Source organism: Burkholderia sp. MSMB1072 (genome assembly GCF_001524725.1).
GTDB lineage: Bacteria > Pseudomonadota > Gammaproteobacteria > Burkholderiales > Burkholderiaceae > Burkholderia.
In genome coordinates, this window is the sequence record NZ_LOYC01000034.1 from 57,672 (window position 1) to 172,209 (window position 114,538).

At 65.4% G+C, this 114,538-nt stretch carries 98 protein-coding genes, 2 tRNA genes and 7 pseudogenes (2 of these 107 only partly in view); 72 read left to right on the top strand and 35 right to left on the bottom strand.

The genetic code is table 11. From position 1 onward, the window contains the following. Window positions 1–214, top strand: partial view of a dihydrolipoamide acetyltransferase family protein gene (locus WS89_RS17730; protein ID WP_059792349.1) — the 3' portion only. The gene continues 1,100 nt to the left of window position 1, outside the view; only the last 214 of its 1,314 coding nucleotides appear in the window; its start codon lies off the left edge, out of view; its stop codon occupies window positions 212–214. Window positions 215–218: 4 nt separating this feature from the next. Then, on the top strand, window positions 219–1,610 hold the full coding sequence (lpdA, locus tag WS89_RS17735) for a dihydrolipoyl dehydrogenase (RefSeq protein ID WP_059792351.1): 1,392 nt from the start codon (window positions 219–221) through the stop codon (window positions 1,608–1,610). Window positions 1,611–1,739: 129 nt separating this feature from the next. Here lpdA and WS89_RS17740 read toward each other — a convergent pair whose 3' ends face one another. Continuing rightward, on the bottom strand, window positions 1,740–2,714 hold the full coding sequence (locus tag WS89_RS17740; RefSeq protein WP_059792353.1) for an alpha/beta hydrolase: 975 nt from the start codon (window positions 2,712–2,714) through the stop codon (window positions 1,740–1,742). 135 nt (window positions 2,715–2,849) lie between these two features. On the opposite strand from WS89_RS17740, the gene WS89_RS17745 reads away from it, so the two are divergent. The 4 genes and pseudogenes from WS89_RS17745 (at window position 2,850) to WS89_RS17755 (ending at window position 5,415) form a co-directional block, all read left to right on the top strand. Continuing rightward, the gene (locus tag WS89_RS17745) at window positions 2,850–3,866 is read left to right on the top strand and encodes an AraC family transcriptional regulator (protein ID WP_059792355.1); all 1,017 of its coding nucleotides are present in this window, start codon (window positions 2,850–2,852) and stop codon (window positions 3,864–3,866) included. A gap of 186 nt (window positions 3,867–4,052) precedes the next feature. Next, window positions 4,053–4,682, top strand: coding sequence for an NAD(P)H-binding protein (locus tag WS89_RS17750; protein WP_059792357.1), 630 nt, complete (start codon window positions 4,053–4,055; stop codon window positions 4,680–4,682). A 22-nt stretch (window positions 4,683–4,704) separates the two neighbouring features. Then, a pseudogene (locus WS89_RS32660) lies at window positions 4,705–4,947 on the top strand (arginase family protein); the annotation flags it as partial. 7 nt (window positions 4,948–4,954) lie between these two features. Next, window positions 4,955–5,415, top strand: a pseudogene (locus tag WS89_RS17755) (GNAT family N-acetyltransferase). Between the two features lie 36 nt (window positions 5,416–5,451). On the opposite strand, the gene WS89_RS32665 reads toward WS89_RS17755, so the two are convergent. Further along, window positions 5,452–6,372: a restriction endonuclease gene (locus tag WS89_RS32665; protein ID WP_082741890.1), complete on the bottom strand. Its 921-nt coding sequence runs from the start codon at window positions 6,370–6,372 to the stop codon at window positions 5,452–5,454. A 435-nt stretch (window positions 6,373–6,807) separates the two neighbouring features. Between WS89_RS32665 and WS89_RS17760 the strand changes: the two genes are divergently transcribed. Further along, window positions 6,808–8,238 (top strand): purine-cytosine permease family protein, encoded by a 1,431-nt coding sequence (locus tag WS89_RS17760; RefSeq protein WP_059792359.1) that lies wholly within the window; start codon window positions 6,808–6,810, stop codon window positions 8,236–8,238. Between the two features lie 158 nt (window positions 8,239–8,396). Next, window positions 8,397–9,467 (top strand): annotated as a pseudogene (locus WS89_RS17765) (porin). Between the two features lie 61 nt (window positions 9,468–9,528). Here WS89_RS17765 and WS89_RS17770 read toward each other — a convergent pair. Next, complete coding sequence (locus tag WS89_RS17770) at window positions 9,529–10,485, bottom strand: LysR family transcriptional regulator (protein ID WP_034206911.1); 957 nt, start codon at window positions 10,483–10,485, stop codon at window positions 9,529–9,531. A gap of 180 nt (window positions 10,486–10,665) precedes the next feature. On the opposite strand from WS89_RS17770, the gene WS89_RS17775 reads away from it, so the two are divergent. The 3 genes from WS89_RS17775 to WS89_RS17785 are packed head-to-tail and all read left to right on the top strand — an operon-like array spanning window position 10,666 to window position 14,326. Then, the gene (locus tag WS89_RS17775; protein ID WP_059792361.1) at window positions 10,666–11,976 is read left to right on the top strand and encodes an MFS transporter; all 1,311 of its coding nucleotides are present in this window, start codon (window positions 10,666–10,668) and stop codon (window positions 11,974–11,976) included. Between the two features lie 31 nt (window positions 11,977–12,007). Next, the gene (locus tag WS89_RS17780; RefSeq protein ID WP_059792363.1) at window positions 12,008–13,279 is read left to right on the top strand and encodes a Zn-dependent hydrolase; all 1,272 of its coding nucleotides are present in this window, start codon (window positions 12,008–12,010) and stop codon (window positions 13,277–13,279) included. A gap of 24 nt (window positions 13,280–13,303) precedes the next feature. Beyond that, window positions 13,304–14,326 carry a histone deacetylase family protein gene (locus tag WS89_RS17785; RefSeq protein WP_059792365.1) on the top strand — a complete coding sequence of 341 codons (1,023 nt, stop codon included), beginning with the start codon at window positions 13,304–13,306 and terminating at the stop codon, window positions 14,324–14,326. 249 nt (window positions 14,327–14,575) lie between these two features. Here WS89_RS17785 and WS89_RS17790 read toward each other — a convergent pair whose 3' ends face one another. Together WS89_RS17790 and WS89_RS17795 are read right to left on the bottom strand one after the other, a co-directional pair. Further along, complete coding sequence (locus WS89_RS17790; RefSeq protein WP_059792367.1) at window positions 14,576–15,775, bottom strand: MFS transporter; 1,200 nt, start codon at window positions 15,773–15,775, stop codon at window positions 14,576–14,578. 569 nt (window positions 15,776–16,344) lie between these two features. After that, entirely contained in the window at window positions 16,345–17,256 is a 912-nt protein-coding gene (locus WS89_RS17795; protein ID WP_059792369.1) for a LysR family transcriptional regulator, read from the bottom strand. Between the two features lie 160 nt (window positions 17,257–17,416). On the opposite strand from WS89_RS17795, the gene WS89_RS17800 reads away from it, so the two are divergent. After that, on the top strand, window positions 17,417–18,337 hold the full coding sequence (locus WS89_RS17800) for a pyridoxal-phosphate dependent enzyme (protein WP_059792372.1): 921 nt from the start codon (window positions 17,417–17,419) through the stop codon (window positions 18,335–18,337). A 258-nt stretch (window positions 18,338–18,595) separates the two neighbouring features. Here the strand turns inward: WS89_RS17800 and WS89_RS17805 are convergent, their stop codons facing one another. Then, window positions 18,596–19,744 carry a DUF2242 domain-containing protein gene (locus tag WS89_RS17805; RefSeq protein WP_059792374.1) on the bottom strand — a complete coding sequence of 383 codons (1,149 nt, stop codon included), beginning with the start codon at window positions 19,742–19,744 and terminating at the stop codon, window positions 18,596–18,598. A 116-nt stretch (window positions 19,745–19,860) separates the two neighbouring features. Further along, a complete protein-coding gene (locus tag WS89_RS17810) occupies window positions 19,861–20,754 on the bottom strand; it encodes a LysR family transcriptional regulator (protein WP_059792375.1) in 894 nt (297 codons plus the stop codon). Window positions 20,755–20,864: 110 nt separating this feature from the next. Here WS89_RS17810 and WS89_RS17815 point away from each other — a divergent pair, with 110 nt between their 5' ends. Beyond that, entirely contained in the window at window positions 20,865–21,620 is a 756-nt protein-coding gene (locus tag WS89_RS17815; protein ID WP_034206923.1) for a TerC family protein, read from the top strand. 90 nt (window positions 21,621–21,710) lie between these two features. Continuing rightward, the gene (locus tag WS89_RS17820) at window positions 21,711–22,013 is read left to right on the top strand and encodes a TFIIB-type zinc ribbon-containing protein (protein WP_059501925.1); all 303 of its coding nucleotides are present in this window, start codon (window positions 21,711–21,713) and stop codon (window positions 22,011–22,013) included. Window positions 22,014–22,125: 112 nt separating this feature from the next. On the opposite strand, the gene WS89_RS17825 is transcribed toward WS89_RS17820, so the two are convergent. Both WS89_RS17825 and WS89_RS17830 read right to left on the bottom strand, forming a co-directional pair. Continuing rightward, a complete protein-coding gene (locus WS89_RS17825) occupies window positions 22,126–22,536 on the bottom strand; it encodes an Hsp20/alpha crystallin family protein (protein ID WP_059792377.1) in 411 nt (136 codons plus the stop codon). A 16-nt stretch (window positions 22,537–22,552) separates the two neighbouring features. Next, complete coding sequence (locus tag WS89_RS17830; RefSeq protein WP_034206926.1) at window positions 22,553–22,993, bottom strand: Hsp20/alpha crystallin family protein; 441 nt, start codon at window positions 22,991–22,993, stop codon at window positions 22,553–22,555. A 246-nt stretch (window positions 22,994–23,239) separates the two neighbouring features. Here WS89_RS17830 and WS89_RS17835 point away from each other — a divergent pair, with 246 nt between their 5' ends. Continuing rightward, complete coding sequence (locus WS89_RS17835) at window positions 23,240–24,157, top strand: 3-hydroxyacyl-CoA dehydrogenase NAD-binding domain-containing protein (protein WP_059792379.1); 918 nt, start codon at window positions 23,240–23,242, stop codon at window positions 24,155–24,157. 33 nt (window positions 24,158–24,190) lie between these two features. Here the strand turns inward: WS89_RS17835 and WS89_RS17840 are convergent, their stop codons facing one another. Continuing rightward, complete coding sequence (locus tag WS89_RS17840) at window positions 24,191–24,472, bottom strand: DUF4148 domain-containing protein (RefSeq protein WP_059792381.1); 282 nt, start codon at window positions 24,470–24,472, stop codon at window positions 24,191–24,193. A 151-nt stretch (window positions 24,473–24,623) separates the two neighbouring features. Then, window positions 24,624–25,472 (bottom strand): LysR substrate-binding domain-containing protein, encoded by an 849-nt coding sequence (locus WS89_RS17845; protein WP_059501933.1) that lies wholly within the window; start codon window positions 25,470–25,472, stop codon window positions 24,624–24,626. A gap of 327 nt (window positions 25,473–25,799) precedes the next feature. Between WS89_RS17845 and madL the strand changes: the two genes are divergently transcribed. The 11 genes from madL to WS89_RS17900 all read left to right on the top strand — a co-directional run bounded on the left by madL (window position 25,800) and on the right by WS89_RS17900 (window position 34,829). After that, entirely contained in the window at window positions 25,800–26,195 is a 396-nt protein-coding gene (madL, locus tag WS89_RS17850; protein WP_059501935.1) for a malonate transporter subunit MadL, read from the top strand. An 11-nt stretch (window positions 26,196–26,206) separates the two neighbouring features. Continuing rightward, window positions 26,207–26,974 carry a malonate transporter subunit MadM gene (gene madM, locus WS89_RS17855; RefSeq protein WP_059501937.1) on the top strand — a complete coding sequence of 256 codons (768 nt, stop codon included), beginning with the start codon at window positions 26,207–26,209 and terminating at the stop codon, window positions 26,972–26,974. Between the two features lie 320 nt (window positions 26,975–27,294). Further along, entirely contained in the window at window positions 27,295–28,941 is a 1,647-nt protein-coding gene (gene mdcA, locus WS89_RS17860; RefSeq protein ID WP_059792609.1) for a malonate decarboxylase subunit alpha, read from the top strand. A 10-nt stretch (window positions 28,942–28,951) separates the two neighbouring features. Further along, a complete protein-coding gene (mdcC, locus tag WS89_RS17865) occupies window positions 28,952–29,266 on the top strand; it encodes a malonate decarboxylase acyl carrier protein (protein ID WP_059792383.1) in 315 nt (104 codons plus the stop codon). Beyond that, window positions 29,263–30,186: a biotin-independent malonate decarboxylase subunit beta gene (locus WS89_RS17870; protein ID WP_059501940.1), complete on the top strand. Its 924-nt coding sequence runs from the start codon at window positions 29,263–29,265 to the stop codon at window positions 30,184–30,186. Before mdcC ends, WS89_RS17870 begins: the two co-directional genes overlap by 4 nt. A gap of 79 nt (window positions 30,187–30,265) precedes the next feature. Further along, window positions 30,266–30,973 carry a biotin-independent malonate decarboxylase subunit gamma gene (mdcE, locus tag WS89_RS17875; protein WP_059792385.1) on the top strand — a complete coding sequence of 236 codons (708 nt, stop codon included), beginning with the start codon at window positions 30,266–30,268 and terminating at the stop codon, window positions 30,971–30,973. Next, window positions 30,960–31,628: a malonate decarboxylase holo-[acyl-carrier-protein] synthase gene (mdcG, locus tag WS89_RS17880; RefSeq protein ID WP_059501945.1), complete on the top strand. Its 669-nt coding sequence runs from the start codon at window positions 30,960–30,962 to the stop codon at window positions 31,626–31,628. Before mdcE ends, mdcG begins: the two co-directional genes overlap by 14 nt. Beyond that, entirely contained in the window at window positions 31,625–32,491 is an 867-nt protein-coding gene (gene mdcB / locus WS89_RS17885) for a triphosphoribosyl-dephospho-CoA synthase MdcB (RefSeq protein ID WP_059792387.1), read from the top strand. Before mdcG ends, mdcB begins: the two co-directional genes overlap by 4 nt. After that, the gene (locus tag WS89_RS17890) at window positions 32,488–33,420 is read left to right on the top strand and encodes an acyltransferase domain-containing protein (protein ID WP_059792389.1); all 933 of its coding nucleotides are present in this window, start codon (window positions 32,488–32,490) and stop codon (window positions 33,418–33,420) included. The genes mdcB and WS89_RS17890 overlap by 4 nt, the downstream gene beginning before the upstream one ends. 115 nt (window positions 33,421–33,535) lie before the next feature. Continuing rightward, a complete protein-coding gene (locus WS89_RS17895; protein WP_059501953.1) occupies window positions 33,536–34,057 on the top strand; it encodes a phospholipase D-like domain-containing protein in 522 nt (173 codons plus the stop codon). A 124-nt stretch (window positions 34,058–34,181) separates the two neighbouring features. After that, complete coding sequence (locus WS89_RS17900; RefSeq protein ID WP_059792611.1) at window positions 34,182–34,829, top strand: phosphoribosyltransferase; 648 nt, start codon at window positions 34,182–34,184, stop codon at window positions 34,827–34,829. Between the two features lie 7 nt (window positions 34,830–34,836). Here WS89_RS17900 and WS89_RS17905 read toward each other — a convergent pair whose 3' ends face one another. Continuing rightward, window positions 34,837–36,054 (bottom strand): polyhydroxyalkanoate depolymerase, encoded by a 1,218-nt coding sequence (locus WS89_RS17905; protein ID WP_059792392.1) that lies wholly within the window; start codon window positions 36,052–36,054, stop codon window positions 34,837–34,839. A gap of 172 nt (window positions 36,055–36,226) precedes the next feature. Between WS89_RS17905 and WS89_RS17910 the strand changes: the two genes are divergently transcribed. Both WS89_RS17910 and WS89_RS17915 read left to right on the top strand, forming a co-directional pair. Further along, window positions 36,227–36,856, top strand: a complete 630-nt coding sequence (locus WS89_RS17910; protein WP_059792394.1) for a glutathione S-transferase family protein — start codon at window positions 36,227–36,229, stop codon at window positions 36,854–36,856. A 175-nt stretch (window positions 36,857–37,031) separates the two neighbouring features. Next, entirely contained in the window at window positions 37,032–37,229 is a 198-nt protein-coding gene (locus WS89_RS17915) for a hypothetical protein (RefSeq protein ID WP_034207872.1), read from the top strand. Between the two features lie 109 nt (window positions 37,230–37,338). Here WS89_RS17915 and proP read toward each other — a convergent pair whose 3' ends face one another. Beyond that, window positions 37,339–38,829 carry a glycine betaine/L-proline transporter ProP gene (proP, locus tag WS89_RS17920; protein ID WP_059792396.1) on the bottom strand — a complete coding sequence of 497 codons (1,491 nt, stop codon included), beginning with the start codon at window positions 38,827–38,829 and terminating at the stop codon, window positions 37,339–37,341. Window positions 38,830–39,366: 537 nt separating this feature from the next. Here proP and WS89_RS17925 point away from each other — a divergent pair. Next, the gene (locus WS89_RS17925; protein ID WP_011545077.1) at window positions 39,367–39,699 is read left to right on the top strand and encodes a YnfA family protein; all 333 of its coding nucleotides are present in this window, start codon (window positions 39,367–39,369) and stop codon (window positions 39,697–39,699) included. Between the two features lie 34 nt (window positions 39,700–39,733). On the opposite strand, the gene dnaQ is transcribed toward WS89_RS17925, so the two are convergent. Genes dnaQ through WS89_RS17940 form a run of 3 tightly spaced genes read right to left on the bottom strand, consistent with a single transcriptional unit; the run spans window position 39,734 to window position 41,780 of the window. Beyond that, the gene (gene dnaQ / locus WS89_RS17930) at window positions 39,734–40,477 is read right to left on the bottom strand and encodes a DNA polymerase III subunit epsilon (protein ID WP_059501961.1); all 744 of its coding nucleotides are present in this window, start codon (window positions 40,475–40,477) and stop codon (window positions 39,734–39,736) included. Between the two features lie 50 nt (window positions 40,478–40,527). Then, window positions 40,528–40,971: a ribonuclease HI gene (gene rnhA / locus WS89_RS17935; protein WP_059501963.1), complete on the bottom strand. Its 444-nt coding sequence runs from the start codon at window positions 40,969–40,971 to the stop codon at window positions 40,528–40,530. Further along, complete coding sequence (locus WS89_RS17940; RefSeq protein WP_059792398.1) at window positions 40,968–41,780, bottom strand: class I SAM-dependent methyltransferase; 813 nt, start codon at window positions 41,778–41,780, stop codon at window positions 40,968–40,970. The genes rnhA and WS89_RS17940 overlap by 4 nt, the downstream gene beginning before the upstream one ends. An 18-nt stretch (window positions 41,781–41,798) precedes the next feature. On the opposite strand from WS89_RS17940, the gene gloB reads away from it, so the two are divergent. From gloB to WS89_RS17980, 8 genes are all read left to right on the top strand, one after another. Next, window positions 41,799–42,605, top strand: a complete 807-nt coding sequence (gene gloB / locus WS89_RS17945) for a hydroxyacylglutathione hydrolase (protein ID WP_059792401.1) — start codon at window positions 41,799–41,801, stop codon at window positions 42,603–42,605. Between the two features lie 151 nt (window positions 42,606–42,756). Beyond that, a complete protein-coding gene (locus WS89_RS17950) occupies window positions 42,757–44,343 on the top strand; it encodes a transglycosylase SLT domain-containing protein (protein ID WP_059792404.1) in 1,587 nt (528 codons plus the stop codon). A 159-nt stretch (window positions 44,344–44,502) separates the two neighbouring features. After that, window positions 44,503–45,720 (top strand): MFS transporter, encoded by a 1,218-nt coding sequence (locus WS89_RS17955; RefSeq protein ID WP_082741893.1) that lies wholly within the window; start codon window positions 44,503–44,505, stop codon window positions 45,718–45,720. Window positions 45,721–46,085: 365 nt separating this feature from the next. Then, window positions 46,086–47,231: a glutamine-hydrolyzing carbamoyl-phosphate synthase small subunit gene (gene carA / locus WS89_RS17960; protein ID WP_059501972.1), complete on the top strand. Its 1,146-nt coding sequence runs from the start codon at window positions 46,086–46,088 to the stop codon at window positions 47,229–47,231. 37 nt (window positions 47,232–47,268) lie between these two features. After that, complete coding sequence (gene leuE / locus WS89_RS17965) at window positions 47,269–47,940, top strand: leucine efflux protein LeuE (RefSeq protein WP_059792406.1); 672 nt, start codon at window positions 47,269–47,271, stop codon at window positions 47,938–47,940. 49 nt (window positions 47,941–47,989) lie between these two features. Next, a complete protein-coding gene (gene carB / locus WS89_RS17970; protein ID WP_059792407.1) occupies window positions 47,990–51,244 on the top strand; it encodes a carbamoyl-phosphate synthase large subunit in 3,255 nt (1,084 codons plus the stop codon). A gap of 118 nt (window positions 51,245–51,362) precedes the next feature. Beyond that, window positions 51,363–51,839, top strand: a complete 477-nt coding sequence (greA, locus tag WS89_RS17975; protein ID WP_034206950.1) for a transcription elongation factor GreA — start codon at window positions 51,363–51,365, stop codon at window positions 51,837–51,839. A 14-nt stretch (window positions 51,840–51,853) separates the two neighbouring features. Continuing rightward, on the top strand, window positions 51,854–52,312 hold the full coding sequence (locus WS89_RS17980; RefSeq protein WP_006497614.1) for a DUF4149 domain-containing protein: 459 nt from the start codon (window positions 51,854–51,856) through the stop codon (window positions 52,310–52,312). Window positions 52,313–52,361: 49 nt separating this feature from the next. Here WS89_RS17980 and WS89_RS17985 read toward each other — a convergent pair whose 3' ends face one another. Next, on the bottom strand, window positions 52,362–52,889 hold the full coding sequence (locus tag WS89_RS17985; RefSeq protein WP_059792410.1) for a YhbY family RNA-binding protein: 528 nt from the start codon (window positions 52,887–52,889) through the stop codon (window positions 52,362–52,364). A 193-nt stretch (window positions 52,890–53,082) separates the two neighbouring features. Here WS89_RS17985 and WS89_RS17990 point away from each other — a divergent pair, with 193 nt between their 5' ends. The 11 genes from WS89_RS17990 (at window position 53,083) to phoR (ending at window position 65,297) form a co-directional block, all read left to right on the top strand. Next, complete coding sequence (locus WS89_RS17990) at window positions 53,083–53,745, top strand: RlmE family RNA methyltransferase (RefSeq protein WP_006476343.1); 663 nt, start codon at window positions 53,083–53,085, stop codon at window positions 53,743–53,745. Between the two features lie 153 nt (window positions 53,746–53,898). Next, entirely contained in the window at window positions 53,899–55,794 is a 1,896-nt protein-coding gene (gene ftsH / locus WS89_RS17995; RefSeq protein ID WP_034206953.1) for an ATP-dependent zinc metalloprotease FtsH, read from the top strand. 76 nt (window positions 55,795–55,870) lie between these two features. Next, window positions 55,871–56,764, top strand: coding sequence for a dihydropteroate synthase (gene folP, locus WS89_RS18000; protein WP_156440568.1), 894 nt, complete (start codon window positions 55,871–55,873; stop codon window positions 56,762–56,764). A 32-nt stretch (window positions 56,765–56,796) separates the two neighbouring features. Next, window positions 56,797–58,152 (top strand): phosphoglucosamine mutase, encoded by a 1,356-nt coding sequence (glmM, locus tag WS89_RS18005; RefSeq protein WP_059501982.1) that lies wholly within the window; start codon window positions 56,797–56,799, stop codon window positions 58,150–58,152. Window positions 58,153–58,597: 445 nt separating this feature from the next. Continuing rightward, a complete protein-coding gene (gene pstS / locus WS89_RS18010; protein ID WP_034206955.1) occupies window positions 58,598–59,632 on the top strand; it encodes a phosphate ABC transporter substrate-binding protein PstS in 1,035 nt (344 codons plus the stop codon). 94 nt (window positions 59,633–59,726) lie between these two features. Continuing rightward, window positions 59,727–60,710, top strand: a complete 984-nt coding sequence (gene pstC / locus WS89_RS18015; RefSeq protein WP_059501984.1) for a phosphate ABC transporter permease PstC — start codon at window positions 59,727–59,729, stop codon at window positions 60,708–60,710. Next, window positions 60,707–61,600 (top strand): phosphate ABC transporter permease PstA, encoded by an 894-nt coding sequence (pstA, locus tag WS89_RS18020; RefSeq protein WP_059501986.1) that lies wholly within the window; start codon window positions 60,707–60,709, stop codon window positions 61,598–61,600. Before pstC ends, pstA begins: the two co-directional genes overlap by 4 nt. A 15-nt stretch (window positions 61,601–61,615) precedes the next feature. After that, window positions 61,616–62,464 carry a phosphate ABC transporter ATP-binding protein PstB gene (gene pstB, locus WS89_RS18025; RefSeq protein WP_059501988.1) on the top strand — a complete coding sequence of 283 codons (849 nt, stop codon included), beginning with the start codon at window positions 61,616–61,618 and terminating at the stop codon, window positions 62,462–62,464. An 18-nt stretch (window positions 62,465–62,482) separates the two neighbouring features. Beyond that, the gene (gene phoU / locus WS89_RS18030; RefSeq protein ID WP_059792414.1) at window positions 62,483–63,187 is read left to right on the top strand and encodes a phosphate signaling complex protein PhoU; all 705 of its coding nucleotides are present in this window, start codon (window positions 62,483–62,485) and stop codon (window positions 63,185–63,187) included. Between the two features lie 31 nt (window positions 63,188–63,218). Further along, on the top strand, window positions 63,219–63,920 hold the full coding sequence (phoB, locus tag WS89_RS18035; protein ID WP_006750313.1) for a phosphate regulon transcriptional regulator PhoB: 702 nt from the start codon (window positions 63,219–63,221) through the stop codon (window positions 63,918–63,920). 57 nt (window positions 63,921–63,977) lie between these two features. Then, window positions 63,978–65,297 (top strand): phosphate regulon sensor histidine kinase PhoR, encoded by a 1,320-nt coding sequence (gene phoR, locus WS89_RS18040; protein ID WP_059501992.1) that lies wholly within the window; start codon window positions 63,978–63,980, stop codon window positions 65,295–65,297. Between the two features lie 85 nt (window positions 65,298–65,382). On the opposite strand, the gene ppk1 is transcribed toward phoR, so the two are convergent. Next, a complete protein-coding gene (ppk1, locus tag WS89_RS18045) occupies window positions 65,383–67,446 on the bottom strand; it encodes a polyphosphate kinase 1 (protein ID WP_059792416.1) in 2,064 nt (687 codons plus the stop codon). Window positions 67,447–67,725: 279 nt separating this feature from the next. On the opposite strand from ppk1, the gene ppx reads away from it, so the two are divergent. Next, window positions 67,726–69,240, top strand: a complete 1,515-nt coding sequence (ppx, locus tag WS89_RS18050; RefSeq protein WP_059501996.1) for an exopolyphosphatase — start codon at window positions 67,726–67,728, stop codon at window positions 69,238–69,240. Between the two features lie 100 nt (window positions 69,241–69,340). Here the strand turns inward: ppx and WS89_RS18055 are convergent, their stop codons facing one another. Continuing rightward, entirely contained in the window at window positions 69,341–69,775 is a 435-nt protein-coding gene (locus tag WS89_RS18055) for a hypothetical protein (protein ID WP_059792419.1), read from the bottom strand. A gap of 1,004 nt (window positions 69,776–70,779) precedes the next feature. Between WS89_RS18055 and WS89_RS18060 the strand changes: the two genes are divergently transcribed. From WS89_RS18060 to WS89_RS32700, 4 genes and pseudogenes are all read left to right on the top strand, one after another. Further along, on the top strand, window positions 70,780–73,275 hold the full coding sequence (locus WS89_RS18060; RefSeq protein ID WP_373558392.1) for a type VI secretion system Vgr family protein: 2,496 nt from the start codon (window positions 70,780–70,782) through the stop codon (window positions 73,273–73,275). A 56-nt stretch (window positions 73,276–73,331) separates the two neighbouring features. After that, a pseudogene (locus tag WS89_RS18065) lies at window positions 73,332–76,130 on the top strand (glycoside hydrolase family 108 protein). Then, the gene (locus tag WS89_RS34240; protein ID WP_082741894.1) at window positions 76,127–76,789 is read left to right on the top strand and encodes a hypothetical protein; all 663 of its coding nucleotides are present in this window, start codon (window positions 76,127–76,129) and stop codon (window positions 76,787–76,789) included. Before WS89_RS18065 ends, WS89_RS34240 begins: the two are co-directional and overlap by 4 nt. A gap of 12 nt (window positions 76,790–76,801) precedes the next feature. Further along, window positions 76,802–77,053 carry a PAAR domain-containing protein gene (locus tag WS89_RS32700; protein ID WP_082741895.1) on the top strand — a complete coding sequence of 84 codons (252 nt, stop codon included), beginning with the start codon at window positions 76,802–76,804 and terminating at the stop codon, window positions 77,051–77,053. A 210-nt stretch (window positions 77,054–77,263) separates the two neighbouring features. Here the strand turns inward: WS89_RS32700 and WS89_RS18070 are convergent. Further along, a tRNA-Pro gene (locus WS89_RS18070) sits at window positions 77,264–77,340 on the bottom strand. 158 nt (window positions 77,341–77,498) lie between these two features. Between WS89_RS18070 and sixA the strand changes: the two genes are divergently transcribed. Next, a complete protein-coding gene (gene sixA / locus WS89_RS18075; RefSeq protein WP_059501998.1) occupies window positions 77,499–77,960 on the top strand; it encodes a phosphohistidine phosphatase SixA in 462 nt (153 codons plus the stop codon). Between the two features lie 170 nt (window positions 77,961–78,130). After that, on the top strand, window positions 78,131–78,937 hold the full coding sequence (locus WS89_RS18080) for a GNAT family N-acetyltransferase (RefSeq protein ID WP_034206968.1): 807 nt from the start codon (window positions 78,131–78,133) through the stop codon (window positions 78,935–78,937). A gap of 208 nt (window positions 78,938–79,145) precedes the next feature. Here WS89_RS18080 and WS89_RS34245 read toward each other — a convergent pair whose 3' ends face one another. After that, window positions 79,146–79,316: a hypothetical protein gene (locus tag WS89_RS34245; protein WP_175888554.1), complete on the bottom strand. Its 171-nt coding sequence runs from the start codon at window positions 79,314–79,316 to the stop codon at window positions 79,146–79,148. 136 nt (window positions 79,317–79,452) lie between these two features. On the opposite strand from WS89_RS34245, the gene WS89_RS18085 reads away from it, so the two are divergent. Further along, on the top strand, window positions 79,453–79,638 hold the full coding sequence (locus tag WS89_RS18085; protein ID WP_059792423.1) for a hypothetical protein: 186 nt from the start codon (window positions 79,453–79,455) through the stop codon (window positions 79,636–79,638). A gap of 19 nt (window positions 79,639–79,657) precedes the next feature. Here WS89_RS18085 and WS89_RS18090 read toward each other — a convergent pair whose 3' ends face one another. The 5 genes from WS89_RS18090 to WS89_RS18110 form a co-directional block, all read right to left on the bottom strand. Further along, window positions 79,658–81,037, bottom strand: coding sequence for an MATE family efflux transporter (locus WS89_RS18090; protein ID WP_059792424.1), 1,380 nt, complete (start codon window positions 81,035–81,037; stop codon window positions 79,658–79,660). Window positions 81,038–81,047: 10 nt separating this feature from the next. Beyond that, the gene (locus WS89_RS18095; protein ID WP_059792427.1) at window positions 81,048–81,371 is read right to left on the bottom strand and encodes a DUF2288 domain-containing protein; all 324 of its coding nucleotides are present in this window, start codon (window positions 81,369–81,371) and stop codon (window positions 81,048–81,050) included. 70 nt (window positions 81,372–81,441) lie between these two features. After that, complete coding sequence (locus tag WS89_RS18100) at window positions 81,442–83,061, bottom strand: acyl-CoA synthetase (protein ID WP_059792429.1); 1,620 nt, start codon at window positions 83,059–83,061, stop codon at window positions 81,442–81,444. Between the two features lie 367 nt (window positions 83,062–83,428). Further along, window positions 83,429–84,130 (bottom strand): peptidoglycan DD-metalloendopeptidase family protein, encoded by a 702-nt coding sequence (locus WS89_RS18105; RefSeq protein WP_059502006.1) that lies wholly within the window; start codon window positions 84,128–84,130, stop codon window positions 83,429–83,431. 131 nt (window positions 84,131–84,261) lie between these two features. Beyond that, window positions 84,262–85,173 (bottom strand): aldose epimerase family protein, encoded by a 912-nt coding sequence (locus tag WS89_RS18110; protein WP_059502007.1) that lies wholly within the window; start codon window positions 85,171–85,173, stop codon window positions 84,262–84,264. A gap of 477 nt (window positions 85,174–85,650) precedes the next feature. On the opposite strand from WS89_RS18110, the gene WS89_RS18115 reads away from it, so the two are divergent. The 4 genes from WS89_RS18115 to WS89_RS18130 all read left to right on the top strand — a co-directional run bounded on the left by WS89_RS18115 (window position 85,651) and on the right by WS89_RS18130 (window position 88,791). After that, window positions 85,651–86,481: an undecaprenyl-diphosphate phosphatase gene (locus WS89_RS18115; RefSeq protein ID WP_034206973.1), complete on the top strand. Its 831-nt coding sequence runs from the start codon at window positions 85,651–85,653 to the stop codon at window positions 86,479–86,481. A 191-nt stretch (window positions 86,482–86,672) separates the two neighbouring features. Next, window positions 86,673–86,749: transfer RNA gene (locus WS89_RS18120), tRNA-Arg, on the top strand. A gap of 1,070 nt (window positions 86,750–87,819) precedes the next feature. Continuing rightward, on the top strand, window positions 87,820–88,197 hold the full coding sequence (locus WS89_RS18125; RefSeq protein WP_059792431.1) for a DUF3592 domain-containing protein: 378 nt from the start codon (window positions 87,820–87,822) through the stop codon (window positions 88,195–88,197). 21 nt (window positions 88,198–88,218) lie between these two features. Further along, window positions 88,219–88,791 (top strand): hypothetical protein, encoded by a 573-nt coding sequence (locus WS89_RS18130; RefSeq protein WP_038799237.1) that lies wholly within the window; start codon window positions 88,219–88,221, stop codon window positions 88,789–88,791. 1 nt (window position 88,792) lies between these two features. On the opposite strand, the gene tssF is transcribed toward WS89_RS18130, so the two are convergent. Continuing rightward, window positions 88,793–90,670, bottom strand: a complete 1,878-nt coding sequence (gene tssF / locus WS89_RS18135; RefSeq protein WP_059792433.1) for a type VI secretion system baseplate subunit TssF — start codon at window positions 90,668–90,670, stop codon at window positions 88,793–88,795. Between the two features lie 141 nt (window positions 90,671–90,811). Here tssF and WS89_RS18140 point away from each other — a divergent pair, with 141 nt between their 5' ends. From WS89_RS18140 to WS89_RS33855, 8 genes and pseudogenes are all read left to right on the top strand, one after another. Next, the gene (locus WS89_RS18140; RefSeq protein WP_059792435.1) at window positions 90,812–92,923 is read left to right on the top strand and encodes a type VI secretion system Vgr family protein; all 2,112 of its coding nucleotides are present in this window, start codon (window positions 90,812–90,814) and stop codon (window positions 92,921–92,923) included. Window positions 92,924–92,934: 11 nt separating this feature from the next. Further along, on the top strand, window positions 92,935–94,227 hold the full coding sequence (locus WS89_RS18145; protein ID WP_156440569.1) for a DUF2169 family type VI secretion system accessory protein: 1,293 nt from the start codon (window positions 92,935–92,937) through the stop codon (window positions 94,225–94,227). Beyond that, on the top strand, window positions 94,212–95,402 hold the full coding sequence (locus WS89_RS18150) for a PAAR-like domain-containing protein (protein ID WP_063777027.1): 1,191 nt from the start codon (window positions 94,212–94,214) through the stop codon (window positions 95,400–95,402). Before WS89_RS18145 ends, WS89_RS18150 begins: the two co-directional genes overlap by 16 nt. Window positions 95,403–95,512: 110 nt before the next feature. Then, a complete protein-coding gene (locus tag WS89_RS18155) occupies window positions 95,513–96,310 on the top strand; it encodes an ankyrin repeat domain-containing protein (protein ID WP_059792439.1) in 798 nt (265 codons plus the stop codon). Between the two features lie 15 nt (window positions 96,311–96,325). Next, window positions 96,326–97,357 (top strand): hypothetical protein, encoded by a 1,032-nt coding sequence (locus WS89_RS34250; protein ID WP_179949874.1) that lies wholly within the window; start codon window positions 96,326–96,328, stop codon window positions 97,355–97,357. Between the two features lie 11 nt (window positions 97,358–97,368). Continuing rightward, window positions 97,369–98,376: a WD40/YVTN/BNR-like repeat-containing protein gene (locus WS89_RS33850; RefSeq protein WP_156440570.1), complete on the top strand. Its 1,008-nt coding sequence runs from the start codon at window positions 97,369–97,371 to the stop codon at window positions 98,374–98,376. A 151-nt stretch (window positions 98,377–98,527) separates the two neighbouring features. After that, window positions 98,528–98,962: a hypothetical protein gene (locus tag WS89_RS32710; RefSeq protein ID WP_257128184.1), complete on the top strand. Its 435-nt coding sequence runs from the start codon at window positions 98,528–98,530 to the stop codon at window positions 98,960–98,962. A 347-nt stretch (window positions 98,963–99,309) separates the two neighbouring features. Next, a pseudogene (locus WS89_RS33855) lies at window positions 99,310–99,387 on the top strand (DUF2274 domain-containing protein); the annotation flags it as partial. Window positions 99,388–99,392: 5 nt separating this feature from the next. Here WS89_RS33855 and WS89_RS32720 read toward each other — a convergent pair. Further along, window positions 99,393–100,518 (bottom strand): annotated as a pseudogene (locus WS89_RS32720) (IS3 family transposase). Window positions 100,519–100,576: 58 nt separating this feature from the next. Here WS89_RS32720 and WS89_RS32725 point away from each other — a divergent pair. Then, window positions 100,577–100,735: pseudogene (locus WS89_RS32725) on the top strand (integrase core domain-containing protein); the annotation flags it as partial. A 130-nt stretch (window positions 100,736–100,865) separates the two neighbouring features. Here WS89_RS32725 and glmS read toward each other — a convergent pair. From glmS to WS89_RS18210, 7 genes are all read right to left on the bottom strand, one after another. After that, window positions 100,866–102,683, bottom strand: a complete 1,818-nt coding sequence (glmS, locus tag WS89_RS18180) for a glutamine--fructose-6-phosphate transaminase (isomerizing) (RefSeq protein ID WP_059792442.1) — start codon at window positions 102,681–102,683, stop codon at window positions 100,866–100,868. Window positions 102,684–102,732: 49 nt separating this feature from the next. Next, complete coding sequence (locus WS89_RS18185; protein ID WP_059792444.1) at window positions 102,733–103,821, bottom strand: hypothetical protein; 1,089 nt, start codon at window positions 103,819–103,821, stop codon at window positions 102,733–102,735. A gap of 93 nt (window positions 103,822–103,914) precedes the next feature. Next, window positions 103,915–106,059 (bottom strand): polysaccharide deacetylase family protein, encoded by a 2,145-nt coding sequence (locus WS89_RS18190; RefSeq protein WP_059792446.1) that lies wholly within the window; start codon window positions 106,057–106,059, stop codon window positions 103,915–103,917. Between the two features lie 333 nt (window positions 106,060–106,392). After that, complete coding sequence (locus tag WS89_RS18195; RefSeq protein ID WP_059792448.1) at window positions 106,393–107,163, bottom strand: hypothetical protein; 771 nt, start codon at window positions 107,161–107,163, stop codon at window positions 106,393–106,395. A 13-nt stretch (window positions 107,164–107,176) separates the two neighbouring features. Next, on the bottom strand, window positions 107,177–108,190 hold the full coding sequence (locus tag WS89_RS18200) for a YaiO family outer membrane beta-barrel protein (RefSeq protein ID WP_059792450.1): 1,014 nt from the start codon (window positions 108,188–108,190) through the stop codon (window positions 107,177–107,179). A 10-nt stretch (window positions 108,191–108,200) separates the two neighbouring features. Continuing rightward, on the bottom strand, window positions 108,201–109,196 hold the full coding sequence (locus WS89_RS18205) for a polymer-forming cytoskeletal protein (protein WP_059502024.1): 996 nt from the start codon (window positions 109,194–109,196) through the stop codon (window positions 108,201–108,203). Window positions 109,197–109,199: 3 nt separating this feature from the next. After that, on the bottom strand, window positions 109,200–110,762 hold the full coding sequence (locus tag WS89_RS18210) for a glycosyltransferase family 2 protein (protein WP_059792453.1): 1,563 nt from the start codon (window positions 110,760–110,762) through the stop codon (window positions 109,200–109,202). A gap of 1,184 nt (window positions 110,763–111,946) precedes the next feature. Between WS89_RS18210 and wecB the strand changes: the two genes are divergently transcribed. The 3 genes from wecB to WS89_RS18225 form a co-directional block, all read left to right on the top strand. Beyond that, on the top strand, window positions 111,947–113,164 hold the full coding sequence (gene wecB, locus WS89_RS18215; RefSeq protein WP_059792455.1) for a non-hydrolyzing UDP-N-acetylglucosamine 2-epimerase: 1,218 nt from the start codon (window positions 111,947–111,949) through the stop codon (window positions 113,162–113,164). A gap of 452 nt (window positions 113,165–113,616) precedes the next feature. After that, a complete protein-coding gene (locus WS89_RS18220) occupies window positions 113,617–114,078 on the top strand; it encodes a (2Fe-2S)-binding protein (protein ID WP_034206991.1) in 462 nt (153 codons plus the stop codon). Further along, a protein-coding gene (locus WS89_RS18225) for a xanthine dehydrogenase family protein molybdopterin-binding subunit (RefSeq protein ID WP_059792457.1) crosses the window boundary here: on the top strand, window positions 114,075–114,538 show its beginning. The gene runs 1,861 nt beyond the window's last position; only the first 464 of its 2,325 coding nucleotides appear in the window; its start codon is at window positions 114,075–114,077; the stop codon falls past the right edge of the window. Before WS89_RS18220 ends, WS89_RS18225 begins: the two co-directional genes overlap by 4 nt.

Sequence of the window (114,538 nt, forward strand, 5' to 3'; positions counted from 1 at the left end):
GACGCCGGTGATCAATCATCCGGAAGTCGGCATCGTCGGCGTGAACCGGATCGTCGAGCGGCCGATGATCCGCGACGGCGCGGTCGTCGCGCGCAAGATGATGAACCTGTCGTCGTCGTTCGATCATCGCGTCGTCGACGGCGCGGACGCGGCCGCATTCATCCAGGCGGTGCGCGCGGTGCTCGAACGCCCGGCACTGCTGTTCGTGGAGTGAGCCGATGAAGAACGAACACACCACACTGCTCGTCATCGGCGGCGGCCCGGGCGGTTACGTCGCCGCGATCCGCGCCGGCCAGCTCGGCATTCCGACCATGCTCGTCGAACGCGAGCGGCTCGGCGGCACCTGCCTGAACATCGGCTGCATTCCGTCGAAGGCATTGATCCACGTGGCCGACGCGTTCGAACAGGCGTGCGGTCATGCCGGCGAGGGCGCGCTGGGGATCCGCGTGCGCACGCCCGAGATCGACATCGCGAAAAGCGTCGCGTGGAAGGACGGCATCGTCGACCGGCTGACGCGCGGCGTCGGCGCGCTGCTCAAGAAGAACGGCGTGCGCGTGCTGCACGGCGAAGCGCGCGTGATCGACGGCAAGACCGTCGAAGTCGTCGGCGGCGGCCATGCGGTGCGGATCGGTTGCGAACACCTGCTGCTCGCGACCGGTTCCGAGCCGGTCGAACTGCCGTCGATGCCGTTCGGCGGGCATGTCGTGTCGTCCACCGAAGCGCTGTCGCCCGCGACGCTGCCGAAGCGGCTGGTCGTCGTCGGGGCCGGCTATATCGGGCTCGAACTCGGGATCGTCTATCGCAAGCTCGGCGTCGACGTCAGCGTCGTCGAGGCGGCCGAGCGCGTGCTGCCTGCGTACGATGCCGAACTCGTGCGGCCGGTCGCCGATTCGCTCGCGCGCCTCGGCGTGCGGCTGTGGCTCGGCCACACGGTGCTCGGGCTGGACGCGCACGGCGCGGTGCGCGTGCGGGCGGCCGACGGTGCCGAGCACACGCTGCCGGCCGATCGCGTGCTGGTCGCCGTCGGCCGCCGGCCGCGCGTCGACGGGTTCGGGCTCGAGTCGTTGCTGCTCGATCGCAACGGCCGCGCGCTGCGGATCGACGACGCATGCCGGACTTCGATGCGCAACGTGTGGGCGATCGGTGACGTCGCGGGCGAACCGATGCTCGCGCATCGCGCGATGGCGCAAGGCGAGATGGTGGCCGAGCTGATCGCCGGTCGGCGTCGTCGGTTCACGCCCGCGTCGATTCCGGCCGTGTGCTTCACCGATCCCGAGATCGTGACGGCCGGCTGGTCGCCGGACGACGCACATGCGGCCGGCGTCGACTGCCTGAGCGCATCGTTCCCGTTCGCGGCGAACGGGCGCGCGATGACGTTGCAGGCGACCGACGGGTTCGTGCGCGTCGTCGCGCGCCGCGACGATCACGTGATCGTCGGCTGGCAGGCGGTCGGGCGCGGGGTGTCGGAGCTGGCCGCGGCGTTCTCGCAGTCGCTGGAGATGGGCGCGCGGCTCGAAGACATCGGCGGCACGATTCACGCGCATCCGACGCTCGGCGAGGCGCTTCAGGAAGCGGCGCTGCGCGCGCTCGGGCACGCGCTGCACGTGTGACCTGTTCGCCGAACGCAGGCGCCGGAGCGCCGCGCGCGCCTCGGCGTGCATTGGGCCTGCATCGGGCATGCGCGGCCGGCCGCCGTGTCGGAACCGCTCCGAAACGGCTGGCCGCGTATGCGCCGGGTGTCAGGCAAGCGCGCTCCGATCGGCGTGCCGCGTCGTCACGTCACGATAGAACGCGTCGATCGCTTCGATCATCTGCGACAGTCCCGGCTGCTCGAGCGGATAGTGACCGGCGTTCTCCAGCATCTCGACCTTGACCGGAACGTGGCGGACCCGCGCGAGGAACGGCTCGCTCAGATGCCGCGGCGTCCAGCGGTCCGCGGCCGGCTGCGTGAGCAGGATCGGGCACACGGAGAAATCCTCCGGCTCGACCACCGGCCGGTACGACATGTAGGAATCGAGGAACGCCATCGTCATCGCGTTGCCGGCCGAGGTCCGGTCGGACAACCATACCTTCAGCGCATCGTCGCGGTTCACGAGCGCGTGCATCTTGCTCGCGAGCGACATCGGGATGCGCATGGCGCGCAGCGGCGTCTTCGCGGCGAAGTGCGTCATCGGGCCGCCGACGCGGCTCATGAACAGATTGCGTGCGGTTTCGTCGCGCACCTGCTGCAGGCGCTGGTCGAGAAAAGTCATGCCGACGATGCCGTCGACTTTCCCGTTCAGCGCGGCGACGTGGTACGTCAGCATGCCGCCCGCGCTCAATCCGTACAGCACGATCGGCCGATCGTCCTTCGCGCGCTCCGCGTTGATCAGGTCGCTGCCGGCGCGCACCCAGTCGTCGTAGCGCACCAGCGCGCCGCGCGCCACTTCGGTCATCCCGTATTCGGGCATGTCGACCGCGATCGTCTCGTAGCCGCGGCGTGCCAGTTGCTCGCCGACGATCATCGACATTTGCCGTCCGTTCGTGCCGACGCCATGGAACAGGATCACCTTCACCTGCGCGCGGGGATTGCGATACGTATCGAGATGGAGGCGATGGCCCCACCAGTGCCACCATTGCTCGTCGGGCTGGCGATCGGCCGCCCACTGGAAGTCGGGCGGCAGGAACGCCTGCATGGCGCGCCAGACGGGCTGATCTGCATAGGTTCTGGACATGGCATCGGACTCCGGTCGGTCGAGTGAAAGGGCGGTTGCGATGGCACCCATCATCGCGCGGCACGCGGCTCGCGCCCATGCTGGCGCGGGCCAACCGCTTTAGAATCTAGGCCAACCCACGTCACGAGGCGCCCGATGAACGTCTGGAACTTTGTCCGCAGCCCGGCTTCCGTCCTGCTGATGATCGCGTTCGGGCGAGACCGCGGGATCGCGCCGGCGGCCCTGCTGAAGGGCTCGCAACTCACGCTGAAGCAGCTCGCCGATCCGGATTTCACGGTGCTGGCCGCGCAGGAGCGGGCCGTCGCGTCGAACCTGCTTGCACTGGCCGGCGACGAGCCGGGGGTGGGCTTGACGGTCGGCCTGTCGTACCAGCTTTCCGCCTACGGATTGCTCGGATACGGGCTGCTGAGCAGCGCGACCGGGATGGATGCGGTTGCGCTCGCGGGCCGCTATCTCGCCTTGACGTATACGTTCGTCGGGATGACGTACCGTCGCACCGGGCGGCACGGCACGATCGTGTTCGACGCGGCGCCGGAATTGTCCGCGCCGCTGCAGCGCTTCTTCGTCGAGCGCGCGATGGGCGCCGCGTGCCGCGTGCTGCGCGACGTGATCGGCAGCGCGTTCACCCTCGCGACGTTCGACCTCGCGTACGACGCCGAACCCGGTGGCCGGCACGTGCTCGGCACGCCGGTCCGCTACCGGCGGCCGGCCAATGCGATCACGTTCGAGCATGCGCACCTCGAACGGCCGTTGCCGCAGGCCAATGCCGCGACGGCCGCGATGTGCGAGCGCATGTGCGCGGAGCTGATCGCGCGCCGGCGCACGCGGGTCGACCTCGTGTCGTTCCTGAACGAATACCTGTCCACGCGGCCGTTCGACCGACCGCCGCAACTAAAGGACATCGCGACGCTGCTGAACACGAGCGAGCGCACGCTCAAGCGCCGGCTGCGGGAGGAGGGCGCGAGTTTCCGGGACATCTCGAATGCGGTGCGCAAGGCGCGCGCGCAGGCGCTGATCGCCGAAGGGCGGCTGTCGATCAAGGAAATCGCGGACGAACTGGGGTTCAGCGACATCTCGTCGTTCTCGCAGGCGTACAAGCGCTGGACGGGCGTGGCGCCGAGCGTGTCGCGGCAGGCGGCGCCCGGTTCATAGCGGGGCGCGGGCGAGGCGGCGGTCGCGGTTGACCGTCCCGCGCGAACCGTTCATCGTGTCGCTATCCCGCCTGATTGATTGGCCGCGCATCGGCGGGTTCGCCGCGGTGCGGCATGGCGAAACGCCGCGTGCACGCGGCTTTTTCTGCCGATTGGCGCACACGTGCGCCTCACGGAACGACCGGACATGAAACTGTTGCTCATCGGCGCGACCGGGCTCGTCGGGCGCCACGTCCTCGAAGTCGCGCTCGCCGACGCGCGGGTGGACCAGGTCGTCGTGCTCGCGCGCCGGCCGTTGTCGCCGCATCCGAAGATGCGCGCGCTGGAGGTCGACTTCGATCGACTGCCGGACGCGGCCGACTGGTGGCGGGCCGACGCGGTGATCTGCACGCTCGGCACCACGATGCGCGTCGCGGGCACGCAGGCCGCATTCCGCCGCGTCGATCACGACTATCCGCTCGCGGTCGCGCGTCTTGCGCACCGGCATGGCACGCCGACCTACGTGCTGAATTCCGCACTCGGCGCGGACGCTGCATCGCGCATCTTCTACAACCGCGTGAAGGGCGAGGTCGAACAGGCGCTCGCCGGCGTCGGGTTCGATTCGCTCACGTACGTGCGACCGGGCCTGATCGGCGGCAGCCGCGATGAATTCAGGTTCGTCGAGCGGCTGTTCGTGTTCGCGTTGGGCGCCGTCGGGCCGGTGCTGCCGGCGAAGTGGCGCGTGAATCCCGCGCCGCGGATTGCGCGTGCATTGCTCGACGCGGCGATCGACGCAAGGCCGGGCGTGCAGGTCGTCGCATCCGACCAACTGGTCTGATGCGGTGCGGGCGGGTGCGTCCGACATCGACTGTCTCGATCCGGCGTTCTCGCCGGGCCCCAGTACGCCGGTTTCGGACGGTCTATCGAGCCATCAGGTGCTCGAGATCCCGCGTCACCTCGACGGCATCAACCCAGTCGGCGTGGACGTGATCGAAGTGTCGCCGCCGTACGATCATGCGGAAATCACGTCGCTTGCCGGTGCGACGATCGCGCTGGGACTGATCTGCCTGCATGCGTCGCGCCGGCGGCAGAAAAAGGAAGCCTCAATCGATGGACGATTTCACCTGGCGCGAGGCCATTCCCGGCGACGCGGCCGAGTGTATCGCGCTGCGGGCATGCACGCGCGAGAACGCGTTCCCCGAAGCGCGGTTGCGCGCGCTCGGCATCACCTCGAAAGCTGGGGCGACGGTATCCGCGGCGGCCTGTTCTCGGGCCATGTCTGCTGCGCGTCCGGACGCATGGTCGACTACTGCTTAGGCGACACCGGCTCGGGCGAGATCGTCGTGCTCGCGATGCTGCCCGAGTATGAAGGCGCTGGGATCGGTAAGCGGTTGCTGCGGCGCGTGATCGACGATTTCGCGGCGAACGGCTTCACTTCGCTGTTTCTCGGCTGCTCGACCGATCCCGCGTCGCGCTCGTACGGGTTTTATCGCCATCTCGGCTGGATACCGATTGGAAAGCTAGATGAGGTGGGGGACGAGATCTCGACACTTCAGGTCGGGCCTCAGTAGTCCGACAAGTGATTTTCCTTGGAAGCGGAATATTTTCTAAAGGGTATTCAGGTGGTAGAGTGAATAGATATCGAATGAAAGTGGAGACGATTTTTCTATTCCACACAGGCTTGGATCGGGACGCTTGTTCAGTTGGGCGATGCCGAGCATGTCAAAGAAAGAGGCTGAATCTACCAGTTCAATAGGTATGTATTGTTCGGTGGATGCTCTGGCCGCGTCAACTGCTCCTTGCTGAAATTTTGTAGAGGAAACGAAGATGCCGCGAGCGTATCCTCCCAGCATTAGCGCTCCAAGAAAGGAGCGAATCTGTTCGACTTCTATTGAGCGGCTCAATCTCTTTACTTGAACACCAATTTTTTTGCCATCATTCTCTAACAAAATAATATCAATTCCGCCATCTCGCGAATACGTTGTTAGTGTTGTGTCATATCCGTGATCTCGGAATACACTGGCAACCGTTTCTTCAAATAGTCTTGGATGCAAGGTGCCTCCGGATTCAAAGCGTCGCATAAGATAATTTCGGACTTGAGTTATTGGAGTATCAATGCACGATAATTCAAGATCCTTGATAACTGCCATGCTGTAGAGGGTGAGGCACCAATGTTGCCATTGTAGTGCTGGTAAAACCGCTTGTTCCATGGCGACCCACCATCCGCACGTAGGACATATATAAAGAGTTGAACGTTGCGCGAGCACGTCTCCGCTCAATCTGACATGTAATTTACTCGGGGCAATTCTATCTCGAATAAATGCTTTCATTGTTGGAACATAGGCTTCCTTGAAGTCTTGAAATGATTTATTCCAGAGATCGACGTTGCAAAATTCGTCCATCAATATTTTGCAATAAACACATCTGACCTCTTCCGGCGGGCCGCTGCCCTCGGGACAGGTTGGTAAGTCCAGGGATTTGAAAAAAGGAAAATATTGACCGGGTGAGTGCTGCCAAGGGCCGTTCATGACGGTGATCTCCGAATTTAGGATTGGATACCTATTTTTATTAGATGGGCGGCGGTCGATTCAATGTAATGGGAGGAGGTGAGGAAAGCTAGAAATTTGATTGGCGAGAAGATTCATCGGCCGGGAAGATATTGGACAGGAAGGTAGTTTTTGGGCTTGTACCAAGATCGATTCGTTTTTGTCTCATTGATCGGACAATTTCGAAAGTCGATGAACTTCGGGTAATCACCGATATCTCGCAAGTTGTATATACAAGATCATCCGCTGGCAATGTCGGCACACGTCGTGCCGCTTGCGCGCCAGCGTGCAGACCCTGCGCGCGTGGCGCATGCCGGCGATCCACGGCGCCCCGCATTCGCCGAGCCGAAAGGGCGGCTCGCAGCTTCCTGTCTCGTTCAAACCATGTGTGGTCCTGAGTATTTTGGAGATTGACCCGTGTCAACGAATTCCAGTGGAAAAGCCGGCGGCCTGATCGAGGTTCGCTCGATCGACTTCATTCCCGACGCCGAGCGCCACGGCGGCCTGCTGAGCCAGTTCACGCTGTGGCTGTCGGCCAACATGCAGATCACGGCCATCGTCACGGGCGCGCTCGCGGTCGTGCTCGGCGGCGACGTGTTCTGGTCGCTGGTCGCGCTGCTGCTCGGCCAGCTCGTCGGCGGCGCGGTGATGGCGCTGCACGGCGCGCAGGGGCCGCAGCTCGGCCTGCCGCAGATGATCTCGAGCCGCGTGCAGTTCGGCGTGTACGGCGCGATGATCCCGATCGTGCTCGTGTGCCTGATGTACATCGGCTTTTCCGCGAGCGGCTCGGTGCTGGCCGGGCAGGCCGTCGCGCAGCTGCTGCACGTCGACGACGCGGCCGGCATCCTGCTGTTCGCGGCCGTGATCGTGGTGCTGACCGTGTTCGGCTATCGTGCGATCCACTTCGTCGGCCGGATCGCGAGCGTGGTCGGCATCGTCGCGTTCGTCTACATGTTCGCCCAACTGTTCGCGAACCACGACATCGGCGCGCTGCTCGCGAACCGGCATTTCTCGCTGCCGAGCTTCCTGCTCGCGATGTCGCTGTCCGCGTCGTGGCAGATCGCGTTCGGCCCGTACGTCGCCGACTATTCGCGCTATCTGCCGCGCTCGACGTCGTCGGTCGCGACGTTTCTCGCGGTCGGCCTCGGCTCGGTGGTCGGCGCACAGGCGGCGATGGTGTTCGGCGTATTCGCGGCCGCGCTCGCCGGCAGCCAGTTCGCGCACCACGAAGTGTCGTACATCGTCGGCCTGGGCTCGACGGGCGCCGTGGCCGCGCTGCTGTATCTCAGCATCGCGTTCGGCAAGGTGACGGTCACGGCGCTCAACGCGTACGGCAGCTTCATGTCGATGGCCACGATCGTCAGCGGCTTTCGCGGCAAGCATGCGGTATCGTCGAAGAGCCGTCTCGTCTACATCTTCGGGATGATCTGCGTGTCGACGCTGATCGCGCTCGCGGGCCGTCATTCGTTCCTGAAGGAGTTCACCGCGTTCATCCTGTTCCTGCTCGCGTTCTTCACGCCGTGGAGCGCGATCAACCTCGTCGACTACTACTGCTTCACGCGGTCGCGCTACGACGTGCCGGCGCTGTCCGATCCGGATGGCCGCTACGGCCGCTGGAACGCGATGGCCATCACGATCTATGTGGTCGGCATCCTGGTGCAGTTGCCGTTCATGTCGACGCACATCTACACGGGGCCGCTCGTCGATGCGCTCGGCGGCACCGACATCTCGTGGATCCTCGGCCTCGTCGTGCCGGCCGTGCTGTATTACGTCGGCGCCCGCGCGTCGCGACGCAGCATTCCCGAACGCCTGATCCTGCCGCTCGAACGCGGCGAAGTTCCCCACTGACGACACGTCCCGTGCATCGGGCCGGCAAGCCGCCGGCCCGGGCGCGGAGCCAGGTGCGGCCAGCGCCGGGCGCTGTCGACGCAATCCCATATCCCGCGATGGCGGTGCGGCATTCACGCCGCGCCATGCATCGTTTCAATCTCGATCCATTGAATAGTATGACTAAGTATATTGAAGCGCGCGGCATCGATTGCCGCGCGCGGCCGGTGCACGCCGGTGTTCGCGTCACGGTGGCGATCGCCTGCGTCGCCGGTTCGGGCGCTGCGCTCGCGCAGGACGGCGTCACGCTGTACGGCGTGATCGACGAATTCGCGCAGTACGTGAATACGGGCAACGGCTATACGGCCGCGATCAATTCGGGCGGCCAGTAGGGCAGTCGATTCGGATTGAAGGGCGGTGAGGATATCGGCGGCGGCCAGAAAATCGAGTTCGCGCTGGAAAACGGCTTCAATCCGAACGACGGCTCGCTCGCGAGCGCCGGCAGCATGTTCAACCGGCAGGCATGGGTCGGCATCGCGGGACAGTGGGGCAAGGTGCGCGCGGGCCGGCAGAATTCGCCGCTATTCAACGACCAGGGCGGACAGGATGCGTTCGGCGGCGTCACGCAGGCATCCGGCATGGACAACCTGACCGTGTTCGCGTTCCGCACGAGCAACACGCTGTCGTACCAGAGCCCGCAGATCGCCGGTTTCCAGGGCGGGCTGTACTTCGGGTTCGGCGACGCGGGCGGCGTGCGCTCGGCCGGTTCCAGCCAGCAGTTCGACCTGACCTACGAACACGGCCCGTTCGGCGCATTCGTCGCGGGCCAGTGGTTGAAGAGCGCCGCGGCGACCACGACCGATCGCACGCTCATGGCCGGTGCGTCTTACGCGATCGGCAAGGCGACCGTGTACGGCGGTTTTTCCGCCGTGAAGTGGGCCGATCTCGGCATCGATTCGCGCGTGTACGGCGTGTCGGTCAAATACCAGTTCAATCCTGCCAACTACGTCGCGCTCGGTTACGCGTACCTGCACGATCAGTCGTCGCAAGGCAACAATGCGGATCAGCTCGGGCTGATGTACGAGTACGATCTGTCGAAGCGCACGAGCTTCTACGGTGCGCTGTCGTACCTGCGCAACCGCAATCAGGCCGGCTACACGCTCGCCGGTGCGGCGAACCCCGGCCTGCCGCTCGCGTACCCGGGCGCGAATGCGCGCGGCGTGCAACTCGGTATCGTGCATCGCTTCTGACGCATGACGTGACGCGCCGGGGCATGGGCGCCCGGCGCGTGCTCCGGGCGCATGCGCGCCGTCATTTCCCGAGCCGCTCCGCGAGCGAGTAGCGCTGCATGCAGCGCTCCATCGCGTCGAGAAACGCGTGCTCGGCCGCATTCATCTTGCGGTCGCGATGCCATAGCAGGAACACGTCGACATCGACGAGCCCGTCGTCGGGCGGTAGTCGCCACAGCCGTTGCTGCGCGATGTCGTCGCGCACGATGTGCTCGGGCAGGCAGCCGATCCCGTAGCCCGCGAAGATCAGCCGCCGCACTTCCTCGAGGCTCGGCGACGACGCGACGATGCGTCCCGTGAAGCCTCTCTGGTCGCGGAACACGGTGAGCGGCGACAGGCTGTCGCCGATCTGGTCGCTCGTGAACGACACGAAGTTCTCCGCGAGCAGGTCGTCCATCCGCAACTGCGTCTGCCCGAACAGCCGGTGATGGCGGCCGCAGTAGATTGCATAACGCTGGCGCAGGAAGCAGCGCATCTCCAGCTTGTCGTGCGGCGTGCGGCACAGGCCGAGCCCGGCCGTGGCCGTTTTCTGCAGCAGCGACGACAGGATGTCCGACGAGCGCATCACTTCGATCTGCAGATCGATACGCGGATACGCGCGATGGAAATCCGCGAGGAACTCGTCGTAGACGGGCGATTCGATGCGGCTCACCGTCAGCAGCCGGATCGAGCCGGTCAGGTCGGCCGTGCTGTCGTCGATTTCGGTCTCGAGGCGCGAGATGCCGCCGTAGATGTCGCTCGCGATCCGGTACACGGCTTCGCCGGCCGGTGTCGGCGCGAAGTGCGCGCCGCGCCGCTCGATCAGCCGGCGCTCGAGCGTCTCCTCGAGCCGCCGCAGCGCCTGGCTGACGGCCGGCTGCGTGACGTGCAGGCGGGCGGCCGCGCGGCTCACGCTGCGCTCCTGCATGATCACCAGATAGGTGCGCAACAGGTTCCAGTCGAGGCGGTCGTTCAGGAACGGGGCGAGATCGGGGCGCATCGGGTCTCCGGAGGCAGGCATTAGTTCGATTTATATCGTGAATAATAACTTGAAATTTGACTAATGATTTGCGGTCGCCGATAAAGGAGGGGCGCCGCAGCGTGCGGCGCGAGGCCGCGACAGACGGCCGTCGTCACGATATTGCGCGTCGCCCCGCCGCGGCGTGCATCAGGAGCCCGCATGACCCAGTCCCTTCCTTCCGCCCGCCAGCCGGGGCGCGCCGCGACGGCCGCGTTCATCGGCACGATGATCGAGTGGTACGACTTCTACATCTACGCGACCGCTGCCGCGCTCGTGTTCGGCGAACTCTATTTCCCGTCGCACGACCCGTTCGTCAGCACGATGGCGTCGTTCGCGACGTTCGCGGTCGGCTTCTTCGCGCGTCCGCTCGGCGGCGTGATCTTCGGCCATCTCGGCGACCGCATCGGCCGCAAGAAGGCGTTGATGACGACGCTGATGATGATGGGTGTCGCGACCGTCTGCGTCGGGCTGCTGCCCGATTATTCGAAGGTCGGCATCCTCGCGCCGGTGCTGCTCGTCGCGCTGCGCATCGTGCAGGGGATCGCGGTCGGCGGCGAATGGGGCGGCGCGGTGCTGATGGCGGGCGAGCATGCGCCGCAGGGGCGCCGCACGTTCTTCGCGTCGTTCGCGCAGCTCGGCAGCCCGGCCGGGCTGATCCTGTCGCTGATCGCGTTCCGCGCGGTCACGTCGATGGACAAGGCCGATTTCCTCGCATGGGGCTGGCGCCTGCCGTTTCTCGCGAGTTCGGTGCTGCTCGTGGTCGGCATCCTGATCCGGCTCGGCGTGAACGAGTCGCCGGAATTCGCGCGGGTCAAGGAAGCCAACCGCACGGTGAAGCTGCCGGTCGCGGAAGTGTTCCGCTCCGCGTCGGGGCTCGTGCTGCTCTGTATCGGCGCGAACACGATCGGCATCGCGGGCGTCTATTTCACGAACACGTTCATGATCGCGTATACGACCCAGTACGTCGGCGTATCGCGCTCGCTGATCCTCGACAGCCTGTTCGCGGTCGCGATCATCCAGTTCTTCGCGCAGCCGCTCGCCGCTTGGATCGCCGAGCGCATCGGCGGGGCGCGCTTCCTGAAACTCGCGGCGCTGCTCGCGATGCTGTCGCCGTATCCGATGTTCATGCTCGTGCAGGGCGGCACGTCCGCGTCGCTGATCGCGGGCATCGCGCTCGCCGTCGTCTGCATGGCCGGCTTCTACTCGGTGATCGCGGGCTTCGTCAGCGACGTGTTTCCCGCACACGTGCGTTATTCGGCGATCTCGCTCGCTTACCAGATTTGCGGCGCGATCGCGGGCGGCCTGACGCCGCTCGCCGGCACGTGGCTCGCGCATCGCTTCACGGGCCAGTGGTGGCCGCTCGCGGTGTTCTACACGTGTCTCGCCGGCATTTCGCTGCTCTGCATCGTCGCGCTCGATGCGCGTCGCGCCGCGCGGCCGGCCGCCGCCGAAGCGCTCGGCTCGCATTGAACCTCCACGAACGAATCGATCCGGAATGCATATGAACGACCTGCTGGAAATCGACGGCGCCCGCCTGTGGCGCAGCCTGGCCGACATGGCGCGCGTCGGCGCGACACCGCGCGGCGGCGTGCGGCGCCTCGCGCTCACCGATGACGACCGGCGCGGGCGCGACCTGTTCGCGCAATGGTGCCGCGACGCGGGGCTGACGGTGAGCGTCGATGCCGTCGGCAACCTGTTCGCCAGGCGCGACGGCGCCGATGCGCACGCCGCGCCGGTGCTGATCGGCAGCCATCTCGACACGCAGCCCGAAGGCGGCCGCTTCGACGGCGTCTACGGCGTGCTCGCCGCGCTCGAACTCGTGCGCACGCTGAACGACGCGGGCATCGCGACCGACAAGCCGCTCGAGATCGTGTCGTGGACCAACGAGGAAGGCGCGCGTTTCGCGCCGGCGATGCTCGGCTCGGCCGTGTTCACGGGCGCGTTGCCGCTCGACGACGCGCTCGCGAAGCAGGATGCCGACGGCGTCACGCTCGGCGCGGCGCTCGACGCGTGCGGTTATCGCGGCACGCGCGCAATGGGCGGCGCGGTCGACGCGTATTTCGAGGCGCACATCGAACAGGGGCCGGTGCTCGAGGCGAACGGCACGACGATCGGCGTCGTCACGGGCGGCCAGGCGATCCGCTGGCTCGACGTGACGGTGACGGGCGTGGCCGCGCACGCGGGCACGACGCCGATGCCGTATCGCAAGGATGCGTATTTCGCGAGCGCGCAGATCGCGCTCGAACTCGAACGGATCGTCGCCGCCTACGCGCCGCGCGGGCTCGCGACGATCGGGCAGGTCGGGATTCGCCACGCATCGCGCAACACGATTGCCGGCGACCTGACGTTCACGGTCGACCTGCGTCATCACGACGATGCCGAAGTCGATGCGATGGAGCGCGACCTGCGCGACGCATGCGCCCGCGTCGCCGCCGCGCGCGGCGTGCAGGTGGCGATCGATACCTGCTGGCGCAGCCCGGCGACGCCGTTCGACCGCGATTGCGTCGGGCTGGTCGCGCAGGCGGCTGCCGCATTCGGCTACACGCACGAGCGCATCGTGAGCGGCGCCGGCCACGACGCGATCCTGCTCGCACGCCGCTTCCCGACCGCGATGGTGTTCATTCCGTGCGTCGACGGCCTGTCGCACAACGAAGCCGAGGATGCGTTGCCCGACGACGTGACGCGCGGCACGAACGTGCTGCTCCATGCGGTGCTGGCGCGCGCGGGCATCGCAACGCGCGTCGAAGCGCCGGCCGCGACGCACGGCGCCTGATACGGCGAATCGACGAGGACCACCATGAAAACCTATTTCCATCCCGAACAACTGCTGCACCATCCGCGCAGCTACCTGTCGCGCGGCCAGATGCGCGAGCCGCAGGAAGTGCCCGAACGCGCGGCGCGCCTCGTTGCGGCCGTCCGGTCGCTCGACTTCGACGTGCGCGAGCCGGCCGACCGCGGCGCCGCGCCGATCGCGGCCGTGCACGACATGAACTACCTGCGCTTTCTCGAGGATGCGCACCGCGACTGGAAGCGGATGCCCGACGACTGGGGCGACGAAGTGATGTCGAACGTGTTCGTGCGCGATCCGAACCCGCTGCGCGGCGTGCTCGCGAAAGCCGCGCGCTATCTCGCCGACGGCAGTTGCCCGGTGGGCGCGAATACGTGGCGCTCGGCGTACTGGTCGGCGCAGGACGCGCTGGCTGCGGCCGCCGACGTCAACGACGGCGCACGCGAGGCCTACGCGCTGTGCCGGCCGCCCGGTCATCATGCGCGCCGCGACGCGGCCGGCGGCTTCTGCTACCTGAACAACGCGGCGATCGCCGCGCAGGCGCTGCTCGGCCGGCATCGCCGCGTCGCGATTCTCGATACCGACATGCATCACGGGCAGGGCGTGCAGGAGATTTTTTACGGCCGCGACGATGTGCTGTACGTGTCGATCCACGGCGACCCGACCAACTTCTACCCGGTCGTCGCGGGCTACGAGGAAGAGACGGGGGCGGGCGCCGGCGCCGGCTTCAACCTCAACCTGCCGATGCCGCACGGCGCGCCGGAGTCGGCGTTCTTCGAGCGGCTCGACGACGCGCTGCGCGCGCTCGCGCGGTTCGAGCCCGACGCGCTCGTGCTCGCGCTCGGCTTCGACATCTACAAGGACGATCCGCAATCGCAGGTCGCGGTCACGACCGACGGGTTCGGGCGGCTCGGCGGCGCGATCGGTGCGCTCGGATTGCCGACGGTGATCGTGCAGGAGGGCGGCTATCACCTCGAGAGTCTCGATGCGAACGCGCGCGCGTTCTTCGGCGGGTTTGCCACGAGGCGCTGACCGGGCCGGCGGAATCGGACCGTACGCCGACAGAAAACGGCCGCATGTGAACTGCACCCCAAAGGTTGGACAACCCACCTTTGGGGTGTTTTTCATGACTGAACCGCTTGGATTTCCTGGACAGTGCCGAGCGTTAGTGTTCGGTCTTTCTGAACAGCCTGGACGTCAACCGTCCAGCTTCATGGGCCGGTTCAATGGCGCGGCCGTGAAAATGCGTGTGGAAAGGGGGCAGGCGGGGCGCGCCCGCGCTCACGAATTCGCGGCGGCCGGCGTGCGGCGGCGCTGCGTGACCTGCAGCATGACGAGCGCGAGTCCGGCGGCGGCGATCAGCGCGCCAACGAGCGGCACTGCCGCGTAGCCGAACCCGGCCGAGATCGCCGCACCGCCAGCGGCGGCGCCCAGCGCGTTGCCGAGGTTGAACGCGCCGATGTTGACGGCCGACGCGAGGCCCGGCGCTTCGTGGGCCGCGCGCATCACGCGCATCTGCAGCGGCGGCACGACCGCGAACGTCGCGATTCCCCAGACCAGCAGCGTGACGCCGGCGCCCGCATGCGTGGCGGCGAGCAGCGGGAACGCCGCCATCGTCGCGATCAGCAGTACCAGGAAGCCGATCAGCGTGCCGTCGAGCGAGCGGTCGGCCAGCCGGCCGCCCGCGACGTTGCCGATCGAGAAGCCGACGCCGATCAGCACGAGCATCGCGGTCACGAAGCCGGGCGTTGCGCCCGTCAGGTGTTCGAGCGTCGGTGCGACGTACGTATAGAGCGTGAACATCGCGCCGGCGCCGAGCACGGTCGTCCCGAGCGCGCCGAGCACGACGGGCCGCGTCAGCACGGACAGTTCGGCGCGCAGGTCGGGCATCGTGCCGGCTTCGCCCTTCGGCAGCGCGGCGAACAGGCCGGCGATCGCGATCAGGCCGAGGCCGGCCGTCGCCGCGAACGACATGCGCCAGCCGATGATGTGGCCGAGCCAGGTCGCGGCCGGCACGCCGCCGACGTTCGCGATCGTCAGGCCCATGAACATCGTCGCGACCGCGCTGGCCTGCTTGTCGCGCGGCACGAGGCTTGCCGCGACCACCGAGCCGAGCCCGAAGAACGCGCCGTGGTTGAGACTCGTCACGAGCCGCGCGAGCAGCAGCGTCGTGTAGTCGGGTGCGACCGCCGACAGCAGGTTGCCGATCGTGAAGATCGACATCAGCGCGATCAGCGCGGCGCGGCGCGACCAGCGCGCGAGCAGCAGCGTCATCAGCGGCGCGCCGACCATCACGCCGATCGCATACGCGCTGATCAGCATGCCGGCTTGCGGTATCGACACGTGCACGCCGTCGGCGATCACGGGCAGCAGACCCATCGGCGAGAACTCGGTCGTGCCGATGCCGAACGCGCCGGCGGCGAGTGCGAGCAGCGGCAGTGCGGCGCCGCCGCGGGACGGGGAGGAAATCGTGGGGTTCACGCGGTGAGCTCCTGTAAGCGGGGAACGACGGCATGAGGCCGTTGAGGACAGCGTGAAGTGTGCCTGCATTACTTTTGCGGAAAAAGCCGCATTCGGACGAAATTATCTTGATTTCATGTCAACAATGCAGCGTGCGGGCAACGTGCATGGCGTGGCCCGGGAGCCGTGCTTCGGCGGGAGAGGCGATCGCCGATGGCCGGCGTCGCGCAATGGCCGAAACGCCTTTCACCGCCGGGCTCGACGGCAAAAAAGCCCCGACCACAGGGGGACCGTGGCCGGGGCGGAAACGCATCCTCTCTTTGGCACGAGGGGTTGGATGCGCGCGCAGTATATTTCGGGCCATGACGATTCGAATCGGCGTTAAACGACTGTTTTTGGTGTCAATTTGAAAATTGCGGTGTCGTGGCGTCGTCCGTCGGCGTTCCGAAAGATTTTTCGATGACGCGATGGTGTCGTTTAGTCCACAAAAACCGCAGAAACGCCGGGATCGCGGAAATGGGCATTCCGTCCGTCGGGGCGGCAACGTGCATCGTCCGACCGCGCGCCGATGCATCCGCATCCGTATTCGTTCAGCCCGATTCGCCGGCCGCCGCGCGGACCGCCGCCAGGAAACGCGCGACGACGGGCGACGGCGCCGCCGCCGCGCCGTCGAACACGAACTCGATGTCGAAGCGGCTCGCGAGTTCGTCGAGCGCGACGAGCCGGACCGTGCGCGGGCAGGTCGGCGACGCGCTTTCCGGCACGAACGCGCAGCCCATCCCGGCCGCGACGAGACCGATCAGCGTCGGGATGTCGCTGCCGACCTGCGCGATGCGCGGCGTGAAGCCGGCCTGCTGGCACTGGGTCATCAGGAACCGGTGGTGCGCGGCGGAGCGCTGCGCATCGAACCAGACGAACGGCTCGTTCGCGACGTCGGCCAGCGTGCGTGGCGCGACGAAGCGGCCGCCCGGCGGCGCGGGCATCGCCAGCACGAAGCGATCGCTCAACAGCCGTACACCCGTCAGATGCGGCGCTTCGTCGCGACGCCACGCCATGATCCCGGCATCGAGCTGGCCGCGCATCAGCGCGTTCGCCTGCTCGGCCGACAGCATCGGCGCGATCGACAGTTTCACGTCCGGGCACGCATCGCGAAACGCCTTCAGGACGTTCGCGACGACCGGCAACGGCAGGCAGTTCGGCAGCGCGCCGAGCCGCAGTTCGCCGAGCTGGCCGGCCGCGCTGCGCAACGCGCGCTCGCGGCTGTCCTGCAGCATGGCGAGCAGGCCGGTCGCATCGTGCAGGAAGCTCGTGCCGGCCGCGGTGAGCGTGACGCCCGTCGCGCGCCGGATCAGCAGCGGCGTGCCGATCGCGTCCTCGAGCTCGCGGATCTGCCGCGACAGCGCGGGCTGCACGATGCCGGCCGCGCGGGCGCCGGCCATCACGCTGCCGGCCTCGGCGACGGCGACGAAGTAGCGCAGGTGACGCAGCTCGATCTGGCGCATGCGGTGTCCGGTCGGTGAGTGGATATGCCTGTGAAGCATAGCAAACGCCATTCGATGGTATTGGAAAGCATGACGAGCGTGCCGTACGATGGCCGTCGTTGCCGCCTTCGCTCGTCGCTCGTCGCGTGCGTTTTCCTCCGTCCTCATTGCGTTCCGTCCCATGCCGCTTCATATCCCGACTCCCTATATCCGCTCGCCCATCGCGTCCCGTCGGCTCGGCAAGGCCATCCGGCTGAAGCTCGATGCGCTTCAGCCGTCAGGCTCGTTCAAGCTGCGCGGCATCGGCGCCGTCTGCGAAGCGCGCCATGCAGACGGGGCCCGGCGGTTCGTGTCGTCGTCGGGCGGCAACGCGGGCATCGCGGTCGCGTATTGCGGCCGCGAGCTTGGCGTGCCGGTGCGCGTCGTCGTGCCGGAAAGCACGTCGGCCCGGGCGCGCGAGCTGATCCGCGTCGAAGGCGCGGAACTCGTGGTGCACGGCGCGAGCTGGGCGGAGGCGAATGCGTTCGCGCAGTCGGCGCTCGGCGAGCACGACGCGTTCGTGCATCCGTTCGACGATCGCATCCTGTGGCAGGGGCACGCGACGATGATCGACGAGATGGCGGCGGCAGGCCCGAAGCCCGACGCGATCGTGCTCGCGGTCGGCGGCGGCGGTCTGCTGTGCGGCGTGCTCGAAGGGCTGGCGCGCAACGGCTGGCACGACGTGCCGGTCGTCGCGGCCGAGACGGAAGGCGCCGACTGCTATGCGCGCTCGCTCGCGCAGGGGCATCCGGTCGAACTGGCGGCCATCGCGAGCATCGCGACGACGCTCGGTGCGAAGCGGCCGTGCGACGCCGCAGTCGAATGGGCGACCCACCACGCGATCCATCCGGTCGTCGTGTCCGATGCCGACGCGGTGGCCGCGTCGCTGCGGTTTCTCGACGAACACAGGATCGTCGTCGAGCCTGCGTGCGGCGCTGCGCTGGCCGCGCTGGAGCGGCCGGTGCCGGTGCTCGCGTCGGCAGCGGAGATCGCGGTGATCGTCTGCGGCGGCGTGACCACGACCGTCGAGCATTTGCAGACGCTGCGCGCGACGTTGCGGTAGGCGAGGGCGCCGGCAGACAGCGCAGTCGCGAGACGACGGGCCGCCTGCGATCGTCGTGTGTGGTGTACTGCGGGCTTGGACCGCGTGCAGCCAGCGGCGATGCGTCGGCGTTGTCCTTGTCATCCCTTCAATCCCGCGCGGCCATGCGCGGCCGGCATACGGCCGCATGGGCATGAACGGTTTCGGGGATGACGCGGAAGGGAGGCGTACCGTCGCGCTACGGCGCATCCGCCCGGGCGCGACGATACGGGAGCGCGATCAGTGCGCGGTTGGCGCGCTCGCGCCGGACGACGCCGACGATGCGGACGATGCGACCGGATCGGCGGCAGCCGGCGCAGGCGATGCGCTCGACGGCGCCGATGCTGCCGACGAAGGCGCGGGCGCGGCCGACGACGGAGCGGCGTTGGTCGGCGCTGCCGGACGTGGAGCAGACGCGGGCGCGGAAGCCGGTGCGGCCGTCGAACCGGAAGTCGACGAAGGGGCGGGCGCGGTTGCCGGACCGGAAGCCGGCACAGGCGCCGACGCGGGAGCAGGCACCGACGCAGGCGCCGGACCGGCCGCCGAAGCGGGCGCAGGTGCGGACGCCGCTGCGGGCGCCGCTCCCGAAGCCGGCACGGACCCGGACGCCGCCGCTGGCGCGGCAGCGCGCGTTGCAGGCGCCGCGACGGCCGATGCCGCCGACGGCACGGCATTTGCGCCCGACCCCGGCGCGACGCCCGGCGCCGAAAGCGGCACCGGCGCCGCGGGCGGCGTCGGCACGACCGGCGTCGTCATCTTCATCGGCTCGCCTTGCTGTGTCGGCGCGGGCTCGGGCAGCGGCGCGACGGGCTCCTTCTCGGCGGCCTTCACGGTCGCGCGGTCGCGGCGCGCCGGGTCGATCTTCAGGAAATGGTCGACGAGATTGAAGAAGCGCTCGTAGAACACGCCGGCGGGAATCGTCTCGCTCGCGGTCTTGACGAGCGCATCGTCGCTCGACCCGATCGGCAGCGACAGCGAACCGAACACGCTGAGGCCGACGCTGGCCGACGTATTCGATTTCTTCAGCGTATAGCGGTCCTGCACCGCGTTTACGTACGCGATGCTCGACGAGCCGTCCGCATTCGCATCCGCGCACACGACGTGAAACTCGATCACGACGTGCATGTCGTTGCTCGGCTGGAAATTCTTGCTGCCGTCGACGGCGTCGTTGCGCGACGACGACACCACGTAGCCCTGGCTCAGCAGTGCGCGCCGCGCGGCCTCGCAGGCCGCGTCGGATTTCGAGTGGAACGTATGCGCATACGGGCTGCTGGTCGCGTCGAACTGTTCCTGCTGGTAGATCGGCTTGGGCGGCGACGAGCATGCCGCCAGCACGGTCGCGGCCGCGAGCGCGCACGAAACGGAAAACAGGCGAAATCGGTTGTGCATGGCGTCTTTCAGAAGGCTCGGCGAGAGGCGGCGCAAGGGTGATGCCCGGATGGGCGTGCACACACGTCTCGTGTGGCCGGGGCGACATTATAGTTTCGTTTGATGTCGCGCTCGCTTCAGACGGCCGGCGCGCCGTGCGCCGCGGCCAGCAATCGCGACGTCAGCGGGTGATGTTCACCGCGCCGCGAGCGGATCGCGTGGATTTCCTCGGTCACGTCGCCCGCCCGGCCGAGCCGCCTGAGCCCGCGCAACAGCGACGCATCGTTCGCGCCGAGTTCGCTCAGCGGAAACACGCCGAGGCCGCGCGCCGCGAACACGGCCATCAGCGCGCTGTCCTCGAATTCCCCGGCCACCCGCGGCACGATCCGCTCGCTTTCCAGCCACAGGTCGAGACGCGCGCGCAATGCCGAATGCGCGGTCGGCAGCAGCACCGGCAGGCCGGCCAGGCATTGCGGAAAGCGCTGCCGGGCGGCCGGCGTGACGAGCGCCGCGGGCCCGTACCAGTCGACCGGCGACGCGACGAGACGCTCGCTCGTCACGCGCAGGTTCGATCCGGACGGCGCGCCTTGACCGGCCAGCACGAGATCCAGATGATGCAGCGCGAGTTCCGCGAGCAGCGCGTCGTGCTCGCCCTCGTGGCACAGCAGCCGCAGTGTGGGCGTGTCGAGCACCGGGGCCAGGATCGCGTGCGCGGCGAGCTTGGAGATGCCGTCCGCGAGGCCGACCGCGAGTCGCACGGTCGGCTGGCTGGCCGCCGCGCGCACGTCGTCGGGAATCAGCCGGCCCATCTCGAAGATGACCTCCGCGCGCGCGAAGGCGGCTTGCCCCGCGTCGGTCATCGCGACGCCGCGCCCGGCCGGCCGCAGCAACTGGTGCCCGAGCGATTTCTCCAGTTCGCGCACCTGCGCGCTGATCGTCTGCACGGCCATGTCCAGTCGGGCGGCCGCACGCGCGAAGCCGCCTTCCTTTACGACGACCCAGAAATAGTACAGATGTCGAAAATTCAGCATCGGAGCAGGATATATCGTAAAAACCGAACCTGAAGTCAGATTCTCTCTGATTTTTCCGAAGTGTGGGGCGGCATATCATCGGGTTTTCCACTTTCGTATCGGCCCATCCCATGGACTACCTGCTGACGCTTGCCGCCGACCCCGCCGTCTGGGCCGCGCTCCTGACGCTCGTCGTGATGGAAGTCGTGCTCGGCATCGACAACCTGATCTTCATCTCGATCCTCAGCAACAAGCTGCCCGAGGCGCAGCGCGCGCGTACCCAGCGCCTCGGCATCGCGCTCGCGCTGGTGATGCGCCTCGCGTTGCTCGGCAGCGTCGCGTGGATCGCGAGCCTCACCGAACCCGTGTTCACGCTGTTCGACCATGCGTTCTCGTGGCGCGACATGATCCTGCTGTCGGGCGGCCTGTTCCTCGTGTGGAAGGCGACCACCGAGATCCATCACCACGTGTCGCACGACGGTAACGGCGCGGGCGGGGCCGTCGGTGCGGCCGGCCTGACGGTGTGGGCCGCGATCGGCCAGATCGTGATGCTCGACATCGTGTTCTCGATCGACAGCATCGTGACCGCGATCGGCATGACCGAGCACGTCCCGATCATGTTCGTCGCCGTGATCGTCGCCGTGGCCGTGATGCTGTTCGCGGCGCAGCCGCTCGCCCGCTTCATCGACCGCAACCCGACGATCGTGATGCTCGCGCTGTCGTTCCTGGTCGTGATCGGCATGACGCTGATCGCCGAAGGATTCGGTTCGCACGTGCCGAAGGGGTACATCTATGCGGCGATGGCGTTCTCGGCGTTCGTCGAGGGCATGAACATGCTGGCGCGGCGCGCGAAGGCGAAACGGGCGGCGCACGTGGCGCGCGACTGACGCGGCATGCGTGACGCCGGCCGCCGCGGCGGCCGGCTCGCGCACCTCATACGGAATCCGAATGAGATTCGAACGGAAAGGAGAAATGCGATGAAATGTCCTGTCTGCAAGACGCCCGACCTGCTGATGGCCGAGCGCCAGTCGATCGAGATCGACTACTGCCCGACTTGCCGCGGCGTGTGGCTCGATCGCGGCGAACTCGACAAGCTGATCGCCCGCGAAACCGGTGACGCGCCGGCTCGCCGCGACGCCGCGCCGGCGCAACGCGATGCGCACGCGCAGCACGGCCGCGACGACGGCTGGGGGCGCGACGGCCGCTCGCACGACGAGCGATACCGGCACGACGGCCGGCGTCGCAAGAAGTCGGTGTTCGACCTGTTCGATTTCGATTGAATCTGCCGTCCGCGCGCCTGAATGCGCGCGGCCCGATGCAATGAAGCCCCGCCCGGCATCGCGCCGGTGCGGGGCTTTTTCACGCGCGTCGCGTCAGGACACGCATCGACCTTTACGCATTGCCGGCCGTCACGTCGATGCGGCGCGGACGCGTTTCCTCGCGGCGCGGAATCGTCAGCGTCAGCACGCCGTCGCGCAGGTTCGCGTCGATCCGCGACGTGTCGAGATCGGCGCTCAGCACGAAGGATCGCGCATAGCGCGTCGCGCGCATTTCCGCGTGCCGTACGCGCAGGTCGGACGGCGCATCGATGTGCGTCGCGGCTTCGATCGTCAGCGTGTTGTCGTGCACCTTCACGTCGAGGTTCTCGCGCGGCACGCCGGGCAGGTCGGCCCGCAGCGTGACGCCGCGCGGATCCTCGGCGATGTCGACGGACGGGGCGATCGCGGGCCGGCGGGCGGCTTCGGCGGCGGCAGCGTGAACGGTGCCCGGGTGGCGTTCGGCCAGAGTCGGATTCGTATTCATGTCGGTATCCTGAAGGTTACTGAATGGTGATCGCACGCGGCTTCGATGCTTCGCGCCGGCCGACGCGAATCAGCAGGCAGCCGTTTTCGTAGCGGGCGCTGACCTGGTCGGGGTCCGCATCGCGCGGCAGTTCGACCACGCGGCGGAACGCGCCGTGAAAGCGCTCCTGCGCATACGTGCGCACGTCGTCGCCTTCGGTGCGCGGCGCCGGTTTGCGCTCGCCGCTGATCGTCAGCAGATCCTTGTCGATCGATACGTCGAAGTCGGCCGCGGCCATGCCGGGCGCGAATGCGACGATCTCGATCGCATCGTCGGTGGCGCCGACGTTGAGTGCGGGAAAGGCGCCGGGGCGCACCGCGCGGATGCCGGACGGGCGCTCGCCGAGCAGGCTCGCCATCTGCCGTTGCACACGGGCGAATTCGTCGAACAGGTCGTTGCCGAAATGGATACCGCTCATGTTGGTCCTCCTGAACAGGGAACGCGGGAGACGTGACGGCGCGACGCCTGCGGCGGGCGCGACGGGTGGCTCCACTGGATCGATACGGGGGCGGTGCGTTGCATGAGGCACTGCCCGACGACGCTTAATTAGTGGCCGCCGTCGCGCATTTCAAGAGGGATTGCGTGATCTGCGCCGACGCGTGCGCGCGGGATTCGATGCGACAATCGGCGCGGCATATCCGCAGACCAACCACACGGGACAACCATGGACATTCGACGTATCGCGATCGTCGGCGCCGGCGTGATCGGCGCGAGCTGGGCCGCTTTCTACCTGACGCAGGGTTTCGACGTCGTCGCGACCGACCCGGCCCCGCAGGCCGATGTGCGGCTGCACGACGCGCTGGCCGCGTTTCTCGGCGAGCGGGCCGCCGAACTTGCTGCGCGGCTGTCGTTCGACGCGGATCTCGTGCGTGCGCTGGACGGCGTCGACTTCGTGCAGGAGAGCGGCCCCGAGCGACTCGACCTGAAGCGCGCGCTCTATCGTCAGATGGACGACGTGCTGCCCGCGCACGTGCCGATCGCGTCGAGCTCGTCGGGCCTGAAGATGTCCGATATCCAGACCGCGTGCGCGAAGCACCCGGAACGCTGCCTGATCGCGCATCCGTTCAATCCGCCGCACCTGATCCCGCTCGTCGAGCTGGTCGGCGGCGATGCGACCGGCCAGGACGTGATCGCGCGCGTGAAGCATTTCTACGACGGGCTCGGCAAGCAGACGATCGTCCTGAACAAGGAGATGACCGGCCACGTCGCGAATCGGCTCGCGGCCGCGCTGTTTCGCGAGGTGTATCACCTCGTCGGCGAAGGCGTCGTGAGCGTCGCCGACGCGGACAAGGCTGTCGCGTGGGGCCCCGGCCTGCGCTGGGGGCTGATGGGGCAGTGCCTGACCTATCACCTCGGCGGCGGCGCGGGCGGGATCGCGCACTTTCTCGAACACCTGTCGGGGCCGATCACGAGCTGGTGGGACGACCTCGGCACGCCTTCGTTCGATCCGGAAGTCGATCGCAAACTGAACGACGCGCTGCGCGCGATCCAGGGCGAGCGCTCGATGCAGGAGCTGGCGGCGGAGCGCGACCGGTTGCTCGTCGAGCTGATCGACGCGCGGCGCCGCAGCTTCCTGCCCTGATCCCGATTGAATCGCGCGCGGCGGCGGCGCCGGTCACTGCTGCGACGCCGCCTGAGGCGCGGGCGGCACATGGGCCAGCCACGCGGGGCTCGCGGCCTGCACGAGTTCGCGGTTGCGCGCGCGGGTCGCGGCGTCCGGCGGGTAGTTGCCGTCGTTCGTCGGCAGTTCGCCGTCGAGATAGGCCTGCTTGAGCTGGTCGACGACTTCCGCGCGCGTCAGGCCCGGAGCGGGAGCCGGCGCGTCGGTCTGGGCAAAGGCGGGGGACAGCAGCGCGGCTGCGGCGGTCGCGACGGCGAATCGCAGGACGGTCTTCATGGCGGGCTCCGATCAAGGGGACGGGGTATCGGAGGCGCGCGGCGATGCGCGGTACGCCTCCGATGGGTCCCATTGTCGCGAGCGGGTGCTGCGCGGACGATGACGCGTGCCGGGCAAAGCTGTCAGGTGCGGGCGCGACCGCACGGCGCCGTTACAACTCGGCCGCCGCCGCGATCAGCGTGGCTTCCAGCGCGAGCGTCGAGCGCGACGCGGCCGCCGGGCGATCGATCACGTATTCGAGTTCGCCGAGTTCCGGCAGTCCCGCCTCGAGCCGTGCGAGCCCGGCCGGGATCACGTAGCCGGCGAACGCGCTGACGCCGAGCCCCGCGCTCGCGGCCGCCCGCAACACCGCGATGCTGCTGCTCACGACGGCGATCCGGTAAGGGCGCCCGACGGCTTCGAGCGATTCGAGCACGCGGCGGCGCGACACGCTCGGCTCCGGATGCATCGCGAGCGGCAGCACGGCTTCGTGGCCGGTGATCCGCGAATCGGGGCCGGTGCACCAGTACAGCGGTTCGCTGCGGATCACGCGGCCGCGCCGGCTGCCGGCGATGCGTTTCGCGAACACGAGATCGTGCCGGCCTTCGTCGAGCGCGTCGAACAGGTCGCCCGACAGCCCGGTCGAAATCGCGAGTTCGACGTCCGGGTTGCGCTGCACGAAGCTCGCGAGCGCGGCCGTCAGGTGCGCCGACGCGAAATCCTCCGACATCGCGAGCCGCACCTTGCCCGACAGCGGCGGCCCGCATACCGACGTGACGGCCTCGTCCATCAGTTCGAGGATGCGCACCGCGTAGCGGAACAGCGCGTCGCCGTGCTGCGACAGGTGCACGTTGCGCGTGTCGCGCTCGAACAGCGGCCGGTCGAGCAGTTCCTCGAGGCGGCGGATATGCTGGCTGACGGTCGACTGCGACAGGTTCACGCGCTCGGACGCGGCGGTGAAGCTGCCGGACTGGGCGACGGCGACGAAGCTGCGCAGCAACTCGGGCGGTAACGGACGCATTGCTAAATCCACTGAATCGGTTTCGACAACTTCATAAATGGCCGGATTTTGCGGCGCTAGTATCGGATCACGCGCCAGTGCGGCCTCTGCGCAGGGGGCACCGGACGCGTAGCCCGTGTCGCGCCGCCGGCTGCATCGGTCAGTCTAAGCCATCCGGCGTCCGGCCCGAACCCGCATCATCCCATCGACCCCGAGAACGCGCTCGCACGACGAGCCGCCGGGCCGCGGCGCCCCGCCGCAGGAGACAAACAGTCCGCCCGGGATCGGCGTGCGGGCCTGGCTCCCGCACGCGTCAGGCGCCCGTCACGAAGAGACTGGAGACGACTCATGATCATCTACGGAACCGCGCTGCTGGCGTTCTGCCACCTGGCCGGACTGTTTCTCGGCGACCTGCTCGGCGCAGCCATCGGCGTGAAGACCAACGTCGGCGGCGTCGGCATCGCGATGCTGCTGCTGATCTGCCTGCGCCTGTGGCTGCACCGGCGCGGCTGGTTGCCGAAGGAGACCGAGGCCGGCGTCGGTTTCTGGGGCGCGATGTACATCCCGGTCGTCGTCGCGATGGCCGCGAACCAGAACGTCGTCGCTGCGCTCAAGGGCGGCCCGGTCGCGTTGCTGGCCGCCGTCGGCGCGGTCGCGATCTGCGCGTGCTGCATCGCGGTACTCGCGCGCATGGGGCGCGACGACACGGCCTTCGCGGGCGTGCCGCAATTCGAAGAACAGTAACGGAGGCCGCCATGCTGCAGATGCTCGAAAAAACCGTCGCCCACAACGGGCTCGTCGCGTCGTTCGCGCTGGTCGGCCTGATCATGTGGCTGTCGTCGATCGCGTCGCGCAAGCTCACGTTCGGCCGCGTGCACGGCTCGGCGATCGCGATCGTCATCGGTCTCGTGCTCGCGTACGTCGGCGGCGCATTCACCGGCGGCGAGAAGGGATTGGCCGACGTCAAGCTGTTCGCCGGCATCGGCCTGATGGGCGGCGCGATGCTGCGCGATTTCGCGATCGTCGCGACCGCGTTCGAAGTGCAGCCGGCCGAGGCGCGCAAGGCCGGGCTCGTCGGCGTCGTGTCGCTGCTGCTCGGCACCGTGCTGCCGTTCATCGTCGGCGCGTGCGTCGCGCGCGCGTTCGGCTATACCGATGCGGTCAGCATGACGACCATCGGCGCGGGCGCCGTCACCTACATCGTCGGGCCCGTCACGGGTGCGGCGATCGGCGCGAGCTCCGACGTGATCGCGCTCAGCATCGCGACGGGGCTCGTCAAGGCGATCATCGTGATGGTCGGCACGCCGGTTGCGGCCAACTTCATGGGCCTGAAGACGCCGCGCTCCGCGATGATCTTCGGCGGGCTGGCCGGCACCGTCAGCGGCGTGAGCGCGGGGCTCGCCGCGACCGACCGCCGGCTCGTTCCGTACGGCGCGCTGGTCGCGACGTTCCATACCGGCGTCGGCTGCCTGCTCGGGCCTTCGCTGCTGTTCTTCACGACGCGCGCGCTGGTCGGTGCCTAGGGCCTGTTCACGCTAATAACGGGCCAGCCCCGCGAACGAATTTTTTCCAAACAGGGGAACGTGCCTTTCCGCCCGCATGGCGGCGTCGTTCGTCGTTGCAATAGCTACGGCTATTGCGCCTCCTTTCTCCTTGCCCTGCGGGTGGAAAGGCACGTTCGCAAGCCCGTTATTAGCGCGAACAGGCCCTAGGGCGATGCGACGCGACCCGCGCGCGGGCCGCATCCATCGCGGCGCCCTCTGAGTCGCATTCTGCATCATCATCAATCGGCGGCGGCGCCAGGCTTAGAATGCCGCTGAACCATCGAAGCGGAGAACTGTTCATGACGGGATGGAATCACGCGCGGCAGGCGCGCGATGCACGCCTCGCGGCCGGCGCGGCCTACGCGCAGGGCAAGCGGGTCGATGCGCGCGACACCGTCGCGTTGCTCGAAGCGGTGCTGCGGCCCGGCGACCGCGTCTGCCTCGAAGGCGACAACCAGAAGCAGGCCGATCTGCTCGCCACCGCGCTCGCCGACGTCGACAGCGCGAAGATCCACGACCTGCACATGGTGCAGTCGGGCGTCGTGCTGCCCGAGCATCTCGACGTGTTCGAGCGCGGGATCGCGAAGCGTCTCGACTTCGCGTATTCGGGCCCGCAGTCGCAGCGCATTGCGAAGCTGCTGTTCGGCGGCAAGATCGCGCTCGGCGCGGTGCATACGTATCTCGAATTGTTCGCCCGTTACTTCATCGACCTCACGCCGCAGGTCGCGCTGATCGCGGCCGTGAGCGCCGACGCCGACGGTAACCTGTACACCGGCCCGAACACGGAGGACACGCCGACCGTCGTCGAGGCCACCGCGTTCAAGGACGGCATCGTGATCGCGCAGGTCGACCGCATCGTCGACAAGGTGCCGCGCGTCGACATCCCGGGCGATCGCGTGCATTTCGTCGTCGAGGCCGGCCGGCCGTTCTACGTCGAGCCGCTGTTTACGCGCGATCCGGCCGCGATCACCGAAACGCAGATCCTGACCGCGATGCTCGCGATCAAGGGCATCTACGAGCCGTACGGCATTCGCCGCCTGAATCACGGGATCGGCTTCAACACGGCCGCGATCGAGCTGCTGCTGCCGACCTACGGCGAGAAGCTCGGGCTGAAGGGCAAGGTCTGCACGCACTGGGCGCTCAATCCGCACCCGACGCTGATTCCCGCGATCGAATCGGGTTGGGTCGAGCAGATCCACTGCTTCGGCTCCGAAGTCGGGATGGACGACTACATCCGTGCGCGCTCCGACGTGTGGTTCACGGGCCCCGACGGATCGCTGCGCTCGAACCGCGCGTTCTGCCAGACGGCCGGCCTCTATGCATGCGACATGTTCATCGGCTCGACGTTGCAGATCGACCTGGCAGGCCATTCGTCGACGGTCACGGCCGAGCGGATCGCCGGCTTCGGCGGCGCGCCGAACATGGGCAGCGACGCGCGCGGCCGCCGCCATCCGAGCGAGCCGTGGCTGAAGGCCGGCGCGCAAGCCGACCCCGACACGCCGGCGGCGCTGCGGCGTGGCCGCAAGCTGGTCGTGCAGATCGGCGAGACGTTCGGCGACAAGAACGTGCCGATGTTCGTCGAGAAGCTCGACGCGTTGAAGCTCGCCGACAAGCTGCAGCTCGACCTCGCGCCGATCATGGTGTATGGCGACGACGTCACGCACATCGTCACCGAGGAAGGGATCGCGAATCTGCTGATGTGCCGCGACAAGGACGAACGCGAGCACGCGATCCGCGGCGTCGCCGGCTATACGGACGTGGGCCGCGGCCGCGACCGGAAGCTGGTCGAGCGGCTGCGCGAGCGCGGCGTGATCCGCCGCCCGGAAGATCTCGGCATCGATCCGCTCGACGCCGACCGCCGCTGGCTTGCCGCGCGTTCGATCAAGGATCTCGTGCACTGGTCGGGCGGGCTCTATGCGCCGCCGGCCCGGTTCCGCAACTGGTGAGGAAGAGGGCATGGAACAGTTGAACTATCGCTTCACCGCGCGCGAACGCGCGAAGGGCGAGCAGCCCGCGGCGCTCGTCGGCGTGGTCGCGTCCGGCAACCTCGAGGTGCTGGTCGAGCGCGTGCTGCCCGGCAACGAATGCGAGATCGACATCCGCACCGCGGCCGTCGGTTTCGGCGCGGTCTGGCAGGCGGTCGTGTCGGATTTCGTCGAACGGCGCACGCCGGGCGGCCTGAGGCTGTCGATCAACGACGGCGGCGCGCGCCCCGACATGGTGTCGCTGCGGCTCGCGCAGGCCGTGCGCGCGATCGAGGGAGACGCATGATGAGCGACGTGATTCACGACGCGCCGGCGTTCGTCGCGAACGCGGCGAGCTGGTACGAAGCGTCGGCGCGGCAGCGTATCGACGGGCTGCTCGACGCGGGCAGTTTCGGCGAATTCCTGGGGCCGGCCGAGCGCGTGACGAGCCCGCACCTGCCGCTGTTCGATCTGCCGCAGCAGTTCGACGACGGGATGGTGGTCGGCCACGGCCGGCTCGACGGCCGGCCGGTGTTGGTCGCCGCGCAGGAGGGCCGCTTCATGGGCGGTGCGTTCGGCGAAGTGCACGGCGCGAAGCTCGTCGGGTTGCTGCGCGCCGCGCGCGAAGTCGGCAAGCCGGTGCTGATCCTGTTCGATACGGGCGGCGTGCGGCTGCAGGAAGCGAACGCGGGCGAGCTCGCGATCGCCGAGATCATGCGCGCACTCGTCGAAGCGCGTGCGGCCGGCGTGCCCGTGATCGGGCTGATCGGCGGGCGGGCGGGCTGCTACGGCGGCGGCGGGTTGCTCGCCGCGTGCTGTTCGGCGCTCGCGGTGTCCGAGCAGGGGCGCATCAGCGTGTCGGGCCCCGAAGTGATCGAGACCAATCGCGGCGTCGAGGAATTCGATTCGAAGGATCGCGCGCTGATCTGGCGCACGATGGGCGGCAAGCACCGGCGGCTGATCGGCGGCGCCGATCGTTACGTGGCCGATACGCCGGACGCGTTCCGCGCGGCCGCGCTCGAGCTGATCGACCGTGCGCCGGCGTTCGATGCCGCGATGCTGCGCGCGGAGCAGGCGCGCCTCGAAGCGCGGGTCGAGCGGTTCGGCGCCTGCCAGGATGCGCTCGACGTGTGGCGCATGCTCGGCGCGGATCGGCCGGAAGCGATTCCCGGCATGCCCGACGACGAATTCGCCACGCTCGCCGACCAGTTACAGGAGCAGAAATGAAACGACCCCCACGCTCACTTCGTTCGCTGCGCCCCGAGGGGGCGCCTGCCTGCCTTGGGGCGGCCCGGCGGGAGGCAGCATGACGCTCGATGAAATACTGAACGCGCTGTTTCCCACGGGCCATGCGATTGCGCGCAACGGAGGCTTGCTGACGGGCCACGCGGAACTGGCCGGCGTGCGCGTCGACGTGATCAGCGTTGCCGAGCGCTTGCCGTTCGGCATCGACGAGGCGCTGACGCTCGCGTCGCACGTGCTCGATACGGTCGCGCGCGGCGGCGACACGCCGATCCTCGTGCTGGTCGACAGCGACAGCCAGCGGATGAGCAAGCGCGACGAATTGCTCGGCCTGAACGAAGGGCTGTCGCATCTCGCGAAGTGCCTGATGCACGCGGATCTCGCCGGGCACCGGACGATCGGCGTGCTGTACGGCCACACGGCCGCCGGCGCGTTCATCGCGACCGCGCTCGCGACGCGCACGCTGCTCGCCGTGCCGGGCGCCGAGCCGGAGGTGATGGATCTGCCGTCGATGTCGCGCGTGACCAAGCTGCCGATCGACGTGCTGAAGGAGATGGCGCGTTCGACACCGGTGTTCGCGCCGGGGCTCGACAATCTCGTGAAGATGGGCGCCGTCGACGCCGTGCTCGATCCGTCCCGCGCGCTCGACGCGCAGGTCGGCGAATGGCTCGGCAAGCCGGCCGAGCGCATCGACCGGCGCGCGGCGCGCGGCCGGCCGGTCGCGACCGACGTCGCCGCCCGCGTCGAGGCACTCGCGCGTGCCGCCCGCTGAGCTGCCGCTGCGCCGCCACACGCTGGTCACGCTGACGGCGGCCGGGTGGGGCGCGGCATTTGCCCGCGACCCCGCGCTCGCGGGCGACCCGCTCGTACGCGCATGGGCCGCACGCGGCTGGCCGCTGATCGTGCGTCGCGCGTCGCCGGATGAAGCCGATGCCGGCCGCGTGCCGCTCGGCCTGCCGCTGCCGCCGTCGGCGGGCAAGCGGCGCATCGCGCTGAACGTGGCCGCCGATGCGCTCGCGACGGTCGGTCCGCTGCCGACGTTGACGGACGTGCGCGCCGCCGCGCCCGCCGCATGGCAGGCGCCGTTGCGCGATCTCGATGCGCTCGGCGCGCGCTGCGGCGTGCAGGGCCGCGTGTTCGGCAGCCTCGCATGGCAGGCGCTGACGGGGGAGCCTTACCTGAGCGCCTCATCCGATCTCGACATCGTATTCCCGCTGCCCGATCCCGCATCGCTCGCACCGTTGCTCGACGGTCTCGCGGCGATCGACGCGCGCGCGCCGATGCGCATCGACGGCGAACTGCTGCGCGACGACGGCGCGGGCGTCAACTGGCGCGAACTGCACGCGCGGTTGCCCGAAGTCGCGGTGAAGACCGCGCTGGCCGTCGAGCTGATGCGCGCCGATGTATTCGCCGGAGGCACGCGATGAGCGCACGGGGTGCCTGCCGCCTGGCGGCGCCGTCCGATGCCGAGCGCATCGCCGCGCTGGCCGAGCGCAGTCTCGTGCTCGAGATCGAGACCTATCCGAAGCCAGGCCTCGTCAGTCACGTCGACACCGGCAGTCACGCGGACATGGACGCGGCGACGTTCGCGCGCAGCGCGGCCGTGCTGCGGCCGTATTTCGCGGAACTCGCCGACGCGGGCGCGCGCGACGCGGACATCGCCGTGCTGCGCAAGATCGGCCTGCGTGCCGAACACGCGATGCTCGCCGTGACCGGCGGCGTCAACACGCATCGCGGCGCGATCTTCGGGCTCGGGCTGCTGTGCGCGGCCGCCGGCCGGCGTGCGCGGCCGGACGCGATGCCGGATGGCACCACGCTCGGTGCGTTCGTGGCCGGTCGCTGGGGCGCCGAGATCCTCGGCGGCCCGCGTTTGCCGGACAGCCATGGCGAGCGCGCCAGCCGCCGCTACGGTGTCGGCGGAGCGCGTCGCGAGGCGGCCGAGGGCTTCCCGTCCGTGTACGCGGTCGGGCTGCCCGCGCTGCGCCGCGCACGGCGCGACCTGCCGGACGATCCGGAAGCCGCGCGGGTCGCCGCGTGCTTCGCGCTGATCGCCGTGCTCGACGACACGAATCTTCTGCATCGGGGCGGGCAGGGCGGCCTCGATTTCGCCCGCGCGACCGCCCGCGCGTTCGTCGCGCGCGGCGGCGTGCGGGCGCGCGACTGGCGGCTGCGCGCGGCGGCCGCGCATCGTGCGTTCGTCGCGCGCCGGCTGAGCCCGGGCGGCGCGGCCGACCTGCTCGCGATGAGCGTATTCGTCGATGCGCTCGAAGCCGAAGGGGACGCGCGATGACGCTGGCCATCCTGTGCTCGGGGCAGGGCGCGCAACGCGCCGACATGTTCGACCTGACCGGTTCGGCGCCGCAGGCCGACGCACTGTTCGTGCATGCGGGGCGCCTGCTCGGCGACGATCCACGTGCGTGGGTCCGGCAAGCCGGACCCGACGCGCTGTCGGAAAACCGCGCTGCTCAGATTCTCTGCACGGTCCAGGCGCTCGCGGCGGCGGCGCTGCTCGATGCGGTGTGGCCGCGCCGGCGCTGCGTCGCGGGCTACAGCGTCGGCGAGGTCGGCTCGTGGAGCGTCGCGGGGATGATCGACCCGCGCGATGCGCTCGATCTGGCCGCCGCGCGGGCCCGCGAGATGGATGCCGCGAGCGGCGGCGACGAGCGGATGGTGTTCGTGCGCGGTCTGACGCGCCCGCAACTCGCGCAGATGTGCGACGGTCGCGACGCGGCCATCGCGATCGCGAATCCCGGCGATGCGTTCGTGGTCGCGGGGCGGCGCGCCGACGTCGATGCCGTGGCCGACGATGCGACCCGTGCCGGCGCGCTGCGCGTGGCGCCCGTCTGCGTGCGGATCGCATCGCACACACGCCGGCTCGCGGCTGCCGTACCCGCATTCCGCGCGACGCTGGCCGCGACGCCCGTGCGCCGGCCGGTGCCCGGCACGCGGCTGTTTTCGGGGATCGACGGCGCATCGGTGCTCGATGTCGACGCGGGCCTCGACAAGCTCGCGCGGCAGATCGCCGAGCCGGTCGAGTGGGCGGCCTGTCTCGCCGCGTGCGTGGAGGCCGGCGCAACCGCGTTTCTCGAACTCGGCCCCGGACGCGCGCTGGCCGAGATGGCCGCCGGCGCGTATCCCGCGCTGCCGGCACGCAGCCTCGCGGATTTCCGTTCCGTCGAAGGCGTGACGAGATGGCTCGCGCGCGTCGCGGCCGGCTGATCGGCGGGTTGAAACCCGGCTGAAACCCGCCGCCGGGCACCTGTTTCGCACCGTGTGTTGCGCCGGCGCAGCAGCGTCGCAGCCGCCCCTTGCCACGCGAATTGGCGTCGCTACAATGGCGCCCGCCATGAGACCAGCCGCCTTCTTTCTCGCCGCGTTCTGTTGCGCGACGAGCGTCCACGCCAGCCACATTCCGTCCGACGCCGCATCGGTCGGCACGTACTTTTCGTATGACAGCGCGGCGGCCGACGCGACCGTCGATCTGATCGAACAGGCGCAGCGCCGCGTGCTGCTGGCCGGCTATACGCAGGTGCCGCCGGCTGTCGCGAGCGCGCTGCGCTCGGCCCGCGCGCGCGGGATCGAAGTGCGCGTCGTGCTGGTGCGCCCGCCGCGTGCGGGCCGGTACAGCGGCGCCGGCTATCTGAAATCCGCGGGCATCGACGTCGCGATCGATTCCCGGCACGGCGGCCCCGCGTCGCGCTTCGCGATCGTCGACGACAGCGTCGCGTTGACGACCCTGTCCGACGGTGCGGCCGAGCACGCCGACACGGTGAACGTGTTCCGGCGCGCGCCCGAACTCGCACAGTCCTACGCGCAGTCGTTCTGGCGGCTGTACCGGCAGGCCGGCGGCCTCTGACCCTTTCCGCGGCGCATCGCGCGCCGGTATGACCCTGCTTGCATCGGCGCGAGCGATGAACCATCCTCGTTGACAGGCGCCGGCGCGGGTTGTGCGCACCCGGCGCAACGGCAGGGAGTCGATCGTGACCGAAAGCAGTTTTGCCGATCGCGCCGATGCCGGCCGCCAACTGGCGGACGCGTTGCGCGAATACGCGGGGCGAAGCGATGTGGTCGTGCTCGCGTTACCGCGCGGCGGCGTGCCCGTCGCGTATCCGGTCGCGTGCGCGCTGCACGCGCCGCTCGACGTGCTGGTCGTGCGCAAGCTCGGCGTGCCGTCCGACCCCGAGTTCGCGATGGGCGCGATCGCGACGGGCGGCGCGACCCATCTGCAACGTTCGGTGATCCGCGCGATGGACGTATCCGATACGCAACTCGCCGACGTGATCGCGCGCGAGACGGCCGAACTGCAGCGCCGCGAAGCGCTGTATCGCGGCGCGGTGTCGCCGCAGGCGGTGGACGGACGCATCGCGATCGTCGTCGACGACGGCGTCGCGACCGGCGCGTCGATGCGCGTCGCGCTGCAGGCGCTGCGCGAGCGCCACCCGGCGCGCATCGTCGCGGCGGTGCCGGTCGCGCCGGCGGGTGCGGCGCACGCGTTCGACGGCCTGGCCGACGCGTTCGTCACGGTGTCGCAGCCGCTGCGGTTCTTCGGGATCAGCCAGTTCTACGCGCGCTTCGAGCAGACGAGCGACGACGAGGTGCGCGCGCTGCTCGACGCGGCGCGCCCCTGACGCAGCGTCACGTCCGACGGCTCCGGCGCGGGCGCGCTCGGCCGGCTTCCGCCAGCGCGAACACGCGCTGCAGCGCCGGATGGACGTTGCCGTGCCAGCGTGGCCCCGTAAACAGCCCGTAGTGATCGCAATCGTCGATGTCGACGCGATGACGCTCGTCGGCCGACAGGCCGCTGCACAGGCCGAGCGCCGCATGCGTCTGCCCGGCGCCCGTGACCGCGTCGCGGGCGCCTTCGACGGTCAGCAGCACGACGTCGCGCAGCGCGGCGGGTTCGACGCGCCGGCCGCGCACGCGCCACGCGCCGGTCGCGAGCAGCATGCGCTGGAACACGACGTCGATCGTGTCGAGAAAATAGTCGGCCGGCATGTCGAGCAGCGCCGTGTATTCGCGCAGCGCCCGCCGGGCGTCGGCAAGCCCGTTCATGTCGAAACGCGACGCCGCCAGCGCGTAGGTTTCGATCAGCGTCAGAAAGCGTTGCGGATACAGGAGCGCGATCTCGCCCTGTTGCAGATAGGTCGGGAACACGGCGCGGCCGTGCCCCGCGAAGCCGGGTGGCACGATGTCGATCAGGTGGCGCCGGCACCAGTCGAGCGAATGGGCGGCGGCCGCGGCGCCAAGCGCGCTCGGGTTCAGCCGCGCGTCGAGCGGGCCGCCGATCAGCGTGATACTGGCGAGCGGCGCGAGGCCGCGTGCGGCACGCAGCGCGAGTGCGCCGAGCGCCGGGACGGTCGCCTGGCACACGGCGACGACGTGCAGCGGCCGATCGTCGCGCTGGAGGGTGGCGACGAAGCCGTCGAGCATCGCGACGTACTCGTCGAGCCCGAAACGGCCTGCCGCGAGCGGCACGTCGCGCGCATTGCGCCAGTCGGTCACGCAGACGTCGCCATCGGCGAGCAGCGTTTCGGCGGTTTCCCGCATCATCACGGCCGCGTGCCCGACGAGCGGCGCGCACAGCAATACCGTGCGGCGCGCATCGGCGTGCGCGAAGCGCCGCAAATCGCAAAACGGCGTGTGCGCGACGACTTGCTCGCCGACGTCCGGCCACGCGAGGTCGAAGCCCGGCGGCGCGGCCTGCGGCCCGAGCAGCGGTTCGAACAGGTCGTCGTAGCACGACGACGCGGCATGCGGCAGCGACGCCGCGGGCCACGCATCGAACGCGTATCGCGTCGCCGCGCGCCATGCGCGCATCCATTCCCGCTGCTGCTCGACGACGGCGTACCACATGGCGGACCCTTGGGGCGGAAGGAGCGTGAACCTGCATTATGGTCACTGTGGACGGGCAGTGCGAGCCCGATGCGCGGCCGGCCGATGCGTGTCGAGCGAACGGCACGCTAGGCACTGCCGCGCGACACTGCTACAGTCGTCGGTCCCATTTCCTCGAAGCGGAGCGTTTGCGATGAAGCTGATCGGCATGCTGGATTCCCCGTTCGTGCGCCGCGTCGCCATTTCGGCGAAGCTGCTCGATCTGCCGTTCGAACACGAGTCGATCTCGGTGTTTCGTCATGTCGAGCAATTCAGGACGATCAACCCGGTCGTCAAGGCGCCGACGCTCGTGACCGACGGCGGCGCGACGCTGATCGATTCGTCGCTGATCGTCGACTATCTCGACCACCTGGCCGCGCCGGAGCGGCGCCTGCTGCCCGACGCCGTCGATGCCCGGCTGCGCGCGCTGGTGCCGATCGGGTTCGCGCTGGCCGCCGCCGAGAAAACCGTGCAGGTCGTCTACGAGCAGGCGCTGCGGCCGTCGGACAAGCAGCACGAACCGTGGGTCGAGCGCGTGCTGAGCCAGCTCGAAGCCGCATACGGCGCACTGGAGCCGCTGGTCGCGGCCACCAACGGCTGGTTCGGCGGCGCGCGGCTGCTGCAGTCCGACGTGACGGTCGCGGTGGCGTGGCGTTTCACGCAATTCATGGCCGCCGATTACCCGGTGCTCGCGCGGATCGATCCGGCCCGTTATCCGGCGCTCGCCGAGCATTCCGCGCGGGCGGAAGCGCTGCCGGCCTTCGTCGAAACGCCGCTCGTCTAGGATTCGCGCGCCGGGCCGTCGCATAACGACGTTGAACGCCGCCGGCCCTTGTCCGGCCAGTCGCGGCCGATTGTTCTCGGCGGCTGACAAGTGACTTCGCATTCGCGCTGTTTATCCGGAGGCGACCGATCCCTAGAATCCACTCCATCGAATTACGCGTTGCCAGATGGAGCCGATGATGAAAGCCCTGATCGAATCGAGTCTGTACCACCCGTCCGTCGTGTTGCCGCTTGCCGCGCTGGCGCAGCTGATGGTCGAGCGCGATTTCAATCTCGGCCAGGTCGGGCTGATCGTCGCGGCGCGCGGCGCGCAGGCGGCCGTGTCGCGCTCGCGCGCGCTGATCTTCTGCCGTCACTGCGAAGCGCACGCATGAGCACGTTCGCGGCGCGCGAATGAAAAAAGCCCGGCCGGCGCAAGCCGGTCGGGCGGATCGGGTTCGATCGGGCCCCGGCTTCGGCCGGGGCTTTTTCATTGGGCGACGCTCATGCGCGTGCGGGCGTCGCGATGCCGTAGATGTCCGCCTCGTCGTTCTCCTCGCGCAACTGGCGCGCGAGCTGGTGCGCTTCGTGGCGCGTCGCGACGGCCGGCGGCGAGCCCTTCAGCGGCTGGCGCGCGGTTTCGGCGAGCGCGACGACCGACACGACGCCGATCAGCGCGGCGCCCATCAGGTAGTACGCGGGCATCATCAGGTTGTGCGTCACGTCGACGAGCCACGCGGTGACGAGCGGCGTCGTGCCGCCGAACAGCGACACCGACACGTTGAAGCCGATCGCGAGCGCGCCGTAACGGATCTCGGTCGGGAACAGCGCGGGCAGCGCCGACGGCATCACGCCGGTGAAGCACGACAGCAGCACGCCGAGGATCAGCAGGCCGCCGAACACCGACGCCGTGGTGCCCGCATGGATCAGCATCAGCGACGGGATCGACAGCACCAGCAGGCCGACGCAGCCGGCGAGCATCACCGGCTTGCGGCCGATCTTGTCCGACAGGCGGCCGGCGTACAGCGTCATCGGCATCATCAGCACCATCACGATCAGCACCAGCACGAGGCTGTGCGATTCGTCGAAATGCAGCGTCGACGACATGAAGCTCGGCAAGTACGACAGCACCATGTAGTCGGTCACGTTGAAGATCAGCACGAGGCCGACGCACAGCAGCAGCGCACGCCAGTTGCGCAGCAGCGTTTCGCGAAAGCGCGCCTTCGGCACGGCCTTGTCCTGCGCTTCGCGCTCTTCGGCCTGGCGCTTGAACGCGGGCGTTTCCTCGAGCTTCATCCGGATGTAGAGACCGATCAGGCCGAGCGGGCCGGCGATCAGGAACGGCACGCGCCAGCCCCACGACAGCAGCGCCTCCTGCGACAGCGACGCGGTGAGCAGCGCGACGACGCCGGCGCCCAGCACATAGCCGATCAGCGTGCCGAATTCGAGGAAGCTGCCCATGAAACCGCGGCGCTTGTCGGTCGAGAACTCGGCGATGAAGGTGGCGGCGCCGCCGTACTCGCCGCCGGTCGAGAAGCCTTGCACCAGGCGGGCGACGAGCAGCAGCACGGGCGCCATGATGCCGATGGACGCGTAGCTCGGGATCAGGCCGATCGCGAAGGTGCCGACGGCCATCATGATCATCGTGGCGGCGAGCACGCGCTGGCGGCCGATGCGGTCGCCGAGCGGGCCGAAGACCATGCCGCCGAGCGGGCGCACGAGGAACGCGGCCGCGAACGTGCCGAAGGTGGCGAGCAATTGCGCGGACGGGCTGCTGGACGGGAAGAACACCTTGCCGAGCGTGACGGCGATATAGCTGTAGACGCCGAAGTCGAACCATTCCATCGCATTGCCGATGGCCATCGCGCTGACGGCGCGCTTGAGCAGGCTCTGGTCGACGACGGTGATGTCGTCCACGGCGAGCGGGGCTTCGGCGGACGACGAAGCGGGGGAAGAGACAGCGGTCGGGCTGACGTGTGTTGCGGTCAAGGTCATGCACTCCTTTGACAGCGCCGGAACGGGCAGGCCGTCCGACACGGTTTGCCGGCGAGCGCGGGGTCGTGTGCTGCGCGTCGGGGCAGACCATCAAGCACTGACTGCGCAAGGCGCAGCAAAGGGCCAAGGGGCTGCTTCGACGCGGGCCCGATGGGCCGTCGCGACAGTGCGCTCATGAAGAAAGGGCCGCGTGATGCAGGCGGCAGATGCCGGTGCGGACGATGGTCCGGCGTTCCGGCAACGCCCCGGAGGGGCAGCGAAACGAGAAAAGCGGGCCTGTCGGGCGGGCTTTCCTGTGGATGCAATTTCGATCGAGGCACCGGCCCGCAGCGGGCGGACGGACTTCTCTCAAAATCGAAAAGACAGAGATTGAATGTTGAAACAGGCGACATGATAGCACGATGACGGACGATCGTGCAAATTGACCGGAGTCGCCCGTCTGGCGCGGGATCCGGCGCGGCCCGCTCGGGTATGATCGGCGGCGCGCGGCGCGGCCGCGCCGCCCGTCGCGACGGGGCTGAATTCGCGAGGAACCGGATGACCGAACTGATGAGGATCGCGGCGCTGTTCGCCGCTACTGCGCTGGCCGAAATCGTCGGCTGCTATCTGCCGTGGCTCGTGCTGAAGGCCGGGCGCCCGGCGTGGCTGCTGGTGCCGGCCGCCCTGTCGCTCGCGCTGTTCGCGTGGCTGCTGACGCTGCACCCGAGCGCGGCGGGGCGCACTTATGCCGCGTACGGCGGCGTGTATATCGCGGTGGCGCTGATCTGGCTGCGGGTGGTCGACGGCGTCGCGCTGACCCGCTGGGACGTGGCCGGCGCGGTGCTCGCGCTCGGCGGGATGGCGGTGATCGCGCTGCAGCCGCGCGCGTAGGCGCGGCCGCACGCGCGGCGGGGTGGGTGCCGCGTCAGGCGGCCTGGGCGGCGTCCGCTGCTTCCGTGTCGGCGGACTGGCGCCACACGCAGGCGCCCTTGACCGACTTGTCGAGTTCGTCGAGCTGCGTCTGGTGCGCGGCCAACTCGTCGTCGCTTGCCGCGATGACCGGCAGGTCGAGCGCGGCGAGCGACACGCGCTGGCCGTTCGCGGTGCCGCCGTCGGTGCCCGTGTCGTCGAGCATGTCGATCACGAGGCTGTCCTGGCCGCGCGTCATCGCGAGATACACCTCGGCGAGCAGCTCCGAGTCGAGCAGTGCGCCGTGCAGCGTGCGGTGCGCGTTGCTGATGCCGAAGCGGTCGCACAGCGCGTCGAGCGAATTGCGCTTGCCGGGGAACATCTGCTTGGCCTGCACCAGCGTGTCGATCACGCCGCCGCAATGCTCGGTGAACGGCGGCAGGCCGAGCCGCGCGAATTCGGCGTCGAGGAAGCCAAGGTCGAACGGCGCGTTGTGGATGATCAGCTCGGCACCCTTCACGAAGTCGCGGATCTGGTCGACGACTTCCGCGAACTTCGGCTTGTCGCTGAGGAACTCGGTCGTGAGGCCGTGCACGGCCAGTGCGCCCGGATCGCTGTCGCGCTCGGGGTTCACATAGATGTGGAGATTGTTGCCGGTGAGCCGTCGGTTCAGCAGCTCGACGCAGCCGATTTCGATCAGGCGGTCGCCCGTGCGGGCGTTCAGGCCGGTGGTTTCGGTATCGAGAATGATCTGGCGCATGTCGGATAAATCGGCGGATAAATCGGGAAAGAGAGGGGGGTGGCCCGGATTCAGGCCGCGAGCGATTCGACGCCGCGATTCGCGAGCGCGTCGGCGCGTTCGTTTTCGGGGTGGCCCGCGTGGCCCTTCACCCAACGCCATTCGACGTCGTGCTGCACGACGAGCGCGTCGAGCCGCTTCCACAGGTCGGCGTTCTTCACGGGCGTCTTCGCCGCGGTGACCCAGCCTTTCTTCTTCCACCCGTGGATCCACTCGCTGATGCCTTTCTGCACGTATTGCGAATCGGTATGCACGATCACCCGGCACGGCCGCTTGAGCGCCTCGAGCGCGGCGATCACGCCCATCAGCTCCATGCGGTTGTTGGTCGTGTTCGGCTCGCCGCCGAACAGTTCCTTTTCTTGGGCGCCGTAGCGCAGCAGCGCGCCCCAGCCGCCGGGGCCGGGGTTGCCCTTGCAGGCGCCGTCGGTATAGATGTCGATGGTGTCGGTTGTCATGAACGTTCTTGATGGGTGGTCGGGGAGGCCGCCGGCGTCAGGCCCGGTGCGAGCACGGGCTTCTTCATCCTGATCGGGCCGACGAGACGCATGCCGCGCACGCGCTTGACGGCCGTCACCATGTAGACGGCGCCGAAGATCGGCCACCAGCGGTCGCCGGCGGCCTCCATGAAGCCGTAGCGGGTCAGCCACTGGTCGGTGGCGAGCGGCGGCCGGTAGCAGCCGAAGCGGCCGCGTTCGAGGTCGAAGCCGAGCAGCTTGATCCAGTCCTTGAGCCGGATGAACGCGATCTGGTCGCGCGTGGCCGGCACGAACGGGCGGTTCGCCATGCGCCCGAACGACTGCCGCATGCCCCACAGGCTGAGCGAGTTGAAACCGGTGATCACGAGCTGGCCTTCCGGCATCAGCACACGCTCGGCCTCGCGCAGCAGGCGGTGCGGATCGGACGTGAATTCGAGCGTGTGCGGCATCACGATCAGGTCGACGCTCTGCGACTCGAACGGCAGGTCGAGCAGGTCGCACCAGATCGTGCTGCGATCGGCAGGTGCGTGGGCCGCCGTGTGCGCTTCGCGCGCCCGCGGATACTGATACGGCGCGCTCGCGCCGCTCGCCGGGTCGAGCACCAGGCCGCGACACGGCATGCGGTTCTCGCGCAGCGCGTCGAGCTGCGGCAAGCCGAGCTGCAGCGCGTGGAAGCCGAAGACGTCGGACACGATCCGGTCGAGCTGCGCCTGTTCCCAGCCCAGCACGTAGCGGCCGGGCGGCGAGTCGGTCCAGGCGGGCCAGTCTATAATTTGACGGTCAGACATAACGATGATTGCGCGCCCATGAACGAGCTGGAATACGTGCCGGTTCCGGCATTCGAAGACAACTATATCTGGCTCGTCTCGGACGGCCGCGATGCGATCGCCGTCGACCCGGGTGAAGCCGCGCCCGTACGCCGGGTTCTTGCCGAACGAGGCTGGCGGTTGTCCGCTATTTTACTCACGCACCACCACGCCGACCACGTCGGCGGTGTCGAGGCGCTGCGCAACAGCCAACCGGCCGATGCTCCGCTCGCCGTTTACGGCCCCGCGGCCGAGGCGATCGACGTGGTCACGCGGCCGCTCTCGGGCGGCGATCGCGTGACGCTCGGCGCACCGGCCGTCGCATTCGACGTGCTCGACGTGCCGGGTCATACGCGCGGCCATATTGCGTATTTCCAGCGGGCCGGGCAGGGCAATGCGGTGCCGCACGTGTTTTGCGGCGACACGCTGTTCTCGTGCGGCTGCGGCCGCCTGTTCGAAGGCACGCCCGCGCAGATGCTCGCGTCGCTCGACGCGCTTGCGGCACTGCCGGGCGACACCCGCGTGCATTGTGCACACGAATACACGCTGTCGAACATCCGCTTCGCGCTCGCGTGCGAGCCCGGCAATGCGGCACTCGCCGCGTGGCGCGACGACGCGCAGGCGCTGCGTGCGCGCGGCGTGCCGACGCTGCCCACTACGATCGCTCACGAGCGTGCCGTTAACCCGTTCATGCGGGCGGACAGCGCGGCAATCCGCGCGACGCTCGAGGCCGAGCTGCACGAAACGGTGACGGATCGTCTGGCGGCGTTCACGCTGATGCGCGAATGGAAAAACCGGTTTCGATGACGTTTTCCGGAGGACTCCAAAGCTCAAGCGGTGTCTGTAAAAATTGCTCCAAATGTAGGATTTCGCTGAGTTTTCGGTGTTTTTATTGACGTGAAGCACGCACTTCCGTAGTATCGCCTGCAATTTCCAGCCGTCGGAAGCCGAGATTTTCATGCGACTTATATTGAGTGCGATGGTGGTGCTACTACTCGCCGCGTGTGCGAGCCAGCCCCCTGTCGCCAACAACGCCGCCGATTCGCAGGCGACGTCCAACTACCTCCGTAAATCAGCCACCGCCAAAGAAACTGTCGACGTCGACAAGCAATCCGTCGGCGACCTGACCAGTGCAGACTCCGATCTCTGGGCGCGCATCCGCCGCGGCTTCCAGATGCCCGACCTGCAGAGCGATCTCGTCGACATGCAGACGACCTGGTACACGCAGCGGCCCGATTACGTGCAGCGCATGACCGAGCGCTCGCAGAAGTACCTGTATCACATCGTCGAGGAGCTCGAGGCGCGTCACATGCCGACCGAGCTCGCGCTGCTGCCGTTCATCGAATCCGCGTACAACCCGCAGGCGCTGTCTGTCGCGAAAGCGGCCGGCATGTGGCAGTTCATGCCCGGCACCGGCCGCACGTACAACCTGAAGCGCAACATGTGGCAGGACGAGCGCCGTGACGTGCTCGCGTCGACGAGCGCCGCGCTCGACTACCTGTCCCGCCTACACGACATGTTCGGCGACTGGTATCTGGCGCTGGCCGCGTACAACTGGGGCGAAGGCAACGTGCAGCGCGCGATCGCGCGCAACCAGGCGGCCGGCCTGCCGACCGACTACCAGAGCCTGCGGATGCCGAACGAGACGCGTAACTACGTGCCGAAGCTGCAGGCGGTGAAGAACATCATCGCGAGCCCGCAGCAGTACGGCCTGACGCTGCCCGATATCCCGAACCACCCGTATTTCGTGACGGTCACGACGTCGCGCGACATCGACGTGGCGGTGGCCGCGAAGCTCGCGAACCTGCCGCTCGACGAGTTCCGCTCGCTGAACCCGTCGTTCTCGAAGCCGGTGATCCTCGGCGCGACCGAGCCGCAGATCCTGCTGCCGTTCGACAACGCGTCCGCGTTCGAGAAGAGCCTGAAGGCCTACAGCGGCCAGCTGTCGTCGTGGACCACCTACACGGTCAGCGAGCGTGCACGCCCGGCCGCGATCGCCGAGAAGATCGGCGTCGACGCCGATACGCTGATGTCGGTCAACAAGATTCCGGCCGGCATGCGCCTGAAGCCGGGCTCGACGATCGTCGTGCCGCGCGGCGACGACGACGACGAGGACATCAGCGCCGACGTCGCCGAAAACGGCGCGCTCGCAATGGAGCCGGACGTACCCGATACGCGCAAGATGCTGATCCGCGTGCGCCGCAAGCAGTCGATGGCGGCGATCGCCGGCCGCTACGGCGTGTCGGTCGGTCAGTTGAAGGCGTGGAACCGTACGCACCGCGATCTCGCGATGCCGGGCCAGACGCTCGTGCTGCACGTGCCGGTCGGCCGTGCGGTGCCGGCGGAACCCGGCCCGGAGCGGATCGCGACGTCGACGGGCGGTGCGCACATCGAGCGCGCGAGCCTGGCGGTGGGCGGCAAGTCGCACGGCAAGCGCGGCGCCGCCAAGTCGTCGGCGAAGCCGGCGAAGGCCGCTCCCGCGAAAGCCGCTGCCGCGAAAGCCGCGCCGGCCAAGACCACCGCTCACAAGGGCAAGAAGAAGTAAGCGCGGCGGGTGCGCGCAGCGTGGCGGCCGGTAAGGCCCGCACGATTGCGCTATCATCCGACGAATTCGACGAAACGCCGTCACCGAGGTGACGGCGTTTTCGTTTGTGCGCGGCGCGGCAGCGTGGCGTCGTGCGTCTTCATATGACAAGGGGAAGCGATGTCGTCGGTGCAGGTGAGGGTGCTCGCGCTGTTTTCGGTCGGGTATTTCGTGTCGTATGTGTTTCGCGGCGTCAACCTGGGCTTCGCGCCGTTCGTCACGCATGAGCTCGGGCTGTCGGCCGCCGATCTCGGCCTGCTCACCAGCCTCTATTTCCTCGGCTTCGCCGGCGCGCAGATCCCGGCCGGCGTGATGCTCGATCACTTCGGCCCGCGCCGCGTGACGGCCGGCATGCTGCTGTTCGCGGCGGCCGGCGCGGCCGTGTTCGGCGCGGCGCACGGCATCGGCACGATGATGGTCGGCCGCCTGCTGATCGGCGTCGGCGTATCGGTGTGTCTCGGCGCGGCGTTCAAGGCGCTCGCGCAGCATTTCCCGGTCGGCCGGCTGCCGCTCGTCAACGGCCTCGTGATGGCCGTGGGCGGCCTCGGCGGCGTAATGGTCGGCTCGCCGCTGACCTGGCTGCTCGACTGGACGAGCTGGCGCACGATCTGTTTCGGCCTCGCGGCGCTGACGGTGGTCGTGGCGGCGTCGATCGGCTTCGGCGCGCCCGACGCGCAGCAGGCACGCCATCAGGGCGGGCTCGTCAGCCAGTTCAAGGGCACGTGGCACATCCTGAGCAGCCGCGCGTTCTGGAAGATCGCGTCGTTTTCCGTCGTCACGCAGGGCGTGTTCTATGCGATGCAATCGCTGTGGGTCGGCCCGTATCTGCGCGATGTCGGCGGGTTCGATGCGCCGCATGCCGCACGCCTCGTGTCGGTGCTCGGCTTCGCGATGATGGCCGGCTGCGTCGGCTTCGGCGCGGCGGCGCGCGTGCTCGAGCGGCGCGGCGTGTCGGTCTATGCAACGTGCGGTATCGGCATGGCGCTGTTCGTCGCGACGCAGCTCGCGATCGTCGCGCGCGTGCCGTTGCCGCCGGCCGGGCTGTGGGCCGCCTACGGCATGTTCGGCGGCGTGGGCATCCTGACCTACGCGGTGATGGCCGGCCATTTTCCCGCCCATCTGATCGGCCGCGCGAACACGACGCTCACGCTCGTGATCTTCCTGCTGATCTTCGCGTTCCAGATCGGCGTCGGTGCCGTGCTGTCGCACTGGCCGGCGGTCGACGGCCGTTATCCGGCGGCCGCGCACTTCACCGCCTGGGGCGTGCTGCTCGCGCTGCAGCTCGCGAGTGCGCTCTGGTACGCGTGGCCCGCGCGCGCCACTGGCCAAGCGCACTGATCCGGCGGTACGCTGGCGGGTAGGGCAGCCCCAAAAACGGGGCCGCAGCACGTCGCGCTGCGCCGCGGGGCGCGACGCGACCGCGATCGGACGGCCATATCAATTGAAGATAGGCCCATTTTCAGGCTATAATTTGAAAGTTTGTGCTGATCAACCTCGCACCCTAGCGCCTACCTCATACATCCCGTTCATCCGCCGCATGCCGCCTGTCGGGCGATGCCGCGAAGCCTCGTGCGCCATGCGCCGGGTTCGCGTCTCGACAACGCAGGCCGCGTCCAGCTAGCGACCGCGCGCGCCCACGCAGCGCGGCGCTCGCGCGGCAGGGTAAACAGGTCGGCAGCAGGGTGTTCCCCAAGGAGCCTCCCGTGTTGCCGTCTTTTTCTCCCGCCTTGCTTGCACTCGCCGACGGCACGGTCTTTCGTGGTTATTCGATCGGGGCCGAAGGCCATACGATCGGCGAAGTCGTGTTCAATACCGCGATCACCGGCTATCAGGAAATCCTGACTGATCCGAGCTACTCGCGCCAGATCGTCACGCTCACCTATCCGCATATCGGCAACGTCGGCGTGAACGCCGAAGACGTCGAAGCCACGAAAGTCCATGCCGCCGGCCTGATCATCCGCGATCTGCCGACGCTCGCATCGAACTTCCGCATGGACCGCACGCTCGGCGACTACCTGCGCGACGAAGGCGTCGTCGCGATCGCCGGCATCGACACCCGCAAGCTGACCCGCATCCTGCGCGACAAGGGCGCGCAGAGCGGCTGCATCCTGACGGGTTCCGACGACGCAGCGAAGGCGATCGAGCTCGCGCGCTCGTTCGAGGGCCTCGCCGGCATGGATCTCGCGAAGGTCGTGTCGACCGCGAAGCCGTTCGAGTGGAAGCAGACGGAGTGGCGTCTCGAAGGCGGCTACGGCATGCAGGAAGCGCCGAAGTATCGCGTCGTCGCGTACGACTTCGGCGTCAAGTACAACATTCTGCGCATGCTCGCGGAGCGCGGCTGCCACGTGACGGTGCTGCCGGCCCAGGCGAGCGCGGCCGATGCGCTCGCGTTGAATCCGGACGGCGTGTTCCTGTCGAACGGCCCCGGCGATCCGGAGCCGTGCGATTACGCGATCGCGGCCACGAAGGAATTCATCGAGCGCGGCGTGCCGACCTTCGGCATCTGCCTCGGCCACCAGATCATGGGCCTCGCGGTGGGCGCGAAGACGCTCAAGATGAAAACGGGCCACCACGGCGCGAACCATCCGGTGAAGGATCTCGGCGACGGCCGTGTCGTGATCACGTCGCAGAACCACGGCTTCGCGGTCGACGCCGATTCGCTGCCGGCCAATGCGCGCGTGACGCACGTATCGCTGTTCGACGGCACGCTGCAGGGCTTCGAGCTGACCGACAAGCCGGCGTTCTGCTTCCAGGGCCACCCGGAAGCGTCGCCCGGCCCGCACGACATCGGCTACCTGTTCGACCGCTTCACCGCGCTGATGGACGCGGCGAAGCAGCGCAACGCCTAACGTCATCGACGCAACCGAAGGACGGGAGATTCGCATCATGTTCGGCCACGCACTCGGCATCACGGATATCTGGACCTACGTGTTCGGCGTGATCTTCATCATCCTGCTGCCGGGGCCGAACTCGATGTACGTGCTGTCGCTCGCCGCGCAGCGCGGCGTGAAGGCCGGCTATCGCGCGGCCTGCGGCGTGTTCGTCGGCGATACCGTGCTGATGGTGCTGTCCGCCGCGGGCGTCGCGTCGCTGCTGAAGGCGAACCCGCTGCTGTTCTCCGTCGTCAAGTACGGCGGCGCCGCGTACCTGCTGTACATCGGCATCGGGATGCTGCGCAGCGCATGGAGCAAGCTGCGCGCGCGCGGCGACGCGCCGGTCGAGGCGCCGCAGGCGGACGACGGCGAGCGGTCTTTCGACAGGCCGTTGCGCAAGGCGCTGATCGTGAGCCTGCTGAATCCGAAGGCGATCCTGTTCTTCATCTCGTTCTTCATTCAGTTCGTCGACCCGGCATTCCCGCATCCCGCGCTGTCGTTCGTCGTGCTCGGGGCGATCGCGCAATGCGCGAGCTTCCTGTACCTGAGCACGCTGATCTTCGCGGGGGCGCGGCTCGCCGAGCACTTCCGTCGCCGCCGCAAGCTCGCGGCAGGCGCGGCGAGCAGCGTGGGCGGCCTGTTCATCGGTTTCTCGGTGAAGCTTGCGCTCGCGACCATGAGCTGAGCGCCGCCGGCCGACCCACGACAACGATTACTTATTGAATTCACAAGCCATGCCAAAACGCACAGACATCAAGAGCATCCTCATCATCGGCGCCGGCCCGATCATCATCGGCCAGGCGTGCGAGTTCGACTATTCGGGCGCGCAGGCTTGCAAGGCGTTGCGTGAGGAGGGCTACAAGGTCGTCCTCGTCAACAGCAACCCGGCGACGATCATGACCGACCCGAACACGGCCGACGTGACCTACATCGAGCCGATCACGTGGGAAGTCGTCGCGCGCATCATCGAAAAGGAGCGCCCGGACGCGATCCTGCCGACGATGGGCGGCCAGACCGCGTTGAACTGCGCGCTCGACCTGCACCACCACGGCGTGCTCGAGAAGTTCGGCGTCGAGCTGATCGGCGCGTCGCCGGAAGCGATCGACAAGGCGGAAGACCGCCAGAAGTTCAAGGAAGCGATGACCAAGATCGGTCTCGGCTCCGCGAAGTCGGGTATCGCGCATTCGATGGAAGAAGCGTCCAAGGTGCACGCCGAGATCATGGCGGAGACGGGCGGCAGCGGCTACCCGATCGTGATCCGCCCGTCGTTCACGCTCGGCGGCTCGGGCGGCGGCATCGCGTACAACCGCGAGGAGTTCGAAGAGATCTGCAAGCGCGGTCTCGACCTGTCGCCCACGCGCGAGCTGCTGATCGAAGAGTCGCTGCTCGGCTGGAAGGAATACGAGATGGAAGTCGTGCGCGACCGCGCCGACAACTGCATCATCGTCTGCTCGATCGAAAACCTCGACCCGATGGGCGTGCACACCGGCGACTCGATCACGGTCGCGCCCGCGCAGACGCTCACCGACAAGGAGTACCAGATCCTGCGTAACGCATCGCTCGCGGTGCTGCGCGAGATCGGCGTCGACACGGGCGGCTCGAACGTGCAGTTCTCGATCAACCCGAGGGACGGCCGCATGGTCGTCATCGAGATGAACCCGCGCGTGTCGCGTTCGTCGGCGCTCGCGTCGAAGGCAACCGGCTTCCCGATCGCGAAGGTCGCCGCGAAGCTGGCGGTCGGCTACACGCTCGACGAGCTGAAGAACGAAATTACCGGCGGCCAGACGCCGGCGTCGTTCGAGCCGACGATCGACTACGTCGTCACGAAGATTCCGCGTTTCGCGTTCGAGAAGTTCCGCGAAGCCGATTCGCGCCTGACTACGCAGATGAAGTCGGTCGGCGAAGTGATGGCGATCGGCCGCACGTTCCAGGAATCGTTCCAGAAGGCGCTGCGCGGCCTCGAAGTCGGGGTCGACGGCCTCGACGAGAAGTCGACCAACCGCGACGAGATCGCGATCGAGATCCACGAGCCGGGCCCGGATCGCATCTGGTACGTCGGCGATGCGTTCCGCATCGGCATGACGGCCGAGGAAATCTTCGCGGAAACCGCGATCGACCCGTGGTTCCTCGAGCAGATCGAGCAGATCATCCTGAAAGAAAAGGCGCTCGGGGGCCGCACGCTCGCGTCGCTGACGTTCGACGAGCTGCGCTACCTGAAGCAGAGCGGCTTCTCCGATCGCCGCCTCGCGAAGTTGCTTGGCGCGACGCCGGAAGACGTCCGCAAGCGCCGCGTGGAACTGAACGTGCGCCCGGTCTACAAGCGCGTCGACACGTGCGCGGCCGAGTTCGCGACGAAGACGGCCTACATGTACTCGACCTACGAGGAAGAGTGCGAGGCGCAGCCGACCACGAACAAGAAGATCATGGTGCTGGGCGGCGGCCCGAACCGGATCGGCCAGGGCATCGAGTTCGACTACTGCTGCGTGCACGCGGCGCTCGCGATGCGCGAGGACGGCTATGAAACGATCATGGTCAACTGCAACCCGGAAACGGTGTCGACCGACTACGACACGTCCGATCGCCTGTACTTCGAGCCGCTGACGCTCGAGGACGTGCTCGAGATCGTCGACAAGGAAAAGCCGGTCGGCGTGATCGTCCAGTACGGCGGCCAGACGCCGCTGAAGCTCGCGCTCGACCTCGAGGCGCACGGCGTGCCGATCGTCGGCACGTCGCCGGACATGATCGACGCGGCCGAAGACCGCGAACGCTTCCAGAAGCTGCTGCAGGACCTCGGCCTGCGCCAGCCGCCGAACCGCACCGCCCGCGCCGAAGACGAAGCGCTCGCGCTGGCCGACGAAATCGGCTATCCGCTGGTCGTGCGTCCGTCGTACGTGCTCGGCGGCCGCGCGATGGAAATCGTCCACGAGCCGCGCGATCTCGAGCGCTACATGCGCGAGGCCGTGAAGGTGTCGAACGATTCGCCGGTGCTGCTCGACCGCTTCCTGAACGACGCGATCGAGTGCGACGTCGACTGCATCTGCGACGGCGACGCCGTGTTCATCGGCGGCGTGATGGAGCACATCGAGCAGGCGGGCGTTCACTCGGGCGACTCGGCGTGCTCGCTGCCGCCGTATTCGCTGTCGAAGGAGACCGTGGCCGAGCTGAAGCGCCAGACGGGCGCGATGGCGAAGGCGCTGAACGTGGTCGGCCTGATGAACGTGCAGTTCGCGATCCAGCAGGTGCCGCAGGCGGATGGTTCGAAGCAGGACATCATCTACGTGCTGGAAGTGAACCCGCGCGCGTCGCGCACGGTGCCGTACGTGTCGAAGGCGACCAGCCTGCCGCTCGCGAAGATCGCGGCGCGCGCGATGGTCGGCCAGAAGCTCGCGCAGCAGGGCGTGACGAAGGAAGTCGAGCCGCCGTACTTCAGCGTGAAGGAAGCGGTGTTCCCGTTCGTCAAGTTCCCGACCGTCGATCCGGTCCTCGGGCCCGAAATGCGTTCGACCGGCGAAGTGATGGGCGTCGGCCGGACGTTCGGCGAAGCGCTGTTCAAGTCGCAGCTCGCGGCCGGTTCGCGCCTGCCGGAGTCGGGCACGGTGCTGCTGACCGTGATGGATGCCGACAAGCCGAAGGCCGTCGAAGTCGCGCGCATGCTGCACGACCTCGGCTACCCGATCGTCGCGACCAAGGGCACGGCTGCCGCGATCGAAGCGGCCGGCGTGCCGGTGAAGGTCGTGAACAAGGTGAAGGACGGCCGTCCGCACATCGTCGACATGATCAAGAACGGCGAGATCGCACTCGTGTTCACGACGGTCGACGAGACGCGCCAGGCGATCGCCGATTCGCGTTCGATCCGCATGAGCGCGCAGGCGCACAAGGTCACGTACTACACGACGATGTCGGGCGCGCGCGCGGCCGTCGAGGGCTTGCGCTACCTGAAGGATCTGGAAGTCTATGATTTACAAGGTCTTCACGCTCGCCTAAACTAAGCGGTCAGTTACCTGTCGAAGCAACACGTGCCGCGATTAGGCGGTGTTTCCAGTGCATCGGAAGCGCGCTTAATCGCGGTGATTTTTTTTATAGCCGTTTTTAGCGATTGAGCCGTTTATGAGCACCATTCCGTTGACAAAGCGTGGCGCGGAGCAACTGCGCGATGAATTGCAGCGCCTCAAGTCCGTCGAGCGGCCGGCCGTGATCAACGCGATCGCGGAGGCCCGCGCACAGGGCGACCTGTCCGAAAACGCCGAATACGATGCCGCGAAGGAAAAACAGGGCTTCATCGAGGGGCGCATCGCCGAACTCGAATCGAAGCTGTCCGCCGCGCAGGTCATCGATCCCACGGTGCTCGACGCCGATGGCCGCGTGGTGTTCGCCGCGACGGTCGAGCTCGAGGATCTCGAGTCGGGCGATACCGTCAAGTACCAGATCGTCGGCGACGACGAAGCCGATATCGATCACGGCCTGATCTCGGTCAGCTCGCCGATCGCGCGCGCGCTGATCGGCAAGTCCGAAGGCGACGTCGCCGCCGTGCAGGCGCCGAGCGGCGTGCGCGAGTACGAAATCATCTCGGTCAGCTACATCTGAAGCGGGGCGACGTGATGCCGCATCGCGTGTTCCGTCTGCTGTCGGCCGTGTGGGTCGGCAGCCTGCTGACGATCGGGTATGCGGTCGCGCCCGTGTTGTTCAAGACGCTGGAGCGGATGACGGCCGGTTCGGTCGCCGCCCAGCTGTTCCGCATCGAGGCGATCCTCGGCGTCGTGTGCGGCGTGCTGCTGCTCGCGTTGTCGAACCAGCAGGTGCGGCGCGGCAGCAGCGAATATCGCCGCGTGCGCTGGATCGTCGCCGCGATGGTCGTGTGCGTGCTGGTCGGGTATTTCGCGTTGCAGCCGTTCATGAACGCGCTGCGGGTGGCCGCGATGGATGCGGGCACCGATATCGCGAATTCGCCGTATGCGAGCCGCTTCGGGATGCTGCACGGCGTCTCGAGCGTGTTCTATCTCGTCGAGAGCGTGCTGGGGCTGATGCTGATCTGGCGTCTGCCGGCGCGCGACGCCTGAGCGGCGCGCCGGGGCAGGGCGGCACGGGAATCCGTGCCGCACCGGCGTGTTACTTGTCCTGGAACGGCCGCTTGGTGCTGGCCTGGCGCTTTTTCGCACGCTTCACGGTGCCGCCTGCGGTCACGCGTTCGTTGCCGCGCACGGTGACCTTGACCGGGCGCGGACGGCGCACGGGGCTCGCGTTCGGCGACACCTTGACGACCTTGACGGTGCGCGGCGCACGCCCCTTGCGGTCGTCGGCGGCTTCGGCCGCGCTCGGCAGCGCGCCGGCACGGCGGCCGCGGGTCGGGGCCGCAACCGCCGCCTCGGGCTTCCAGATCACCAGCAGCTTGCCGATGTGCTGGATCGGCGCCGCGTTCAGGCGGTCGCAGATCTCGTCGTAGATCGCGACGCGCGTGTCGCGTTCGTCGCCGAACACGCGGATCTTGATCAGTTGGTGCGCGTCGAGGTGCACCTTGATTTCCTTCAGTACGGCGTCGGTCAGCCCTTCGGCGCCGATCAGCACGACGGGCTTGAGCGCATGGGCCTGGGAGCGCAGCGCGGAGCGCTCGGCGGGAGAAAGCGAAAGGGCGGGCATGGAAATGTCGAAATCTTAATAAGGGCGCGCCGACTGGATAGCGATCGCGGAACGTTACCGCGTCAGCCGTGCGCCGAAACCACGTAAAATCGCGGCTTGGGCCTGAAAAGGGGCCGCAGCCGCGCGAAGAAGACGCGTATTATCCGCTAAAAGCGCGGCTTCACGAAGCAATTGGCAGCAATCTCTCTCTCGAATGGCAAAAAACCGCTTCAACCAGCACTGGCTGCACGACCACATCAACGACCCGTACGTCAAAATGGCGCAGCGGGAGGGCTATCGCGCGCGCGCCGCGTACAAGCTGAAGGAAATCGACGAGCAGGACAAGCTGATCCGTCCGGGCCAGGTGATCGTCGATCTCGGCGCCACGCCGGGCAGCTGGAGCCAGTATGCCCGCAACAAGCTCGCGCAGGGCAAGAAGCGTGACGCGGAACGCGAAGGCGGCATCGACGGCACGATCGTTGCGCTCGACATCCTGCCGATGGAGCCGATCGCCGACGTCCACTTCCTGCAGGGCGACTTCCGCGAGGACGATGTCCTCCACCAGCTCGAGGAGGTGCTCGAAGGCCGCGCGGTGGACCTTGTTATTTCCGACATGGCCCCCAACCTGTCCGGGGTGGCCTCGGCGGACGCGGCGCGCATCGAGCATCTCTGCGATCTGGCGCTCGAATTCGCGCAGAATCATCTGAAGCCGGACGGTGCGCTGCTCGTGAAGTGTTTTCACGGCAGCGGCTACAGCCAGATCGTCGAGAAGTTCAAACAGCAGTTTAAGGTCGTCGCGCCGCGCAAGCCCAAGGCATCCCGCGACAAATCGTCCGAAACGTTCATTTTGGGTCGGCAACTGAAGCACCCGCGCTGATGCGCAAACGGGCTCCGGCCCTTGCCAGACAAGCGAAGCGCTATCGCGGCGGTTGTCAATGCTTATGGCAGGGGTGGTCGGACTGGATTAGAATGACCGAGGGGCGCCGCAAGGAAAATGTAGGCGCTCGTCTACGAGTGAAGGAGTGGTGCTTTGAACAACAATATGTTTTCGAAGGCAGCGGTGTGGCTGGTGATCGCACTGGTGCTGTTTACGGTGTTCAAGCAGTTCGACAAGCCCCGCGTCCAGGAAGGCGTGTCCTATTCGCAGTTCATGGACGACGCCAAGAACGGCAAGGTCAAGAACGTCATCGTTCAGGGGCGCAACCTCACCGTCACTCCGGCTGATGGCCAGAAATACCAGATCGTGTCGCCCGGCGACATCTGGATGGTCGGCGATCTGATGAAGTACGGCGTGCAGGTCAGCGGCAAGGCCGACGACGAGCCGAACGCGCTGATGTCCGCGCTGTACTACCTCGGGCCGACGATCCTGATCATCGTGTTCTGGTTCTACATGATGAGGCAGATGCAGGGGGGCGGCAAAGGCGGCGCATTCTCGTTCGGGAAATCGCGTGCGCGGCTGATCGACGAGAACAACAACGCGGTGAACTTCTCCGACGTCGCGGGCTGCGACGAAGCGAAGGAGGAAGTGTCCGAGCTCGTCGACTTCCTGCGCGATCCGCAGAAATTCCAGAAACTGGGCGGCCGCATTCCGCGCGGCGTGCTGCTGGTCGGGCCCCCGGGTACCGGCAAGACGCTGCTCGCTCGCGCGATCGCGGGTGAAGCGAAGGTGCCGTTCTTCAGCATCTCGGGTTCGGACTTCGTCGAAATGTTCGTCGGCGTCGGCGCGGCCCGTGTGCGCGACATGTTCGAGCAGGCGAAGAAGCATGCGCCGTGCATCGTGTTCATCGACGAAATCGACGCGGTCGGCCGTCATCGCGGCGCCGGCATGGGCGGCGGCAACGACGAACGCGAGCAGACGCTGAACCAGATGCTCGTCGAGATGGACGGCTTCGAGGCGAACTCGGGCGTGATCGTGATCGCCGCGACCAACCGTTCCGACGTGCTCGACAAGGCGCTGCTGCGTCCGGGCCGTTTCGACCGTCAGGTGTATGTGGGCCTGCCGGACATCCGCGGCCGCGAGCAGATCATGCGCGTGCACCTGCGCAAGGTGCCGATCGCGAACGACGTCGACGCGGCGGTGATCGCGCGCGGCACGCCGGGCTTCTCGGGCGCCGATCTCGCGAACCTCGTGAACGAGGCGGCGTTGTTCGCCGCACGTCGCGGCAAGCGCATCGTCGAGATGCAGGATTTCGAGGACGCGAAGGACAAGATCTTCATGGGTCCGGAGCGCAAGTCGGCCGTGATCCGCGAGGAAGCGAAGCGCGCAACCGCGTATCACGAGTCGGGCCACGCGGTGATCGCGAAGCTGCTGCCGAAGGCCGACCCGGTGCACAAGGTCACGATCATTCCGCGCGGTCGCGCGCTGGGCGTCACCTGGCAGTTGCCGGAGCATGACAACGAGACGTATTCGAAGGATTACCTGCTGGACCGCCTCGCGATCCTGTTCGGTGGGCGGGTGGCCGAAGAGCTGTTCATGAACCTGGTCAGCACCGGCGCATCGGACGACTTCAACAAGGCCACGCAGACGGCGCGTGCGATGGTTGCGCGTTTCGGCATGACCGACGCACTCGGGCCGATGGTCTACGTCGACGACGAGAACGATGCGTCGCCGTTCGGCCGCGGCTTCACGCGCACGATTTCGGAAGCGACGCAGCAGAAGGTCGACTCGGAAATCCGCCGCGTGCTCGACGAGCAGTACAACCTCGCGCGTCGCCTGCTCGAAGAGAACCGCGACAAGGTCGAGGCGATGACGGCCGCGCTGATGGAGTGGGAGACGATCGACGCCGATCAGATCAACGACATCATGGAAGGCCGTCCGCCGCGCTCGCCGAAGAGCTCGCCGGCTGTCGGCGGCGATTCGTCGGGCGGCGGCAGCGCCGAGGTCAAGCCCGGCAGCGCGCCGGCGCCGGCTACGCCGGCGGCATAATCTCCGCTTTAGCACCGTTCACGGGCTGGTGTGGCTTCACACCGGCCCGTTTTGCATTCATCCACGCCCGTTGCTCGTGTCCGATTCCGCAGTGTCCCCGTTCATTTCCGCGCCGCTCCGGTGCGGCCGCTTCGAACTGACGTTCGAACGTCCGCTCGTGATGGGCATCCTCAACGCCACACCCGATTCGTTTTCCGACGGCGGCCGCTTCTTTGCGCGCGACGATGCGCTGCGCCAGGCCGAGCGGATGATCGCCGACGGCGCGGACCTGCTCGACATCGGCGGCGAATCGACGCGCCCCGGCGCGCCGCCTGTGCCGCTCGACGACGAGCTCGCGCGCGTGATTCCGCTCGTCGAGGCGCTGCGGCCGCTGAACGTGCCGCTGTCGATCGATACCTACAAGCCGACCGTGATGCGCGCGGCGCTGGCCGCCGGCGCGGACCTGATCAACGACATCTGGGGGTTCCGCCAGCCGGGTGCGATCGACGCGGTGCGCGACGGCAATAGCGGCCTGTGCGCGATGCACATGCTCGGCGAGCCGCAGACGATGCAGGTCGGCGAACCCGACTACGGCGACGTCGTGACCGACGTGCGCGATTTTCTCGCGGCCCGCGCCCAGGCGCTGCGCGACGCGGGGGTGGCGGCGGAGCGCATCTGCGTCGATCCCGGCTTCGGGTTCGGCAAGGCGGTCGTCGACGACAACTATGCGCTGCTGGCCGCATTGCCGGACACGGCGCCTGCGCGACCCGACGGGCGCACTTATCCGATTCTCGCGGGCATGTCGCGCAAATCGATGCTCGGCGCTGTGATCGGCGGCAAGCCGCCGATGGAGCGCGTCGCGGCGAGCGTGGCGGCCGCGGTGTGCGCGGTCGAGCGCGGCGCCGCGATCGTGCGCGTGCACGACGTCGCGGCGACGGTCGATGCGCTGAAAGTATGGAATGCCGTGCGCGCAGCCGCGCGGCAACGATAAGCAAGTCAGAAAGACGAAGGAGGAAGGATCCCATGGGACGTCGATATTTCGGCACGGACGGCATTCGCGGCACGGTGGGCGACGCGCCCATCACGCCGGATTTCGTATTGCGTCTCGGCTATGCGGCCGGCAAGGTACTGGCCAGCTCGGCCGACGTCGCGGCAGGCTCGCGTCCGACCGTGCTGATCGGCAAGGACACGCGCGTGTCGGGTTACATGCTCGAAGCCGCGCTCGAGGCCGGGTTCTCGGCGGCCGGCGTCGACGTGATGCTGGCCGGCCCGATGCCGACGCCCGGCGTCGCGTATCTGACGCGTGCGCTGCGTCTGTCGGCCGGTGTCGTGATCAGCGCGTCGCACAACCCGTATCACGACAACGGGATCAAGTTTTTCTCGGCTGACGGCAACAAGCTGCCCGACGACACCGAAGCCGAGATCGAAGCATGGCTCGACAAGCCGCTCGAATGCGCGCCGTCGGACGGGCTCGGCAAGGCGCGCCGCCTCGACGACGCAGGCGGCCGCTACATCGAATTCTGCAAGAGCACGTTCCCGGCCGCGTTCGACCTGCGCGGGCTGAAGCTCGTGATCGATTGCGCGCATGGCGCCGCGTACCAGGTTGCGCCGCACGTATTCCACGAACTCGGCGCGGACGTCATTCCGATCGGCGTCGCGCCGAACGGCTTCAACATCAACGACGGCGTCGGCGCGACCGCGCCGGACGCGCTGGTGCGCGCGGTGCGGGCGAACCACGCCGATCTCGGCATCGCGCTCGACGGCGACGCCGATCGCCTGCAGGTCGTGGACGCGACCGGCCGCCTGTACAACGGCGACGAGCTGCTCTACGTGCTCGTGAAGGACCGGATCGCGACCGACGGCAAGGTCGATGGCGCGGTCGGCACGCTGATGACGAACCTCGCCGTCGAAGTCGCGCTGCAGCGCGAGGGCGTGAAATTCGTGCGGGCGGCGGTCGGCGATCGCTACGTGCTCGAGCAGTTGCGCGAGCACGGCTGGCAGCTCGGCGCGGAAGGGTCGGGCCACATCCTGTCGCTCGACCGGCACTCGACCGGCGACGGCATCGTGTCGGCGCTGCTCGTGCTGGCCGCGCTGAAGCGCAGCGGCCGCACCCTCGCGCAGATGCTCGACGGCGTCACGCTGTTCCCGCAGAAGCTGATCAACGTGCGGATGAAGCCGGGCGCCGACTGGAAGGGCAGCGCGTCGATTCGCGCCGCGATCGATGCAGCCGAAGCCGCGCTCGCCGGCAGCGGCCGCGTGCTGATCCGCGCATCGGGCACGGAGCCCGTGCTGCGCGTGATGGTCGAAGCGCAGCAGGCGGCCGATGCGGTGCGCCATGCGGAGACGATTGCCGACGCGGTGCGCGCGGCGACGACCTGACCGGGGGCTGGGGCGCGCAGCGATCCGACCGGCCCGCGCGCCGGCTGCCGGTGAATATGCGTGCGGCGCCCTCGGGCGCCGTCGTTTCGTCTGACGCAAAGGTTTGCCATTGCCTGATGAGGCAACATTCGACAAACGCGCTTTTCGGATCGAATCGGGTATCCGACCCCACAATCAAACCTGCTGCCGGCCCGGGCTTCCCGTCCGGTCGATGCTGCGCTACGATGCGCCCGCACGCCCTGGGAAAAGGGCGGTCCATCTTCCCTTCCGAGTCAGGCAATTCTTGCCGCCAGCGCCGTTCCCGCGCCTCGCCGCGCCACCCCGATACTCCCTTTCAACCAGTCATGTTACTGTCACGCCAGTTTCATCGATTGTCACATTACCGTCATGAGGAGCCCCTAACCTTCGCGGTGCCGTAGTCATCCGCTCACACACTGGAGGTCTCATGAAATTGATGCAAACCGCGATTGCCGGCCTGGCTGGCGCGCTTTTCGCCGTCGCCGCCCACGCTGCCGACATCACGGGCGCAGGTAGCACGTTCGCGATGCCGATCTATACGAAATGGGCTGCGGACTATCAGCAGTCCGGCGGTTCGAAGGTCAACTACCAGGGCATCGGCTCGTCGGGCGGCCTGAAGCAGATCGTCGCGAAGACGGTCGATTTTGCCGGTTCGGACGCACCGCTGAAGGACGAAGAGCTCGCGAAGGAAGGCCTGTTCCAGTTCCCGACGGTGGTCGGCGGCGTGGTGCCGGTCGTCAACGTGCCGGGCGTGAAGGCCGGCGAACTGACGCTGTCGGGCCCGGTGCTCGGCGACATCTACCTCGGCAAGATCAAGAAGTGGAACGACCCGGCGATCGTCGCGCTGAACCCGAAGGTCAAGCTGCCGGATACGGACATCGCCGTGGTCCGCCGCGCTGACGGTTCGGGTACGAGCTTCATCTGGACGAACTACCTGTCGAAGGTCAACGACGAGTGGAAGTCGAAGATCGGCGAAGGCACGACGGTCAACTGGCCGACGGGCACGGGCGGCAAGGGCAACGACGGCGTCGCGGCCTTCGTGCAGCGCCTGCCGGGCGCGATCGGCTACGTCGAGTGGGCGTACGCGAAGAAGAACAACATGACCTACACGGCTCTGAAGAATTCGACGGGCACGGTGGTCGAGCCGAAGACGGAAACGTTCAAGGCCGCAGCAGCAGGCGCGAACTGGTCGAAGTCGTTCTACCAGATCCTGACGAACCAGCCGGGCAAGGAAGCGTGGCCGGTCGTCGGCGCGACGTTCGTGCTGCTGCACGCGAAGCAGGACAAGCCGGAGCAGGGCGCGGAAACGCTGAAGTTCTTCAGCTGGGCGTTCAAGAACGGCGAGAAGGCTGCCGACAGCCTCGACTACATCTCGCTGCCGGCGTCGGTCGAGACGGAAATCCGCAAGCAGTGGAAGACGAAGGTGACGGACGCTTCGGGCAAGCCGGTCGCCGCCGAGTAAGCCATCCAGCGGTTCGCTGCCCGGCCGTGCCGGTCGGGCAGTGTGTGCGGTAAAGCCGGGCGTTACGGCGCCCGGCGATCAAAAGCAGGCACCCATGTCTGATATTTCATACACGTCCTCCCGATCGCCCGACAGTGCACAGCGCGCGCCGAGCCGTCTCGGGGATGTCCTGTTCGGCGGCCTTGCGCGGCTCGCCGCGATCGTGACCCTGCTGTTGCTGGGCGGGATCATCGTTTCCCTGATCTTTGCGTCGATGCCGACCATCCAGAAGTTCGGCCTCGGCTTTCTGTGGCAATCCGAGTGGGATCCCAACTCGGACATCTACGGCGCACTCGTGCCGATCTACGGCACCATCGTGACGTCGATCATTGCGCTCGTCATTGCAGTGCCGGTCAGTTTCGGCATCGCGTTGTTCCTCACCGAGCTCGCACCCGTGTGGCTGCGCCGTCCGCTCGGCATCGCGATCGAGCTGCTCGCCGCGATTCCGTCGATCGTGTACGGCATGTGGGGGCTGCTCGTGTTCGCGCCGATCTTCGCCGAATACTTCCAGAAACCGATCGGCCGCCTGTTCAAGGACGTGTGGGTGCTCGGCCCGCTGACGTCTGGCGCGCCGATCGGCATCGGCATCCTCGCGGCCGGCGTGATCCTCGCGATCATGATCATCCCGTACATCGCATCGGTGATGCGCGACGTGTTCGAGGTCACGCCGGTGCTGCTGAAGGAATCGGCATACGGAATCGGTTGCACGACCTGGGAAGTGATGTGGAAGGTGGTGCTGCCCTATACGAAGACCGGTGTGATCGGCGGCGTGATGCTCGGCCTCGGCCGCGCACTCGGCGAAACGATGGCCGTGACCTTCGTGATCGGCAACACCAACCTGCTCGACAGCGTGTCGCTGTTCGCGCCGGGCAACAGCATCACGTCGGCGCTCGCGAACGAATTCGCGGAAGCGCAGCCGGGCCTGCATACGTCGGCGCTGATGGAACTGGGCCTGATCCTGTTCGTGATCACGTTCATCGTGCTGTCCATCTCCAAACTGCTGCTGCTTCGTCTCGAGAAGGGAGAGGGCAAGAAATGAGCGAGCCCATCATGAATTTCCCGGGGCCGGACGGCGCCGCGCTCGACGCGATGCGCAACCGCCTGCAGCGCAAGCGCAAGGCGGTCAACGCGATCGCGCTCGCCGCGTCGCTCGGCGCGATGGCCTTCGGCCTGGTGTGGCTCGTGTGGATTCTCTACACGACGGTGCACCTCGGCGTCGGCGGCCTGTCGCTGCAACTGTTCACCGAATCGACGCCGGCACCGAACACGGAAGGCGGCGGTCTCGCGAACGCGATCGTCGGCAGCCTGCTGCTCTGCGGCTTCGGCACGCTGGTTGGCACGCCGATCGGCATCCTCGCGGGCGTCTATCTCGCCGAATACGGCCAGAAGAACCTGCTGGCGAGCACGATCCGCTTCATCAACGACATCCTGCTGTCGGCGCCGTCGATCGTCATCGGCCTGTTCGTGTACGCGATCGTCGTCGCGAAGTCGGGGCGCTTCTCGGGCTGGGCCGGCGTGATCGCGCTCGCGCTGCTGCAGATCCCGATCGTGATCCGCACGACCGAGAACATGCTGAAGCTCGTGCCGAATGCGCTGCGCGAAGCGGCCGTCGCGCTCGGCACGCCGAAGTGGCGCATGGTGCTGAAGATCACGCTGCGCGCGTCGGTCGGCGGGATCGTGACGGGCGTGCTGCTCGCGGTCGCGCGGATCGCCGGCGAAACGGCGCCGCTGCTGTTCACCGCACTGTCGAACCAGTTCTTCTCGTGGGACATGAGCCAGCCGATGGCGAACCTGCCGGTCACGATCTACAAGTTCGCGATGAGCCCGTTCGCGGAATGGCAGTCGCTCGCATGGGCGGGCGTGTTCCTGATTACGCTCGGGGTGCTCGGACTGAACGTCCTGGCGCGCTCGATCTTCTCGAAAAAGTAACGGCGGAGCAATCCGATGAATATGGCAGAAAGCCACCTGAATCCCGTCGAGCGCAACGCTGCGCCCACCGGCACGCAAGATGCGGCGAACGGCCGTCCGCTCGCGCCGCTGAACGCGAAGATCGAGGTCAACAACCTCAACTTCTTCTACAACAAGTTCCACGCGCTGAAGAACATCAACCTGCGCATTCCCGAAGGGAAGGTGACGGCGTTCATCGGCCCGTCGGGCTGCGGCAAGTCGACGCTCTTGCGCACGTTCAACAAGATGTTCGCGCTCTATCCGGAGCAGCGCGCCGAAGGCGAAATCCTGATGGACGGCGAGAACCTGCTGACGACGAAGCGCGACATCTCGCTGCTGCGCGCGCGGATCGGCATGGTGTTCCAGAAGCCGACCCCGTTCCCGATGTCGATCTACGACAACATCGCGTTCGGCGTGAAGATGTTCGAAAAGCTCACGCGTTCGGAAATGGACGACCGCGTCGAGTGGGCGCTCACGAAGGCCGCGCTGTGGAACGAAGTGAAGGACAAGCTGAGCCAGAGCGGCTACGGGCTGTCGGGCGGCCAGCAGCAGCGTCTGTGCATCGCGCGCGGCATTGCGATCCGTCCGGAAGTGTTGCTGCTCGACGAACCGTGCTCGGCGCTCGACCCGATCTCGACGGGCCGCATCGAAGAGCTGATCGCGGAGCTGAAGAGCGACTACACGGTCGTGATCGTCACGCACAACATGCAGCAGGCCGCACGCTGCTCGGATTACACGGCCTACATGTACCTGGGCGAGCTGATCGAGTTCGGCGAGACCGAAAAGATCTTCATCAAGCCGGTGCGCAAGGAAACGGAAGACTACATCACCGGCCGCTTCGGTTGATGACGGAGAACAACAGTCATGTCGGATAAACATCTGTCGAGCCAGTTCGATGCGGACCTGAATGCCGTGTCGTCGAAAGTGCTGGAAATGGGCGGCCTCGTGGAGTCGCAGATCGTCGGCGCGATGCACGCGCTGAACGAATTCGATCGCGGTGCGGCCGAGAAGGTGATCGCGGCCGAGGAAACGCTGAACGCGATGGAAGTGGACATCGACCAGGAGTGCGGCAACATCATCGCGCGGAGGCAGCCCGCAGCGCGCGATCTGCGTCTTTTGATGTCGATTTCGAAAACGATTACGAACCTCGAACGCGCCGGCGACGAGGCCGAGAAGATCGCGAAGCGCGTGCGCCGCCTGGTCGACGAGCCGGCCGCGCGCGCGGTCAACATCGCCGAGATCAAGGTGTCGGGCGAGATGGCCGTGACGATCCTGCGCCGCGCGCTCGACGCGTTCGCGCGTCTCGATACGGTGGCCGCCGCGCAGATCGTCAAGGACGACAAGGAGATCGACATGGAGTTTCGCGCGTTCGTGCGCAAGCTCGTGTCGTACATGCAGGAAGATCCGCGCACGATCTCGGTCGGCCTCGATTACCTGTTCATCGCGAAAGCGATCGAACGGATCGGCGACCACGCGAAGAACATCGCCGAATTCATCATCTACATCGTGAAGGGCACCGACGTACGGCACCAGCCGCGCGACACGCTCGATCGCGAAGCCAACAGTTAATCGACTCCGTATAGGAAGAACAGAGGTGCCGATGCCCAGCAACATTCTCGTCGTTGAAGATGAGCCCGCGATTTCCGAACTGATCTCGGTGAATCTCCAGCACGCCGGTCACTGCCCGATCCGTGCGTACAACGCCGAACAGGCGCAGAACCTGATCAGCGACGTGCTGCCCGATCTCGTGCTGCTCGACTGGATGCTGCCGGGCAAGTCCGGTATCGCGTTCGCGCGCGACCTGCGCAACAACGAACGGACCAAGCACATCCCGATCATCATGCTCACCGCCCGCGGCGACGAGCAGGACAAGGTGCTCGGCCTCGAGATCGGCGCGGACGACTACGTGACGAAGCCGTTCTCGCCGAAGGAACTGATGGCGCGCATCAAGGCCGTGCTGCGCCGCCGCGCGCCGCAGCTGACCGAGGACGTCGTGTCGATCAACGGGCTGCGCCTCGACCCGGCCACGCATCGCGTCGCCGCGCACGGCGACGGCAGCGAGATCAAGCTCGATCTCGGCCCGACCGAGTTCCGCCTGCTGCATTTCTTCATGACGCATCCGGAGCGCGTGCACAGCCGCACGCAACTGCTCGATCAGGTGTGGGGCGACCATGTGTTCGTCGAGGAGCGTACCGTCGACGTGCACATCAAACGATTGCGCGCGGCCTTGAAACCGGCCGGCTGCGATGCGATGATCGAAACCGTGCGCGGCAGCGGCTACCGCCTCGCCAAGCACGCGTAACGTATTCGGGCATGCCGTGTGCCGCGGCATGCCGTTCATTCTTTCGGACGCTGAATCATGAACATCATCTGGGCGCGCTTTCTGGTGTCGCTCGTGCTGCTCGTGCTGATCGGCGTATTGGTCGGCGTCTTCGCCGGCCCGACCGCGGGCCTTGCGTTCGTGGTCGTGATGCTGGTCGCGCAGGGCTTTTTCAGCACTTTCCATACGCAACGTTTGTGGCGCCTGCTCGATGCGCCGGTCTACGGCGAAGTGCCGAGCGCGCCGGGCATCTGGGGCGAAATCTATTATCGGCTGCACAAGCTCGCGAAGCAGTGGCATGCGCAGGTGCGACAGGTCGAACAGCAGCACTCGCGCTTCATCCAGGCGATCCAGGCATCGCCGAACGGCGTCGCGATGCTCGACGACCACGACCAGATCGAGTGGTGCAACGCGATCGCCGAAGTCCATTTCGGGCTCGATGCGAAGCGCGACTTGCGCCAGCACATCACGAACCTGGTGCGCCATCCCGATTTCGTCCGCTACCTGAATGCGCAGCATTACGACGAGACGCTCGTGATGCGCGGCATGGGCGACTCGCGGCAGAACGTGCTGGCCGTGCAGGTGTTTCCGTACGGCGAGAACCGCAAGCTGCTGCTCACGCAGGACATCACCGAGCTCGAGCGCACCGACGCGATGCGGCGCGACTTCGTCGCGAACGTGTCGCACGAATTGAAGACGCCGCTCACCGTGCTGTCGGGCTTTCTCGAGACGATGCGCGAGCTGCCGCTGAACGAGGAGGATCGCGCGCGCTATCTCGACATGATGGAGCAGCAGGCATCGCGGATGCGGCACATCGTGACCGACCTGCTGGTGCTCGCGAAGCTGGAAGGCGAGAGCAAGCCGCCGGTCGATCACGCGATCGACATGCGTGCGGTGTTCGATCATCTGAAGGAGGATGCGCACACGCTGTCGAACGGGCATCACGACATCGCGTTCTCGATCGACGAGACGCTCGGCGTTACGGGCGCGCAGACGGAACTGTTCAGCGCGTTCGCGAATCTCGTCACGAACGCGATCCGCTATACGCCGGACGGCGGCAAGATCGTCGTGTCGTGGCGGCGCGAAGGCGCGCAGGGCGTGTTTTCCGTCACGGACAGCGGCTTCGGGATTCCGGCCGCGGACCTGCCGCGGCTCACCGAGCGCTTCTACCGCGTCGATCGCAGCCGTTCGCGCGATACGGGCGGCACGGGCCTCGGGCTCGCGATCGTCAAGCACGTGCTGCAGCGGCACGACGCGCATCTGTACGTGCAGAGCGAGGAAGGGCGCGGCAGTACGTTCACCGCACGGTTCCCGGGCTCGCGCATCATCGCGATCCGACCGGCCGCTTACGAGGCATGATCGCGTAGCGGTCGGCGTAAAAAAAGCAGCCCGCGGGCTGCTTTTTTTTGGCGAAGCGGCGCTCGACCCGCATCGCGCCGAGGGCTCACGAGCAGAACTTCGCGAGTAACCCGAGCTGCGCGTTGCGGATCGTCTTGCCGGTGCGACGGCGGCGATAGTGGCCGTCGCTGTGCATCTGCCATGCCGACTGATTGTCGCCGAGGCACACCGACAGCCCTTCGGCGATCACGCGCCGCTTGAGCTTGCGCTCGCGGATCGGGAACGCGACTTCGACGCGGCGGAACAGGTTGCGGTCCATCCAGTCGGCACTCGACAGATAGACGTCCTCGGCGCCGCCCGCGTGGAAATAGTAGATGCGGTGGTGTTCGAGGAAGCGGCCGACGATCGAGCGCACCGTGATGTTTTCCGACAGCCCCGGCACGCCGGGCTTCAGCGCGCAGACGCCGCGCACGATCAGGTCGACCTTGACGCCGGCCTGCGACGCTTCGTACAGCGCGGCGATCACCGACGGCTCCAGCAGCGCGTTCATTTTCGCGACGATGCGGGCGCGCTTGCCGGCCTGCGCATTGACGATCTCCGCGCGGATCGAATCGATGATGCGCGGATGCAGCGTGAACGGCGACTGCCACAGCTCGTGCAGCGTCAGTTCGCCGCCGATCCCGGTCAGTTGCTGGAATACGTGATGAACGTCCTCGCAGATTTTCTGGTCGGCCGTCATCAACCCGAAGTCGGTGTAGAGGCGCGCGGTGCGCGGATGGTAGTTGCCGGTGCCGAGATGCACGTAGCGGCGCAGCGACGCCTTGCCGGCCTGCACCACGCGTCGCACGATCAGCATCATCTTCGCGTGGCACTTGTGGCCGACCACGCCGTACACGACATGCGCCCCGACGGCTTCGAGCTGCGATGCCCAGTTGATGTTGGTTTCCTCGTCGAAGCGCGCGAGCAGCTCGACGACGACGGTCACTTCCTTGCCGTTGCGCGCGGCTTCCATCAGCGCGTCCATCAGCGGCGAGTCGGTGCCGGTGCGGTAGATCGTCTGCTTGATCGCGACGACGCTCGGGTCTCTCGCGGCCTGCTGCAGCAGTTCGAGCACCGGCTGGAAACTCTCGTACGGGTGGTGCAGCAGGATGTCGCCGGCGTCGATCGCGTCGAACATCGTCGGCGCGTTGGTGATGGCGGCAGGCGTCGATGCGGTAAACGGCGTGAACTTCAGGTCGGGGCGGTCGACGAGATCGGGAATCTGCATCAGGCGCACGAGGTTCACGGACCCGGCCACGCGATAGCAGTCCTTGTCGCCGAGTTCGCTTTCCTCGAGCAGGCGTCGCACGATGTGCAGCGGCGTGTCGGCCGACACTTCGAGGCGTACCGCGTTGCCGAGGTGGCGCGCGGGCAGTTCGCCCTGCAGCGCGACACGCAGGTTCGTGATTTCGTCTTCGTCGACGAACAGCTCGCTGTTGCGCGTGATGCGGAACTGGTTGCAGCTCTTCACGATGAGTTGCGGGAAGAGTTCGCCGACGAAGCGCTGCATGAACGAGCTCAACAGCACGAAGCCGTGCTCGAAACCCGACAGCGCATGGGGCATGCGCACCACGCGCGGCAGCGCGCGCGGCGCCTGCACGATGCCCATCACGGCCTGGCGACCGAACGCGTCGCGGCCTTCGAGCTCGACGACGAAGTTCAGGCTCTTGTTCAGCACGCGCGGGAACGGATGGGCGGGATCGAGGCCGATCGGCGTCAGCACGGGCAGCAGCTCGTCGAGGAAGTAGTGGCGCGCCCATTCGAGCTGCTCGTCGTTCCACGAGTCGCTCGCATGGAAGTAGATGCCTTCCTGTTCGAGCGCCGGCAGCACGGTTTCGTGCAGCATCGTGTACTGTCGATGAACGAGCCGTTGCGCGCGTTCGACGACGAGATCGTAAGCGTGCTGTAACGACATGCCGTCGGGCGTCAGCGCGCCGGGGTTGTCGCGGATTTGTTCCTGCAGGCCGGCCATCCGGACTTCGAAGAATTCGTCGAGGTTGCTGCTGGTGATGCAGATGAAGCGCAGGCGCTCGAGCAACGGCACTTGCGGATCGGCCGCCTGGGCCAGCACGCGCTCGTTGAAACCGAGGATGCCGAGTTCACGATTGAGAAGCGGGTAACGGACGGACATCGGCAGAGTAGGGGGGAATTCAGGCGATGAATCGAAAGGACGCTCGGAAACTCTCACGGTACGATGACGTGCTGATGACAACAATGGTTTTATATCGGGAAATTCTACGCCGTAACCGTTTCGTCGCATAAATGTTTCGGCTATATGGAATCGAGCCGTGTGCATGCCCGTGAAGCGTGGCAACGGCAAGCGTTCCACGCTTAAAATGTCGCCTTTGATTGATCGCCCGCGGTTGCCGGAACGGCTGCCGCGGAAGAACGCGCACGGAGCCCCCTTCTGATGGTTACAACTCCCCACTTGCTGGCTGCCGTGGATCTCGGCTCGAACAGCTTCCGGCTGATCGTCGGGCGCGTCGAGGAAACGCCGGCGGGCAGCCAGATCTATCCCGTCGACGCGCTGCGCGAGCCGGTCCGGCTGGCCGCCGGCCTGTCGAGCGACAAGATGCTCGATCGCGCGTCGCAGGAGCGTGGCTGGGAGGCGCTCAAGCGGTTCGGCGAGCGCCTGCGCGATTTCCATCCCGATCATGTGCGCGCGGTGGCGACCAACACGCTGCGCGTCGCGAAGAACGCCGCCGAATTCCTCGGCGAGGCCGAGGCGGCGCTCGGGTTCCCGATCGAAGTGATCGCGGGCCGCGAAGAGGCGCGCCTCATCTATGCGGGCGCCGCGCACTCGGTGCCGGCGAGCGCCGGCAAGCGGCTCGTCGTCGACATCGGCGGCGGCTCGACCGAATTCATCATCGGTTCGCACTACACGCCGATCGTGATGGAGAGCCTATATATCGGCTGCGTGAGCCATAGCCGCGCCTTCTTTCCGGCCGGCAACGTCGACGAATACACGATGCGGCAGGCCGAACTCGCGGCCAAGCGCGAGATCCAGATCATTTCGAGCGAATACAAGAAGGCCGGCTGGGACCAGGCGATCGGGTCGTCCGGCACCGCGCGCGCGCTCGCGGAACTCGTCGAGGCGAACGGCTTCAACGATCCGGGCATCACGCACGGCATTTCGCGCGGCGGCCTCGAGCGGCTCAAGCGTGCGCTGATCAAGGCGGAGAACGTCAACCGGCTGAAGCTGATCGCGCTGAAGCCCGACCGCGTGCCGGTGCTCGCGGGCGGTCTGGCGATCATGCTCGCGGTGTTCGAGGAGCTGGGCGTCGACTACGTCGATACGACCGACGGCGCGCTGCGCCTCGGTGTGCTGTACGACCTGCTCGGCCGGACGCAGCACGAGGACATGCGTGCCGTGACCGTCGAGGGTTTCATGCGCCGCTACGGCGTCGATCGTGCGCAGGCCGAGCGGATCGGCGCGCTCGCGGGGCGTTTCTACGACGAGCTCGAGGAAGACGACGAGGAAGCGCGCGAGGAAGGGCGGATGTTCCTCGGCTGGGCGGCCGCGTTGCACGAGATCGGCCTGTCGATCTCGCACAGCGCGTATCACAAGCATTCGGCCTATATCGCGAGCAACGCGGACATGCCGGGTTTTTCGCGCACCGACCAGGCGCGGCTCGCCGCGCTCGTGCTCGGCCATGCAGGCAAGCTCGGGAAATTGTCGCAGGCGCGCGAGGTCGAGTGGCCGCTGCTGTTCTGCTTGCGGCTCGCGGCGCTGCTGTGCCGGCGCCGGACCGACGCGGGGCTGCCCGACATTTCCGTTTCGCAGATGAAGAAGGGCGGCTATGAGGTGCGTCTGCCGAACGCCTGGGTCGAGCAGAACCCGTTGACCGACTACAGCCTCAGCCAGGAGGCGGCGGAGTGGGAGAAGGTCGGGATCCCGTATCGCGTGGTGTATACCGGCGCGTGACAGGTCGATAGCGGGCCCGGAAGGCGCTCAGGCTCCGGGGGGGAGGCGATATGCGGCGGCGCTCCGTCAGGCGCGCCGCACGAGCGTGCTGGCGGTCCGCTCAGTCCGACGAGCAGACGATCGCGGTCAGGAACGGGAACGCCTGCTTGACGGTTGCGTCGCTGCCGGCCTTGCGCACGGCTTCCTCGACCGAACTCTTCGTCCCGCGCACGACGACCCCGTAGGCCCAGTCGCCGATCGGCGTGCCGTCGCCCGGACGGAAGATCGGGTCATTCGCCTGGTAGCCGAGCACGACATAGACGCCGAAGCCGTAGGCCGTCAGCGGGCGGTTCGTGCGGAACGCATTGACCGAATTCGATTCGACGTGCATCGGCTCCGACTGGATGTCGCCGGAGGCGAGCAGCGGTGCGACGAACTTGTGGCCGGTCGAATGGCAGTCGAGTGCGTCGTCGAGCGCTTTCGCCGACGCGGTGCCGGCGGCGGCGAGCACGAGCAGCGACGCGCAGAGGGCTGGCTTGAGAACGTTGTTTTTCATGCGCGGTGGCGGGTTGTTCACACGTATTATCGCGTGTTCCAGCAAGTTCCGTGCGCGGGCTTGGCGGTGGAGGTGCGGGCGCGTCGCTGCGGCGGTCGATTCGTGCCCGGGCCGCACCGGGGCGAGTCCCGAAAGCGGGCGAGCATCCAAGGGTCGACAAAAAACGCCCGTAAAAACGGAAAAAGGGGCCAGCCTCAGTTCGGAGGGAGCCGGCGGCGCATGTCGGAAGGCATGCAGCGCGTGACCCGGGTAGAGGGCTTGGGCTTCCCATTCGTCAATCGTTGGATCGAAAAAACTCGTACTGAAGAACGGGCGCGGTAACGGCGGAAGGTGTAGGCGACGTTGGAACAGGAATCTGAGTAGCGCGCCGCCTGAGAAACAGTACGACGCCGGTACAGACAAGAATCAGAACAAGGGCATTGCCAATGGCGAAGGCAAGAGTGGGATGCACGTGAAATTCCTGAGCTAAGGGCACCGATGCGGGATTACATCGGCGGTGCGCCCGTAATAGGCCGTACTCGGGAAAGTGATATATGAGTGAATCTTTTTAGAATCGACCGCTGCGGTCGAACCAGGGCGCGCGCGAGTTTGTTCTTGAACGGGGTGCTCGTGTAGATGGATATATGCCTTCGCGAATTCATTGCCTGGCGCCCACTCAAAAATAACGGGATGTCCGGGAGCTTCGTGAAGGCGGGCCGGATGCAGCGATTGTTCGACGTTATATTGCAACCGACAGATATGTCGAGCGCGTTGGCATGTGACTGCATAGCTTTGTAAGGAAGCGCCGTCGCACGAAGTTAATCTAAGTTGGCTTTCTGAAAGCAATGTCTTTATAAGGCGACGGGCGTGCGCATTTTCCACTAACGTTTGCTATGCTCTAATATCGAAATCAGATCGGGATTTTATTTCCATTTGCTTTCGGAAATTTTACATTAACATTATCGTCGAATTGTCTGAGAGCAATCGACGTGTTCCCTAAACGGGGTTGATGCATGGCATCGGACATGCTGGATAAGGTGCTGCGCGGCGGTTACGCGCAGTTCGATCGAATCGTCAAACTCGACACTCCACTGGGCAACAACTGGCTCACGCCACTGTACGTCAAGATCAAAGCGCGGCTTGGGCGCAATTTCGAGGTGACTGTCGATGCCTCGTCCGTCGTCGGCGACAAGATCAAGCTCAACGCTCTGATGCTGCAACCCGTCACGCTCTGGATCCGCCAGACAGACGGCGGCTATCTGCCAATTCACGGCTACGTGCAACAGGCTCGCCGTCTGGGAAACGATGGCACGTTGTCGTATTTTCAGCTCCATTTCGCTTCGTGGTTGAGCTTCCTCAAGCTCAGCAGCGATCGGCGCGACTGGCAGGAAGCCGGCGGCTGGCAGATTCTCACCGACGTATTCGACAAGCATCCCCAGGCTTCCGGCAACTATGGACAGGAACTGCGCACGGCAATGCGCTCGTATTCGCACCGTGTGCAATGGGAAACCGACTGGAATTTCGTGCACCGGAGTCTGGAGGAAGTCGGGGTGTTTCCGCGCTTCGATTTTGCGAAGGATGGCAAGTCGCACAAGGTCGTCATGATGGACGACCTCTATTTTGGGCCGTCGCTACCGAATTCGGAGATGAAGTTCAGCCACGCGGGTACCGACGAGGATTTCGATGGGCTTACCCAGTTGAGCGAACAGCAGGACGCCCAAAGTGCGACGCTGACGCTGGGCACCGTTGACTACAAGCGGCCTGACCTCGACAAACAGGCGAGCACGCCAGCGGCTGACCTTGATGAGTTACCCGGTCAAGGCGAAGAGTATCTCTATACCGGCTCACAGACGTGGGCCGAATCTGATGCTGGACAGCAACAGGCGCGCATCCGCACCGAGGAATGGGCTTCGCGAGCAAAACGCTATTTCGCGATCGGCAGTCCCCGCTATGCATTGCCCGGCTACTGGTTCAAGGTGTCGGGACATCCCCTCTTCGATACATTGCCGGAGGAGGAGCGTGAGCTGTCGATCATCGCGAGCGACTGGTTAATCCAAAATAACTTGCCCGGCATAGACGCGCTCACGCGATTCCCGCGCAGTCTGCGCAGCGAGATCGAACAGGTCAAGGTGGCCGGAACCGGTACGACCGTGAGTCACCGTGATGGCGGTATCGGATTTTTTCACGTCGAGATCGAAGCGCAACGCCGCAAGACGCCGTTCCGCAGCCCGTTCGAGCACGAGAAGCCCGAGATGCACTTGCAGACGGCGATCGTCGTGACGGACAGCGACGAGGAAATCCACACGGACGACGGCAATCGTGTGCGGGTCCGCACATCAAACAGTCGAAAGGATCGCAATACGAAGTCCACGTCGTGGATTCGTGCAGCGATGCCGGACGCAGGTTCAAAGCGCGGCGGTTACTTCCCGTTGCGCAAAGACGATCAGGTGCTCCTCGGATTCGTGAATGGCGACTGCGACCGGCCGGTGATCATCTCGCGACTGCACGGCGGCGCGACGATGCCGGTGTGGCACACGCACGGCCTGCTGTCCGGCTTCCGTTCTCGCGAATACGGCGGCGACGGCTTCAACCAGCTTGTCATGGATGATTCGAGCGGTCGGAACCGAGTTCACCTTTATTCGTCGAGCTACAGTTCTCACCTGCATTTGGGTTACCTGATCGAACAATCCGATAACACGCGCGGCTCGTTCCTCGGCAACGGATTCGACCTGAAGTCCGGTGCGTACGGCGCGGTACGCGCCGAGCAGGGGCTCTATGTATCGACGCAGCCAGCCACTGCCCAGCCGCTGAACGTAACGGCCGCCACCGATCCGCTTGCCGGCGCGGAAGCCGTGCTCGAGACCGTGTCGAAGGCCAGTGAAACGAACCGCGCCGAAAGCCTCCAGGACGGTCAGGCCGCGCTGAAGTCGTTCACCGACGCAACACAGCGCACGGTTGCTGGTTCTGCCAGCGGCGGCCGTACAGCGGGCGGCGGCACGGGCAATGCGAACGGTTTTGCGAAGCCGGTGATGCTGCTGTCGAGTCCTGAAGGCATCGCCGCGTCGACGCAGCAGTCGGTGCATGTCACGGCGAACCAGCACGCGAACGTTGTTGCAGGCAAGAACGTCAACTTGGCCGCCGGTAAAGCGTTACTGGTCAGTGTGCTCGACAAGATCAGCCTGTTCGCGCAAAACCTCGGCATCAAGATTTTCGCGGCGAAGGGACCGGTAGACATCCAGGCGCAAAGTGGCTCGGCCTCGCTAGTGGGGCTGCAGGACGTGAAGATCGAAAGCGCGGACGGACGGCTGATTCTGACGGCCGCGAAGGAGGTGTGGATCGGCGCGGGTGGCTCATACATCAGCATCAAGGGCGGTTTGATCGAGAACGTGACGACCGGACAGATTCTGGAAAAATGCGGGAACTGGGACAAGTCGAGCGGCGCGAGCGGGACGATTCGCGATCCGTTGCAGGCAACGCCGGTGTCAACTGACGGCGGACGAGGTTCGCTCTTCTCCGGCTGACGCCCGACCGGCAACCCCGTAGCGACAAAAAAGAGAAACGAGAGATTCCGAGAAATATGAGCAAAAAACCTCCTTCCCAGAAGCCAGCCGCGCCGGCCAACCCCGCAGCCGCGCCAAGCACACCGGCGACGCCGCCTTACACGCCGCTGAACTGGGCCTTCCCATTCACTCCCGCCGGCAAGGACGACGCATCCGATCCGATGACCTACATGAAGGCTCTTGCGGTCGCTGAGGATGGGTTCTATCCACTAGGCGCGAACGGCATGTGGCACGGCGGCATCCACTTCGACCAGAACACGAGCGCTCAACTGAAGCAAGGTGACGGCATTCGCGCGATTGCCGACGGTGAAGTCGTCGCGTACAGGCTCGACAGCAAATATCCGGAACAGGATTACCAGGACGGCCGACACGCGCTGTATTCGACGGGCTTCGTACTGATTCGCCATCGACTGCAATTACCACCGCCTCCGCTGCCGAAACCGGCCCCCACGAAAAATTCTAAAGGGGAGCCCGTACCAGCATCCAATTCGACGCCGGCACAGAACAAACCGGCGCCGAATGAGACGCTCACGTTCTTCAGCCTGTACATGCATACGATGGACTGGAATAGCTACCAGTCGGCGGCGGAACAGGCAAAGTTCGCCCAAGTCGACCTCTCCAAGTTGAACATGGCACCGATGCCGTATTGGGAAGGCGACCGTTACTACCGGGTCGGAGAAAAAGCGAAAGACAAGCAGAATGTCCCATTGCCGAAGGCACCCATGCCGCCGCAGCGAAACAGCGCCGATAGTGATCCGCTGGGCGACCTCATCCGAAACAATTTCGTGCCGCCAACCGAACCGGAACAAGCAGAGAAAGACGCGACACCGCTTCCCGCCCCGATCACGGGGCTTCGTATCTGTGATCTGCCGAACGGCAAGATCATCGGCATCTTGCCGAAGGGTGCGGAATTGATCGTCTCGGATACGGACGAGCAGGCAAAGGCAAAGCCCGGCTGGGCGAAGATCAAGACGATCAAAACCGGTACCGCGGTCGCAGCGATCGTCGGTCAGCCTGTATCACCGCACGCGCCGTACGGATACGTCTTTCTAGGCGAGCTTGATCCTATAGTGGATCCGAAACCGCTGGACACGGTCGTGGTGCTCAAACAACCGTACGCAGTCAAGGCAGGCGACGTGATCGGTCAGCTCGGTCACTATTTGCGCTACCCGGATGCGAAGTTGTTGCCGGCGAAACCGACTCGGCCACTGCTGCACTTGGAGGTGTTTGCCGGCCCCGAGCTCGAAGCGTTCATCCAAAGGAGTCGCGAACGAGCCAAGCAGTTACCGGCGTCCAAAGCGTTTCTGGAGATCTCGCCGGGCGCGCGGCTCGTCAGCGATCTGCCGGAACCGGACCAGAAGCTGCAACCCGGCGTCAAACTTGCGCCTCTCGCCGGCGACTTGAAGGGCAAGTGGGTCAAGGTACAACCGAAAACGGCCGCGCCCTTACATGGCAGCCGCCACGCGAAACCGGTATTCAACGACGCCGGTACGCCTGTCTGGGTCGACGGCAGCCTCGCCGACACGACCACCACCGCAATCGTACCCGGTTGGAAGGACTTTCCGTTGAGCTTCTCGAACGCAAAGGGGCCGGGCGCGGATTTCCGTGACGTGTTCCGAACTGCCGGCCTAGAGTAGAACGGCGCAGGGAGCATCGCGAAAGACGACAAGGGGCGTCGCTGGTATTACGTGAAGATCGGCGCCAAGGACGGCAAAACACGCGATGGATGGGTGTGCGAGCGAGACCATCCGCTCGTGCGAATGTGCGGGCCGTGGGACTGGCCGGGCTTCGAACTGATCGATAACAGCAGCATCATGCCGATCGACATGCTGAAGCGCTACATCCACGTCGCAGAGCTGTTTCTGGCCGACGAAGACAAAACCGAATTCGAGACGAGCGCGGCCACGGTCAACGGAAGTCCGCTTATAACGACGCTCGAGAAGGCCATTGACGCGAACCACGATGGGAAGGTGACGGCTCAGGAGCTGAAGCACGCGCAGGAAACGCGGTGGACGGCGGAAGCCCTCTCCCACCTCGTCGTGCGCTGCGAAAGTGAATGGGGCGGCGGCCTGGGTAAATGGGAAGCGCTGTCGCCGCTGATGAAGAAGCTGCTGTGGCTGTGGAGGAGCGAAATCGAACGAATCGGGAAGTTGCAGTGGTGGGAGCATGTCGCCAGCGTGAAAGGTTTCCCGAAAGAACCGAACCCGTGGCATCTCCATCCGATCGGGTTGATTGGAAACTTCGCCCAAAAAAGCGAAGAAGGTTGTGGCGATTGCGCCGCTCGTTTCAAGAAGATATCTAAAATTATTCTGAATCACGAGGGTGGAATTGTGAACAACAAAAACGATAAAGGCGGACTCACAAATAGAGGGATAGCTTGGCCGACGTGGCAGAAATATGCCAAGGAAGATCTTGGGGTTGAGCCAACTGTCGAAAATCTAAAAGCGCTTACCGAGAGTCAAGCGGAGGTAATTTATTTAAAGAGATTCTGGGAGCCAAAAGGATTTTGTCAATTCCGCGACGACCGTATTGCCCTTATGACATACGATTGGACAATCACATCCGGCGGCGCCGTGAGGCAAATTCAGAAAATGCTCAATTCAAAATACGGTGCTGGCGTAGGTGAAGATGGCGGCCTCGGATCCAACACAATCAAAGCGATAAACGCGGTTCAAGATCAGGATCAGTTACTCCAGGATATTGCAGAAATTCGCCGAAAATATTACAAGATGCTGGTCGACAATGATTCCAGTCAAGTCGTTTTTTTGAAGGGCTGGATTGGCCGTGTTGATGATTGCCTTCAGGTAAAATTATGAATAGATTGATGCGTATTTTTATTGGCTTGTGCCTTCTTATTGGATTCGAGGCGGCGATTGCGCAAGTGCCTAAAACTGAGGTGAACCCACTTCTTGGCGAATGGCGATATGTGTCTGAGCAACACGAAGGCAAGAAGCCTTATTCTACTTTTGTCATTAAATTACACAAATCCTCGGGCAATCAAGTTGCAGGGAGTTATTGCTTTATCACCGAGGAAGGACGAAGAATTGATTGCGACCCGGAAGGGGGCGACAATTTGGATGGAACGATATCGCTCGACGGATTGCGCGCCACGATCAACTTCTTCTCGTTCTTTGGTGCAAAAAATGGAGTCTCGGATATTTCACTAAGTAACGGAGAGTTACACTGGAAAGTCACAAAAAATCCAGATGGTGATTTTTTTTACGGCCCATTCGATGTTTACCTGACCAAGGACAGCAAAGCATCCAAGAATAGACAGGTGACCGCGAATCGAGCGTACCTATACGCAGAGCCAGTCAGTAAAAATAAATCAAAATCCTACATAATAAAGGGGGATGTGGTTGAATTATTGAACATTTCTGACGATCTCAAGTTCTGGAGGGTTAGATATACCGCGAAAGACGGAAGGATTATAGAGCGCTGGATTGAGTGCGGCACAGTTAACGCATGCCCATAGCTCGGAGCGAAGATGATTAATTTGATTCGGGTAGGCGACGACACCGACCACGGCGGCAAGGTCGAAACAGGGTCAACTTCGATGCGCTTCGATAGCCGCTATGTTGCCCGCAAGGGCGATCGTGTGTCATGCCCGCAGCATCCCGACGTGTCGCCCAACATCATTGAAGAGGGCGATTCGTCGATGACGGATGGCGGCATCCCGATCGCGCGGCACGGCCACCGTGCTACGTGTGGCTGCCACCTGATCTCAAGTCTCGTTTGATCCTGCGGAATCGGGGTGCCGTGTCAACAACTGCCTTCGGTTGTGTATCGAAATCAACGATCGCAGATGTGTAGTGAAGCTGGCTGTAGGAGGGGCAGGTGACGCAGTCGAAATGGATCGGGATTGATCGGTGCAGGCCGAATCGGGTTACATGAAGCCAGAATTGGAAAAGGGGCTACAGGGAAAATTCCTGTAACCCCTTGATTCCTTTGGTCGGAGCGAAAGGATTCGAACCTTCGACCCTCTGATCCCAAATCAGATGCGCTACCAGGCTGCGCTACGCTCCGACGAGCCAAAGATAATAACGTCGAATGGCCGATTCGGTCAATCACGATATGCGGGTAAATGCCCCGGCCGCGAACCGGCCGCGATTTGCGACAATTCTCGTGAGATCGGCCGCCCCGCGCGCATGCGCGCGGCCGCTCGCCGAAGCAAGGAGAACATCATGATGAACCTGATCCTGTGGCGCCACGCCGAGGCCGAAGATTACGCGACGAGCGATCTCGCGCGCCAGTTGACCGTGCGCGGCCGCAAGGATGCGCAGGCAATGGCCAAATGGCTGCGCGGCCGTCTCGAGACGAATACCGTGATCCTCGCGAGCCCGGCGGCGCGCACCGTACAGACCGTCGAGGCACTGACCGACCAGTACCGCACCGTCGACGCGCTTGCCCCAGGCGGCGGCGTCGACGACGTGCTGGCAGCCGCCGGCTGGCCGGAAGGCATCGCCCCGACGGTCGTGATCGTCGGCCACCAGCCGACGCTCGGCAGCGTCGCCGCGCAATTGATCGCCGGCGGCGACGACAGCTGGAGCATCAAGAAGGGCGGAATCGTGTGGCTGGCGAGCCGCACGCGCGACGGCAGCCGGCAGGCCGTGCTGCGGGCGGTCCTGACGCCCGAATTGGTGTAAGGCCCGTCTGAATTGGTTTGAAGGGATTGATCATACCGTTTCGCGAGCTTTCTGCTAAAGTCAAATCGGCGACACGTCATTGAAAGGACACGGTCGTGCCACATAACGGTCACGGCCGATTACTACATTGGCGGGCATGTCGTCCTATTCCTTACGACCAGGAAAGCCTAATGCGAGAACTGCCGACGCCTACGCTCCCTTTTGCCTCGCTGCCCCTCGACACGTCGCGGCGTCACCTGCCGCGCGCCAGTGAAACCGTCACATCGGAGTATCGCCTGCGCGCCGCATGGGCGCGTACGGAAGACGAATTGCGCGAAGCCCAGCGCCTGCGCTACAGCGTGTTCGCCGAAGAGATGGGCGCGCAGGTCAGCGGCCCTTCCGGGCTCGACGTCGATCCGTTCGACGCGTATTGCGACCACCTCCTGGTCCGCGATCTCGACACGTTGAAAGTCGTCGGCACGTACCGCGTGCTGCCGCCGCACCAGGCGGCGCGTGTCGGCCGCCTGTACGCCGAAGGCGAATTCGACCTGTCGCGGCTCACGCACCTGCGCGGCAAGATGGTCGAGGTCGGCCGCTCGTGCGTGCACAGCGACTACCGCAGTGGCGCCGTCATCATGGCGCTGTGGGGCGGCCTCGGCGCGTACATGATGCAGAACGGCTACGAAACGATGCTCGGCTGCGCGAGCGTGTCGATGGCCGATGGCGGTCACTACGCGGCGAACCTGTACCAGTCGCTGTCGGCAGGCTCGCTGACGGCGCCCGAGTATCGCGCGTTCCCGCACACGGCGCTGCCGGTCGACGAACTGCAGACGGGCACCGTGGTCGCGCCGCCGCCGCTGATCAAGGGTTACCTGCGTCTCGGTGCGAAGATTTGCGGCGCACCGGCCTGGGATCCCGACTTCAACTGCGCGGATTTCCTGACGCTGTTCCGCCTGTCGGACATCAACGCGCGCTACGCCCGCCACTTCCTGGGCTGAGCGGGTCGAATCGCGTCGCACCTTCCGAGGTGCGGCGCGCGCAAGCGAACGCCGTCGCGTGGCCTGTGCCGCGCGACGGCGTTCGTGTATGCGGTTCACGTGTGCGTACCTGGCCCCTGATAATTTCAGCGATACGCAGCGATCACCGTGCCGCGGGGCGGCACGTTCGCGGCGGCCCGGAGGAGGGCCGTACGGCAGCGGCGCGCGCTCAGTGCTTGCGCCGCCAGTCGAGCAGGTGGTGTTCCGCCATCCAGTGGTGGATCATCCCTTCGCCTTCGTGGCTGCGCTTGTATTCGCGCGACTCGAAGTACGACAGCGCGACCAGCACCATCACACCGATGAACAGGCCGATCAGGCCCGCAATTTCCTCAGACGACATGGCAGCCTCCTTTCAACGGCCCAGCGCCATGCGTACATAGTAGGACATGCACGGCGCAACTCCGAAACCGGATTTCCGCTAGACTCGGCGCGGTCCCGGCGTGCGATGGGCGCGCCGTTTTCTGGAGCCCTACCTGATGAGCCGTATCATGCTGGCCGTGCTGGCCGTGCTGGTCGCATCCCTTCTTGCCGCCTGCAGCAGCGATCCCCGCCAGGCGCGCCGCGGCCACCCGCCCGAGGATCCGGCCGACTATCGCGGCGTGCCGACCGACATGACGCCGCCGTCGATGCTCGACGCGCCGTCGCCGAAACCCGTGCAGTAACGGTCGCTCGGCCCCGCTGTCACGCGCGGGCCGCGGATGCGGCTTGCGGGTCCGCGCCAATGCGCTGCAACAGCGCCGGCAGGTAGCGCGCGAGCGTCGCGCCGCGCGCCGCCATGAACAGCAGTAGCGCGAACCAGAGACCGTGATTGCCGAACGTGTCGACGGCGGCGAGCGTGGCCGCGATGAAGATCGACAACGACATGACCATCGCGCGCATCAGCGACTGCGTCTGCGTCGCGCCGATGAACACGCCGTCGAGAAGGAAGCCCCAGACCGACACGATCGGCGAGATCGCGGCCCACGGCAGGTAGCGTAGCGCGACGGCGCGGATCTCGGCCTGATCGGTCAGACGCGCGACGATCCAGCCGCCCGCGGCCCAGTAAACGAGCGCGAACAGCAGCGCACCGAGCGCCGACCAGAACAGCGTGACGCGCACGGCTTGCCGGAATGCGTGGCGATCGCGCGCGCCGGCCGCCGCGCCGACGAGCGCCTCGGCCGCATGCGCGAAGCCGTCGAGGCCGTACGCCATGAAGGTCTGAAAATTCAGCAGTAGCGCATTCGCGGCGAGTGTCGCGTCGCCTTGTTTTGCGCCGAGATGCGCGAACCACCCGAATGCGCCGAGCAGGCACAGGGTGCGCAGGAAGATGTCGCGATTGAGCACGATCAGCCGCTTGAGCGCGACCCGATCGGCAAGCGCGCGTACCGCGAGCGGTGCAAGGCCGCGCGGCCGCAGCCGCCACAGCATCCACGCGCCGAGCGCGAAGCCGCACGCGTCCGCGGTGGCGGTCGCGGCGCCGATGCCGGCGATGCCCCAACCGAGACCGTACACGTAGAGCAGCACGGCGCCGATGTTCACCGCATTGATGAACACCTGTGCGACGAGTGCGAGCCGAACGCGCTGCACGCCGAGCAGGTAACCGAGCACCACGTAGTTCGCGAGCGCGAACGGCGCGCTCCAGATCCGTGCGTGGCTGTATGCGAGCGCCGTCGTGTGGACGGCGTCGCTGCCGCCGAGCGCGGACAGCGCGAACGACAGCAGCGGCGCCTGCAGCGCGAGCACCGCGGCGCCGAGCGCGAACGCGACGATCAGCGCGCGCAGCAGATTCAGGCGGATCCCGGCGGCGTTGCCGGCGCCATGCGCCTGCGCGACGAGGCCGGTGGTTCCCATCCGCAGGAAGCCGAAGCCCCAGAACACGAAATTGAAGAACAGCCCGCCGAGCGCGACGCCGCCGAGATATTGCGCCCCGTCGAGGTGGCCGGCGACGGCCGTGTCGACGGCGCCGAGGATCGGCTGGGTCAGGTTCGCAACGACGATCGGGAACGCGAGCGCGAGGACGCGCCGATGCGTGACGGCAGCCGCAGCGCCGCTGGCCCCGTGAGGTAAGGCGGATTCGGACATGGCGGACGCGTCAGGCGCGTTCCTGTACGCAGACCCACGGCGAGACGACGACCGCCCACAGTTCCGGATTGCGCGCCGCGTAGTCGGCTGCGGTCTCGGCCGGCATGCGCGCGACGAGGCCGGACGACAGCCAGCGCGTGACCTGTTCGGTATCGTCGCTGGCGACCGCTTCCGCGACGCTGACGAGATCGAGGTCGCGCGCAACCGACAGCAGCTTGCCCTGCGCGAAGAAGCGCTCGAGATCGCACCAGTCGATCTTGGCGGTCTCGCCGAGGAGTTTGGCGTAGAGCGGGCTGTGCGGCGCGCCCGTGGCGGAGTGTTGATCAGAGGACATCGGTTTCTTGGAAAAACTGCGTGGCGCCACTATAAACCATCCGGCCGGGCGGGCCGAGCGAGCGGGCCGCTCACGCGTCGCGCAGCGCGCGGCGCACGATCTTGCCGGTGGCGGTCATCGGCAGGCTATCGACGAACGCGATCGCGCGCGGATACTCGTGCGCGGCGAGTCGCGTGCGCACGTGTTCCTGCAGCGCGCTCACGAGCGCAGCGTCGCCGGCGTGGCCGGGGTTCAGCACGACGAACGCCTTGACGATTTCGGTGCGCGTCGCGTCGGGCACGCCGACGACGGCCGCCATTCGCACCGCCGGATGCGTGAGCAGGCAATCCTCGATCGGGCCCGGGCCGATCCGGTAACCGGCGCTCGTGATTACGTCGTCGTCGCGGCCGACGAAGCGCACGAAACCGTCGGCATCGATCGTGCCCGTATCGCCGGTGAGCAGGTAGTCGCCCGCGAACTTGTCGCGCGTCGCGCCGGGGTTGCGCCAGTATTCGAGAAACATCACCGGATCGGGGCGGCGCACCGCGATGCGGCCTTCGACGCCGGGCGGCAGCGGCGCGCCCTCAGCGTCGACGATCGCGACCGCATGGCCGGGCACCGCCTTGCCGATCGCGCCGGGCTGCGCATCGAACAGCGCCGCGCACGACGACAGCACCATGTTGCACTCGGTCTGCCCGTAGAACTCGTTGATCGTCACGCCGAGCGCGTCGCGGCCCCACGCCGTCAATTCGGTGCCGAGCGATTCGCCGCCGCTTGCGACCGATTTCAGCGACAACGCGTAGCGTTCGCGCGGCGCCGCGACGGCGCGCATCAGCTTCAGCGCGGTGGGCGGCAGAAACGCGTGGGTGACGCCGTGCCGCGCCATCAGCGCGAACGCCGCGTCGCCGTCGAATTTCTCGAAGCGGCGCGCGAGTACCGGCACGCCGTGATGCCATGACGGCAGCAGCACGTCGAGCAGCCCGCCGATCCATGCCCAGTCGGCGGGCGTCCAGAACAGGCGTGCGTCGCGCGGGAAGCACTGCTGCGACATCTCGACGCCCGGCAGGTGGCCGAGCAGCACGCGATGCGCGTGTAGCGCGCCTTTCGGCTTGCCCGTCGTGCCGGACGTATAGATGATCACGGCCGGATCGTCGGCGGCCGTATCGGCCGGCACGAAGTCCGGCGATTCGGCGGTGAGCGCCGCGTCATAGCGAAGCACGCCCGGCGCATCGGGCACATCGTCGCCGATGCAGTAGACGGTATGCAGTGCCGGCAGCCGTGCGCGCAGCGGCGCGATCTTCGCGTAGCCGGCCGCGTCGGTGACGAGCGTGGCGGCTTCGCTGTTCGCGAGCCGGTACTCGAGCGCATCGACGCCGAACAGCGTGAAGAGCGGCACGGCGATCGCGCCGAACTTGTACGCGGCGAGATGGGCGATCGCCGTTTCGGGGCTCTGCGCGAGAAAGATGCCGATCCGGTCGCCGCGCCGCAGGCCGGCGCGCGCAAAGCTGTTCGCGAGCCGGTTAGAAGCATTCTTCAGGTCGTCGAACGTGATGCGGGAGACGTCGCCTTGCGCCGTTTCGTGGATCAGCGCGAGGCGTCCGCTGCCGTCGGCCCATTTGTCGCACACGTCCACGCCGATGTTGTAATGCGTCGGAATGTCCCAGTGGAAGCGGGAGAGGAGGTGGTCGTAGCGGTCGGCGGCGGGCAGCATCGCATGGTCTCCCGGATGTCGGCGTGGCGTCGGGTGAACGGCTTACATCAGGATTTCACGCAGACGAATTCACAATGGTGTTCGCTGATAGGGAATGTTCTGACTCGTCCAACAGTTACGGCTCAGTGCACGATTCCACAATGACGCATAAGATCAAGACAAAACAGTGGTGTGACCATGGATTTGCTTCTGATAGCTGCGGGGTTCAGCCTGATCGGAATCGGTGTGCTGGTGGCGTTTGCTCGTCATGTCGATCCGTTGTCCGGCCGTTTCACCGGACGTCTGCGCAAGCGCTGACTCGATTTTTTCCGTTTTCGCCGTGACGGCACGCGATGCGCGCCGGCGTCGCGTGCCGTCCATCGCGCGCTCAGCGCGCCGGCAGGTAGCGTGACGGATCGATCGAGCGGCCGCCATAGCGCAACTCGAAATGCAGCGCGACGCGATCGCTGTCGCTGTTGCCCATCTCGGCAATCGATTGCCCTTGCGTGACCGACTGGCCTTCCTTCACCAGCAACGCGCGGTTGTGCGCGTAGGCCGTCAGGTAATCGGCGTTGTGCTTCAGGATGATCAGGTTGCCGTAGCCGCGCAACCCGTTACCGGCATAGACCACGACACCCGGTGCGGCCGCGACCACGGGCGTGCCCGGCGAATTCGCGATATCGATGCCCTTCGATTTCGAACCGTCGAACGTGCGCACCACGTTGCCGGCCGCCGGCCAGATCAGCGCAATGCTCGTGGCCGGTTTCACGGCAGATTCGACCGGCGCGGAAGGGGCCGGCCGCGCGCGGCCTGCGCTGCCGGTGCCGGTGGTCGATGGCGTCGACGCGGTGGCCGTGCCGGGCGGCGGTGCGACGCGCAGCACCTGGCCGACTTCGATCGCATCGGGGTTCGTCATCTGGTTCCAGCGCACGATGCTCTGTACCGACGTGCGGTTTTCACGCGCGATCTTGTAGAGCGTGTCGCCACGCTCGACGCGATAGAACCCGGGGCCGACGGGCGCGGAGCCGCACGCGACGAGCAGGGCGGCGCAGGCGGCTGCGAAGAGTCGCTTCGTTGTTGTTCCGAACATTGAACCTCGCAAAACCCTGCCGCGCGTGACGCGGCAGGCAACACAAAACGTCCGATTTTAACGGGTTCGACCCGCGCACCGCAGTTTCGGTCGCAGGCGGGCCGCCGCGCCCCGGTTCGATGCGTGCCGAATCAGCCGGCGAGCGGGGCGACGCGGATCCGCAGCGTGGCCGTTTCGGTCGCGCCCGGTGCGAGCATGCGCAGCCCGAGGCCGTTGTGGATCGCATCGGGCAGGCCGAGCCACGGCTCGACGCAATAGAAGTCCGAATCCGGCTTTTCGGTCCACGTCGTGACCGCATACCACGGGATCGAGCCCGGCACGTCCAGCGCGATCTCGATCGTGCGACGGCGGCCCGGCATCACGATGCGCACCGGCGCGGACGGCTCGCCATCGAGACAGTGGAAACGATCGAGGATGTCCGGATTGTCGAGGCGGTAACGGGCTTCGCCTGGTTCGAGCGGGCTGATCGAGCCGTCCGCGCGCTGTTGGCAACGGCGGGTCGGCGGCAGCTCGAGGAGGGTGTCGGCCCGCTCGTCGTGCGGCAGCGCGAAGTAGAAATGGTGGCCGGCGTAATAGGGTAGTGGCGTGTCGCCGCGATTGGCGGTCGTCAGCGCGACCTCCAGCGTATGCGCGTCGGCCAGCCGGTAGGTCGTTTCGAACCGGAAATCGAACGGGTAGCTCGCGTGCAGCGCGTCGTTCGCGTCGAGCGTCATCGTCAGCGCGGCGCCGTCGGCCGACGGGTGCGCGTCGAACGGCAGGTCGCGCGCAAAACCGTGCATCGGCAGATCGCGAACCACGCCGGCGGCGTCGCGCCAGCGACCGATTTCACCGTCGACGCGGTGGCGGCCGAGGAACGGAAACAGCAGCGGATTGCCGCCGCGCACGCGGGCGAGGTTGTTCCAATCGGCGGTTTCCGGCCAGAAGATCACCGGTTCGCCATCGACGTGCCAGGACAGCAGACGGCCGCCGAATTGCGGAGCGACCCGGGCGAGCGACGGGCCGGCGTGAAGTTCGTGAATGTCGTGTTGCTGGAAGGTGGGCATGGCGAATCGGGTTGGAAGTGACTGGAGCAACGTGCGTTCCATTATCGGGCCGCGGTCGGTCGGGGAAAACCCTTCTCGGGAAATTGCGAGTTTTTAACGCTGTCGACGGTCTGGATAATGCCTCTAAACCGGTGATGTTGCCGGGTCATGACACTTCGCGGAGGGGGCCATGGATCTGGCAATGGCAATGGGAATCGCACTGTTCGGCATGTTTACCGGCAGCACGGTATTATTTTTCTATCAGCTCGGCCGCTGACGGCAATTTCTGCCGAAGCCTACAAGCCCGCCATGCAAATGGCGGGCTTTTTGCTTTCTGAGCGCTTACAAGTTGCAAGCGTTTGTGTGCATTGCCGCAATATCCTGCCAAATGCCTTGGCGCAGTAATCCTGCCTCGGCATAATCGGGGCGCGTTTTTCAGGACGCGCATCGCGTCGTCCGCCTTCCTTCCCGCTTAATCTTCACTAAAAGGACCGACGCGTGAGCCTCTGGTTTCTGGTATTCCTGAGCGTCCTGCAGGGCGTTACCGAACTCTTCCCCGTCAGCAGTCTTGGCCATACGCTGCTCGTGCCGGCGCTGTTCGGCATGCACATCGACAAGCACGCGCCGCAACTGCTGCCCTTTCTCGTCGCGCTCCACCTCGGCACCGCTCTGGCGCTGCTGTGGTACTTCCGCGCGCGCTGGATCGCGCTGATCGGCGGCTTCTTCGCGCAGCTCGGCGGCCGCAAGAACGACGACGGGCACCTGATGTGGGCGCTGATCATCGGCACGATTCCGACCGGCATCGTCGGGCTGCTGCTCGAGAAGCGCATCGAACGCGTGTTTCACGATCTGCGGATCGTCGCGATCGCGCTGATCGTCAATGGCGTGTTGCTGTGGCTCGGCGATCGTATTCAGCGCAGCCGCGCGCATCGGCCGCCCGAGAAGATGACGTTCAAGCAGGCGTTCTTCGTGGGCCTCGCGCAGATCGGCGCACTGATTCCGGGCTTCTCGCGCAGCGGGTTGACGATGATCGCCGGCAACGCGGCGGGGCTGACGGCGGAGAAGGCGGCGGAATTTTCGTTCCTGCTCGGCACGCCGATCATCTTCGCCGCGGGCGTGCTCGAATTGCCGAAGCTGTTCCATGCGCGCGATCAGCTCGCCGATGCGCTGCTCGGCGGCGTGCTGACGGCGATCGCCGCGTACCTGAGCGTGCGGTTCCTGATGCGCTATTTCGAAGGGCGCGGCCGGCTCGCGTCGTTCGGCGTGTATTGCGTGATCGCCGGCGTGTTCTGCCTCGGCTGGTTCATGCTGCATCCGCAGCCGGTTTGACGCCGCGGGCGCCAGTCTCGCGTGATCCGGCGCAATGATCGGGTATAATTTCGGGCTCGGCTTCGTGTCGGGCCCGTTTTGGTTTCGGGGGTTTGAGTGGTTGTGATTGCGGGCGGTGTTGCCGTTGCTCGTCGCTCAAAAGCCCGATGCTCCAATGCGGTCCGCGTCAGGCCGTGTCTTTTCTCCCTCGACCGCCCTTAGCTCAGTTGGATAGAGCAACGGCCTTCTAAGCCGTAGGTCACACGTTCGAATCGTGTAGGGCGGGCCAATAACATCAGTGCGTCGGCTGATAGTTTCAAATTTCCCATCCCCTGTCGGCATGCTCGTGTAGGCAACGTGTAGCGGCGGTATGGAAGCGCAATCCGGCACCGGGCATCATGATTCATCCGGATCAAGCCAGCTAATTGCCGGTCGGTGGCACGGAACGGTGATGTCGTGCGTGTGCGTACGATGGCCGGAAGCTAGGGCTTAAGCTGATGCACCCAATCGCAACGGAACGTGGTGGTCAATGCATCTCGACGGAATACGTGAACTCCAGCACAGGCTCGAGTGGAAATGCCATATCGGGCATCGCTCGTTCGCGACGCCGAATACGATCCGAAACGGACCCTGGTGTCGACAGTGCACCTATCTGGAGATGACGACAAATCCGAAGACCATTCGCAAGCACCGCCACTTGCGACCAAGGTCTGATAGCGCACCAGGCGGGCAGTCTGGCGTTCAGGTGAGGATGTTTTAGAATTTGGCAGGCTGATACGATCAGCATGGAGCGCCCGAATAATTGTAAGAAATGAAAACGAGGGCGTCATGTTCAAGGGCATCAGTGCCATTGTGATTAGGGTGGGTCCTTCTTGTCGCTGCTGCAATCAGCGCACAGTCGACTAGAGAATTTCTTCGAACATCGATTGTGGTACCGGGCCTCGTCGTTAAGCTCAATGTCGGCGGATACCCTCCCGAGATTCAATTTACCATCAAGACAGGACAGCAGATTTCGTATCCGCAAGGCGGGATTGTCACGAAAGTGGAACTCGGTTAGCGAGTCGAGGTGCGATACCAAGCCGACGATCCCGATGGCAGCGCAACGATGAATGTCTTCGCCGCGATCTGGGATTCGCCGATCGTTTTTACCATCATGGCGGCGTTCGCGATCGTGTGCGGAGTTATGAGTTTTCGGTCGCGGACATAGCGTGAGAATAGACAAGGTTATTTTTGTTGCGCGCGCCGGTTGTGCGTTCCGACGTGCACTCTCTTGAGGCACTGGAATGCAGTGGGATAGTCCCATCTTCCGGGCTCGCGTTGTGTATCATCCCGGCTGCTATTTGACGAGCGAGCACATTTATGTACAAAGTCGTAGCCTTTGTCGTGATCGGAGTTGGCTTTTTGATCGCAGCGGCTATAAACGTTCAGCTGACGCGTGAATTCATGCGGACGTCGATCATGGTGCCGGGCGAAGTGGTGAAGTTGAACGCGGGCGGTTATCACCCTGAAATCGAGTTCATAACCAAGTCAGGCGAACACGTTTCGTATCCGCAAGGCGGTATCGTGTCAAAAATGGCCGTCGGCGATCGACCGCAGGTGCGCTATCTTGCCGAGAATCCGATTCCGACTGCGAGAATCGATCGGTTCGATGCGATCTGGGGGAACGCGGTCTTTTTCGCAGTCTTCGGATTGGGCTTTATCGTTTGTGGGCTGATCAACCTTCCGTCACGACAATAACCAGATCACTGGGGCGCGGGCATGTCATTTCTGAGGCTGAGCAAGTGGACCTATAACACCGGGGCAGGCGGCGGTCTGAGCGTTGAGATCGTAATGGCAACGGGCGGCACGATCATACTGACGGACCCTGAGAAGCACGATCAGAGCTTCTACTACGGTGGCGTCGGCGTCGGGATCGGCGCGGGTCTGAAGATCCCAAAAATCAAATTGCCGAGGTTCTCGACACCTGAGATCAAGCTGCCGCCGATTCGGGGCCGCAGCGTTGGGGCGGCGGGCTCCACACTGGACTTTCCGAGTTACGGCAGTATCTACATGACGAGCGCGTTTCGCGGTACTGAACTGTCGCGATCGGATTTTCAGGGCGGAACGATTTACGTCGACGGGTCGTTGTCGGCGATTTATGGCTGGGCGGGTGATGCAATGTTGCTCGGCATGAATCCTGCATTGCTCGCGGCTGGATTGTCAGGCCCCGGCTTTAGTTGGCTGCTCCAACGAGCAATTTCGGAGGCGCCGGCTGTGTTGATCATGCGTGGGCAAACGGTCGGCTTCCAGGCCGGGGGAAGTATCGGGATTCTTGCCGGATATGTTCACTGAGTTAGACCAACGGTTGCGTGCCGGGCTGCGGCGCGCACCGCAAAAGCTCCTTGCCGCTCTCGGCCGATAACACGACGAGTTGAACGTAGCTGTTTGATTGAGCGTACGGGCCGAAGAACCGGTCCATGACGGCCGAGAACCGATGCAGGCTGACATCTCGTGTCGCAGCCTCCGAGAACGAAAGCAGGATCTCCACACCGCGAACGAATGACGGGAAGTGATTGTCGAGAGACATCCACCTGATCGCCGGTTTGTAGTCGATGGATACGATCGCGTCGATGCAACGTTGGGCAACCACGCTGGAACGCGGAGCATGGAAACGGAGAAACTCCTTCAGCGCGGGTAGTCCGGTCCGCGTCAGGTCGAGCGGATGCGGCGCCAGTGCCGACAGGACGCGCCAAAGTACACCGCCACGCGGCAAGGCAGTCGGCAAGGTGGGGCGGGAGAGCAGCATGATCGGGCACGCCAACGCCGAACCCTCGTACAGAAGATCGCTGTCCGGCGCACCGATCGGCAACCGGGACGGCATGGCTCCGTTGGTTGCCAGTACATCGACATCGACCTGAGGGTGTCGCGGATGAGCAGTTTGACCTTTTAAGTCGACCAACGCCAGTTGCAATTCCGCCAGCGGTTCGTTCGGCATGGCTTCCGGATCTCGGTAGGCCAGCCAATAGATGGCAGACGAATCTGTGGGCCGCGCGTGACTGAATGCACGATACGGCCACACATGCGTGCGCGGTGCCGCGTGTGATGCGATGGCGGCCTTGTCTGCGTCCGATTTCGTGCGCTCGCCTAGATACACGGCTTCGACCGAATAGATGCTCAACGGAATGCCGGTTGCCATAGGGATCGGCGTGATCGGATAGGCGGCATCACTACTGGTTAGCTGGATAGGTGATGCCGCGCGTTCGAACAGGTTGACGACCGGCGTGCAAAACAATCGGAACGTGCGGATGTTCAGCGTTGCCAGGATCTGAGCGGCCCCGGAATCATGGGCGGTGCCTTGCACGGCGATGTGAAGCGTCAGTCGTCGAGCTGCTTCGGCGCGCGCGGCGCGACGCATTCGACCCAGGTCGATGTCGACGAAATCAAACTTCTCGGGGAAGGCAAAATACTCGATCAGATGCCGGAACGATTGTGCGCTCGTGTCATCCTCGTTCGGCAACAAGCGCTCGCCATCGGCAAAGCCAGCCGGCTCAATGGGGACTTTCGGCAAGCGGGTCCAGCGTCCGCTTTCGTCCACCTCCACGTAGGCGGCCGATGCGCGAAGCAACAGCGTATCGGAAAGCGCGGCGACGAGCGGCCGCTCTCCGGACAGATGTAGCCGCACCGGGGCGGATGGAATGGCGTCATCGAATGCTTGCGACGCGGATTCGCTTGTAAAGGTAATCGAAACGATCCCCGTCACTTCCGCCGGGATGCGCGCCGCTGCTGGTGCAAGCGTCGCTGGCGAATAGCGAGCCGAGTGAATACGCAATGGCGACAACGTGACGTCGTAGACGGTACGGAAGCGACACGGTGCGGCATTGGCGTCCAGCATCGTGCCGCGCGCGATCGTCAGCGGTTCGGTAAGCTGACCGAACAGAACCGATGGGTCGAACGAGGCAATCGCGCACGACGGGACCGTGCGCAGATACTGCGGATAGGCAATTTCGAGAAGTGCCTCGGTGAATTGCGGGTAGTCGTCATCGAGCTTCGCATCGACACGGGCGGCTAGCAGCGCGAACGTCTGTGCCATTCGGTCGACGTGCGGATCTTCGACGTGGCCGCCAGACATGCCCAGGCGTGCTGCAATCTTCGGAAAGCGTCGAGCAAAGTCCGCCAGACTGCGTGCAAGCAGTCCGACTTCACGTTCGTAGTGTGACAGCAGGTGGTCCATTCGTCGCAAATAAACAAAATCCGCGATAACCCGTCCCCGTTTTCCCGGGGCCGACATCTAGTCCAAATGATGCGAGGACATATTAAAATGGCCGCGCCAACAAAAATCTGCCCCCTCCGCTGAGAGATTCCGAGGCTACATATGCAAATGTCCGAAATTGCGAGCTTCTTCCAGCTCCAGAGCAATCGCCTGTTTACGATTGAAACGCCTTTGAAAGGTCGATCGGATTTGGTACTCGTCGATTTCCATTGTACCGAGGGGTTATCTCAGAATTTCGAGATACATGTCCGGCTCGCGTCGCAAGACAAGAATATCGAGCTGAAGAAGCTGATCGGACAGCCCGTGACAATTACGTTACAGCTCACCGATGCGCTCGCCAGTTCCGAAGAACGCTACTTCCACGGATACGTCGCGGCGTTTTCGCATCTGGATACCGATGGCGGTTTTGCGATGTATAGCGCAACGATCCTGCCGTGGCTTTGGATGCTCTCTCGCCGGCAGGATATTCGGATCTTTCAGGAAGAGAATACAGAGGCGATTCTCTCGCGCGTGTTTCGCGAGTACGGCAAGCTCGCGTCGTTCGAGTTTCGGCTCTCGAAGGGAACGCAGAATCGCAGCTATTGCACGCAGTACAGGGAAACCGATCTAGCCTTTGTCGAACGGCTGATGCGAGAGGATGGCCTGTTCTATTACTTCGAGCATGCGAAGGATGGGCACAAGCTGATCATTGCCGATAACTCGGTGACCGCGAAGCCGATCGACGGGCGCAGCCCATCGCTGCAATACAACCAGGGGGAGGCGATGGACAATCTTGCCGTCGTCACGTCGTTTCAAGCGCAGCGTCAGCTTGCACCGGACACGGTCGGACTGAAAACTTTCGACTACAAAATTCCCCATGCCCGGCGATTCGTGTCGGGTGGTACGGAAGTCAATCAAGGCGACGTACCGTCCTACGAGATCTACGACTACCTCGGCGAGCATGGTTTCGCTGACAGCGATCGAGGTGAAGAGCTCGCGCGCTTCCGAACGGAAGCGCTGGCTGCACACAGCAAGACGTTCGTCGGGGTGACGACGGGGCGGCGGATGATGCCGTGCCGATACTTCGAACTGGACGACCACTACGATCACGCCAGTACCAAACAGGAAGACCGACAATTCTTGTTGCTGACTGTCTCGCACACTGGCACGAACAACTATGAGCCCGGTGAAGCGACTTCGGCGTACTCATGCAGCTTCACCTGCATCCGCAAGAAAATTCCGTACCGTCCGGCGTTCGAGGGCGAGCGTCCGACGATCGTCGGGCCGCAGACTGCGATCGTCGTAGGGCCGAAAGGCGAGGAGATTTATACGGATAGCCTCGGCCGGGTGAAGGTGCAGTTCCACTGGGATCGTCTCGGCAAACGCGACCAAGGGAGCTCCTGCTGGGTGCGCGTGAGCCAGCCGTGGGCGGGCAGCGGTTTCGGGATGATTCAGATCCCGCGAATCGGGGATGAAGTGGTCGTGAGTTTCCTGGATGGAAATCCGGACCGTCCCCTTGTGACGTCGCGCGTTTACAACTCCCAGAACATGCCGCCGTGGGCGTTGCCAGCCAACGCGACACAGAGCGGGATTCTGACGCGTTCGACCAAGACCGGCAACGTCAACACGGCCAATGCGATTCGCTTCGAGGACAAGAAGGGCGAGGAAGAGGTCTGGCTTCACGCAGAGAAGGATCAGCGTATCGAGGTCGAGCACGACGAGTCGCATTGGGTAGGTAACGACCGCACCAAGAACATCGATCACGATGAGACTGTGCACGTCGGCCACGATCGTACGGAAACGGTCGACAACAACGAGACGATTCACGTTGGGGTGGATCGCACCGAGACCGTTGGCAACAACGAGACGCTGACGGTCGGCGGCAACCGGAACGAGACGATCGAGGGGATGGAGAATCTTCTGATTGCACTGACGTCCACGGAGACGGTAGGGCTTGCGAAAGCACTGACCGTGGGCGGCGCGTATACGGTGACGGTAGCAGGCGCAATCAATACTGCGGCCGGCCTTGCCAGTGCTGAGGAAGTCGGTCTGTCGAAAACCACGATGGTGGGCAAGACCTACACGGTTACTGCAGGCGATCGCATTGAGCTGCGAACCGGTAAAGCGTCGATCGTTTTGGAAAGCAGCGGTCACATCACGATTAGCGGGACGAGCATTGACATTCTCGGTTCCGACGCGGTGACGGTTGATGGAAAGACCGTCGATCTGAACTGAGCGCGACAGTGATGGAATTCCGCAACCTTACGCCGCTGCATGCGATGTCGTTTAGTGCCGTCGACGTGCCGGGCAACGAAATCCACGTGGTGGCGCTCAAGGCGGCGTATCGGCTTGAGCCGGCGCAGTCGCTCGACGCCGATGGCGATACGCATCGTTGCGTGCTGCTGAGCGGCGACAATGCCGTCCCGTTGGCAATGGCAGACGAATACGAAGGCGAAACGGGTAAGAGCAGTGTGAAATGGGAAAGCGATCTCGCACCGTTCAAACCAAAGTGTGATGTCCTTGTTCGTGCGACGGCACACGCCCCGCATGGCACGCCTGCGGCTTCGTGGCCCGCTCGCGTTCGGGTCTTCGATGCTGGCACGATGGTCATCGACAAAGGACTGCGCGTAACGGGGCCGCGCTCGTTTACGAAGGGCTGGCGCGGGTGGAAGCTCGGTGAACCTGAACCGACACGAGCTGTTCCGGTACGCTGGGAGCAGGCATACGGCGGCACGAGCCGCGTCGCCCTTGCGCAGAGCGCAAAGGGGGCGAGCGCGGATCTTGAGCTGAACGAAGTCTGCTTCACCAACCCGCTGGGCCGCGGTTGGGTCGAGAAGCGCTTCCTCGATCGGGCGATCCATAAGTCGGTCGTCGCTTCGTTGTGTGCATCATCGATTCCAGGACCATTGCAGAAGATTGCCGAAATTCCGGCGCCGCAGATAGAAGCATGGGACATTCCGATAACCAGTCTCGACGTTGCCGAGCACCCCGCTTCGGGGCTGGATGCCAAGCAGATGAAAGAGGTCGTAGCCAGCTACGCGACGACGCCTGTCGGATTGGGTATTGTCGGTCGCGCCTGGACACCGCGTTTGCAGTTTGCCGGGACTTACGACGAGACCTGGCATAAGACACGATGGCCGTACCATCCGATGGATCACGACTTTCACTATTGGAATGGTGCGCCGGCAGACCAGCAGATCGAATGGCCTGCGCCGGGGCTCGCCTTCGAGCTTGCCAATCTCGCGCCGCCGGAGCACACGCGTGCAGGCTTTTTGCGTGCGAGGCTTCCGGGGCATCGCGCCCTTGTGGCGCTTCGCTTCAAGAGCGGTGAAATCGTGCCACTCGAGATGAAGCTCGACACACTTTTCATCGATACCGAGGAAATGCGCGTATCGGCTACATGGCGGGCGGTTTTTCCGTTGCAGCCGGCGGTGCGCGTGTGCGAGGCACGTTTCGAACTCGATCGGCATGCGCCTCTGCTGCGAATGGCTGTCCCGAAAACAACCAGCGAACCGGAGGACGCGTGGCAGACAACGTAATGGCTCGCAAGGATGGCCAGTGGACCATCGTGTCGATGATGCCGGACGTATGCAAAACCCCCATGGGGAGTAGCACGCCGCCCGTACCTTATCCCGTCACGGCGAGCCTTGGCGACAGTCAGATGACGTCGAAGACGGTCTTTGCGAACGGGAATCCGATCGTGCGGTTCGATTCGAGTTTCGCGCCGGATACGATCGGCGATCAGGCCGGTGTGGCACATGGAGTCGAAAGCGGAACCGTTGGCGCCAAGTGCTGGCCTATCGACCATAGCAAGACCGTCCGGGTCGAGAGCAAGATGGTCGTGCGTCACAGCGATCAGTTCTGGATGAACGGCAATTACGTCGGCAAGGAAGCAAAGGCTGCCCGTTGGCGTGGTCGGAAGGCCCAGATTGCCGAGGCACGGGAGAAGGCTGCTTCGATGCCACCGGGACCGGAGCGGAGCAAACTCGAAGCGGCGGCAAATCGCTTCGAGCAAAACAATACAGCCGTCGAAAAGGCGCGTTTGGCTGAGAACGTTTACCACCCGGGGCAGGCGGCGCCAGAGGGATGGACGAACGTCAGTAGCGACCCAGCGAAGCTGGCACAGTTCAAATTGAAGCCCAACGATTTTTCGATACCGGGAACAAACTTTCGTGCGCAGGTTTACGAGCCCGATCCGGCAGTTTTCGGAAACGACTTCAAGACGCAGGTGGTTTTTCAGGGAACAGACAAATACAAATGGTCCGACTGGGCCAATAACATCGCTCAAGGGGCCAATAAGAACTCGGCCTATTACGATCGTGCAGTCAAGATCGGGCGAGCGCTTGAGAAGAGTGGAACCGATGTGGATATTGTGGGGCATTCGCTCGGCGGCGGCATGGGTTCTGCCGCATCGCGCGCAAGTGGCTTGGCTGCGACCACGTTCAACGCAGCTGGCCTCAATCCGGCGACGGTAGCGCGCTATGGCGGGACGCCGGTGGCATCCGATATTCAGGCGTACCGCGTGGAAGGCGAGATCCTGACGAAGGTTCAGGAAGGCAGTCACGGCATGATGCCTACAGCTGTAGGCACGCCGCACATCCTTCCGGGAACGGGTGGTGCGGTCGCACGCCATGGCATGAACCAGGTCATCGATGGCATCGAAGCACAAAAAACAGCCGATCAGGCGACGATCGTTCAGGAGACTCGTCCTTGAGGACCAACACGACAACTTCGCCGGCCCGAAGCGTGAGGTACACGGCGCGGTGGCGGTGGATGGCTCTAGCCGCTGTCTCTGCACTAACAATCATCGTAAGTGGATGCAATATGAGCGCGAACTCACCCAGCAAGTATTTTGACGGCAGCTATCTGTCTGCTGCCAAGGCGATCAGCGATGGCGACGTTGCGCAACTGAAATCGGCGTTGTCCGGGATCGACGTGAACAAGCCCGGGCGACAAGAGATGACGTTGCTTTGGTTTGCCATCTCGACCAAGAATTTCCCCGCGATCAGCGAACTGATCGCGCATGGTTCAAAGCCGGACGCTCAAATTGTGGAGGGGCTGGGTAGCGCGATGTACTTCGCGATCACCAATGAAGACACTCGCTACCTGAAGGCCATGCTCGATGGGGGCTTGTCGCCGGATACGGTCGATAGCGATGGCACGAGTCTGTTGCAGCGAGCGATGGAAGGCAACGGCGCGATGGAACGAGTAAAACTGCTAGTCGAACATCACGCAAACATCAATCATCGCGACAGCATTGGCGGGACCGCACTGGATTCCGCGCTCGACGTCGCCAAGCCGGACATTGCGATTTTTCTCGTTGAGCATGGTGCCGATGTCAACGCCCATACGACGAACGGCGTGAGCGTGGCCTACTCCGTGCAGAAAGACATCGACGCACTCCAACCGGAGGCCAAGCAGGCCACGGTCACCGACATCTCGTTGGATAAGGATGGGCAACCGGTCAGAACGACACAGACGCCTCCCGCACCAGGGTTGTCGCCCGAGGGCAAGGAACGCCTGGAAAAATTCGAGCGTCTGCGCGCGCTGATGATTGCGAAAGGGGCGAAGTTTCCGCCCGACCCGCCGGCGAAGGTTCGAGAACAGATGAGCCAAAAATAAGGCGCGGGGCATATCGTGAGCGATCAAGGGAACACCGTCGGTAGGCTCTACGGACAAACGGCCATGTCGCGTGTTGCTGCGTCGGCGGCCAATCCACCTGTCGTGGCTGAAACAGCGGCGGAAGCGGGATGGTTCAGTCAGGCAGTGGGATACGTTCACACCGGACTGGATGTCCTTGGGGCCATCCCGGAAGTTGGCGCCATATTCGACGGTGCGAACGGTTTGATTTACGCGGCCGAAGGCAACACGGCGGAGGCGACTATTTCCGGTGGCTCAGTCATTGCGGACCTTGTGCCCGGCTTAGGCACGGCCGGAAAAGCTGTCAAGTACGGGGCAAAGGGCGTGGCAAAGCTGGGGGCCAAGGAAGCTGCGGAGCAACTAGCGAAGCAAGAAGCGAAAGTACTCGCCGAGAAAGAAGCCAAGCAATTGGCAGAGCAGGAAGCTAAACAGGCCGCAGAGCAAGCCGCTAAAAAGGCCGAGAAGGAAGCCGCGGAGAAGGCGGAGAAGGAAGCCGCTTCGAATGGCGGAAAAGACGGCGGTAAGATCAAGGGTAAGGGTCGCTGCAATCTTCGTCCCTACCAGCCAGATACCTGCAAAGCGGAAGGAAAGACCGGACACCATGTCGTGGCAGACCGAGCTTTTCGCTTACCGGGGGCGCGCAGAGGATCTGAGCGTCGTCAGATTCCTGGAGGCATTTCAGAAGGCGACGGTTTGGTGATCTGTTTAGAGGGCAAGGATCGTACACCGACAACCGAGCATGGTAAGGCGCACGCATTGTACGATGCAGCGGAGTTGGCATTGGGCTTGAAGGGCAATCCGCCGGGTACGACTGAACTCTGGAAACTAGAGGCGGCAGGAGCAGCGTCGGTCGCAGCGGTAACAAAATGTAATCCAGCTTTAATTATGGCTGAGCTTCGGGCGTACCATCAATTGAAAGGCATGGGGCCAGACTTCAAGGTCCGTGCCGATCCGACGGGGGGCTTAACTAAGGGTATGGAATTGAAGGATTTTGCCGAGCAGATGAAGACTGGGGCAGGCGACTTCTGAGGAAGATTTTTATGGCGAAGCAAAAAACGAAGCTGACATTCGGCACTGGTTGCGCAATTAATCGAGACATGTTCTATCTGTCCAGCACTTTGGACGAGTTGGAGGCTACGGAAGACACTCCTGTTTCGCGGATGGTGTTTTATCAACATCAAACGGCCGACAAATGGTTCTACCATGACCTTCCTGCGTGGCGTATTGTGTCAACCTGCTACCCAAATCCCGCTCCCAATAGTGTTCGCAAGATCTATGCACTGAGTGAGCAGGGAGATGTCGAAAGTTACAGTCGGGATGGTTCGGTAATCGAGAAAATCGCGGATGCTGGCCTAGAGCCGGCGTCACCCAACTACGGATACGTTACGCGTATTCGAGAAATTGATGGTCACCTTTATGTTTGTGGATATGGTGGCCAAGTCTATAAGCGCGACTCAGCGGGCTGGGCACATGTTGATGCCCAGCTTCTCCAGAAGAAAGTTGACATTGGTGGCATTGAAGACCCAAGCGAGTTACTTGCGGCATTGACCAAATCCGCCGACGAAACGATCGGTCTCATCGACATCAACGGTCTCGATGAGAAATCTATCTATGTCGTCGGTAATGATGGATACATGGCATTCTTTGACGGCACGAGCTGGACAAAATTGCCAAAAGCAACAGCAGCTCATCTCAATTGTGTCATGCCAGTCTCGGCCGATAGCGTTTGGGTCGCCGGAAGCAAAGGGACTTTGCTAAAAGGCAACTTTCAGACCGGTTTTAGTGCGGTGGCCCGGAAGAGCCTCAGTACGGACTTTTATTCGCTGGCGTGGTTTAACGATCGACTCTTCATCGGTGCCGGCGACGGCATCTATGAGCTCGATGAAAATGGACCACAAAGGTTGATGGTTAGCGACAAGTTTTCCTTGGACGGTATTTCGACCGTGGAGGCGAAGGATGGTGTTTTATGGGTGTTAGCGTCTCGAAGGCTGGCCCGATACGACGGGGTACAGTGGGAAGTATTCGAAAATCCTCACAATAGTCCCTGAGTCTGGGTAGGTTTGCATATCGTCGACCTCGGGGCTCTCGGAAGAATTGATCATGAACATATATTGAATTAATGTGATCTATGACGTGAGGTCATTCGAGAGTTCTTGTCTGTGACATCGAGGTTGTGCATCGTTGCGTAAGGTTGAAGTCATGAAGCCCTCGGAAGATCTGATCAAAGACATATACGCTTACGGCGTCGCTGGTCGGGAGGCGTGGAGGAAGGGGGAAATTGCTGACGCTGAGGTAAGTTTCATTAGAGCGTGGGAGGTTTTGCCCGAGCCTAGAGAACAATATGATCTCGCGCAATCGATGACACGCGGATTCGTCGTTTTTTATCGCAATACTAAACAGTTTGATAAGGCTGTCCACTGGTTGGAAGAAGTGAAGAAGGCGTACGGTTCCGGAACCGGCCCGGATCCGATAATCGGATTTCTCAGCGGAACAGTGTATTTCGAAGCCGGTGATCTAGATAAATCCGCGGAATTTTTTGTGCCGCTGTATGAGCAATTTGGAAGCAGACCATTTTCCGGTGAGGATAAGAAGTATCTCGAATTCGCGAAGCGTGCATCAAGGGGAAGCAAATAAAGATGACCAGGTTTCCCAAGAAAATCCAAGATGAGTTAGATGCTCTCTCGGAGCAGGGTAATGTCTTGTGTGGTGCATCGAAGTTCGATGAAGCGATTCAGCGATGGAGTGCAGCTCACGAGTTGCTTCCCGAACCTCGGGTTGATTGGGAAGCATACGGGACTAAGTTGAAGATGCGGGAGCGGACGCTTCCTTGATCGCTTGCTGTTTGAATTCCCGCGCATACGCGCGATGGGCCGGGCGCGCTGCGTTCGGCATAGCTGACCGTCTCCGTCAATCTAAACGTGCCTATCGTGCGCTAGCAAAATCCGCGTCGGGAAACGGTCGGACCGCGCCGCTTACGCCCGAGGGCCGACCTTGACCGCTACGCCGCGTTGCACGCGCAGGCATATGGCGAGGCCGTCGATGCCACGATGACCTGCCCCCGGTTTTAGTCCGAACTACAGTTAGAGTCCGAGGTTAAAAACTGCTGCTTCGCGTCGTGCGCGCGGGCGAACTGCGCAGGCGTCAGATAGCCGAGCGAACTATGAGGCCGCTCGGTGTTGTACTCGATACGCCATTCCTCAATCAGCTGCTTGGCGTGGCGCATCGAGACGAACCAGTGCTCGTTCAGGCATTCGTCGCGGAAGCGCCCGTTGAAGCTCTCGATATAGGCATTTCCACCGGCTTGCCAGGCCGAATGAACGACAGCGTGACGCCGGCTTCGTAGGCCCATGCATCCAGCACCTTACCAGCGAACTCCGGCCCGTTGTCGACCGTGATGGATGCGGGCAAGCCTCGCATCTCCTTGAGCCGCTCGAGCACTTGCTGCACTCGTAGGCCCGGCAGCGAAGTATCGACCTCGATGGCCAAGCACTCGCGCGTGTAGTCGTCGACCACGTTCAGGCATCGAAACCGCCGACCATAGGCCAACCCGTCAGAAACGAAGTCCATCGACCAGCTCTGATTCGGGCCTGTTGGCAACGGCAGCGGCGTGCGCTCGACAGCCGCAATACGCTTGCGTCGCCGCTTGCGCACGCTCAGTCCCGCCTTGCTGTACAGGCGCCAGATGCGCTTGTGGTTGGCGAAGCAGCCATCCCGCTGCAACAACACGTGAATCCGGCGATAGCCGTAACGACGCTTCTGCGCGGCGATGGCCATCATCCGGCCAGTCAGCGCTTCGTCGTCAACTCGGCGGCGTGATTCGTAATAGAACAGCGAGCGCGAAATCCCTACCAGCCCGCAGGCCCGGGTAACACCCATGGCGCGTTCGGTCATCAAGATTCGGACCGCTTCGCGCTTGGCCCGCGGGCTTGCTACTTTCGGGCCAACAGGTCCTTCAGCGCGGCATTGTCGAGCATTGATTCGGCCAACAGACGCTTGAGCTTGCTGTTCTCCTGCTCCAGTTCCTTCAGGCGCTGCGCTTCGGAGACCGTCATCCCGCCGAACTTCGCTTTCCAGTTGTAGTAGGTCGCTTCCGAGATGCCGTACTTGCGACAAAGCTCCGCCGGCTTCAGGCCAGCCTCGGCTTCCTTCAAGATGCCGATGATCTGTTCTTCGGTGAATCGCTTTTTCATTGCCGTTCCTCTCTGGAACGGACTCTACACCGTCACCGTACTAAACGCCGGGAGCAGGTCAGAGGACGCCAGACGCAAAATCGAAGTCTGGCGCGAGTACTATAACGAGGCGCGCCCTCACTCTGCGCTGCAGTGGATGACACCGGCGGAATTTGCCCGCCAGTGCACCGATCGGGCCGATTCGGCCCACCCCGAAGAGCCGGAATTCTCCAATTAAGACCGGGACGGAAATTGGGCCAGCCTCAAAGACCAACACGACAACTTCGACGGCCCGAAGCGTGCGACACATGTCGCGATGGCGGTGGATGGCCCTAGCCGCTGATCCGCCGCGTCAAAAAAAACGCTCGTCACTCCACCGTCACCGATTTCGCCAGATTCCTCGGCTTGTCGATATCCGCCCCCCGCAAGCACGCCGCGTGATACGCGAGCAACTGCAACGGTACGACGTGCAGAATCGGCGACAACAACCCGTAGTAATCCGGCATTCGCAGCACCGACACGCCTTCGCCGTTATCGATCCGCGTATCGGCGTCCGCGAACACATAAAGCTGCCCGCCGCGGGCCCGCACTTCCTGCATGTTCGACTTGAGCTTTTCGAGCAGCGCGTCATTCGGCGCGATCGTGGCGACGGGCATCGTATGCGTGACGAGCGCGAGGGGCCCGTGTTTCAGCTCGCCGGCCGGATACGCTTCCGCGTGGATATACGAGATCTCCTTCAGCTTCAGCGCACCTTCGAGCGCGATCGGGTAGTGCAGCCCGCGCCCGAGAAACAGCGCGTTTTCATGTCGCGAGAATTCCGCCGCCCAGCGGGCGACCTGCGGCTCCAGCCCCAGCACGTCTTCGAGCGCGCCAGGCAGGCGCCGCAACTGCATCGTGTAGCGCGCGAGCTGCGCGTCGTCGACGTAGCCGCGCAGCCGCCCGAGCGTGACGGCGAGAATGAACAGCGCGACGAGCTGCGTCGTGAACGCCTTGGTCGACGCGACGCCGATTTCCGGGCCGGCCCGTGTCAGGAAGCGCAAGCCGGTCTGGCGCATCATCGCGCTGGTCGGCACGTTGCAGATCGCCAGCGTGTCGATGTGGCCGAGCGCCTGCGCATACTTGAGCGCGGCGAGCGTGTCCGCGGTCTCGCCGGATTGCGACACGCTGACCACCAGCGTATTCGGCATCGCGAGTGCGTCGCTGTAGCGGTATTCGCTCGCAATCTCGACCTGCGCGGGGATGCGCGCGATCGTCTCGAGCCAGCGGCGCGCAGTCAGGCCGGAATAGTGGCTCGTGCCGCACGCGAGGATCAGCACGTTGTCGATCTGCTCGAACGCGCGCGCGGCGTCCGGGCCGAATACTGCGGGATCGAACAGCCCGGCATCGGGGATGGTCGCGGCCACGGCCTGCGGCTGCTCGAAGATTTCCTTCTGCATGAAGTGCCGGTATGGCCCGAGTTCGACCACGCCTTGCGCGGACGAAACGGTCTGTATCGCGCGTTCGACCGGCGCGCCGGCGCGATCGAGCACCCGTACGCCACCCGGCGTCAGTTCGACGATGTCGCCTTCCTCGAGAAAGATGAAGCGGTTGGTGATGCCGGCGAGCGCGAGCGAGTCGGACGCGAGAAAGCATTCGCCGTCCTTCACGCCGACGACGAGCGGCGAGCCGGCTCGCGCGCCGATCAGCCGCTGCGGCTCGTGCTTGCTGAATACCGCGATCGCATAGGCGCCGTGCAGTTGCGAGGTCGCATCGCGTACGGCGGCGAGGAGGTCGCCGCGATACTTGCTGTGGATCAGATGCGCGACCACTTCGGTGTCGGTCTGACCGTCGAACTCGTAGTGTGCGTCGGAAAGTTGCTTGCGCAACGTTTCGTGGTTCTCGATGATGCCGTTGTGAACCAGCGCGATTTCGTCGCGCGAGAAGATCGGATGCGCATTGCAGGTGGCGGGCGCGCCGTGGGTTGCCCAGCGGGTGTGCGCGATGCCGGTGCTGCCGGTCAGGCCGGCGCTGCGCACGTGGGCGTCGAGATCGGCGACGCGCGACATGCTGCGCTCGCGGCGTGCCTGGCCGTCGACGACCGTCGCCACCCCGCATGAATCGTAGCCGCGATATTCGAGGCGGCGCAGACCCTCGATCAGAATCGGGACGATATCCCGTTGCGCGACCGCGCCGACGATGCCACACATGACTCGTCTCCTTTCCTGTAGATGTCCCCGGACCGTGCGCACGCGTGGATCAGCGCGACGCGGTCTCCGTCGTCGCCGCCGTCGTGAAGCCGCATTGAGCGGGCGCGACCGGGTCGGCCATCCGGCTTTCGAATGCCAGGTAAAGCGCCTCCTCCAGTACGTTCCAGTGCGCGCCGTGCCGGTACGGGCCCGATCGCGCATGCCAGCACGCGACCGTGCTCCTGTCGTTCATCTTGAATGCGACCAGTGCGATCAAGCCCCACGGATAATCGGATCCGGCGAGTTGAAGCCAGGTCTTGCCGTACTTCTGCATCCACTGCGCGTAGATCGTCTCGTTCGATTGTTCGGGAACCTGAATACCCGACAGGAGCGGAAAGATTTGTGCGACTTTCGCTGGATAGAACGTCGTGTCGCTGATGCGCTGCGTGCTCGCGCGAAAACCAGTCTGCATGCCGCGCCAGAACACCTTCAGGATCGCGGACGCGAGCCGGTCGGCGCGCTGGCTCCACGGGCCGGCGCGTGCGTAATCGGCATGCCGGACGTAATACGCCGCGAGCGCCCGGAACGCGCTGTGCACCTCGACGTTGTCCATCAGCAGCGCGACGTGCAGCGTCGACGAGATCTGGTAAACGCCGGTGGGCTTGCCGAGCAGCGTGTCGAGATGCGCACCTGCGCGATTGAGGCTGAGTTCCCATGCGGCAGGCAGGCCGTCGGGCGGCGCGAAGCGGGCGAGGAGTTCGATCCAGGTCGCCATCATCGCGTCGTCGGCGTCGGCTTCGGCACAGGCGCTGTACTGGCCGTTCTTCACGCAGTAGCGATCGAAACCGCCGTCCGGACGCTGGCGCGGCAACAGCCACGCGATCCATGCGAGCGCGGCCTGATGGGCGTCGAGCCCGGCATCGGCGGCGCCGAGCAGCGCCTTCGCCGCGAAATAAGGATCGATGCCGGAGCCGTTCAGGCGTACGGTGATCGCGCCGTCGGGGCGCTGGTAGAGTCCGTTGAGCTGGAGTTCGGCAGCGTTCGCATGCAGCGCGACGCCGCATGCGGCGACACAGCAGGCGACGCACCACCGGCGGCATAGCCGGGCGGTGGCCGCCGCGCGTGTGCGTGCGGCCGGGAAAAGCGCGGGCCGGTTCATGATCTGGGGGCTCCTGCGCGGTGGTCCTGCGCAAATCCCGCCGGGTGCGGCGTTGGCCGCGTCGCGCGCCGGCGGGTGTGTCGATGTCGCGGCTCAGTGCACCTTGGCGCTGGTGAACGTGAGACTGGTGCCGCCGTTCGCGGTCACGAGCCAGTAGGTCGCGTCGGTGATGACGACGCTGCCGGTGCCTTGCGTGATCGACGGCAGTGCGAAGCCCTTCTTCGGCAGCAGCCACGTCATGTTCGCGAGGCTGGTCGGGTGGCTGGCGGCGAACGTCCAGCCGCTGCCCGTGTCGGTGGCCGACCATGTGACGTTCAGGCGCGCGCGGTCGAAGATCGTGATGTCGCTCATCGTGTACCACCTGAACTGACCCATCAGTTTCAGCGTATTGGCTTGCGAGAAGATCGCGGACAACGTCGACGTGTAGGACGACGCACCGAGCGGGTGCGCGTAGATCAGCCGGCTCGTGCGGTTCGCGACGACGAAGTTCATCAAGGATGCGTACCAGTTGTTCACGTCGCTCGTCGGCACCGCGTACTGCTGGAACTCCTCGAACGTCGCGTACTTGCCGAACGGCATCACCGGGTATGCCCACAGGCCCGGGTTCAGCAGTGCGCCGTTGCGGTATGCGCGGGTCGGCGGCGAGCCGGTGTGGCCGGTGAAGTAGTAGCCGTTGAAGCCGTTGCTTTCGAGCCAGTTGACCGACCAGGTCGGCGTGTTGCCTTCCGGCGCCGCATACTCGACATCGGGCAAGCCCGTCGCGGCCTGAACGGCCTGGTGGTTCATCACCAGATACTGCGTGAACGTGCTCGCGTTCGTTTCGCTCGCATTCGCCCCCCAGTAATCGTGGATCCAGCCGCCGTGGCTGCCGACGTGCTGGCCCTTGGTCACGAAATACTTGACGAGATTCTGCGCGGTGGGGTTGTTGGCGAGGTTGATGCCGTTGCCGTCGCCGAATGTCGCTTCATCGGGGCCGGCCGTGATGACGAGTGAGAACGGCCCGTTGTTCCAGACGCCGAGGCTCTTCAGGTAAAGCGCCGGCTGGATCTGGTCGCCCGCGCAGAAGTGCCAGTTGAATACGAGACCCGGCATTGCCTTCGGCAGCGGCGACAGCGACGCCAGGTTCAGCATCTGCGTGCCGAAATAATGCAGGTAGCCGTGAATCAGCATGCCGTCGGTCTGGCCGTCGAGGTAGGCGAGCGGCAGGTTGACGAACAGCACGCCGCCGTTGCCGTACGTGTTGTAGCCGGACACCAGCCCGAAGGTCGGTGAAGTCAGGATCGTCGTGCCGGTATACGTCCCCTGCGTGACGAAACTCGGATAGGTGAGAAAGCCGTATACGTAACCGGAGATGCCTTCGAGCGTGTCGGTGCTGGTGGCCAGCGTCGATGCGAGCGTATTGGCCTTCTTGCCGGTCGACGTGCTCAGGAGCGAGCTGGCGGTATACGTCGTGGTCTTCTTCAGCTTGCCGGTCACGGTGCCGGTAAGCTTCGGAAGCGATTGGCTCAACACGCCGCTGCCCGTGGGCGGCGTCGTGTACTGGAACCATGCCCCGTGGTTGTAATTGACGAGGCCACCCGGATTCGACGGACTGGCGGCCAGAAACAGGGCGCTGCCCGACGTCGACGTCGAACTCGTCGACGTGCCCGCGGTGCTCGTCGATGCGAGCGCGGTCGCCGTCGTGGGGGACGACGAAGCCGTGGTCCATGCCATCGACTTGCCGGGGGGCACCTGGAGCGTGCGCAGCCAACTGCTCATGCCGGTCACGTTGCCGAGGCCGATCATGTTGCCGCCGTATTGGTCGTACAGCACATAGTCCACACCGACCATGCTGCTGAAGCGCGATTTCGGGCTGACGTAGAAGCCGGCCGCGTTCAGGACGCCGAAATCGTAGACGAGCATCACCTTGCCGCCGTTCAGCGCATAGTTCTGGATCGCCGTCACGAGCGTGTCGTCGGCCGTCGTATGCACCTGGTCGGGCAGGATCAGGCCCGGATACTGCGACAGCGACGCGCCGGCCGCCATGAACTGGCTGTCGGTCATCACCTTGATCTGCAACCCTTCCTCCTGGGCACTGTCGAGCCATGCCGACACGCGCGAATCGGGCAGCGTCAGCGTGTCGGGCACCAACAGGAGAAGCTGGTTGCTGGCTGCCCGAGCGCCGCCTGGACTGAATGCGAACGCGAGCGCGAACAGCGCGAACAGGATCCGCAAGAACTTGCCTGACTTTGCCAACATGGTGTGCTCCTCGCTCAAGGAATGGGGGCGTGCGGCAGCCGGGATGCGGTGTCGCCAGGTCGACCAATCCAGCCCCGTAGGTGTGTGCGGCTGTCCGGTTCGTCGGGTATCGAGCGGTGCGTGTAGACGCCGGCCGGATTGCGCCAATGCGCCGGTCTGCCGCGCAGCCTTCGCCGGTGAGAGGACTCGATGCGACGTTTTGGAAGAAGCGAACAACGTGCCATTGGCGCAGGAAGCCCGGTCCTGCTGGCTTCCTGCGATGCGGGTCGCGCGGCGCGTTCGGAAACACGGCGGAATCGTTTCATCGCTGATACGGTGCGTTTGGACGCGCTATCAGCAGACGGAATCGCGATCGTGCGTCAGCGCGCCGGGCCAGCTTGCACAGTAGGTATAGAGCGTCACCAGCAGGCCGATCAGCAGCGGGCCGCCGAGCAGGAAATAGCAGAACGGCAGGAACAGCAGCGAGCCGTGATGGATGATCGTCGCGTGCAGCAGCATCACGAATGGCAGCGCGAACACGAAGTAGCCGAGCACCAGCAGCGATGCGACGGCTTTTTGCGGCAGCGAGAAATCGAGCGGGTAGTACAGCGCGGCCATGACCAGCGGAACCAGCGCGATCGCTGCGCCGTGCAGCACGAACATGTCGCGCAGATGCAGTTGCGGGACATACGGGAACGTGCCGGGCGCGAGCCAGAAGTACGCGCAAATCAGCAGTTGGGTAAAGCTCGCGATACGTAACAGATATGCAACGGGCAACCAGTTCGTCCGCCGGATGAAAGATGCGGCGAAGCCGGTCGCACAGAGCGCGGCGGTGGCGGCGAGCAGGATGCCGCCCGGCCAGCGGGCGGCGACGTCGATCGACAGCAGCGGCACGCGTGGCGCATCGGGCGGATAGCCGATCACGATCACATGAAGTGCCGGATCGATCTGCTGCGCGCCCCACGCCATGACCGAGCGCCAGTAGCGCCACGCGAGCGGCAATCCGAACCACAGCGACGCGTACAGCGCGGGCGTCAGCAGCGCGATCGACAAGAGCCAGCGTTGCGGGTGCGCGTGGGTGCGCAGCGAACGATCGACGGGAGGACGGACGGGATGCGTGTGCATGGCGCCCGCCCGGTTACCAGCGATAGAAGACGCTGAGTTCGCCGCCGATTCGTGAGTAGTACGGGTTGTGGTAATAGACGAATTCGAGTTGCGTCCCCCACTTGCGCGTGAACCAGTAGCGCCATTTCGCGGTGATCTCGTGGCTGCGGAAATCGGCGATCTGCGTGCCTGAACCGGTGACCTGGTACGCTTCGCGGCCGACGCCGCCGCGCAGCACGATCACGCTCTTGCCGACTTCGCCGTAGGTGACGGCGCCGTAGTAGGCGGGCGCCTTCACCGATCCGGGCGAATCGACCGTATAGTTCGCGCCCGCCTCGAAAATCCACTTCGGCAATGCATACCAGATCACGCCGGCGTGATAGAGCTGATCGCGGTGGCCGCTGCGGTTCCATGCGTAGCCGGCGCCGAGCGACACAACCAGCGAACGATCGGACAATAGCTTGCGATTGATCGACACGTCGACGCGGGCACTCGGCAGGATCGTGCCCGACGTGGTGCCGGAAAAGCCGATTCCGCCGAACCAGTCGGGGCCGAGGTCCTGCACGTAGGTCAGCGCACCGAGCTGCGTGTTCTCGCCGAAGCGGTGCAATTGCGCCAGTTCGCCGAGCACGGTGCGCCCGCCATCCTGATAGACGCCGCGCAGGTGCACACCGTACCAGTCGCCGTAGCCGTGCGTCAGGTGTGCGCTCGAATAGCCGAGCGACAATTCGGTGTGGGACGCCTGCGGCGCCTGCACATGTGTGACGACTGCATCGGGCAGCGGCGGCCGGTTCGTATCCTCGGGCGTGAACTCGGCGAGCGGCACACCGTCCGGAAGGCCTTCGGCGTCCACGCGCACGAACATCGATTCATCGCGCTGCCGTGGCGTGATGACGGTCGTGGGGGGCGGAGGTTGCACGGTCGGCATCGCGACCTCATCGTCCGGCTGCGCCGCCAGCGCCGCGGGCGCGCCGAAGGCGACGCCGCACAGCATCGCGAGGGTGGCAACCGGCACGCGCGGGCCGCGATGGCTGGGGCGATCGGACATGAGGCGCTCCTTAACGGGATGTGTGGAACCAACCGCTGCGCCATGCAACGAGATCGCCATGCACGCAGGCATGATTGACGACCGAGACGTCGCGCGCACACGCACTGACCGGATGACCGGCGACGCCGATGCGCGCACCCGTCAGCCGAAGCAAGCCGCCGGCCGATACGACGCCGTCGATGCAGCTCGCGTTGGCGAGCAACACGTCGTCGCGCGCGAATACCGCGCCATGCAGCAACGCGTGACGTTCGAGTTCGACGCGATGCGCCTTGACGCTGCCGCGCAGCACGCAGCCTTCGCCGAGTACGAGCGTCCCTTCGACGATCAGGTTGCCTTGCACGACCGTGTGCGCGGGCAGGCGAACGTCGCACGGCAGCAGGTAACGACCGTGCAGGAAGCGATGCGGCAGCGATGCGAAGTGGCGGGTGAGCGAGACCGCGCGGCGCGGGGCGGGCGGCGTGTCCGCGGGTCGCGCGCGGGGCGCCGCGCCGAAAACGATCGGCTCGCCATACAGGCACGCGAAGCCGCCGGCGCCGCGCAGGCGCAATGTGTCGCCGACCACGACGCCACGGAGCACCGCGTCGTCGACGTCGATCAGCGGCGCATGCGCGAGCGTGCCGATCGTCGCGCCGGCGCGGATGTCGATGTGCTCGTCGGCGAACGCGTATGCCGCGCGTGCGCCATCGTCGAGCGTGATCGCGCGGCTGGCGTAGAGCACGTCGTCGCGATGCGCGTCGCGTGCGACATGGATCGTCTCGTCATGCTCGACAGCCAGCCCGAGCGCTTGCCACGGCGGCGCGACGGACGCATCCGCCGGTGGCGTGCCGGCCACGTGCGCGCGCAGCGCGTCGTGCCAGCGCGCGGCGAGCAGCGCCTGATCGACGAACGGCCCGTCGCCGATCGGCAGCGCCGCGACGTCGCTGCGCCGGATCAGTTCATGCAGCATCGGCAGGAACGGCAGGGTGAGCACGCCGGCCACCGGCACCATCACATTGAAGGTCGTCATCGCTCATCGCTCCGGTTTCAACTGCCGGCGAAAACGCTCGGTCTTGTCCCATTTCAGTTCGCGGCGGAACGCGGCGTCGAGCGCGAGTCCCCAGAGTGCGGAGACGACCGCCGCAATCGTCACGCAAAAGCCGACGACGTTGACCGGCACGAGCCGCAGGCGCGTCGAGCGGCCGTCGAGCCGTGCGGCGACGACGATCTCGAAGAACACGCCGAAGTTGCCGAAGGTGCTGAACGAGAACAGCGCGAACAGCGACAGGAGCAGGCCGAGGGCGGTCGAGTTGACGCCGTTGAACAGGTAGAGCGCGAGTGCGGCGCTCCATGCGAGCGCGAGCAGCGCCGGCATCGCGAACACGCCGAGCAGCAGCGCCCCGTCGAGCCGGCAGCGCCGCGAGATCAGCGGATTGCGCAGCACCGGGACCAGATGGCGCAGCATCGTCTGGTTGTGGCCCTTCGCCCAGCGCGTCAGTTGCCGGGCGCGGACGGCCCAGCGCTCCGGCACTTCCTCGTAACATTCGGCGTGGTTCAGATAGACCGTGCGCCAGTCGCTCAGCAGCAGGCGGTAGGTCATGTCGGTATCTTCGGCGAGCGTGTCGTCGCACCAGCCGCCCACGGCGTCGAGCGCGCCCTTGCGAATGCCGCCGACCGTGCCGCCGTACTGCGGCACCAGGTTGAGATTGTTGCGCGCTTGCTGATTGACCTGGTAGCCGCCCGCGCGCTCGAGATCGAGCAGCCGCGCGAGCAGGTTGCTGTCGGCGTTCTGCGGCACGACGCGGCCCATCACCGCGCCGACTTCCGGATCGAAGAACGGCGCGACCAGTTCCTTCAGCAGCCCCGGACGCGGCAGGTAGTCGGCGTCGAATACCACCATGATGTCGCCGCGGATGAAGCGCAGCGCGTCCTTCAGCGCGGCTGCCTTGCCCGGCTTGCCGGTATCGCGGTGAAACGGTCGGATCAGCTCGGGCGCGAGTGCCCGGACTTCGTCGATCAATGCGCGCGTGTTGTCGGTCGAGCGGTCGTTGACCGGGACGATCGTCAGCCGGTCGCGCGGATAGGTTGTGGCCAGCAGCGCCATCAGGCAATCGACGATGACGGTTTCCTCGTTGTGGGCGGCGACGAAGACCGTGAGCCGCGGCCAATCGCCGTGCGTCATCGTCCGGTAGGGCGCGCGCTGCGGCTTGAACAGGCGGTCGAGGCTGAATACGTAATGCCGCGCGGCATACCCGCACGTCAACAGCGTGAACAGCCACAGATACGCGACGCACGGCATCAGCAGCAGTTCGGGATCGAACGCGAGGTCTGGCGTGGCGGCGGGCGGCGGCGCGCGCGACGCATCGGGATCGGGCGACGCCGGTGCGGCGAACGGGAGCGTCGCGCTGCCGAGCGCGGTGCGCTCCATCGCGATCCGGGCGGGCGCGGCGTTGGTGGCGGTCGCGGCGGGCAAGTCGAGCCGGGCCGGTTCGGCGATCGCCCGCGATGCGGTGTCGCGCACGATCAGCGAGCAGGCAAGCACGATCAGCAGCAGGATGCCTTGCTCGCAGAGTGACGCCATCCGCGTTTGCTTCATGTTCTGGTCCCCGTGCCCGCAACGACGACCGATGAGAGCTGAAGGCGCTCCGTGGATCGCGCGGATGTCAATGGGAAGCGGTCACGCATTCGTCGCACTGGGGCGGTGATCGGTTGCCCCCGGACGGACGCGTGGCGTCGCCTCCCGGCTTCGTTGCTGTGGCGTCCCCATCTGTCTGCTGCCATGCGAGTGTTTCGGGACCCACCCGTCTGACGTTAAGCAAGGCGTGAGCCATCTGCCGCGATGCCCCGCGCAGCAAGGGGCCACGCACGGGGAACGGATGCGGCAGACGTGCAGTCGACGCGTTTTGATTCATCGACGAATCAGCGTGCGCGCGTTGCGTTCGCCCCCGACGGCCGATCGCACGCAGCGAGCAGGGCGCGCGGCGACCGGGTCGTCCGGCCTGTCGATGTTGCCGTGCCGGGTGCGGCTTGGCGTGATTGATCGCCGTGCGTCGTGCATCGTGTGCGGGTCGGTCGAGCGGTCGAAACGGGAACCGCCGTCACGTGAGACGAATGGACCGGACTCCGATGTATTTGCCGGTTTCGGCTCGGCGTTACAGATTCGCAACATTTCCCACAACCGCGATTCGTGTGACGCAAGCCTCGTCGGGTGGCAGGAAATCCTGTGCGTGCAACGGTAGTCGACGCTCGGGTGCGTGCCGCGCACTGCACAGACGAAAGTGGCGAATCGAGGCGACGCAAAGCGCGTCGAAAGGTATACGCGATTCGCTTCGTCACGGGTACTCGACATGCACGTGCGATTCATCGGACGACGTCGTCAGACGGATCGTGCGAGCGTCCGGCCGTTCGTCGTCGTCGCGTCGAACCGGCGATGCGAGGGTCCGTAGCAGTTGTGAAACATTCCGCACCGCGCCGTCCGCACGCGATGGCCGTGGAACGAAGCGGGCCGGGATGCGGGCCGGCTGGTTTGAATATTGCTGTATTGGGAGGACTTGACGCTCGACACAGCGAGGAACGGCTCATGACGTGATCGCTTCGATACGACGGGACGCCGGTAGCACGACGATTCACGCGGCCCGGACCGCGCGGACGAGGCAGCGCGCTCGCCCCGTAGCACCGCCGCGTGTCGATCGCATGCGAGTACGGGATGCGCCGCCCGAATACATGCTTCGCGCCGTGTGCAGGATTGCCGGGCACGAAGCGGCTAAAACGAGGATAACGATGAAGAAGATCTTGCTTGTGTTCGGGACCCGGCCGGAGGCCATCAAGATGGCACCGCTGGTGCGCGCGCTGAAGGCGCAGACGGATGTCGACGCCCGGGTATGCGTGACCGCGCAGCATCGGGAAATGCTCGACCAGGTGCTGATGCTGTTCGACATCAAGCCCGACTACGATCTCAACCTGATGCGGCAAGGCCAGACGCTGACCGACGTGACGACCGGCATTCTTCAGGCGATCGGCATGGTCTTCGACGAATTTCGGCCGGACGTCGTATTGGTACACGGCGATACGACGACCACGCTCGCGGTGAGCCTGGCGGCGTTCTATCGCTATCTGCCGGTCGGTCACGTGGAGGCCGGCTTGCGCAGCGGCGACATCTGGTCGCCGTGGCCGGAGGAGCTGAATCGCCGCGTGACCGATGCGGTGTCGTCATGGCATTTCGCGCCGACCGGGCTGGCGCGCGACAACCTGTTGAGCGAGGGCGTGCCGGGCGGCGCGGTGTCGCTGACCGGCAATACCGTGATCGATGCGTTGCACGAGGTCAAGCGCATGCTGGATCGCACCGCCGCGCTGTCGGACAGGATCGCCGCGTACTTCCCGTTTCTCGAACCGTCGCGGCGCGTCGTGCTGATCACCGGCCACCGCCGGGAAAGTTTCGGCGAACCGTTCCGGCATTTCTGCGATGCGCTGTGCACGCTGGCGAACCGCTATCGCGATGCGCAGTTCGTCTATCCGCTGCACCTGAACCCGAACGTGCGGGAGCCGGCGCGCGCACGGCTCGGCGATATTCCCAATATTTACCTGATCGAGCCGCAGGAATATCTTTCGTTCGTATTCCTGATGTCGCGTGCTTATTTCATCATCACGGATTCGGGTGGCATTCAGGAAGAAGGGCCGGCGCTCGGCAAGCCGGTGCTCGTCACGCGCGAGACAACCGAGCGGCCCGAGGCGATTCAGGCCGGCACCGCGCGGCTCGTCGGCACCGATCGGGACAGGATCGTCTGGGAGGCGTCGCGGCTGTTCGACAGCGAGAGCGCGTACGAGGAAATGTCGCGTGCGAGCAATCCATACGGCGACGGCCATGCGAGCGAGCGGATCGTTCATGCACTGATGCGTACGCCCGGGGCGCCCACGAAGACGACGAGTTTCTCGATGGGCGCCACGGAGATGCCGTTCAACGCGCTCACGCTCGGGTTGCAAGCGTTGCGGTCGCCGTGACACGGAGCGCGCGGTAGCCTGCTCGGGCGCGTTCGGTGTGGACGTCGCGCATCCGGTCCGGCCGTTAGGTCGGGCCGATGCTCGCACGTGACGACCCGAAGCGAATTTCCCCGACGCATTCAAAGTCACGCCACCGACACGTCCCGTTCCGGCGCGTGCTTTCTCCCCGTTTGCCTGAAAAGCCCGAATCGCGCCGATCCGACGCCGAATCCGAAATGGTTCGATAATGCGGACGGCGATCCATGCGGACGAACGGCTGGCCGGAGTGAGATTGAAAGGTTGCGCAGGCAACCGGCCGGCAGCGGCGTTCGCGGCATCTGCCCGACCGTGCCTGCACGCGACACGGTCGACGAAACGGCGCCACGCCTGCCTGATCGTCCGGAACGTGAGCCGCGCCGTTCGAATCCCCACCCGATGCCTGCCCGGCGGGCATCGCAACCAGGAGGTGAACGATGATCACGCTGACCGTCAACGGTAGCGAGCAGCACTTCGACGGCAATCCCGACATGCCGTTGCTCTGGTATCTGCGCGATGTTCTCGGCCACACCGGCACCAAGTTCGGCTGCGGCATGGCGCTGTGCGGTGCGTGCACCGTGCATCTCGATGGCGTGGCGATCCGGTCGTGCATCACGCCGGTCGCGGCGGCGTCGGGCAAGCGCGTGACGACGATCGAGGGGCTGTCGACGGACCTCACGCATCCGCTGCAGCAGGCGTGGCAGGAGTTGAACGTCGCGCAATGCGGCTACTGCCAGTCCGGGCAGATCATGCAGGCCGCGTCGCTGCTGAAGACGAATCCTCATCCGACCGACGCCGATATCGACGACGCGATGTCCGGCAACATCTGCCGCTGCGGCACCTATACGCGCATTCGCGCGGCGATCAGGCTTGCCGTGCGCCGCGGAGGTGACGCATGAGCGCGCCCGAACTCTCCGTCCGCAACGAAAGCCGTCGCGCGCTGCTGCTCGGTTTCGCGTCCGGCGGGCTGTTGCTCGCGTTCGGCGTGCCGTCGCTCGCGCACGCGGCTGCCCCGGTGCAGCCGCCCGTCAGCGCGAATCCGCAATATGGCGGCGCGGGGATGCCGCACGGATTGCGCGACGATCCGAACCTGTTCGTTGCGATCGCAGCGGACGGCACCGTCACGGTGACCTGCATCCGCTCCGAGATGGGGCAGGGCGTGCGCACGAGCGTCGCACTCGTGGTGGCCGACGAGCTGGGCGCGGACTGGGCGCGCGTGAAGGTCGCGCAAGCGGTCGGCGACGAGCCGCGCTACGGCAACCAGAACACCGATGGATCGCGCAGCCTGCGCCAGAGCTTCGCCGCGCTGCGCCGCGCGGGCGCGGCCGCACGCACGATGCTCGCGCAGGCGGCGGCTGC

What these genes read in the sequence shown, in the direction of transcription:
- lpdA (WP_059792351.1), top strand. Translation starts at nt 219, where the DNA reads ATGAAGAACGAACACACCACACTGCTCGTCATCGGCGGCGGCCCGGGC.
- WS89_RS17740 (WP_059792353.1), bottom strand. Translation starts at nt 2,714, where the DNA reads ATGTCCAGAACCTATGCAGATCAGCCCGTCTGGCGCGCCATGCAGGCG.
- WS89_RS17745 (WP_059792355.1), top strand. Translation starts at nt 2,850, where the DNA reads ATGAACGTCTGGAACTTTGTCCGCAGCCCGGCTTCCGTCCTGCTGATG.
- WS89_RS17750 (WP_059792357.1), top strand. Translation starts at nt 4,053, where the DNA reads ATGAAACTGTTGCTCATCGGCGCGACCGGGCTCGTCGGGCGCCACGTC.
- WS89_RS32665 (WP_082741890.1), bottom strand. Translation starts at nt 6,372, where the DNA reads ATGAACGGCCCTTGGCAGCACTCACCCGGTCAATATTTTCCTTTTTTC.
- WS89_RS17770 (WP_034206911.1), bottom strand. Translation starts at nt 10,485, where the DNA reads ATGCGCCCCGATCTCGCCCCGTTCCTGAACGACCGCCTCGACTGGAAC.
- WS89_RS17775 (WP_059792361.1), top strand. Translation starts at nt 10,666, where the DNA reads ATGACCCAGTCCCTTCCTTCCGCCCGCCAGCCGGGGCGCGCCGCGACG.
- WS89_RS17780 (WP_059792363.1), top strand. Translation starts at nt 12,008, where the DNA reads ATGAACGACCTGCTGGAAATCGACGGCGCCCGCCTGTGGCGCAGCCTG.
- WS89_RS17785 (WP_059792365.1), top strand. Translation starts at nt 13,304, where the DNA reads ATGAAAACCTATTTCCATCCCGAACAACTGCTGCACCATCCGCGCAGC.
- WS89_RS17795 (WP_059792369.1), bottom strand. Translation starts at nt 17,256, where the DNA reads ATGCGCCAGATCGAGCTGCGTCACCTGCGCTACTTCGTCGCCGTCGCC.
- WS89_RS17800 (WP_059792372.1), top strand. Translation starts at nt 17,417, where the DNA reads ATGCCGCTTCATATCCCGACTCCCTATATCCGCTCGCCCATCGCGTCC.
- WS89_RS17805 (WP_059792374.1), bottom strand. Translation starts at nt 19,744, where the DNA reads ATGCACAACCGATTTCGCCTGTTTTCCGTTTCGTGCGCGCTCGCGGCC.
- WS89_RS17810 (WP_059792375.1), bottom strand. Translation starts at nt 20,754, where the DNA reads ATGCTGAATTTTCGACATCTGTACTATTTCTGGGTCGTCGTAAAGGAA.
- WS89_RS17815 (WP_034206923.1), top strand. Translation starts at nt 20,865, where the DNA reads ATGGACTACCTGCTGACGCTTGCCGCCGACCCCGCCGTCTGGGCCGCG.
- WS89_RS17820 (WP_059501925.1), top strand. Translation starts at nt 21,711, where the DNA reads ATGAAATGTCCTGTCTGCAAGACGCCCGACCTGCTGATGGCCGAGCGC.
- WS89_RS17825 (WP_059792377.1), bottom strand. Translation starts at nt 22,536, where the DNA reads ATGAATACGAATCCGACTCTGGCCGAACGCCACCCGGGCACCGTTCAC.
- WS89_RS17830 (WP_034206926.1), bottom strand. Translation starts at nt 22,993, where the DNA reads ATGAGCGGTATCCATTTCGGCAACGACCTGTTCGACGAATTCGCCCGT.
- WS89_RS17835 (WP_059792379.1), top strand. Translation starts at nt 23,240, where the DNA reads ATGGACATTCGACGTATCGCGATCGTCGGCGCCGGCGTGATCGGCGCG.
- WS89_RS17840 (WP_059792381.1), bottom strand. Translation starts at nt 24,472, where the DNA reads ATGAAGACCGTCCTGCGATTCGCCGTCGCGACCGCCGCAGCCGCGCTG.
- WS89_RS17845 (WP_059501933.1), bottom strand. Translation starts at nt 25,472, where the DNA reads ATGCGTCCGTTACCGCCCGAGTTGCTGCGCAGCTTCGTCGCCGTCGCC.
- madL (WP_059501935.1), top strand. Translation starts at nt 25,800, where the DNA reads ATGATCATCTACGGAACCGCGCTGCTGGCGTTCTGCCACCTGGCCGGA.
- madM (WP_059501937.1), top strand. Translation starts at nt 26,207, where the DNA reads ATGCTGCAGATGCTCGAAAAAACCGTCGCCCACAACGGGCTCGTCGCG.
- mdcA (WP_059792609.1), top strand. Translation starts at nt 27,295, where the DNA reads ATGACGGGATGGAATCACGCGCGGCAGGCGCGCGATGCACGCCTCGCG.
- mdcC (WP_059792383.1), top strand. Translation starts at nt 28,952, where the DNA reads ATGGAACAGTTGAACTATCGCTTCACCGCGCGCGAACGCGCGAAGGGC.
- WS89_RS17870 (WP_059501940.1), top strand. Translation starts at nt 29,263, where the DNA reads ATGATGAGCGACGTGATTCACGACGCGCCGGCGTTCGTCGCGAACGCG.
- mdcE (WP_059792385.1), top strand. Translation starts at nt 30,266, where the DNA reads ATGACGCTCGATGAAATACTGAACGCGCTGTTTCCCACGGGCCATGCG.
- mdcB (WP_059792387.1), top strand. Translation starts at nt 31,625, where the DNA reads ATGAGCGCACGGGGTGCCTGCCGCCTGGCGGCGCCGTCCGATGCCGAG.
- WS89_RS17890 (WP_059792389.1), top strand. Translation starts at nt 32,488, where the DNA reads ATGACGCTGGCCATCCTGTGCTCGGGGCAGGGCGCGCAACGCGCCGAC.
- WS89_RS17895 (WP_059501953.1), top strand. Translation starts at nt 33,536, where the DNA reads ATGGCGCCCGCCATGAGACCAGCCGCCTTCTTTCTCGCCGCGTTCTGT.
- WS89_RS17905 (WP_059792392.1), bottom strand. Translation starts at nt 36,054, where the DNA reads ATGTGGTACGCCGTCGTCGAGCAGCAGCGGGAATGGATGCGCGCATGG.
- WS89_RS17910 (WP_059792394.1), top strand. Translation starts at nt 36,227, where the DNA reads ATGAAGCTGATCGGCATGCTGGATTCCCCGTTCGTGCGCCGCGTCGCC.
- WS89_RS17915 (WP_034207872.1), top strand. Translation starts at nt 37,032, where the DNA reads ATGATGAAAGCCCTGATCGAATCGAGTCTGTACCACCCGTCCGTCGTG.
- proP (WP_059792396.1), bottom strand. Translation starts at nt 38,829, where the DNA reads ATGACCTTGACCGCAACACACGTCAGCCCGACCGCTGTCTCTTCCCCC.
- WS89_RS17925 (WP_011545077.1), top strand. Translation starts at nt 39,367, where the DNA reads ATGACCGAACTGATGAGGATCGCGGCGCTGTTCGCCGCTACTGCGCTG.
- dnaQ (WP_059501961.1), bottom strand. Translation starts at nt 40,477, where the DNA reads ATGCGCCAGATCATTCTCGATACCGAAACCACCGGCCTGAACGCCCGC.
- rnhA (WP_059501963.1), bottom strand. Translation starts at nt 40,971, where the DNA reads ATGACAACCGACACCATCGACATCTATACCGACGGCGCCTGCAAGGGC.
- WS89_RS17940 (WP_059792398.1), bottom strand. Translation starts at nt 41,780, where the DNA reads ATGTCTGACCGTCAAATTATAGACTGGCCCGCCTGGACCGACTCGCCG.
- gloB (WP_059792401.1), top strand. Translation starts at nt 41,799, where the DNA reads ATGAACGAGCTGGAATACGTGCCGGTTCCGGCATTCGAAGACAACTAT.
- WS89_RS17950 (WP_059792404.1), top strand. Translation starts at nt 42,757, where the DNA reads ATGCGACTTATATTGAGTGCGATGGTGGTGCTACTACTCGCCGCGTGT.
- WS89_RS17955 (WP_082741893.1), top strand. Translation starts at nt 44,503, where the DNA reads ATGTCGTCGGTGCAGGTGAGGGTGCTCGCGCTGTTTTCGGTCGGGTAT.
- leuE (WP_059792406.1), top strand. Translation starts at nt 47,269, where the DNA reads ATGTTCGGCCACGCACTCGGCATCACGGATATCTGGACCTACGTGTTC.
- carB (WP_059792407.1), top strand. Translation starts at nt 47,990, where the DNA reads ATGCCAAAACGCACAGACATCAAGAGCATCCTCATCATCGGCGCCGGC.
- greA (WP_034206950.1), top strand. Translation starts at nt 51,363, where the DNA reads ATGAGCACCATTCCGTTGACAAAGCGTGGCGCGGAGCAACTGCGCGAT.
- WS89_RS17980 (WP_006497614.1), top strand. Translation starts at nt 51,854, where the DNA reads ATGCCGCATCGCGTGTTCCGTCTGCTGTCGGCCGTGTGGGTCGGCAGC.
- WS89_RS17985 (WP_059792410.1), bottom strand. Translation starts at nt 52,889, where the DNA reads ATGCCCGCCCTTTCGCTTTCTCCCGCCGAGCGCTCCGCGCTGCGCTCC.
- WS89_RS17990 (WP_006476343.1), top strand. Translation starts at nt 53,083, where the DNA reads ATGGCAAAAAACCGCTTCAACCAGCACTGGCTGCACGACCACATCAAC.
- glmM (WP_059501982.1), top strand. Translation starts at nt 56,797, where the DNA reads ATGGGACGTCGATATTTCGGCACGGACGGCATTCGCGGCACGGTGGGC.
- pstS (WP_034206955.1), top strand. Translation starts at nt 58,598, where the DNA reads ATGAAATTGATGCAAACCGCGATTGCCGGCCTGGCTGGCGCGCTTTTC.
- pstC (WP_059501984.1), top strand. Translation starts at nt 59,727, where the DNA reads ATGTCTGATATTTCATACACGTCCTCCCGATCGCCCGACAGTGCACAG.
- pstA (WP_059501986.1), top strand. Translation starts at nt 60,707, where the DNA reads ATGAGCGAGCCCATCATGAATTTCCCGGGGCCGGACGGCGCCGCGCTC.
- pstB (WP_059501988.1), top strand. Translation starts at nt 61,616, where the DNA reads ATGAATATGGCAGAAAGCCACCTGAATCCCGTCGAGCGCAACGCTGCG.
- phoU (WP_059792414.1), top strand. Translation starts at nt 62,483, where the DNA reads ATGTCGGATAAACATCTGTCGAGCCAGTTCGATGCGGACCTGAATGCC.
- phoB (WP_006750313.1), top strand. Translation starts at nt 63,219, where the DNA reads ATGCCCAGCAACATTCTCGTCGTTGAAGATGAGCCCGCGATTTCCGAA.
- phoR (WP_059501992.1), top strand. Translation starts at nt 63,978, where the DNA reads ATGAACATCATCTGGGCGCGCTTTCTGGTGTCGCTCGTGCTGCTCGTG.
- ppk1 (WP_059792416.1), bottom strand. Translation starts at nt 67,446, where the DNA reads ATGTCCGTCCGTTACCCGCTTCTCAATCGTGAACTCGGCATCCTCGGT.
- ppx (WP_059501996.1), top strand. Translation starts at nt 67,726, where the DNA reads ATGGTTACAACTCCCCACTTGCTGGCTGCCGTGGATCTCGGCTCGAAC.
- WS89_RS18055 (WP_059792419.1), bottom strand. Translation starts at nt 69,775, where the DNA reads ATGAAAAACAACGTTCTCAAGCCAGCCCTCTGCGCGTCGCTGCTCGTG.
- WS89_RS18060 (WP_373558392.1), top strand. Translation starts at nt 70,780, where the DNA reads ATGCTGGATAAGGTGCTGCGCGGCGGTTACGCGCAGTTCGATCGAATC.
- WS89_RS34240 (WP_082741894.1), top strand. Translation starts at nt 76,127, where the DNA reads ATGAATAGATTGATGCGTATTTTTATTGGCTTGTGCCTTCTTATTGGA.
- WS89_RS32700 (WP_082741895.1), top strand. Translation starts at nt 76,802, where the DNA reads ATGATTAATTTGATTCGGGTAGGCGACGACACCGACCACGGCGGCAAG.
- sixA (WP_059501998.1), top strand. Translation starts at nt 77,499, where the DNA reads ATGATGAACCTGATCCTGTGGCGCCACGCCGAGGCCGAAGATTACGCG.
- WS89_RS18080 (WP_034206968.1), top strand. Translation starts at nt 78,131, where the DNA reads ATGCGAGAACTGCCGACGCCTACGCTCCCTTTTGCCTCGCTGCCCCTC.
- WS89_RS34245 (WP_175888554.1), bottom strand. Translation starts at nt 79,316, where the DNA reads ATGTCGTCTGAGGAAATTGCGGGCCTGATCGGCCTGTTCATCGGTGTG.
- WS89_RS18085 (WP_059792423.1), top strand. Translation starts at nt 79,453, where the DNA reads ATGAGCCGTATCATGCTGGCCGTGCTGGCCGTGCTGGTCGCATCCCTT.
- WS89_RS18090 (WP_059792424.1), bottom strand. Translation starts at nt 81,037, where the DNA reads ATGTCCGAATCCGCCTTACCTCACGGGGCCAGCGGCGCTGCGGCTGCC.
- WS89_RS18095 (WP_059792427.1), bottom strand. Translation starts at nt 81,371, where the DNA reads ATGTCCTCTGATCAACACTCCGCCACGGGCGCGCCGCACAGCCCGCTC.
- WS89_RS18100 (WP_059792429.1), bottom strand. Translation starts at nt 83,061, where the DNA reads ATGCTGCCCGCCGCCGACCGCTACGACCACCTCCTCTCCCGCTTCCAC.
- WS89_RS18105 (WP_059502006.1), bottom strand. Translation starts at nt 84,130, where the DNA reads ATGTTCGGAACAACAACGAAGCGACTCTTCGCAGCCGCCTGCGCCGCC.
- WS89_RS18110 (WP_059502007.1), bottom strand. Translation starts at nt 85,173, where the DNA reads ATGCCCACCTTCCAGCAACACGACATTCACGAACTTCACGCCGGCCCG.
- WS89_RS18125 (WP_059792431.1), top strand. Translation starts at nt 87,820, where the DNA reads ATGTACAAAGTCGTAGCCTTTGTCGTGATCGGAGTTGGCTTTTTGATC.
- WS89_RS18130 (WP_038799237.1), top strand. Translation starts at nt 88,219, where the DNA reads ATGTCATTTCTGAGGCTGAGCAAGTGGACCTATAACACCGGGGCAGGC.
- tssF (WP_059792433.1), bottom strand. Translation starts at nt 90,670, where the DNA reads ATGGACCACCTGCTGTCACACTACGAACGTGAAGTCGGACTGCTTGCA.
- WS89_RS18140 (WP_059792435.1), top strand. Translation starts at nt 90,812, where the DNA reads ATGCAAATGTCCGAAATTGCGAGCTTCTTCCAGCTCCAGAGCAATCGC.
- WS89_RS18145 (WP_156440569.1), top strand. Translation starts at nt 92,935, where the DNA reads ATGGAATTCCGCAACCTTACGCCGCTGCATGCGATGTCGTTTAGTGCC.
- WS89_RS18155 (WP_059792439.1), top strand. Translation starts at nt 95,513, where the DNA reads ATGAGCGCGAACTCACCCAGCAAGTATTTTGACGGCAGCTATCTGTCT.
- WS89_RS33850 (WP_156440570.1), top strand. Translation starts at nt 97,369, where the DNA reads ATGGCGAAGCAAAAAACGAAGCTGACATTCGGCACTGGTTGCGCAATT.
- WS89_RS32710 (WP_257128184.1), top strand. Translation starts at nt 98,528, where the DNA reads ATGAAGCCCTCGGAAGATCTGATCAAAGACATATACGCTTACGGCGTC.
- glmS (WP_059792442.1), bottom strand. Translation starts at nt 102,683, where the DNA reads ATGTGTGGCATCGTCGGCGCGGTCGCGCAACGGGATATCGTCCCGATT.
- WS89_RS18185 (WP_059792444.1), bottom strand. Translation starts at nt 103,821, where the DNA reads ATGAACCGGCCCGCGCTTTTCCCGGCCGCACGCACACGCGCGGCGGCC.
- WS89_RS18190 (WP_059792446.1), bottom strand. Translation starts at nt 106,059, where the DNA reads ATGTTGGCAAAGTCAGGCAAGTTCTTGCGGATCCTGTTCGCGCTGTTC.
- WS89_RS18195 (WP_059792448.1), bottom strand. Translation starts at nt 107,163, where the DNA reads ATGCACACGCATCCCGTCCGTCCTCCCGTCGATCGTTCGCTGCGCACC.
- WS89_RS18200 (WP_059792450.1), bottom strand. Translation starts at nt 108,190, where the DNA reads ATGTCCGATCGCCCCAGCCATCGCGGCCCGCGCGTGCCGGTTGCCACC.
- WS89_RS18205 (WP_059502024.1), bottom strand. Translation starts at nt 109,196, where the DNA reads ATGACGACCTTCAATGTGATGGTGCCGGTGGCCGGCGTGCTCACCCTG.
- WS89_RS18210 (WP_059792453.1), bottom strand. Translation starts at nt 110,762, where the DNA reads ATGAAGCAAACGCGGATGGCGTCACTCTGCGAGCAAGGCATCCTGCTG.
- wecB (WP_059792455.1), top strand. Translation starts at nt 111,947, where the DNA reads ATGAAGAAGATCTTGCTTGTGTTCGGGACCCGGCCGGAGGCCATCAAG.
- WS89_RS18220 (WP_034206991.1), top strand. Translation starts at nt 113,617, where the DNA reads ATGATCACGCTGACCGTCAACGGTAGCGAGCAGCACTTCGACGGCAAT.